The sequence below is a fragment of the Brevibacterium sp. CS2 genome (assembly GCF_005280295.1).
Taxonomy (GTDB): Bacteria; Actinomycetota; Actinomycetes; order Actinomycetales; family Brevibacteriaceae; genus Brevibacterium; species Brevibacterium pityocampae.
The window spans coordinates 2,001,612-2,116,954 of sequence record NZ_CP040020.1 but is presented as its reverse complement, the minus strand read 5'-3'; the positions used below and the strand labels follow the sequence as shown (position 1 = coordinate 2,116,954).

Below are 115,343 nucleotides of genomic sequence, written 5' to 3'. Positions count from 1 at the left end.
TCGGGCTTCTCCACCCGCTCGACCTGCGCACCGAGCGCCTGGAGCTTCTCCACGAAGTACTCGTAGCCACGATCGATGTGATCGACACCGGAGATCTGCGTCTGCCCGGTCGCGGCGAGCCCCGCGAGCACCAGACCCGCCCCGGCCCGGATATCCGAGGCCTCGACCTCCGCCCCGGAGAGCTGCGGCACCCCGGTGATGAGCGCGTGGTTGCCGTCGATCGACACCTCCGCGCCGAGCCGGGCGAGCTCGTTGACGAACCGCCAGCGCGCCTCGAAGAGGTTCTCGGTCAGCAGCCCCACACCGTCGGCCACCGCGTTGAGCGCGATGACGAAGGGCTGGAGATCCGTGGGGAAGCCGGGGAACGGCAGGGTCGAGACACGGATGCTGCGCGGCCGCTCGGTCCCACGCACCCGGAACGCGCCGCCGGGGTTGTCGGTGTCGCAGTCCGCGACCTCCGCCCCGGCGTCGCGGAGCTTGTCGACGACGATCGGCAGCAGGTCGAGGGACGCGCCCTCGACGGTGAGGTCGCCCCCGGTGATCGCGGCGGCGAACGCCCAGGTCCCGGCGACGATCCGATCCCCCACGCAGCGGTGCTCCACCGGCTGCAGGCGGGCGACGCCGTCGACGGTCAGGGTCGAGGTGCCGATCCCGGAGATCCGTGCGCCCATCGCCACGAGCATCCGACAGATGTCGACGATCTCCGGTTCGCGCGCCGCGTTCTCGATGACGGTCCGGCCCTCGGCGAGCGTCGCGGCCATGACGAGGTTCTCCGTCGCCCCGACCGAGGGGAACGCGAGGTGGATGTCCGCCCCGCGCAGGCCGTCGGGCGCCTCGGCGATGAAATATCCGTGGTCGAGGTGGACGGTCGCCCCGAGGAGCTCGAGGCCAACTTTGTGGAGGTCGAGCCCGCGCGAGCCGATCGCGTCGCCGCCGGGCAGCGCCACGTGGGCGGCGTGCATCCGACCGGTGAGCGGGCCGAGAACGGAGATCGAGGCGCGCATCGCGCGGACGAGCTCGTAGTCCGCCTGGATCCCGGCCTCCTCAGGCACGTCGATCGCGACCGTCCCGGCCTCCGGGTCGTAGTCGATCCCGCAGCCGAGGCGTCCGAGCAGCTCGCACATGATCGACACGTCGAGGATGCGCGGCACATTGGTGATCACGGAACGGCCCGGGGCGAGCAGGGTCGCCGCCATGAGCTTGAGCACGCTGTTCTTCGCCCCGCGGACCTCGACGGAGCCGGACAGCACAGCGGGGCCGTGGACGGTCAGGACCTGCATCAGGTGAATCGTCCCATCGTGAGATTGGAGCCGGGAGGAGCCGACTCGAGCCAGGAGGAGAAGGCCGAGAGCGCCTCGGAGTCGAGGGCGAGGAGCACGTCCCGGGGATCCCCGTCATGGGTGCCGTAGCGGCACGTGATGATCTGAGCATCGGGCAGCACCGCGTACTGCTCGTCCGGATCAGGCGCATTCCGCGCGGTGATCTCGAGATCCGAGCGCGGCAGCAGGAAGGCGGGGCGCCGGCCGAGGCTGAACACGGGGTACCACGCGAGAGCGGTGACGGTGAACACCCCGACCCCGAGACGCCAACGTGGGCGACGGGTACCGTCGCCCACGCGGGTGGAGCAGTCGAATGCGCCCGACAGACGGGTGATCGAGCGGCGTCGCATCGAGAACAGTGCGACGACGAGGATCGCCAGCCCTACCAATGAGAGCAGAACAATCAGTAGGGAGGAGGGGTTCACGTCTGCCAGTGTAGCGAAGCTCAGACGAGTTCGGCCTGGTCGGCGACCACGGTCACGCGATCGTTCTCCACGGACAGGAACCCGCCATCGGCCTGAGCCGTGAGGTGCTCGCCGTCCGCGGTCACGATGCGCACCTGCCCGCCGGCCACGATGCCGAGCACCGGCTCGTGGCCGGGCAGGATGCCGATCTCGCCCTCGGTGGTCTTGGCCACGACCCGGCGGGCCTCGCCGGACCACACAGCGTGCTCGGCGGCGACCACGGTGACCTGGAGACTCATCGGATCAGCCCTTCTTCTGGAGCTCGTCGTAGTTGCGCAGCACGTCGTCGATCGCGCCGACGTTGAAGAACGCCTGCTCCGGGATGTGATCGAAGTCGCCGTTGCAGATGCCGCGGAAGCCCTCGATGGTGTCCTTGATCGACACGGTCGAGCCCTCGACACCGGTGAACTGGAGCGCGGTGTAGGTGTTCTGGGAGAGGAACTGCTCGATCCGGCGCGCGCGGTGCACGGTGAGCTTGTCCTCCTCCGAGAGCTCGTCGACGCCGAGGATCGCGATGATGTCCTGCAGCTCCTTGTTCTTCTGCAGGATCTGCTTGACCTCGGTCGCCACGTCGTAGTGCTCCTGACCCACGTAGAGCGGGTCGAGGATGCGCGAGGACGAGGCGAGCGGGTCCACGGCCGGGTAGAGGCCGCGCGAGGCGATGTCACGGCTGAGCTCAGTCGTCGCATCGAGGTGCGCGAAGGTCGTCGCCGGGGCCGGGTCGGTGTAGTCGTCGGCCGGGACGTAGATCGCCTGCATCGAGGTGATCGAGTTGCCGCGGGTCGAGGTGATGCGCTCCTGCAGGACACCCATCTCGTCGGCCAGGGTCGGCTGGTAGCCCACGGCCGAGGGCATGCGGCCCAGCAGAGTGGAGACCTCGGAGCCGGCCTGGGTGAAGCGGAAGATGTTGTCGATGAAGAGGAGCACGTCCTGGTTCTGCACATCGCGGAAGTACTCCGCCATGGTCAGACCGGTGAGCGCGACGCGCAGGCGGGTGCCCGGCGGCTCGTCCATCTGGCCGAAGACGAGCGCGGTCTTGTCGAGCACGCCCGACTCGTCCATCTCGAAGATCAGGTCGTTGCCCTCACGGGTGCGCTCGCCGACTCCGGCGAACACCGACACACCGCCGTGGTCCTGGGCCACACGCGTGATCATCTCCTGGATGAGCACGGTCTTGCCCACGCCCGCGCCGCCGAACAGGCCGATCTTGCCGCCGAGCACGTAGGGGGTGAGGAGGTCGATGACCTTGATGCCGGTCTCGAACATCTGGGTCTTCGACTCGAGCTGGTCGAAGTTCGGCGCGCTGCGGTGGATCGGCCAGCGTTCGGTGATCTCGTAGGGCTCGTCGATCATCGAGCCGTTGAGGACGTCACCGGTGACGTTGAAGACCTTGCCCTTGGTCACGTCGCCCACGGGCACGGTGATCGGGGAACCGGAGTCGACGACCTCCTGGCCGCGGACGAGGCCGTCGGTCGGCTGCAGGGAGATCGCGCGGACGATGCCGTTGCCGAGCTGCAGCTCGACCTCGAGGGTGACCTTGCGGGTCCCCTCGGACAGCGTGACCTCGGTGGTCAGCGCGTTGTAGATGGCCGGCACGGAGTCGAGCGGGAACTCGACGTCCACGACGGGGCCGATGACGCGGGAGATCCGGCCAACGGTCCCCTGTGCCTGGGGGGTTTCCGTAACTGTGGCAGTCATGGTCTTCTTTCTTCTCTGCTCTCGTAGGTGACCGGTCACTCGCCGCCGGAGGCGGCGAGGGCGTCGGCACCGCCGACGATCTCAGTGAGTTCCTGAGTGATCTCGGCCTGGCGGGCCGTGTTGGCCAACCGGGTGTAGGTCTTGATGAGTTCGTCGGCGTTGTCCACCGCAGTGTTCATCGCCTGCTGGCGAGCCGCCTGCTCCGCCGCCGAGGCGTTGAGCAGGGCGGCGAGGATCCGCGAGTCGATGTAGCGCGGGAGCAGCGAATCGAGCACTTCCTCCGCACTCGGCTCGAACTCGTAGAGCGGGAACACCTGATCCTGCTCGAAGCTCGGCGCGGTCGGCTCGGTGCGCACCTCGGGCACGCTCGAGTCGTCCTCCGCCTCGACGACCTCGAGCGGGATGAGCCGACGGTACTCCGGCTCACGGGCGATGCTCGAGATGAAGCGGGTGTAGACGAGGTAGATCTCGTCGACCCCGCCGTCCTCGACGGGAGTGTGGAACGCCTCGACGAGCTGCTCGCCGATCTCACGGGCGTGAGCGGCCTCCGGCGCCTCGGAGAACCCGGTCCACGCCCGGGCGAGCTCGCGCTCCCGGAAGGTGTAGTAGGTCTCCGCCTTGCGGCCGACGGTGTACAGCGACACCTGCTTGCCGTCCTCGCCGAGCATGCGGACGAGCTCCTCGGCCTCACGGATGACGTTCGCCGAGTAGGCGCCGGCGAATCCGCGGTCGGGGCCGATCACGACCACCGCGGCCCGCTGCGCGTTCTCGGGCTCGGTGGTGAGGGTGTGATCGACGTTCGACTGCGTGGCGACGGCGGACACCGCACGGGTGAGCGCATTCGCGTACGGGCTCGCGGCCTGCACGCGTCCGATCGCCTTCTGGATCCGGGACGCAGCGATGAGCTCCATGGCCTTGAAGATCTTCCGCAAGGACTTCGTGGAGTTGATCTTCGCCTTGAAGACCCTCTGCTGGGCTCCCATCAGATGTTCCTTTCGCTAGCGAGCGTCATGGGGTCGGTCAGGCCTTCTTGGCCGAGGACCCGCGCGACTGCTTGACGATCTTCTCCTGCTGCACCTCGTCGGCCTGGGCGGAGTCGAACTCCTCCGAGCCGGCGTGGATGCCCGCATCCGAGGACGGCTGGAAGCCGGCCTTGAAGTCGGTGATCGCCTGATCGAGCTCGCTGATGATCTCATCGGAGAGCTTGGCGGTGAGATCACGGATCGTGTCGAGCAGATTCGTCTTCCGCTCGAGGTGCTCGTGAAACTCCGCTTCGAACCGCAGCACGTCCTCGACCGGGATGTCGTCGAGGTGACCCTCGGAGCCGGCCCAGATCGACACGGTCTGCTTCTCCGCCGACATTGGGGAGAACTGGTTCTGCTTGAGCAGCTCGGTGAGGCGGGCGCCGCGGGCCAGCTGCTGCTTGGTCGCAGGATCGAGGTCCGAGGCGAACATCGCGAAGGCCTCGAGCGAGCGGTACTGCGCGAGCGAGATCTTCAGCGTGCCCGACACACCGCGCAGCGGCTTCGTCTGGGCGGAGCCGCCGACGCGCGACACCGAGATGCCGACGTCGACCGCGGGGCGCTGGTTCGAGTTGAACAGATCCGACTGGAGGAAGATCTGGCCGTCGGTGATCGAGATGACGTTCGTCGGGATGAAGGCTCCGACGTCGTTCGCCTTGGTCTCGATGATCGGCAGGCCGGTCATCGAACCGCCGCCCATCGCGTCCGACAGCTTGGCGCAGCGCTCGAGCAGGCGGGAGTGGAGGTAGAACACGTCGCCCGGGTAGGCCTCACGACCCGGCGGACGGCGCAGCAGGAGGGAGATCGCACGGTAGGCCTCGGCCTGCTTCGACAGGTCGTCGAACACGATGAGGACGTGCTTGCCCTCGTACATCCAGTGCTGGCCGATGGCGGAGCCCGCGTAGGGGGCGAGGTACTTGAAGCCGGCGGGGTCGGAGGCCGGGGAGGCGACGATCGTGGTGTACTCGAGCGCACCCGACTCCTCGAGGCTGCGGCGCACCGAGGCGATGGTCGAGCCCTTCTGGCCGCAGGCGACGTAGATGCAGCGGACCTGCTTCTTCGGGTCGCCGGACTCCCAGTTGGCCTTCTGGTTGATGATCGTGTCGAGCGCGATCGCGGTCTTGCCGGTCTTGCGGTCGCCGATGATGAGCTGGCGCTGTCCGCGGCCGATCGGGATCATCGCGTCGATGGCCTTGAGGCCGGTCTGCAGCGGCTCCTTGACCTCCTTGCGGTCCATCACGCCGGCGGCCTGGAGCTCGAGCTCGCGGCGGCCGGTGGAGGCGATCTCGCCGAGTCCGTCGATCGGGTTGCCGAGCGGGTCGACGACGCGTCCGAGGTAGCCGTCGCCGACCGGGATCGACAGGACCTCGCCGGTGCGGTAGACGTTCTGCTCTTCGGCGATGCCTTCGAAGTCACCGAGGATGACGGCACCGATCTCGCGCTCATCGAGGTTCTGGGCGAGGCCGAGGGTGCCGTCCTCGAACCGGAGGAGCTCGTTCGCCATCACGCCGGGCAGGCCCGAGACGCTGGCAATGCCGTCACCGGCGGTGATGACCTTGCCGACCTCGGTCTTGTCTCCACCCTGCGGGTTGTACGATTCGACGAACTTCCCCAGGGCGTCCCGGATCTCCTCCGGACGAATTGTCAGTTCCGCCATCTGGTTTCCCTGCTTCCTTGTTTTCGAAGAGCGTCCCCGAGGTGGTCGGGTGGACCGCTCCATACCGTGTATGTGTGCCCGAGGTGCGCGGGCGGTGGTGTGTCAGCCGGCGAGCCGGCGACGGGCGTCTGCCAGACGATCCGAGATCGTCGAGTTCATCACCTCATCGCCGACCTGCACGCGCACTCCGCCGACGACTTCGGGATCGACGTGCACGTTGAGGACCAGCTCCCTGCCATAGGAGGCGGAGAGCGCTGCGGTCAGACGGTCCTGCTGTTCGGGGCTCAACGGCTGGGCGACCGTCACCTCGGCGACGGAGCGCTGCTGGCGCGCCGCGAGCACCTCGGAGTAGGTGTCCAGCGTCTCCGAGACCCGCAGGCCGCGCGGGTGCGCTGCTGCCTGGGAGGCGAGACGGACGGTGTCGGTCGAGGCTTTCGAGCCGAGCAGGTCCGCGACGAGCGCACGCTTGGACTCCGCGGGCGCGGCGGACTCGAAGGCCCAGCCGAGCTCGTGATCGGATTCCAGCAGGCGGCTGAAGCGGAACAGCTCCTCCTCGACCTGCCCGAGCCGGCCGGCGGTCTGGGCCTCGGCCGCGACCGCCGTGACGCCGGCGACCTCGAGCGCGGTGACGTAGTCCTGCGCCCGTGCCCAGTGACGGGCGGCCGCGGCGAGGGCGATGTCGAGCGCGCGCTCGTCCACCGAATCGGCGAACAGGCTCGTGAGCACACCGCGCTTGCGCTCGGCTTCGATCGCCGAGTCCGCCATCGCCCGGCGCAGCTGGGTGTTGTCCGCCAGCACCGAGACCATGCCGAGCAGGCCGTCGGCCAGCGCGGCACCGGAACCCTGCCCGAGGGCGGTGTCCAGGTCCTGCAGCGTGAGGGCGAGTGAGCTTCTGCTCGACTGGAGCATCAGTACTCCTTCACCGGCTGAGCCGCAGGGGTCTGCGCTTCGAGGTCGGCGATGAAGCGGTCGACGACGTTCGCGGCGCGCTGGTCGTCGCGCAGGCTCTCGCCCACGATCCGCGAGGCCAGATCGGTGGCGATGCCGCCGACCTCACCGCGCAGCGAGACCATCGCGGCCTGCCGCTCGGCCTCGATCTGCGCCTTGGCCTGCGCGATGATGCGCTCGGCCTCGTCGTTGGCGTTCTGCTTCATCTCTGCCAGGATCTGCGCGCCCTCTTCCTGGGCCTCGGCCCGGAGCCGTGCGGCCTCGGCGCGACCGTCGGCGAGCTGCTTCTGGTACTCGGCGAGGGCCTCGTCGGCCTCCGCCTGCACCCGCTCAGCCTTCTCGATGCCGCCTTCGATGGCCTGTGCGCGCTCGTCCAGGATGTCCCTGAACTTCGGCAGCACGAGCTTCCAGAAGGCGAAGAAGATGATGGCGAAGCAGACCGCTGACCAGATGATGTCATAGGTCGCCGGCAGCAGGGGGTTGGCAGTCTCTCCTGCTGCAAGCACTGAAATCGGGGTCATGTGATCGCTCTGCTTCCGTTATCAGACGGCGAAGATGAAGTGTGCGGCGACGCCGAGGAACGCCAGGAGCTCGACGAACGCGATGCCGAGGAACATGGTGGTGCGCAGCTGACCGGAGACCTCCGGCTGGCGGGCCATGCCCTCGACGGTCTTGCCGACGAGAATGCCGATGCCGATACCCGGGCCGATGGCCGACAGGCCGTATCCGACGGTCGAGATGCTGCCGGAGACTTCGGCGAGAATGGTGGTGTCCACGTGGGTTCTTCCTTCCGATTACTGAAATCCGACTGGTGGGTCGGACTCGTTCCTAGCCGTTGGTTGACAGGTTCAATGGGCCGGCTCAGTGGTCCTGGGACACGCTGAGCTGGATGTAGGCGGCGGTGAGCAGCGCGAAGATGTAGGCCTGCAGGATCGCGACCAGGATCTCGAACAGCGTGAACGCGAAGCCGCCGATGAAGGTGAGTGCGCCGAAGGCCGCCCAGGCCCCGCCGAGCTCGACGATGAAGTACTGGGTGGCCGCGAAGCACAGCACCAGGAGGAGGTGTCCGACGAGCATGTTGAACGTGAGTCGGAGGGTGAGGCTGAGCGGGCGGGCGACGAAGGTCGAGACCGCCTCGATCGGGGTGACGAGGATGTACATCGCCTTGGGCACGCCGGCCGGGAAGAGCTGGCTCTTGATGTACTGGCCGCCGCCCTGGGCCTTGATGCCGGCGCCGATCATGACGACGTAGGCGACGAGCGCCATGACGAGCGGCATGCCGATGTTCGCGTTCGACGAGATGTTGAGGAACGGGATGATGCCGGTGATGTTGAGGGCGAAGACCGACAGGAAGATCACCGCGATGAGCGGGAAGAAGCGGTCGCCGTCCTTCTTGCCGAGCATGTCGTAGGCGATGCCCTTGCGGATGAAGTCGAGGACCATCTCCGCGATCGACTGGCCGCGGCCCGGGACGAGCTTGGGGTTGCGCAGTAGCCACACGAAGAGCAGCACGAGCAGCAGGCTCACGATGATCCGGATGATCATGATCCGGTTGAGCTCGAACGGAGTGCCCGCGAACAGAACTGCCGGTGGATAGAACTCCTCGAGTCCGGGGGCGTGGAAACCGCCTCCCTCGCTCGCTGCGAGAAGCATTGTCGGTGACAAGGCAGCTGGAGTGAACAGGGCTGACTCCTGACGACTCGGCGGGGCGAACCGGGCTCCCGATTGACCACCATGGACGAACACTGACCGGCGCGCGCACCTCGATCCCGGAAGGGGTGAGAGGTGAGGCTGACGCCTGCGAAATCTGCACGGTGTGCGTTCAGGCACTCCACGGCGATTCCACAGTCACTCTACCAACCGTAGAGGGCCAGACCAAACCGGATCGCCGCTCCGGGCGGGGTGCCCCCGGCCCTCCGGGCGCCTACTTCGGGTCGATGATCGGGAGCCGGGCGCGCTGCACCGTGACGACGTCGACGATGAGGGAGGCGAAGGCACCGACGGCGAGTGTGACGAAGAGCACCCAGGGATCGTAGAAGTCGAGGTTGCGCAGGCTCGCGGTGAGCGCGATGAGGCCGGCGACCTTGAGGAGGAACCCGCCGAGCACGGCCCCGGCCATGACCACCGGGGAGGAGTCCGCGGTGAGGAGCATGAGGAGGGCGGTGATGGCGAAGAACACGAAGGCGGTGGCCGCACCGATGAGCGCCCCCCACACCCCCGGCATCCCGGCGACGAGGTACCCGACGCCGGTGGCGATGACGGCGATGACGGCGGTGATGAGCAGACCGCGCACGATGATGCCGCGCATGATCGTCCGGACGGTGTCGTGGGCAGTCATATTTCCTCCTTGGCCCGCAGACGGGCGCGCAGCGGGTAGAACGTCAGGATGAGGGTCACGGCGATCGCGACGAGGAGCACGGAGATCACGGTGCCGGGCGGGAGCATGAGGAAGGACACCGTGCCGAAGGCGAAGATCGCCGTCCACAGGTAGAGCAGGAGCACCGCGCGGGCGTGGGAGTGCCCGAGCCGGAGCATGCGGTGGTGGAGGTGCTTGGCGTCGGCGGAGAACGGCGACTGGCCGGCGAGCATGCGGCGCACCACGGCGAGCATGAGGTCGAGCAGCGGCAGGAACATCACCGCGACCGGGAGGATGATCGGGAGGAAGGTCGGGAGCACGCGCTCGCGGCCGAGCAGCGCCGGGTCGACCTGGCCGGTGACGCGGATCGTCGAGGCGGCGAGCAGCAGGCCGATGAGCATCGAGCCGGAGTCGCCCATGAAGATCCGGGCCGGGTTGAAGTTGTGGGGCAGGAAGCCCAGGCAGGCGCCGACGAGCACGGAGATGATGAGCGAGGCGAGGTTGGCGTAGCTGTCCGGGCTGGTGTCCACGGCGAGCCCGTAGGAGTAGACGAAGAACGCCACTCCCCCGATCGTCACGACGCCGGCGGCGAGCCCGTCGAGGCCGTCGACGAAGTTCACCGCGTTGATCGTCACGAGCACGACGAGCACGGTGACGATGATCGACATCCGCGGCGAGCCGATGATGACCTCGTTGAACGGGATCGAGAGCATCGCGACCCCGTTGAGTGCCATGAAGCCCGCGGCGAGCGTCTGCCCGGCGAGCTTGGTGATCCAGTGGAGGTCCCAGATGTCGTCGATGACGCCGAGCAGGCACAGCATCGCCGCGGCCCCGGCGATCCCGATGATCGGCGCGGGCTGTTCGAAGAGCTCCTCGAGGAACGGGGTGCGCGAGGCGAAGAGCAGCCCGACCATGACCCCGGCGAAGATCGCGACCCCGCCGAGGCGCGGCGTCGGCACCGAGTGGACGTCGCGTTCGCGCAGGGGCGAGAAGATCAGCCCCCGCTCCGCGATGCGCCGGACCATCGGGGTCACGAGGTAGGTGGTGATCGCGGCGATCACCAGGATGAACAGGTAGGCGCGCACTCAGCCGTCCACATCCACGAGGTCCGGCACGACCTCGAGAAGCTGCCCGTGGGTGATCGGTCCGGAGCGGACGAGGCGCGGGGGTCGCGCGGTCATGTCGACGATCGTCGAGGACCTCCCGCCGAGCACCGGGCCGCCGTCGAGGTAGACGTCGACGGCATCGCCGAGCATCGATTCGGCCTGGTCCGCGGTCGAGGCGGCCGGGGATCCCGTGGTGTTCGCGCTCGACACCGCGAGCGGCCCGGTGAGGACGAGGAGCTCGCGCGTCCGGTCCTCGTCGGGCATCCGGATCGCGACCGTGCCGTGGGTGTCGCCGAGGTCCCAGTCGAGGAACGGCTGGGCGGTGCAGATGATCGTGAGCGGACCCGGCCAGAAGCGCTTCGTCAACGTGAGGATGCGTTCGTCGGCGACCTCGGCGAGCCCCATGAGCGCCTCGCGCCGGCCAACGAGGACCGGCGGCGGCATGTCCCGGCCGCGGCCCTTGGCGGCGAGGAGCTTCGCCACCCCCTCCGGGGAGAAGGCGTCGGCGGCGATGCCGTACACCGTGTCGGTGGGGAGCACGATGAGCCCCTGGGCGCGCACGACGCGGGCGCACTCCTCGAACACGAGATCACGGACATCGTCGTTGCGGACGTCGAAGGTGCGTGACATCAGCTCTCTTCCGGTAGTGCGGCGGTCGTGAAGCGGTCCCTGTCAGTGTAATCGCGGTGGGTGCGCGCACCGGTGAAGCCGCTCGCCGTGAGCAGGGTGCGCAGCGCCGCACCCTGGGTGTCGTCGTGCTCGACGACGATCGTGCCGCCGGGTCGGAGCACCCGGACGCCGGCGCGCACCACTGCTGCCGGCAGCTCCATGCCGTCGGCGCCCCCGCCGAACAGCGCGCTCGCCGGGTCGTGCTCCCCGACCTCGGGGGCGTCCGGCGTGCGTCCGGCGGGGATGTAGGGCGGGTTGGAGACGAGGACGTCGAAGGCGCCGATCTCCGGGAGTTCGCGGATGTCGGCGGCGAGCAGCGTGACCGTGCTGCCGGCGGCTGCCACGGCGTGCCGGTGGGTGTCGACATCGACATTGCGATGCGCGGCGGCGAGCGCGGCTTCTTCCTTCTCCACCGCGACGACGGTGCTGCCGGGCACCTCGGTCGCGACGGCGAGGGCGATCGCGCCGGAGCCGGTGCACAGATCGAGGATGCGCGGCCGCTCGATGCCGCGGGCGGCGGCGATCACCTGATCGACGAGGAGCTCGGTCTCGGGGCGCGGGATGAAGACCCCCGGGCCGACAGCGAGCTCGAGGTAGCGGAAGGCGGCGGAGCCGGTGATGTGCTGGAGCGGCTCGCGGGCGCAGCGGCGCTCGAGCAGGTCGGCGAGGCGGGCGCGCACGGGCTCCGGGACGGCGGTGCCGCGCAGGGAGCGCAGCCCGAGCTCACCCGGGGTGCAGTCCCAGGCGTGGGCGAGGAGCAGCCGCGCGTCGGCCGCCGCATGAGGGCACTGCGGCCTCACGCAGCCGGTCGGCCGTGACGGCGAGCACGGCGTCGGGGGTGGGAGCGGGCATCGGGGCTCAGCCGATCGCGTCGAGTCGGCGGGCGCGCTCGGCGGCCCGGGAGGACTCGATGACCGGGTCGAGCTGGCCGGACAGCACCTGGTCGAGGTTGTGGGCCTTGTACCCCGTGCGGTGGTCGGCGATCCGGTTCTCCGGGAAGTTGTACGTGCGGATCCGCTCGGAGCGGTCGACCGTGCGCACCTGGGTGCGGCGCAGGTCGTTGGCGGCGGCGGCCGCTTCCTCCGCCTGGCGGGCGAGGATCCGGGCGCGCAGGATGCGCATCGCGGCCTCGCGGTTCTGGAGCTGCGACTTCTCGTTCTGGCAGCTCGCCACGATGCCGGTGGGCAGGTGGGTGATCCGGACGGCCGAGTCGGTGGTGTTGACGGACTGTCCGCCCGGCCCGGAGGAGCGGTAGACGTCGATCCGGAGGTCGGAGTCCGCGATCTGGACCTCCTCGGGCTCGTCGACCTCGGGGAACACGAGCACGCCGGCGGCCGAGGTGTGGATCCGGCCCTGCGATTCGGTCACCGGTACGCGCTGCACGCGGTGCACGCCGCCCTCGAACCGCAGCCAGCCGTACACTCCCCCGTCCTTCGACTTCACAGCGAGGGTGACGTCCTTGCTGCCACCGAGGTCGGAGGCGGTCCGGTCGAGGATCTCCGTCGTCCAGCCGCGGGAGTCCGCCCACCGCTGGTACATGCGCAGGAGGTCGGAGGCGAACAGCGCGGATTCCTCGCCGCCCTCCCCCGCCCGGATCTCGATGAGGGCGTCGCGGGCGTCGTCGGGGTCGCGCGGCACGAGCAGCTCGCGCAGGCGGGCGAGCAGCGCGCTGCGACGCTCGGTGAGCTCCTCGACCTCAGCGGCGAAGGACGCGTCCTCCGCGGAGAGCTCGGCCGCGGCGCCGAGATCGGCGTCGACGGCGGTGAGCTCGCGCCAGCACTCGGCCACCTGGTCGAGCTCGGCGTAGCGCCGGGTCAGGCGCCTCGCCGACCCGGGGTGCTGGTGCACCTCCGGGTCGGCGAGGTCCTGCTCGACGCGCGCGTGCTCGTCGAGGAGCGAGCGCACCGTCTGGGTGAGCGATTCGATGTCCGCGCCGGCATGCCCTGCGCTCATCGATCAGTGCTCGTCGGCGGCGGACTTCGGCAGCGGAGTCGTCTTCTGCACCTGCATGAGGAACTCCGCGTTCGAGCCGGTCTCCTTGAGCTTCGACAGGAGCAGCTCGAGCGACTGCTGCTGCTCGAGACCGGACAGCACGCGACGCAGCTTCCACATAATCTTCCGCTCCTCTGGGCTCATGAGGTTCTCCTCACGACGGGTGCCCGAGGAGTTGACGTCCACGGCCGGGTAGATGCGCTTGTCCGCGAGGTGGCGGCTGAGGCGCAGCTCCATGTTGCCGGTGCCCTTGAACTCCTCGAAGATCACCTCGTCCATCTTCGACCCGGTCTCGACGAGCGCGGTGGCGAGGATGGTGAGCGAGCCGCCGCCCTCGATGTTGCGCGCGGCACCGAAGAACTTCTTCGGCGGGTAGAGCGCATTGGCGTCCACACCGCCGGACAGGATGCGTCCGGACGCCGGCTGGGCGAGGTTGTAGGCGCGCCCCAGGCGGGTGATGTTGTCGAGGAGCACGACGACGTCCTGGCCCATCTCGACGAGGCGCTTGGCGCGCTCGATGGCGAGCTCGGCGATCGTCGTGTGGTCGTCCGCCGGGCGGTCGAAGGTCGAGGCGATGACCTCGCCCTTGACCGCGCGCTCCATGTCGGTGACCTCTTCGGGGCGCTCGTCGACGAGCACGACCATGAGGTGCACCGCGGGGTTGTTCGCGGCGATCGCGTTCGCGATCTGCTGCATGATCATCGTCTTGCCGGCCTTGGGCGGCGCGACGATGAGGCCGCGCTGACCCTTGCCGATCGGGGCGACGAGGTCGATGATGCGTCCGGAGATCTGCTTCGAGGTGGTCTCCATCCGCAGGCGCTCCTGCGGGTAGAGCGGGGTGAGCTTGGAGAACTCGACGCGCCGCTTGGCGTCCTCGACGCTCAGGCCGTTGACGGAGTCGAGGCGCACGAGCGCATCGAACTTCTCGCGCTTGCCGGAGCGCTGCTCGCCCTCGCGGGACTGGCGGATCGCGCCGACGACGACGTCGCCCTTGCGCAGGCCGTTGCGCTTGACCATGTTCGCCGAGACGTAGACGTCGTTCGGCCCCGGGAGGTAGTTCGTCGTGCGCAGGAAGGCGTAGTTGTCGTGGACATCGAGGATGCCGCCGACGGGGATGAGCACGTCGTCGGGCCGGAGCTCCGGCTCGTCGAAGTCGTTGCGCCCACCGCGCCGCTTGCGGTCGCGCCCCCGGTTCCGGCCGCGCCGGTCGGAGTCGCGGTCGTGGCGGTCGTTCCCGCGGTCCCGGTTCTGGCCGCCGCGGTCGTTGCGGTCGTTCCGGTCATTGTTCCGGTCATTGCGGTCGTTGTTCCGGTCATTACGATCACGGTTGTCGCCGCGCTCGTTCCGGTCGTTGTTCCGGTCATTGCCGCGATCGTTGCGATCGTTGCCGCGCTCGTTGTTGCGATCGTTGTTGCGGTCATTGCGGTCGCGGTTGCCGTTCCGGTCGCCGCCCCGCTCGTTGCGATCGCTGTTCCGCTCGCCGCCGTGGTCGTTGTTCCGGTCGTTCCCACGATCACGGTTCCGGTCATCGCTGCGGTCGCTGCCGTGGTCGCGCTTGTCGCCGCCCTGGTCTCCCCCGCGCTCGGCGCGGGAGTCGCCCTGGTCGCGGTTCTCGTCGCGGTCGCCGCCGCGGCGTCGGCCGCGGCCGGGCTGCTCGCCGCGCTCCTCGGCGGGGGTGCCGGACTCGGCACCCTGCCCACGGGTCTCACCGGCCTGCGCGGCATCGCCGCCGCGACGGCGCGGCGAGCGGCGCGAGCGCTGCTCGCCCTCGGTCTGCTCGGCACCCTGCATGTTCCCGGTGGGGGCCTCGGGCGCGGAGGCGGGGGTCGTCGGGGCGGCGGGCGCCTCGGCAGCGGGAGCGGCGGGCGCCTCGGCGGCCTGCGAACGGCGGGCCGGGGCGGCGCTCTGCCGTCCGCCGGCGGAGTTGATGGCGTCGATGAGGTCGCTCTTGCGCAGACGCCGGTATCCCTTGATACCCAGACCTGCTGCCATCTCCTGGAGCTGCGGGAGCCGCAGTGCGGTCAGGCTTCCCGTGCGGGCGGCAGAGTCATTGTTCGTGGTCTCAGTCACGAAGGTTCCTTCTCCCTCGTTCGGCTGCGGGGAAGTCGTACATGGATTCCGCAGCGATGGACGGCGCGCATGACACTGCACGCTCTCAATGGAGTACCCTGAAGATTTCAGATGCGGTACGAAGAATGTTCCCGGCGAATCCGCTTCGATACGGTAACGATCCGAGCAGAGCCACGCTCGACGGAGTCGATCCGAACGGACCTGACAGCTCACGACTTCTCGTGAGGGAACGGCTCCAGCCTACACTTCGACACCGGTCAGCGCGAATCGGACCCGCCGTGCACCGCTCGGCTCCCCCACCCTGCTCCCCGCCGGCTGGGCGGCTGGCCTGGGAGCCCTCCGTGGAGCCCCGGGCGGTGTGCTCAAGACTCGTCGACGACCGTGGTGAGGACCCCCACCGGCGCGATCGCGGTCGCGAGGATCCGGGCGGGATCGCCGCGCAGCACGGCGGCCACGCGCTCGGCGAGGTCGTCACCGGTGCCGAGCACCGCGACGGTCGGGCCGGCGCCCGACACGACGGCCGCCAGACCGGCGGCACGCAGCGCGTCGACGCGCTCGAGAGACTCGAGCATCGCCGGCCGGCGGTAGTTCTGGTGGAGGCGGTCGACGGTCGCCTCGAGGAGCATCCCCGGGTCATGGGAGATCGCATAGGCGAACAGCCCGGCGATCGCGGAGTTCGCCGCCGCATCGGTGTGCGGGACCGTCTCCGGCAGCAGGGACCGGGCGATCGCGGTGTCGAGCCGGGTTTCGGGCACGATGAGCACCGCGCGCACGCCGTCGGCCACGGGGACCGACACCGACTGCGCGGCACCGCCGATGTCGGTGAAGCTGATCGTCACTCCCCCGAACAGCGCCGGCGCGGCATTGTCGGGATGACCCTCGAAGTGCGTCGCCCAGGCCAGCCGGCCGGCGGCGGTCTCCGGCTCGCATCCGGCGGCCTGCCCGATCGCGTCGGCGATCGCGATGCCGGCGACGACGGCGGAGGCCGAGGACCCCATGCCGCGCGACTGCGGGATGACGTTGCGGGCCTCGAGCTCGAGGCGGTCGCCGAGCTCGAGCCCGCGCGCGGCGAGCACCTCGCGGGCGACCCGGTGGATGAGGTGCGCGGTGCTCCGGGGCAGCACGTCCGCGCCCTCGCCGGAGACGGTGACACAGGCCTCGGGGTCGATGGGTGCGGGCGTGATCCGGGCGCGCACCGCATCGCGGATGTCGAGCGCCATGCCGAAGCTGTCGTAGCCGGCGCCGAGGTTCGCCGAGGTGGCGGGCACCTCGACGAGCACCTCGAGGCCGGCCGGGATCCGGTCACCGCGCACGGAGGAGTCGGCAGGCGTGCCCACCGGCATCAGCCCTCCTCGAGTCCGAGCGCACGGGCTGCCGACACGGCGTCGACCGATACCCGGGTGGGCTCGAGATCCGCGCCGTCGGCAGTGCGGATCGCCCACTGCGGGTCCTTGAGCCCGTGCCCGGTGACCGTGCACACGATCGTCGCTCCGGACGGCACCTCTCCGGCGTCGGAGCGCTTGAGCAGACCGGCGATCGAGGCCGCCGAGCCCGGCTCGACGAAGATCCCCTCGGTCGAGGACAGGAGGCGGTGCGCGGCGAGGATCTCGTCGTCGGTGACGGAGTCGATGAGGCCCTCGGACTCGTCGCGGGCGGCGATCGCCTGCTCCCACGAGGCCGGGTTGCCGATCCGGATCGCGGTCGCGACGGTCTCCGGCTCGTCGACCGGGTGACCGAGCACGAGCGGGGCGGCACCCGCGGCTTGGAAGCCCCACATCCGCGGGCGGGAGTCCGCCAGGCCGAGCTCCGCGTACTCGCGGTAGCCCTTCCAGTAGGCGGTGATGTTGCCGGCGTTGCCGACGGGCAGGACGTGGATGTCCGGGGCCTGCCCGAGCCGGTCGACGACCTCGAACGACGCGGTCTTCTGGCCCTCGATGCGGTCGGGGTTGACCGAGTTGACGAGGTGCACCGGGTAGGCCTCGGAGAGCTTGCGGCACAGGGTGAGGCAGTCGTCGAAGTTGCCGTCGATCTCGAGGAGCTCCGCGCCGTGCGCGACGGCCTGGCTCATCTTGCCCACCGAGATCTTGCCGGCCGGCACGAGCACCGCGCACGTGAGCCCGGCCTTCGTCGCGTAGGCCGCCGCCGAGGCCGAGGTGTTCCCGGTCGAGGCGCAGATCACGGCCTTGGCGCCGTACTCCACGGCCTTCGAGATCGCCATCGTCATGCCGCGGTCCTTGAAGGAGGCGGTCGGGTTCATGCCCTCGTACTTGACCCACACCTCGGCACCGGTGCGCTCGGAAAGGCCGGCGGCGTGGATGAGCGGCGTGCCGCCCTCCCCCAGGGTGACGGCGGCGGTGGTGTCAGCGATGTCGAGGAGGCCGCGGTACTCCTCGATGACTCCCTGCCACTGGTGGCGGTGCTGTGCGTTCATGGGGTTCCTTCCGGACATGTCGGGCGGGCGGGGCGCGGGCGGCTCAGTGGCCCTCGATGCGCAGCACCGAGGTCAGGGCGTTGACGACGTCGAGCGCGGCGAGCCGGTCGACGGTGCGGCGCAGCGCGGCATCGGTGCCCGAGTGCGTGGCGATGACGAGCTTGGCGCGCTGCTCGGTGCCCTCGGGCTCGTCGACGACCTGGGTCTGCTGGACGAGCTCGATCGACACCTGCTCCGAGGCGAACACCTCGGTCACCCGGGAGAGCACGCCGGGCCGGTCGAACACGTCGAGGGTGATCTGGTAGCGGGTGGTGATCGCGGAGATCGGCAGCACCGGGCGGCGCACCGCGACCGCGCGCTCGTACTGGCCGCGGCCGCCGAGCACCTTGCGGCGGCCGACCGACACGACGTCGCCGAGCACGGCCGAGGCGGTCGGCGCCCCACCGGCGCCCTGGCCGTAGAACATGAGCTCGCCGGCGGCCTCGGCCTCGACGAACACCGCGTTGAACGCGCCGCCGACGCCGGACAGCACGTGGTCGCGCGGGAGCAGCGCGGGGTACACGCGGGCGGAGACTCCCGGGCCCTCGGGCGAGTCCGCGAGCTCCTCGCAGATCGCGAGCAGCTTGATGGTGAAGCCCTGCGCACGGGCGGTCTCGATCATGTCGGCGGTGACGCCGGTGATGCCCTCGACATCGACGTCGTCGATGGTGACGGGGGTGTGGAAGGCGATCGCGGCGAGGATCGCGGCCTTCGCGGCGGCGTCGTGGCCGCCGATGTCCGCCGTCGGGTCCGCCTCGGCGAAGCCGAGCTCCTGCGCTGTGCGCAGCGCGGGGTCGAAGTCCCACCCCTCGGAGTCCATCTGGTCGAGGATGTAGTTCGTCGTGCCGTTGACGATGCCCATGACGCGGGTGATCCGGTCACCGGCGAGCGAGTCGCCGACGGGGCGGATGATCGGGATCGCCCCGGCGACCGCGGCCTCGTGCTCGAGGCGCACCTCGGCGGAGTCGGCGGCCTGCATGAGCTCGCCGTAGGACTCCGCGAGCAGCGCCTTGTTCGCCGTCACCACCGAGGCCCCCGAACGCAGCGCCGCGAGGATGAGCTCGCGGGCGGGTTCGATGCCGCCCATGAGCTCGATGACGATGTCGGCACCGGCGATCGCGGCCTGGGCGTCGGTGGTGAGGAGCTCCGCGGGGATGCCGGGGCGCTCCTTGTCCGCGTCGCGCACGGCGACGGCGGTGAGCTCGAGGCGCGCTCCGGTGCGCTGGGCGAGATCGTCCCCGTTCTCGAGGATCCGGCGGGCGACCTCGGTGCCGACGACACCGCAGCCGAGCATGGCGACGTGCAGAGATTTCATAGGGTTCTCACTCTTCGGGATCGGTCCCGGGCGCGAACCCGGGGTCGGTGGCGAACATGTCCTGATAGCTCTCGGGGCGGATCGCCCAGCGGACCTCGGCACCCTCGACGGCGAGCACCCCGGGGCGGGGCACGTGGTTGTAGTTCGAGGCGAGCGGTCGGCAGTAGGCGCCGGTGCCGGGCACCGCGATGAGGTCGCCGGCGGTGATGTCGGCCGGCAGGTACTCGTCGCGGACGACGATGTCCCCGCTCTCGCAGTGCTTGCCGACGACGCGCACGACGACGGGCGATTCTGCCGAGGCGCGGTTGGCGAGCGTGCACGAGTAGTCGGCGTCGTAGAGGGCGGTGCGGATGTTGTCGCTCATCCCGCCGTCGACGCTGACGTAGCAGCGCACTCCGCTGCCGGTGTCGACGGGTTTGACCGTGCCGGCCCGGTAGAGGGTGAACATCGCCGGGCCGGCGATCGCGCGACCGGGCTCGAAGGACACGAGCGGCATCGCGCTGCCGTGCTCGGCACACGCCTTGGCGACGACGTCGGCGAGCTGCTCGGCGATCTCGGCGAACGGGGTCGGGGTGTCCTGCGAGGTGTACTGGATGCCGAACCCGCCGCCGAGGTCGACCTCGGGCAGGGATACCCCGTGGGCCCGCTCGAGCTGGGCCCGCAGGCCGATGATCCTGCCGGCGGCGACCTCGAACCCGGCCTTGTCGAAGATCTGCGATCCGATGTGGCTGTGGAGCCCGAGGAGTTCGAGCTCGGGGGCGTCGATGATCTGCGCCGCAGCCGCGGCGGCGTCCCCGCCCTGTAGGCTGAGCCCGAACTTCTGGTCCTCGTGGGCGGTCGCGATGAAGTCGTGGGTGTGCGCCTCGACGCCGACGGTGATGCGGAGCATCACGCGTGCGGTGATGCCGCGGGCGGCAGCGGCGGCGGCGACCCGCGGGATCTCGTCGAAGGAGTCGATGACGATGCGGCCGATCCCCCAGTCGAGGGCGTAGGCGATCTCCTCGTCCGACTTGTTGTTGCCGTGGAGGCCGACGAGCGCGGGGTCGAAGCCGGCCCGCTGCGCGACCATGAGCTCGCCCAGCGTGCAGCAGTCGAGGCCGAGCCCGGCCTCGGCGATCCAGCCGGCGGCCGCGGTGCAGAGGAACGCCTTGCCGGCGTAGTAGCCGCGGGCACCCGGGCCGACGCACTCGAAGGCGCGGGAGAAGACGGTGGCGAACTCGGCGGCGCGGGCTCGGAAGTCGGCGACGTCGAGGACGTACATCGGGGTGCCGTGCGCGGCGGCGAGGTCGACGACCGAGTGCCCGGCGATGCGCAGCACCCCGTCGTCGCCCTTGGTGACGTTCGCCGACCACAGGCTCGGCATGAGCGCGTTGACGTCGTCGGGGAACGGCAGCCAGACCGGGGACGGGACGGCGTGGAGACTGCCGGCGATGTGTGCGGGCACCCCTACATCCTCTCAGGCGCGCCGACGCCCAGGAGCTCGAGTCCATTGGCCAAGACGGTCGCGGTGGCCCGGTCGAGCATGAGGCGCGAGGAGTGCACAGAGGTGATCTCCTCATCGGTGCGCGGGGTCACGCGGCAGGCGTCGTACCACTTGTGGAACAGCCCGGCGACGCTCTCGAGGTAGCGAGCGATCCGGTGCGGCTCGCGCAGCTGCGCGGCCTGCGCGACGACGCGCGGGAAGTCGGCGAGCGCGGCGAGCAGCACCGTCTCCGTCGGGTCGGTGAGTGCGGCGGGGTCGAACGCCTCGGTGGTGATCCCGGCGGTCACGGCGTTGCGCTCGATGCTGCATGCGCGGGCGTGCGCGTACTGGACGTAGTAGACGGGATTGTCGTTGCTCGCCGAGCGGAGCACCTCGGGGTCGAGGGTGAGCGGCGAGTCCGCCGGGGTGCGGGCGAGCGAGTAGCGCACTGCGTCGGCGCCGAGCCAGTCGATGAGGTCGCGCAGCTCGATGATGTTGCCGGCGCGCTTGGAGAGCTTCGCCCCGTTGATCGAGATGAGCTGGCCGATGAGGACCTCGATGTTCGTCTCCGGATCGTCGCCGGCGGCCGCCGCGATCGCCTTGAGCCGGCCGATGTAGCCGTGGTGGTCGGCACCGAGGAGGTAGATCTTCTCGGTGAAGCCGCGGTCCTTCTTGTCGAGGTAGTAGGCGGCGTCGGCGGCGAAGTACGTGGGCTGGCCGTCGGCGCGGATGAGCACCCGGTCCTTGTCGTCGCCGAAGGTCGTGGTGCGCAGCCACACCGCTCCCCCGTCCTCGTAGACGTGCCCCTGCTCGCGGAGCCGGGCGACGGCCTTCTCGATCGCTCCGGAGGCGTGCAGGGACGCCTCGGAGAACCACACGTCGAAGTGCACGCCGAAATCCTGCAGCGTGCTGCGGATGTCGGCCATCTGCAGGGCGTAGGCGCGGTCGCGGACCTCGGCGCGGACCTCGTCCTCGGGGGCCTCGACGAGCGCGGGCCGCTCGGCGCGGATCGCCTCGGCGATGTCGGCGACGTACTGCCCCGGATAGCCGCCCTCGGGGACCGCGCGACCGTGCATGCGGGCGAGGACGGAGTTCGCGAAGGTGTCCATCTGCGATCCGGCGTCGTTGATGTAGTACTCACTGGCGACCTCGGCCCCGGCGGCGCGGAGCACACGGGCGATCGCGTCGCCGAGCGCGGCCCAGCGGGTGTGGCCGAGGTGGAGCGGACCGGTGGGGTTGGCGGAGACGAACTCCATGTTGACGACGTGTCCTGAGAGTGCGTCACCGGTGCCGTAGGACTCTCCGGCGGCGACGATGTCCGCCGCGAGGCGCCCGGCGGCATCGGCGGCGAGGGTGATGTTGAGGAAGCCGGGTCCGGCGACGTCGACGGCGTCGATGCCGGAGCGGGCGCGCAGCCGCTCGGCGATCTGCTCGGCGAGGTCGCGCGGCTTGAGGCCGGCCCGCTTGGCCGTCTGCAGGGCGATGTTCGACGCCCAGTCGCCGTGGTCGCGGATCTTCGGGCGCTCGACGACGATCGTGTCCGGCTCGGTGATCGCGAGGCCGGCGGCGTTGAGTTCGGCGATGACGGCGCTGATGGCCGACTTGAGTTCTTCAGGAGTCACCGTCTCAGGGTATTACCCGCAGGGCCGCGGGTGCGAGCCGGGTGGGGAGGGTGCGCCGGCGGGCGGGTACGGATCCGGTCGGCGGCACCGACCCGGCTCAGCGGTGCAGTGCCGTCAGCCGGGTCCCCGGTCGATGTCCCGAGGGCTGCGGCGCTCAGCCGATCGCGATCTCGATCGGTTCGTCGAACAGGCCGCCGCGGAACACGAGGGTGTCGGGCTCCACGCCCTCGGGCACATCGAACAGCACGATCCCGTCGACCGTGTTGCCGGGATTGATCTCCTCGAGGAAGGAGTTGCTGTCCTCGAGGTACATCGCGGAGCCCTCGTCGGCGGCGTACGTGCGACCCTCGGCATCGGTGAGCTCCACATCGCTGGAGAAGAACATCACCGGCGAGTCGCCGACGTTCGTCACCTCCATGCTCACGACGACGAACTGTCCCTGTGCCTCTGCCCCGAACATGTCGTCACCGACCGAGGAGACCCCGGACTCGACATCGGAGACGGTCACCTCGAAGTCCCCGCTCGCGACCGGCTCGCCGATGCCCGCGGACTTCTCCTCCGGCGCCTCGGCCGCGGCCGCGTCCTCCGCGGCATCCTCGCCGCCACCCTCTTCTTCCGCCGGGGCGCGCTGCTCCACATCCTGCTCTCCGGCGGCGTCCTGACCGGCGTCGGAGGCCTGCTGCTCGCCGCCTCCTCCCGCGCAGCTGCCGACGATGACGAGGAGCACGACGACGCCCACCCAGAACCACCAGCGCTTGAAGATCGACTTCCGCTTCGGCGGCGCCGGGTGGGGCGCGCCCGGGGGCATGCCGTAACCGTTCGGGCCGGGCTGCGGGCCTGCGCCCCACGGCTGCTGGCCGGACGGCACGGGATGCCCGTACGGGGGCGGGGCGGACCCTGCGGATCGTGGGGGCCTCCGGCGTGCGGGTGGTGCCAGCCCGGGTGTCCGGGCTGCGGGGGCTGGTTCTGTGACATGGGATCTCCTCGAGGTTCGGGTGCGGGCCGGCGAGCCGACCGTGCGATGGTGCGGACGAGACCCATCGTCGGTCGCCCGCTGCTTGCCCCACATCAGCCGATCGGCTCGACCGCACCGACCGATCGGCTGATGGCCGTGTCCGGACCCCGCACTACGGTGGGGATCGTGAATAGCCTTGCCGCGCGGATCGTGCGCCTCTCCCTGCGCACCCTGTGGGACATCGTGCTGTACCTGCTGGGTGTCCTCCTCACGTTCCTCAGCATCGAGGGCGTGCCGGGCGCCACCTCCGGACCGGGGCTCCCGACCGACCTCGGGATCGTCGTCCTGCTCCTCGCCTGCCTGCTCTGGCTCACCGTGTTCCTGCGTCGACGCTTCCCCGTCGTGCCGCTCGTCGCAGGTGCCCTCCTCACGCTCGTCGGCATGGACTACTGGCTCGTTCTCATCGGCGCCTTCCACGCTCTCGCACGGCTGCGCGGATGGCCGGCGATTGCCGCGGCGGCCGGCGCGGGGGTGCTCGTCGTGTTCGCGACGGTGCGCGACCTCGTCCGCGATCCCCAGTCGACGATGATCGGCTCGCTCTTCGGGGTCGCGGGCACACCGGACACGCCCGGCAGCGGGGCGGTCGCCGCGATCGTCGTCCTCATCGTCGCGGCGATGTCGGTCGGCACCACCGGCGGGCTGGCGCTCCTCGTCCGCAGTCGGCGCGAGACCGCCACCGCACGCACCCGCGTCGAGGCCGTCGACGCTCGCAACGCCGATCTCAGCTCGGAGCTGGCCCGCACGTCCGAACGGGACCGGCTCGCCACGGAGATCCATGATGCGCTCGCCCATCGGCTGTCGGTGATCTCCCTGCAGTCGGGGGCGCTGGAGACGGCGACGCACACTTCCGACCCTGCGCTCGCTCACGCCGCGCGCGTGCTGCGGGGCCAGGCGCACGCCTCGCTCGAGGATCTGCGCGGTCTGCTCGGGGATCTGCGGACCGGCGGCCCGGCCTCCTCCACCGGTCCGACCGAGGCACCGGCCACCGCCTCCATGCGCGCACTCCCCCGCCTCGTCCGCTCGCTGCGCGAGGCCGGGACGGCGGTGGACGCCGTCGTGCTGCTCGACGGCACGGAATCGGCCCCCGCCGCGCTCGATCGCAGCATCTACCGGATCGCGCAGGAATCCCTGACCAACGCGCTCAAGCACGCGCCGGGCGCACCGATCTCGCTGTACGTCGAGGGTGCGCCGGGATCGGATATCAGGATCCGGGTGTCGAATCCGATCGGCGGACCAGTGGACCCGGTGCTGCAGGGCTCGGGTGCGGGCTCCGGGATCGCAGGCATCCGCGAGCGGGTGCGCCTGCTGTCGGGCGCGTCGTGGATCGGCGTCCATGAGGACTGCTTCGTCGTCGACGCGACGCTCCCGTGGCCCATCGAGGCCGCGCAGGCCTGGCGCGGGGTGTGACCTATATTCGAGAGGTGACCGCCGCCCCTGAACCGCCCCCGCGGCCCGCCGCTATCCGGGTCCTCGTCGTCGACGACGACCCGTATTCGCGAGCGGGCATCCGGGCGATCCTGCAGCAGGCGCCGGATCTCGAGGTCGTCGGCGAGGCGGCGGACGGTGCCGAGGCGATCGACCGTGCCTCCGCGCACTTCCCCGACGTCGTCATCATGGACATCCGGATGCCGGGGATGGACGGCATCACCGCGACCGCCGCGCTCGTCAACGCCGTGCGCCCTCCGCTCGTCGTGGCGCTCACGAGCTTCGACAGCGAGGACGCGGTGTTCCGGGCGCTCGAGGCCGGAGCGGTCGGCTTCCTCCTCAAGGACACCCCTCCGGCGGACCTCGTGGGTGCGATCCGCACCGTGATGGCCGGTGACGCGTTCCTCTCCCCGCGCGCCACTCTCCACCTCATCCGAAGGTTCGGGGTCGGTGGGCGATTCACGGTGCAGCACGATGCCCAGCGCCTGCTCGGCACCCTCACCGAGCGCGAGCGGGAGGTCGCCGAGCTCGTGGCCGAGGGCCTGACGAACCGGCTCATCGCCGACCGGCTGTTCCTGTCCGAGGCGACGGTCAAGGTGCACCTGGGACGCGTCATGCTCAAGCTCGCCGCCGATACCCGGGTGGGTGTCGCGATCGCGGTCGAACGGGCCCGCCCCGGCGGCCGGCGCCGCTGAGAACCGAGCTGCCGCGCGGGAGGCATCGATGGCCGGCGGAGGCGCCGACTCGTGGCCGAGGCGGCGGGCGGACGGCACGTCCGGACCATCGCGCGGCCCAGGCTCTGCGCCGTTCATCGCGTGCCCGTTCGCCGCTCGTTCAAGGTTCATTCATCGGGCCAGCACATCCAGAGCATGTAATGGCGGTGGATCACTCGCTCACCGTAAGGGGAATCATGAAGAAGTCTCTGGTCCTGGCACCTGCGATCGCACTCGCTCTCACCGGTCTCGGCGCGCCGGCGATCGCGGCCGCCTCCATTCCGGCGTCCGCTGCCGCAGCGGCGGCCGAACCCGTCTTCCCGAAGATCACCACCTCGGACATCACCTACACCGAAGGCGACGACGACGCCACCATCAGCATCACCGGCACCGCCACACCCAACACCCCCGTCGACATCCGCCAACTGGCGATCATGACCACCTCCGGCAACACCTACTACGTCAAATCCGCCGTCCCCGAGGTCACCACCGACGACACCGGCGCATGGACCCTCGAACTGCCGCTGTCGACCACCTTCGGCGCCCAATACCGCAACGACATCCACCGACAGCTCTCCAACACCGACGACAGCCTCGACGAAGTCGTCACCGGCGACACCCTCTCGATCATGGTCAGCGCAGCAGGCAAGAGCAGCAACACATTCATCACCCTCACCGTCGACGACGCACCCGAAGAACCCGCCGAACCCGGTCACGGGGTCCGAGTCGATGCGCCGGCGGAAGTCACGCGGAAGGACCTGAAGAAGGGTTTCGTGATCTCGGGTACGAACTCCACCGGAGAGCACATCATGGTCTCCGTCCACCCCTCGAACGATGACCGCAAGCCCACGACATTCCGTTTTCCCGGATCCAAGACGGAATGGGCGAAGACGTTCAAGAACATCAAGCACACCGCGGGCGTGGAGCCCGGCGACACGCTGACCGTCGAAGTCCGCTATGCCAAGGGCGACAGGTCCGTCATCACCACGGAGACCATCGTCGTCACCGAGTGATCGCCGCGCTGCGCTTCCGATCGCCGACCGCTCTCGTCAAGCAGTGCCCCCGCCCCGTTCAGGGGAAGCATCTCCGGCAGTGAAAATGCGAAATCCCGCGGTTCCGTTCTCAGGAACCGCGGGATTTCGCGATGTGGTGCCCGCGACAGGATTCGAACCTACGACCTTCTGCTCCGGAGGCAGACGCTCTATCCACTGAGCTACGCGGGCGGGCAACTCGACAATACTAGCACTCACCGAAGGGGTGCGTGCGCCGAGTGTGCGAATGTGACCGACATGACGCCGGGCACGCGGTGCGAACCGGGCTCAGGCGCCGCGGATCGACTGCCGGGCCGGGACGTATTCCCAGTGCCAGGGCTCGTACTTGCTCGACTTCGCCCAGTCCGGGTTCTCCCAGCCGTACTTGCCGGCATTCTTGACGAGCCATTCGTACTGCTCGCCCGAGGCGGTGGCCGCACCGCCGCCGAAGTCGAGCGCGATCCCCCAGCCGTGGAGCGAGGTGCCGGGGCGGGCGGCGAGACCGGGCTTGCGACCGGCCACGGAGACCTGCGACTCGAGCGTCCGGTAGGAATCGGTGATCGCCATGTCCTTGCCGGTGTCGGCCTTGTACGCGGCGTTCATCTCCGCGAAGGAGACGGCGGCGTCGGCGCGGAGCTTGTGCCCGCCGATACCGATCTCGCACAGCCACTCGTCGGGGATCTGCCCGTTCGATGCGTCCCCTGCGGGAGCTTCGCCGGAGCAGCCCGGCAGCACGGTGCGGGTGACGGAGCGGGACGCGGCCTCGGCCTTGCGGTCCTGGGCGCTCGGCACGCCGCCGGCGTAGGCGTCGGCCTCGCCGGCCGCCTTGTCGCCCTCCTCGGCGTCGACCTGCGGGTCGACGGACTCGGCGCCGATCGCCTCGACGGCGTCGGTGCTGATCTCCTGGGCGGCGGCGACCTGCGTGCTCGGCATGTTCGAGCTCAGCAGCACGCCGGCGATCGCGGTGCCGGCGACGGACACGGAGGCCATCGCGGTGACGGTGGTGACGCGGCGGCGCTTGAGAGCGCGGACGGCGCTGCCGTCGGAGCCGCGGGTCGCGATGGACCGGGCACCGACGGTGCCGGAGGAGCGGCGCTCCACGAGGTCCTCGGTCCGCGGCGCCGGGCTCGCAACGGCCGAGCGCAGGAACGGGAGCTTCCGTTCCGCCCGGCGGGCCGCCTCTTCCTGCTTGCGCAGATCACGACGACGCACGAGTGCCGGCGCGGTGGTTTCCTGACCCACTCCACAACTCCAAACTGACGACTGCAGGTTCTGCGATGCCGGCGCACGAGCACACGACGACATCTGCGCACGGTGTGGCGGAGGGGAAGGATCCGACCGTGCACCAGGTATGTCACAACACTATAACGAGAAAGTGACGGAATGACACATTCCCGTGACCCGGTCCGGGGCCGAGGCGCTCGGACAGTGCCGCGACCGCCCCCGATACCCGCGGAATCACGGGGATGTCACCGATTTGTCACAATTATCGCATCACTGTGATCACCGGCGTGCCGGGGTGTGTCGAGAGGCCCTCAGCGGCGTGAGCGCGGCCCGCGCTGCATCGCGTCGTGGACCTCCCCGACGAGCTCCTCGAGCACGTCCTCGAGGAACAGCACGCCGACCGCGACACCGGCGGCGTCGAGCACCCGTCCCACATGGTTGCCGGCGTCCTGCATGACGCCGAGCGAGTCCTCGATCTCGTCCCCGGCGGTGAGCGTGACGAGCGAGCGGTAGCGCTTCGCCGGGATCTCCGCCTCGTAGTCGGCCGGGGTGTCGGCGTAGAGCACATCCTTGATGTGGATGTAGCTCTCCGGCGCGCCGTCGGCGTCGAGGAGGATGTAGCGGGAGAAGCCGGTGCGGGCGACGAGCCGCTCGATGTCGGACGGGGTCGCACCGGCCTGAAGCGTGATGACGCGGTCCATCGGCACCATGACGTCCCCGATCGACTTGTCGGAGAACTCGAGCGCGCCCTTGAGCAGCCCGGTGTCGTCGCTGAGGAGCCCTTCGCGCTGGGACTCGACGACGATCGACTGCACCTCTTCGACCGTGTAGGCGGCGTTGACCTCGTCGCGCGGCTCGACTCCCATCAGGCGCAGGATCCCGTTCGCGATCGCGTTGAGCGGGCGGATGACGAAGCCGAACACCTTGGACAGGAACACGAGCGGCGGCGCGAGCAGCATCGCGGCCTGCCGCGACACAGCGAGTGCGATGTTCTTGGGGATCATCTCGCCGATGACCACATGGAGGTACGTCACCGCCGACAGCGCGATGATGAAGGCGACGACGTCGGACATCGTCGGCGGGATGCCGAGGAACTCCATCGGGCCGGCGAGCAGGTGGTGGATCGCCGGCTCCGCGACATTGCCGATGAGGAGCGAGCACACGGTGATGCCGAGCTGGCAGATCGCGAGCATGATGGAGACGTGCTCCATCGCGTAGAGCGCTGTCCGAGCCGATTTCGACCCGGCCGCGGCCCGCGGTTCGATCTGCGAGCGCTTGGCCGACACGATGCCGAACTCCGCGGCGACGAAGAAGGCGTTGGCCAGCAGCAGGACCACGAGCCAGACGAGACCCATCCAGTCGCTCATGACGCACCCCCGAATCCGCTCGCGAGGTAGTCCGGGATGAGGCGCAGCCTCTCGATCCGACGGCCGTGCATCCGCTCGACGACGAGGCGCGCCTCGGGCAGGCGGACGCTGTCGCCCTCGACCGGGATCCGGCCGAGCGTGAGCATGACGTAGCCGGCCATGGTCTCGTAGTCGGGGTCCTGGGGCACCTCGAGGCCGATCACCGAGCTCACCTCGTCGGGACGCAGCCGGCCCGGGACCACCCAGCTGCCGTCGCGCACCGGACGCACGCTCACACGCAGCCGGTCGTGCTCGTCGACGACCTCGCCGACGAGCTCCTCGACGACGTCCTCGAGCGTGACGACCCCGGCGGTACCGCCGTACTCGTCGATGACGAGCGCCATCTGGCTGCCGCGCATCCGCAGCTCCATGAGGAGCGGATCGAGCGGCATCGTCTCCGGCACCTGCGCGACCTCGCTCATGAGACCGGCGGCGAAGGCGTCGGGCCGGTTGGCCAGCGGCACCGCGACGGCCTGCTTGACGTGGACCATGCCGACGATGTCGTCGCGCGAGTCCCCGACGACCGGGAACCGCGAGAAGCCCGTCTGCCGGGCGGTCTCGACGATCTCCGCGGCCGTGGTGTCGCGGTTGACGCTGATCATCGAGGTGCGCGGAGTCATGACGTCCTCAGCGGTGCGCTCGGAGAAGCTCAGCGTGCGGGTGAGGAGGTCCGCGGTCTGCTCGGCCATCGTGCCCTCCTGCGCGGAGTGGCGCACGAGCGCGGTGAGCTCCTCCGGGGAGCGTCCGGCGGTGCCCTCCTCCTGCGGCTCGATGCCCATCGCGAGCAGGGCCTTGTTCGCGGTGCCGTTGAGCACGGCGATGACGGGCCGGAACACCACGGAGAAGATGTACTGGAGCGGGACGAAGATCTTGCCGGTGATGAGCGGGGCGGAGATCGCGAGGTTCTTCGGCACGAGCTCACCGACGATCATCGAGAGGAAGGTCGAGATGAGGAGGGCGAGGGTGAGGCTCGCGGTCGACGCCGCGGACTCCCCGAGGCCGAAGCCCTCGAACATCGGCGACAGGAGGACGCCGAGCGAGGGCTCCATGAGGTAACCGGTGAGGAGGGTGGTGAGCGTGATGCCCACCTGCGCCGACGACAGCTGGGTCGAGAGCTGGGTCATCCCCTTCTTGAGGTACGAGGACCCGCGCTCACCCCGTTCGACGGACTGGTCGACGGTGTGCTTGTCGAGGGTGAGGAGGGAGAATTCGGCGGCGACGAACACGCCGGTGCCGAGGATCAGCAGGAGCGCGAGGGCGAGGAGGAACCACTCCATCTCAGTGACGGTCCCCCTGGCTCGACGGCCGGTGCGCGGTGCGCTGCGGATGCGTGTGATCGTGCGGGGGATGGACGGGGCTGCCGGCTCGAGGCCGGCCGGGACTGTCACTGGTCATGCGCAGTATCCTAACGAACCCCGTCCACCGGCCCCGCGCCGGGAAGACGGCCGGAACCGGTTCACGGCAGACTCACAGACTGCGGTAGCGGCCGCCGGATCGCGCCCTGCGGGCTCACCAGCTCCGGTCGAGCGGGCGGCCCTCCTCGTACCCTGCCGCCGATTGGATCCCGACGAGCGCCCGGTCGGCGAACTCGGCGAGCGTGCGCGCGCCGGCGTAGGTGCACGAGGAGCGCACTCCCGAGGTGATCTCGTCGAGCAGGTCCTCGACGCCGGGGCGCTCGGGGTCGATGAACATCCGGCCGCTCGAGATCCCCTCCTCGAACAGGCCCTTGCGCGCGCGATCGAAGGCGGACTCGGTGCGGGTGCGGGCGGCGACCGCCCGGGCCGAGGCCATGCCGAAGCTCTCCTTGTACTGGCGTCCGGAGGGGTCGACGAGCAGATCGCCGGGGCTCTCGAGGGTTCCGGCGAACCACGAGCCGACCATCACCTGCGAGGCGCCGGCGGCGAGCGCCAGGGCGACGTCTCGGGGGTGCCGCACTCCCCCGTCGGCCCAGATGTGGGCACCGAGGCCGCGGGCGGCGGCGGCGCATTCGGCGACGGCGGAGAACTGGGGGCGGCCGACCGCGGTCATCATCCGGGTGGTGCACATCGCCCCGGGCCCGACCCCGACCTTGACGATGTCGGCGCCGGCCTCGACGAGATCCTCCACCCCGGCGGCGGTGACGACGTTGCCGGCCACGACCGGCACCCCGAGCTCGAGGCCGTCGATGGTGCGCAGCGCCTCGAGCATCTTCTCCTGGTGCCCGTGGGCGGTGTCGACGACGAGGACGTCGGCCCCGGCCTCGACGAGCGCCTGCGCGCGGTGGCCGACGTCGGCGTTGACGCCGATCGCCGCGGCCACCCGGAGCCGGCCCTGTGCGTCGAGCGCCGGGGTGTAGATCGAGGCGCGCAGCACCGACTGCGCGGTGAGCGCCCCGACGAGCACGCCGGAATCGACGACGGGCACGAAGTCGCGCCGCGCCTCGGTCATCCGTTCGTACACCCCGGACAGGTCGGACCGCTCCACGGAATCGAACCGGGAGGCCTCGACCGGTTCGAGCGGCGGCTCCATCACTGCGCTCACCGAGGTGAAGCGGTCGACGCCCTCGAGCGAGTCGCGCGAGATCGTGCCGAGCACGCGCTGGTCCTCGTCGACGACGACCGCGTGGCCGTGCGCGCGCTTGGGCAGGAGGTGGAGGGCGGAGAGCACGGTGTCCTGCGGGGACACCCGGACCGGGGTCTCGTAGACGGGGTGCCGGGCTTTGATCCACGCGAGGGTGTCCGCCGCGACGGACAGCGGGGTGTCCTGCGGGAGCACCGCGAGCCCCCCGCGACGGGCCATGGTCTCGGCCATCCGGCGGCCGGACACCGCGGTCATGTTCGCCGCGACGACCGGGATGGTCGTGCCGGTGCCGTCGGCGGAGGAGAGATCGACGTCGAACCGGCTCGTCACGTCCGAGCGGCTCGGCACGAGGAACGCATCGGCGTAGGTGAGCTCATGGGAGGGTGTTCCGGTGATGAAGCGCATAGACCCATTCTCCATTCTCCTGGCGATTTTGCACGGTCGAAGCGCTAGGCTGGGGAGGACGTCAATCACTTCAGATGAGGAAGAGGGCGATTCTCGCCGTGTCCGTAAACACCCCCAACCGCAGCGTCGAGGACTTCGGGTCCAACGAGTGGCTGGTCGAGGAACTCTACGAGCAGTTCAAGTCCGACAAGGATTCCGTCGACAGTTCCTGGTGGCCGTTCTTCGAGCAGTACGAGGCCGAGGGCGGGCAGGGCTCCCCGGCGGCCGGGAACGGTGCTCCGACGAAGACGTCGGGGAAGTCGAACCAGAAGTCGTCCTCCGCGCAGAAGTCCTCCGCGAAGAAGTCCTCCTCGGACTCTGCGGAGCCCGGGGCCTCGAGCAGCGCCTCGAAGAGCAGCTCGTCCTCGGCCGCCGCCAAGACCGGGAACGCCGCCAAGGGTGAGAAGGGCGCGGATTCCGGGGATGCGAAGAAGCTCGACTCGCACAAGGGCGTGACGCCCTCGGTCAACGAGTCGGAGACCCCGAAGGCGGAGTCGAAGTCCGCGGCCTCGAAGAAGGAGTCGAGCGGCACGCGGGAGAAGTCCGCTCCGCAGGAGACCGTCGAGGACGTCGTGACGAAGCTCCGCGGTCCGGCCAAGCTCATCGCCGAGAACATGGACCAGTCGCTCACCGTCCCGACGGCCACCTCGGTCCGCTCGCTGCCGGCGAAGGCGCTCATCGACAACCGCATCGTCATCAACTCCCACCTCAAGCGCACCCGCGGCGGCAAGGTCTCCTTCACCCACCTCATCGGGTTCGCGGTGATCCGGGCGCTCAAGGCCTTCCCGAGCCAGAACGTGTACTACGAGGTGCAGGACGGCAAGCCCGTCATGGTCAGCCCGGGTCACGTCAACTTCGGTCTCGCGATCGACGTCCCCAAGAAGGACGGCACCCGCACCCTGCTCGTGCCCAACGTCAAGAAGGCCGAGACCCTGACCTTCAAGCAGTTCGTCGACGCCTACGACGACCTCGTCGAGCGGGCGCGGATCGGCAAGCTCGCCGCCGACGACTTCGCCGGCACCACGGTGTCCCTGACGAACCCCGGCGGCATCGGCACCGTCCACTCCGTGCCGCGCCTGACCAAGGGCCAGGGCTGCATCATCGGCGTCGGCGCACTCGAGTACCCCGCCGAGTTCCAGGGCGCCAGCCAGGAGACCATCAACCGCCTGGCGATCTCCAAGGTCGTGACCCTGACCTCGACGTACGACCACCGCGTCATCCAGGGTGCCGGCTCCGGCGAATTCCTCAAGCTCGTCCACGGCTACCTGCTCGGCGAGGACGGCTTCTACGACGACGTCTTCGAGTCGCTGCGCCTGCCCTACACGCCGGTGCGCTGGGTGCCGGACCTCGACGCCGGCGACCAGACCGACGTCAACAAGTCCGCCCGCGTCATCGAGCTCATCGACGCTTACCGCACGCGCGGTCACCTCATGGCGAACATCGACCCGCTCGTCTACCGCCAGCGCAGCCACCCGGACCTCGACATCAACTCCCACGGCCTCACCCTGTGGGACCTCGAGCGCGAGTTCCCCACCGGCGGGTTCGGCGACCGGCCGCTATTGCCGCTGCGCAAGATCCTCGGCGTCCTCCGCGACTCGTACTGCCGCACCACCGGCATCGAATACATGTACATCGCCGATCCCGAGCAGCGCCGCTGGTTCCAGCAGAAGCTCGAGGTCCCCCACGAGGAGCTCACCCGCGAGGAGCAGGGCCACGTGCTCGGCCGCCTCAACGCCGCCGAGGCGTTCGAGACCTTCCTGCAGACGAAGTACATCGGACAGAAGCGCTTCAGCCTCGAGGGCGGCGAGTCCGCGATCGTCATGCTCGACAAGATCCTCAGTCAGGCGGCCGACGCCGGCATGGACGAGGTGACGATCGGCATGGCCCACCGCGGCCGCCTCAACGTGCTCACCAACATCGCGGGCAAGAGCTACGCCCAGGTGTTCCGCGAGTTCGACGGCACCCAGGCCCCGGACAGCTTCCAGGGCTCCGGCGACGTCAAGTACCACCTCGGCCAGGAGGGCTCCTACACCTCGCCGGACGGCAACTCGACGAAGGTCTACGTCGCGGCCAACCCGAGCCACCTCGAGACCGTCGACCCTGTGCTCGAGGGCATCGCGCGCGCCAAGCAGGACGAGATCGACGCCGGCAACGCCGGATTCTCCGTGCTGCCGGTGCTCGTCCACGGCGACGCGGCCTTCGCCGGTCAGGGAGTCGTCGCGGAGACTTTGCACCTGTCCGAGCTGCGCGGCTACCGCACCGGCGGCACCGTGCACGTCATCATCAACAACCAGGTCGGCTTCACCACCCCGCCGGCCTCGGCCCGCTCCTCGTACTACTGCACCGACGTCGCGAAGACGATCAGCGCGCCGATCCTGCATGTCAACGGCGATGACCCGGAGGCCGTGTACCGGGCCGCCGAGCTCGCCTTCGAGTACCGCCAGGAGTTCAACCGCGACATCGTCATCGACCTCGTGTGCTACCGCCGCCGCGGCCACAACGAGGGCGACGATCCATCGATGACACAGCCGGTGATGTACTCGCTCATCGAGTCGAAGGGCTCGGTGCGCAAGGTCTACACCGAATCGCTCGTCGGCCGGAAGTGCATCTCCGAGGAGGAGGCGCAGGAGGCGCTCAAGGACTACCAGTCCAAGCTCGAGGCCGCCTTCGCCGAGACCAAGGAGGCGGAGAAGCAGGCCAAGGAGGCCGCGAAGCTGCCGCCGCGCCCCGAGCGCCCGGCCGACCTCGAAGCGGACAACCCCTTCGAGACCGCCGTGCCCTCGCAGGTCATCGAGCGGGTAGGCGATGCCCACCTCGAGGTCCCGGACGACTTCGCGGTCCACAAGAAGCTCAAGAGCCTGCTCCAGAAGCGGCAGGAGATGTCGCGCTCCGGCGGCATCGACTGGGGCTTCGCGGAGCTGCTCGCCTTCGGCTCGCTCCTCATGGAGGGCATCCCCGTCCGCCTCGCCGGCCAGGACTCCCGCCGCGGCACCTTCACGCAGCGCCACTCGGTCCTCATCGACCACGACAACGGCAACGAGTGGACGCCGCTGTCGAACCTCACCGAGGACCAGGCGAAATTCTACGTCTACGACTCGCTGCTCAGCGAGTACGCGGCGGTGGGCTTCGAGTACGGCTACGCGGTGGAGCGCCAGGATGCGCTCGTGCTGTGGGAGGCGCAGTTCGGCGACTTCGCGCAGGGCGCGCAGTCGATCATCGACGAGTTCATCTCCTCCTCCGAGCAGAAGTGGGCGCAGACCTCCGGTGTCGTCATGCTCCTGCCGCACGGCTACGAGGGCCAGGGCCCGGACCACTCCTCGGCCCGGATCGAACGGTTCCTCCAGCTGTGCGCGGAGAACAACATGACCGTCGCCTACCCGTCGAACGGCGCCTCGTACTTCCACCTGCTGCGCCGACACGCGCACACGGACCGCAAGCGGCCGCTCGTCGTGTTCACTCCGAAGTCGATGCTGCGGCTCAAGTCCGCGGCGACCACGGTCGAGGACTTCACCTCCGGCCGGTTCGAGCCGGTGCTCCCGGACACCACTGTGGATGCCTCGGGCGTCGATCGGGTGGTGTTCGTCTCCGGCAAGCTCTACTGGGACCTGCTGGCGCAGCGGGAGAAGCTCGAGGACACCCGCACGGCGCTCGTCCGCGTCGAGCAGCTCTACCCGCTCGACGAGGAGGGGATCGCAGCCGCGCTCGCGCCGTTCGGCGACGACGTGGAGCTCGTGTGGGCGCAGGAGGAGCCGGAGAACCAGGGCGCCTGGCCGTTCATGGCCCTCGATCTCGTACCGCTGCTCGGCGGCCGCGAGATGCGGATCGTGTCCCGCGTCGCCTCGGCGTCCCCGGCGACCGGTCTCAAGAAGGTCCACGACCTCGAGCAGGCCGACCTCGTCGAACACGTCTTCGCACGGTGACGCAGCAGCGGACGACCACGGTCGTCGTGATCGGTGACGAGCTCGTCGCCGGTCACGGCGACGCCCGCTGCCTGGGCTGGACGGGCCGTGTCGCCGCCCGCACCCTGCCGTCGCTGCCGGACTCCCGGTTCTACGCCCTCGGGGTGGCCGGTGAGGACTCGGTGGGCATGAGCCAGCGCGGGATGGCCGAGGCGCGCCTGCGGTTCGACCCGCACACGCAGAACCGCCTCGTGCTCGCACCGGGCCCGCACGACATCGATGCCGGCCTGTCGACGGCGCGCTCGCGCCTCAACCTCGCCAACGCGCTCGACTCCGCGCTCGGGTCCGAGGTCCTCACCTTCGTCGTCGGGCCTCCCCCGTCGCTCGACCGCGACCGCAACCGGCGCCTCGAGGAGCTCAACGCGGGCTTCGCCGATGTCGCGCTGCGCCGTGGGATCGCCTATGTCGACACCTTCACGCCGCTGCGGGAGCATGCCGCCTGGCAGCGCGAACTCACCGCGTCCGGCACCGGGCTGCCCGGGCAGGAGGGGTACGGGCTGCTCGCCTGGCTCGTGCTGCACCGCGGCTGGTTCGACTGGCTCGGGGTGCGCGACACCGCCGGCTGAGTCCGTGCTGTGGCGCCCCTGCGCCAGGTATGGAAGAATAATGAGGTCGAACAGAAGGAGTGACGATCATGAGCAAGCGAGGCCGCAAGCGCCGTGACCGCAAGAAGCGCGGAGCCAACCACGGCAAGCGTCCCAACGCCTGAGGCGCACGGACGGCTGCGCTGAGGCGCGGTGCACACAGCGGCGGGGCCGGGGAGCAATCTCCCGGCCCCGCCGCTGTGCTGTGCGCTGTTGCAGAATGCTGTTCGCACACCTGTAGCCGCTCTTCCGCAGCGCGCAGGCCGATGCGACGTCCCTCAGCCCATCCGACGGTGGACGGTGATCGTCGTCTGCTCCATCACGATGCGCGCACGGATCCGCTCCTTGAGCCCGTCCGGCGCGGCGTCGTTGCAGCACGAGCGGCGTACGAGCTCCTTGAGGAGCGCCTCGACGGCGTACTCCTCGCGGCAGTCGTGGCAGGTGTCGATGTGCTCGCGGATGGCGGAGATCTCCTCGCCGGAGAGCTCGCCGTCGAGGTAGTGGTAGATCCGGGTCAGGCTCTCCTGGCGTCCGGATCGGCAGCAGTCGTCGTCCCGACGGAGCTCACTCATCGTCGGCCTCCTTCCGGGTTCCGAATCCGCGTTCGGCGGCGTAGCCGGCGAGCATCTCGCGCAGCTGCCTGCGCCCGCGGTGCAGTCGTGACATCACCGTGCCGATGGGAGTGTCCATGACCTCGGCGATCTCCTTGTACGGCAGACCTTCGACGTCCGCGTAGTAGACGACCATCCGGAAGTCCTCGGGGAGCTGGCTCAGCGCATCGGTGACATCGCTGTCCGGGAGCCGGTCGAGCGCCTCGAGCTCCGCGGACCGGCCGCCGGAGGAGGTGTGCGAGGCGGCGCGGTGGATCTGCCAGTCCTCGATGTCCTCCCCGCTCGATTCGAGCGGCTGCCGCTGCTTCTTGCGGTAGTTGTTGATGAACGTGTTCGTGAGGATGCGGTAGAGCCACGCCTTGAGGTTCGTGCCGGGGGTGTACTGGTGGAAGGCGGCGTAGGCCTTCGTGTACGCCTCCTGGACGAGATCCTCCGCGTCCGCGGGGTTGCGCGTCATGCGCAGCGCCGCCGCGTACAGCTGGTTGACGTACTCCAGCGCGTCGCGTTCGAAGCGGGCGGAGCGTTCGGCGTCGGTCTCGGCTGCCACGTCGACGGTGTCGTCGACCACGGGCGATGTCGATTCAGTCATCATCGACCATGATACGCCCGTCGCCCCGGCGTCGGGGGTGCGCACCGGGGCTCCGGTGCGCACGCTGCGCTCTGCGAGCATCGTCGCCGTCATCCGCTCCACGTCCTCTCCGCCGTCGGCGCCTCCCGGGGCCCGGGAGGCAGCTGCGGCTCGTGTCGGGAGAACGCCGCCGGCGGCGATGATATTCCGCCGGCGGTTCCGTCCGGGCGCGGGCGAGCGACTATGCTCGGGAGGCAGGAGTACTGCCCACTACGGAAGGAAACACCGTGTCCCTGGTCCGGTTCATCGCCCGCCCCATGCTCGCCTCCGCGTACATCGGCAACGGCATCGCCCGGGTGCGCAATCCGCACGCCGCCGCGAAGTCCGTCGCCCCCCTCCTCTCCCTGGTGAAGAAGCAGGTCGACCTCCCGGTCGAGGCGGAGACCGTCGCCCGGATCACCGGCGCCGCCCAGGTCGCCGCGGGCTCGCTGCTCGCGATCGGCAGGTTCCCGCGCCTGTCGTCCACCGTGCTCGTCGGCACCTACCTCATCGACGTCGTGGGCCAGCAGCTCAGCAGCGAGAGCGCCTCGAAGGATTCCCTCCTCGCCAAGACCTCGCTGCTCGGCGGGGCGCTCCTCGCCAGCGTGGACACCGCGGGCAAGCCCGGCCTCGCATGGCGTGCCCAGCATGCCGCGGAGGATCTGTGGCGCAATGTCGAGCGCACCTCGGCGAAGGCGCTCGACACGGTGAGCCTGCCGAACAGGTGACGCACAGCCCTGAGCGGACGTGGCTCGCACCGTGCAGCGATGCACCGGTGCGGGCCACTGTCGCCGTCCCCGGATCCAAGTCCCTCACCAACCGCTTCCTCGTCCTCGCCGCGCTCGCCACCGAGCCCTCCCGGATCGCCGCCCCACTCATCAGCCGCGACACCGAGCTCATGATCGCCGCCCTCACCGCGCTCGGCGCCCGCATCGTCCCCGACGCCGACGGCGCGCTGCGCATCGAGCCGATCCCGGGTCCCGCGGCCGTGGCTGGCACGGACCCGGTCACCGTCGACTGCGGGCTCGCCGGCACCGTCATGCGCTTCGTGCCCCCGCTCGCCGCCGCGACCGGGCGCCGGGTCCGTTTCGACGGCGACCCGCAGGCCTATGTGCGCCCGATGTCGACGATGCTCGACGCGCTGCGCCGCCTAGGGGCCGAGGTCACCACCGACTCCGGGACGGATGCGCTGCCCTTCACTGTCGAGGCCGCCGGTGGAGTCCGCGGCGGGCACCTCGACCTCGACGCCTCCGCGACGAGCCAGTTCGTCTCCGGCCTGCTGCTCGCCGCCGGCGCCTTCGACCTCGGCCTCGAGCTCATCCACACCGGTGAGCGGCTCCCCTCCCGGCCGCACATCGACATGACGCTCGAGACCCTCGCCGACGCCGGCGTGCACGTGAGCGAGCCGGAACCGCACCGCTGGGTCGTCGAACCCGGCCGTCCGCACGGCCTGCAGGTCGCGGTCGAACCGGATCTGTCGAACGCCGCGACCTTCCTCGGCGCCGCCCTCGTCACCCGGGGCACCGTGACGATCCCCCACTGGCCGGCGCACACCACCCAGGCCGGGGAAGCGATGCGCGGCATCGCCGAGGAGTTCGGCGCCACCTCCACGCTGAGCCGCACCGGGCTCGAGGTCACCGGCCCGGCGCGGCTGCGCGGCGTCGACCTCGACCTCGGCGACGTCGGCGAGCTCACCCCCGTCGTCGCCGCGATCGCGGCCTGCGCCGAGGGCACCTCGACGCTGCGGAACATCGGCCACCTCCGCGGCCACGAGACCGATCGGCTCAGCGCTCTGGCGACCGAGCTGACGAAGACCGGGGCCCGCGTCACCGAGGGCCCCGACTCGCTCATCATCCACTCGCCGGCCACGCGGGGTGCCCGCTGGGCCACCTACCACGACCACCGGATGGTCATGGCCGCCGCGGTCCTCGGCCTGCGGGTCGAGGGGATCGAGATCGAGGACGTCGCGACGGTGGGCAAGACGATGCCGGAGTTCACCGCGCTGTGGACCGCCATGCTCGGGTGACCGATGCCGCGCCGCTACCGGGACTTCACCGAGGACGACTACCGACCGCGCCCCAACCGGCGCGGTTCGCGGCCGCGCACCAAGGAGCGGCCCGACCACAGCGACGCGCCGGTGGGCATGGTCGTCGCGGTCGACCGCGGGCGCTACCGCGCCGTCGCGGAGCACGATGAGGCCGGGGCCCCCGCCGAGGGGCCGATCATCACGTGCGTGCGCGCCTCGCGGCTGCGCCGGCAGGCGATCGTGCCCGGCGACCGGGTGCGGATGGCCGGGGACACCTCGGGCGAGGACGGCTCCCTCGCCCGCATCGTCGAGGTCCTGCCCCGGCGCACGGTGCTGCGCCGCAGCGCCGACGACACCGACCCGACCGAGCGCGTCATCGTCGCCAACGCCGACCAGCTCGTGGTCGTCACCGCCACGGCGGACCCGGAACCCTCGTGGGGGCTCATCGATCGGACGCTCACGGCGGCCTTCGACGCCGGGATCACCCCGCTGCTCGCCGTGACCAAGCTCGACCTCGCGCCCCTCGACGCGATCCGGGAGCGCTTCGAGGCCACCGGTGTGGAGATCGTCCCGTGCGGCTTCGACGACGGCGGCCGACCGCGCATCACCGCGCTCGCCGGCGTGCTCGCCGACCGGCTCAGCGTGCTCGTCGGGCACTCCGGGGTGGGCAAGTCGACGCTGATGAACGCGCTCGTGCCCGACGCCGGTCGGGCGACCGGTGCCGTCAACGAGGTCACGGGCCGCGGCCGGCACACCTCGTCCTCGGCCGTCTGCCTGCCCCTGCCCGGCGGCGGCTGGCTCATCGACACCCCGGGAGTGCGCAGCTTCGGCCTCGCCCACGTCGATGCGCACAACGTGCTCGCCGCGTTCGGCGAGCTCGTCCCCGCCACCGCCGACTGCCCCAAGGGGTGCGCGCACCTCGCCGATTCCGCCGGCTGTGCACTCGACGCCTGGGTCGCCGAGGGACGGGCCGGGGAATCCGGACCGGCACGGCTCGCCTCGCTGCGGCGGCTGCTCGGCAACCTTGCCGGCTGACCTTCCCACTCCTCGAACCCCGCACTCCCCCGGCGGGCGAGCTCGCTATTGTGGCCCCATGGACGATCTTCAGCTCGCACTCCTGCTCGCGGACCGGGCGGACGCGCTCACCCTCCCTCGCTTCCGCGCCCACGACCTCACGGTGACCACGAAGCCGGACCTCACCCCCGTGACCGACGTCGATCGCGCGGTCGAGGCGATGATCGCCGAGATCCTCGCCGAGCACCGGCCCGCCGACGCGATGCTCGGCGAGGAGTACGGCGGTCGCGGCGAGGCCGCCCGGCGCTGGATCGTCGACCCGATCGACGGGACGAAGAACTTCGTCCGCGGCGTGCCCGTCTACGCCACCCTCATCAGCCTCTACGACGGTGAGACGCCGCTCGTCGGCGTCGTCAGCGCCCCGGCGCTCGGCCGGCGCTGGTACGCCGCGGCCGGGGCCGGCGCGCACCTCGTCGTCGACGGCGGTGCCCCGGAGCGGATCTCCGTGTCCGCCGTGGATGCGCTCGCCGATGCCTCGCTGTCCTTCGCCTCGCTCACCGGCTGGCGGGAGCGCGGCACCCGGGAGCGGTTCCTGCAGCTGTGCGACACGGTGTGGCGGACCCGCGGCTACGGAGACTTCTGGTCCTACATGCTCGTCGCCGAGGGCGCGGTCGACATCGCCTGCGAGCCGGAGCTCGAGCTCTACGACATGGCCGCGCTCGTCCCCGTGGTGCTCGAGGCCGGCGGCAGGTTCACCGACCTCGGCGGGTCGGACGGTCCCTTCGGTGGGAACGCGGTCGTGACGAACGGCCGGCTCCACGACGCGGTGCTGGAGTACATGTGATGCCGGAGCTCATGCGCGCACCCCTGTGGCACCGGATGGTCGACGCCGCCGGCCTCGTCCGGCCCGACGGCACGGTGGGAGAGACGATCTTCGGGCAGATGACGCAGCTCGCCGCCGCCCACGGGGCAGTCAATCTGGGCCAGGGCGCGCCCGGCACCGACGCCCCGGAGCCGCTCGTCGCCGCTGCTGCTGACGCCATGCGCGCGGGGATGAATCAGTACGCGCCCGGCCAAGGATTCCCCGCGCTCATCGGCGCGGTCGCCGAGCAGCGTCGCCGCGAGTACGGCCAGCAGGTGAGCACCGACGAGGTGCTCGTCACCGTCGGCGCGACGGAGGCGCTCACCGCTGCGATCCTCGCGCTCGTGCCGCCCGGAGGCGAGGTCATCGTGTTCGAGCCGTTCTACGATGCGTACCCGGCGGCGATCACCGCTGCCGGGGCGACGATGGTCACGGTGCCGGTGCTGCCGGTCGACGGCGGCTTCGCCCCGGATTGGGAGGCTTTCGAGGCGGCGGTGTCGGAGTCGACGGCGGCGATCATCGTCAACACCCCGCACAACCCGACGGGTGCGCTGTTCGACCTCGAACAGCTCCGGCGGATCTTCGCCGGCGCCCAGCGTGCGGATGCCTGGGTCATCACCGACGAGGTGTACGAGTACCTCGTGTTCGACGGAGCCGAGCATCATGCGCTCGCCGCGCACGTCGACGAGCCCGAGCGGGTGGTATCGGTGTCCTCGGCGGGAAAGTCCTTCAACATCACCGGCTGGAAGGTCGGCTGGGTCGTGGCCGCTCCGGAGGTCCGCGCGGCCATCCAGGGCGTCAAGCAGTTCCTCACCTTCACCGCCGGCTCCCCCCTGCAGGTCGCCGTCGCCGAGGCGCTGCGCACCGGTTCGCCGTTCCCCTCCGAGAACCGCGACTCGCTCGCCGCGCGCCGCGGCGTGCTGCTCGCCGCACTGCGCCAGGTGCCGGGCATCGATGTCCGGACGCCGCGGGCGGGATACTTCGTGCTCGTCGACTTCGCCCCGCTCACCGACGAGGACGCCTTCGCACTCAACGAGCGGATCACCCGGGAGTACGGCTTCACCGGGATTCCGGTGGCCGCGCTGTGCCGGGCCGGATCACCGACGGCGGAGCACTACCGCGCGACGATCCGCTACTCGTTCTGCAAGAGTCCCGCCGAGGTCGAGGCCGCCACCGCGGGCATCGCCCGCCTCGCCCGGGCGATCGAGGACGGGACCTTCACCGCGCGCCCGGCGAAGTAGTCCCCGGGCTCCGCCGTCTACGGCCGGCGGCCCGACTCCGAGCACACAGCGAGGCGCCCGCACCGGTTTCCGGTGCGGGGGCCTCGTCGGTGCTCCCGGGTCCGGCGGGCGCGCGGTGCGCCCGCCGGAGCGGCGGATCAGGCCTGCTTGGCGGCCTCGATCTCGATGTTGATGACGATCTTGTCGCTGACGAGGAGCTCGCCGCCGCCCATCGCGGCGTGGAACTTCATGCCGTAGTCCTTGCGGTTGACGGTGGTGGTGGCGGAGAAGCCGGCCAGCGAGGCGTCGCCGTCGACGGCGACGCCGTTGAACTCGGCCTTGAAGGTCACGGGCAGGGTCACACCGCGCATGGTGAGGTCACCGACGAGGTCGAACTCAGCGCCGTCGAAGTTCTCGATCGCGGTCGACACGAAGGTCGCCTGCGGGTGCTCCTCGGCGAGGAAGAAGTCGCCGGACTGGAGGTGGCCGTCGCGCTGCTCGTTGCCGGTGGTGATCGAGGAGACGTTCGCCGAGGCCTCGACCCGGCTGTTCTCGAACTCGTCGGCGACGGTGATGGTGCCGGTGAAGTCGGTGAACTCGCCGCGCACCTTCGTCACGCCGGCGTGACGGGCGACGAATCCGAAGTCGGAGTGGAGGGCGTCGAAGTTCCAGGTGCCGGGGGTGAGGTTGGTGGGCAGCGCAGTCATGGTGATCTCCTTTTTGGTTAAGTTTTTAACTACAAGTGCAAATCTAGTTGACACTTCAACTAGATGCAAGCACGATCCCCGTGCAGGATGTATGAGCCTCGTCACGTCGAAGCACTGTGCGGTCATGGGGCGGCATGATCGTGCGCCTCAGGCTGTGCCGGATGCGTGAGCCCGGACCGGCGGGCGGGCGACTCCCGATGAGTCCCCGCACAGGCAGATCCGGACGAAGAGCAGCGCAAGATACGAGGGATGCCGCCGGCCCCGGCGCGGGGGCGGCGTGAATGCAGATTCCCCCGGTTCCGTCTCCGGAACCGGGGGAATCTCCCACTTGGTGGCGGGGGGAGGATTTGAACCTCCGACCTCCGGGTTATGAGCCCGGCGAGCTACCGAACTGCTCCACCCCGCGATGCGTTCTCAACTATACGTGAACGCCAGGTGACCACCAAATCGCCGGGCGGTGATCTGCCTCACCGCGTGGAGCGGTCCGGAATCGGCCCGAGTGATCAGCCCTCGCCCTCGGCGGGCGCCTCGGCGTCGGCCGGGCCCTGCTCGGCCTCGAGCGCGCGCTCGAGCGCCTGACGGAGACGCTCCTGCGCTTCGCCGTAGGCGGCGAAGTCGCCGTCCTGGAGAGCCCGGTCGGCATCCTCCATCGCCTGCTTCGCCTCGTCGAGGGCCTCCTGCACCGACTCGTCGGGGGCGGACGCTCCGGCCCCCTCCTCACCGGCACCGGTGCCCGCCTCGTCCTCGGTGGCCTGACCGGCCTTGTCGGCATCGCCGGCCTGCACACCGGAGTCGCCGCCGAACACCTGGTCGAGCGCCTCGTCGAGGGTCGGCGCGAAGCCGATCTCCTCGCCGAAGGCCACGAGCACACGCTGGAGCACCGGGTACGAGGTCTCACCCGCGGAGCGGACGTAGACCGGCTGCACATAGAGCAGACCGCCGGCCACCGGCAGCGTGAGCAGGTTGCCGTTCTGCACCTCGGACTCGCCCTGCCGCAGCAGGTTGAGGCTCGTCTGGATCTCCGGCTCGGTGTTGAAGTTGTTCTGCGCCTGGCCGGGGCCGGGGAACGTCGTGTTGCGCGGCAGCTGGAGGAGCCTGAGCTTGCCGTACTCCTCGCTCGGCGCGCCCTCCTCCGAGCCCGCATCCGCGGACGCGGCGAGGAAGCCGGTGAGGTTGTTGCGCGTCTGCCCGTTCGACTGCCGCGGGATGAACGACGAGGTCAGCGAGAACGACGGCGCCTCCTGGGTGGGCATCCGCAGCGTGAGGTAGTACGGCGGCTGCACGAGGTTGCGCTCGGCGTTGACCGTCGGGTCGAGCGGCTGGGTCCAGAAGTCCTGCCCGGTGTAGAACGAGTTCGAGTCCTCCACGTGGTACTGGGTGAGCAGGGAGCGCTGGACCTTGAAGAGATCTTCGGGGTAGCGCACGTGGCTCATGAGATCCGCGCTCATGTTCTCCACCGGCTGCACGAGGTCGGGGAAGATCTTCATCCACGTCTGCAGGACGGGGTCCTTCTCGTCCCAGGCGTAGAGGTCGACGGACCCGTCGAAGGCGTCGACGGTGACCTTGACGGAGTTGCGGATGTAGTTGACCTGCTGCGGTGGCAGCGCCTGGGTGGCGCCGGAGCGCTCGGTGTTCGAGTCCTGCGTCGCCTCCTGGAGGACCTGCGGCGTGGAGTACGGGTACTCCGGCGAGGTCGTGTAGGCGTCGACGATCCACTTGATCTTCCCGTCGATGACAGCCGGGTAGGGATCGCCGTCGACCTCGAGGAACGGCGCGACGCGCTGCACCCGCTCGCGCGGGTTCCGCTCGTAGAGGATCTGCGATTCGGGGTTGAGCGCATCGGACAGGACGATCTGCTCGTCCTGGAACTTGATCGCGTAGAGCAGGCGGTGGAAGAACGAGCCGACCGCCGGGCCGCCCTCGCCGGAGAAGGTGTTGTAGACCTGGGCGGAGCCGTCCTCGCCGTCGGCCGGGTAGTCGATCTCACGCGGGTCCGAGTCCTCCGGCGCACCGACGATCGAATAGCGCGAGGAGCGCTCGCCGAAGTAGATGCGCGGCTCGTACTCGCCGAGCTCACCGGTGGGCGGGATGTTCGCCTCGAGGAAGGCCGGCTGCCCGTCGTTGCCCTGCTGGTTGCCGTAGGCGGCGACGACGCCGAAGCCGTGGGTGTAGACGACGGCCTGGTTGAGCCACGAGGAATCCGCCTGGGAACCGGGATTGAGCTCGCGCAGCGCGATCACGGTGTCCTGCATCTGCCCGTCGATCTCGTAGCGATCGACGTCGAGCTGCTCGGGGAAGCCGTAGAAGGGACGCTGCTGCTGGAGCTGGCGGAAGGTGTCGGAAACGAGGTTCGGGTCGAGCAGGCGCACCGAGGCGGCGGTCTCCGCGTCGGCCCGCAGCGCACCGGATTCCCCTTCGACCGTGGGGCTGTAGGGGATGACCTCGACGTCGTCGATGCCGTAGGCGCTGCGAGTGGCATCGATGTTGCGCTGGATGTATTCGTTCTCGAGGCTCTGCTCCGAGGGCTGCACCTGGAACTGCTGGACACCGGCGGGCAGACCGATGATCGAGATCCCGCCGAGCACGACGAGCATGATCACCGCGACCACGGACAGCTTCCACACGTTCGCGAAGGCGTTCGCGGCGAACAGCACCGCGACCGCCACGGTCGCGAGCGACACGATGAGCATCGCCGGGAGCGTGATGTTGTCCCCGGTGTAGGTGGCACCGGTGACGATCCCCGAGGTGTTGGTGAGGTTCTCGTAGCGCAGCACGAAGAGCCGGCCGGCCTGCACGAGCAGCAGCAGCGCGGCGGTGATCGCGAGCTGCACGCGCGCGGTCCTGGTCAGGTGGAGACCGCGCTCCTCGCCGGGACGGATGCCGCCGAACAGGTAGTGGGAGACGACCGAGGCGATGAAGGCGAGCAGCGTCACCATGCCGAGGAAGTCGAGCGCCACCCGGATCACCGGGAGGACGAAGACGTAGAAGGACACGTCGTGGCCGAACTGCGGGTCCGGAGTGCCGAAGGGGGTGGCGTTGAGGACCATGAGGGCCTGGGTCCAGGCCGCCGAGAGCGCGACGCCGCCGAGCAGGCCGAGCACGGCCGGCAGCGCGATCGTCATCATCCGGCGCAGCGGCTCGACGGCCTCGCGGTACCGGTCGAGGTTCTCCTGGCGCGGGGTGACGGGCGCGTAGACCGGACGGTTCCGGTGGGCGATCCGCAGGCAGTACCACACCGGCACCGCCATGACGAGGAAGCCGATGACGAAGAGGACGACCTTGGTGATCCACTCGGTGGCGTAGACGGAGAGCACGCCGAGCTGGTCGAACCACAGCACCTCGGTGTAGACCTGCGCGAAGATCACGAAGAGCACGAGCAGCACCGCGACCGCGATGAGGGTGAGCATGAGCGGTGAGGGCTTCTTCGGCTTCATGCCGGTCGAACGGCCTCCTGGTGGGGCAGCGAAGGTCACGCGTGTCCTTTCCTAGCAGCGTCGGACATCAGTTGGCCGCGGCGTCCTGGCAGGACGGCAGGTTCCCGGTACGGTCCGCGGCGATGTACTGCACCGCGGAATGAGCTTCTGAGAGGGTGCCCACGGCGACGACGGTGAGTGCGTCGGCACCCCGGGCGCCGAGCACCTCGGCGCAGTTGTCGGTCGGGGACAGGAAGAACTCGGCGCCCGACTCCGCGGCGGCGGACACCTTCTGGCGGGCGCCTCCGATCGGGGCCACGGTGCCGTCGGGGCTGATCGCCCCGGTGCCGGCGATCGCCCGGTCCCCGGTGAGGTTGCCCGGGGTGAGCTCGTCGATGATCGCGAGGGCGAAGATCGTCCCCGCCGACGGTCCGCCGATCCCCTCGACGTTGAAGGTGACGTCGAACGGGAAGTCGAAGGCCTGCGTCATCGTCACGCCGATCATCTTCTGGCCGTGCGCCTCCACCGGGGCGACCTCGACGTCGAGCGGCTCCCCGGCGCGCTCCAGGCCGAGGACGACCGTGCCCTCGGAGGCCCGCACGGCGTCGGCCACGGTCTGCGCGGCGGCCTCGTCGCCGCCGATCTCCGCACCGTCGACGGCGGTGATGATGTCCCCCGGCTGCACCTGGCCGTCGGCCGCCGAACCGGGGACGACCTCGGCCACGGTGATGACGGAGCGGTAGTCGATGCCGAGCTCGCCGAGCGCGGCGGCCGTGGCGGTGTCCTGGGATGAAGCCATCTCGGCGGCGTTCTGCCCGGTGACGTCCTCCCGCGTGGTGGTCAGCGGATAGTACGCCTCGGTCGGCACCACGGTGTCCTCGGCGCTGACGACGGAGCGGAGCACCTGGGAGGCGTTGAGGCTGCGGCCGGGCCCGCCGGCGACGGCGACGGTGAGGAGGTCGAGCGTGCCCTCGGCCTCGTAGGTCTCGGTGCCGGTGATCGTGATGAGCTCGTCGCCCTCGACGGGTTCGAGGGTGTTGACGACAGGACCGGGCATCTGGATGAGATAGGGAACCGGGACGAGGGCCGCGACGAGCACGAGGAGATACGTGACGATCCCCGAGACGATGGTGCCGTCGGACCGCTTCCGGCGCGACCGCGCGGGCGCTTCGGGGCCGGTGACGGCAGGCTCGCTCACGCAGGGGTTCCTTTCGGTCTCGGCTCTAGGGCGTGTCTGACAATGATGTGGTTCGCTGGCTGAGAGCCTGGGAGCATGTCGAGATTCCAACTGCTCACGGATGCTCAATGGTCGCTGATTGCTGACTTGCTGCCTGCTCCGACCGGCCGCAGGGGCCGGCCCTTCGCTGATGCCCGCCAGATGGTCGAGGGCATCATCTACCGCTACCGATGCGGGATCGCCTGGCGGGACCTGCCCGAGACGTTCGGCAAGTGGCAGACGGTATGGACCTGGCATCGCCGGATGGCCGGCGACGGCACCTGGGACACCGCGCTGGCCCGCTTGACCGCTCACGCTGACGCTGCCGGCGAGCTCGACTGGTCGCTGTCGGTGGACTCCACGATCGCGCGTGCTCATCAACACTCAACGAACATCACGCGCCTAAAAAAGGGATTCGTCGAACTACACGAATCCGGACGTCGAGCCGCCTGACCACGCGCTGGGCCGGTCCCGGGGTGGGCTGTCGACAAAGACCCATCAGCTCGTCGACGGCCACGGACTGCCGTTGGTCACCGTGTGCACCGCCGGCCAGGACGGCGACTGCCCGATGCTCATCCCGCTCATGGATCAGCTGCGGGTCCAGCGCCCCGGACTCGGTAGCGCCCGCACCCGGCCGACAGCACTGCTGGGCGATAAGGCGTACTCCTCGCGGGCCAATCGTGCCTACCTGCGCAGCCGCCGGATTGAAGCAGTCATCCCCGAGCCGAAAGATCAACAGGGCCACCGCAAGCGCCGCGGCTCCAAGGGAGGCAGGCCGCCGAAGTTCGACGCCGAGAAGTACCGGGGCAGGAACGTCATCGAGCGCGGCTACAGCCGCCTGAAGCAGTGGCGGGCCCTGGCCACCCGCTACGACAAACTCGCCATCGTCTACCGCGCAGCAGTCGTACTCAACGCGGCTATTGCGTGGCTACACCATTTATCGGACACGCCCTAGTGAAGTGTAGGCCACGGCGATCGCGGTGACCCAATCGTGACCGGGCCTCGGCGCCCCACGCAGCCCGGGCGGCGATTCAGCCACGGGCGGACACCGGCGATTCGCGCCCCCGGTTCGGAAGGTTTGACCAGCTTCGCTCGTTAGGCTTCTCAGCAGGCCCGTGGATCGCACGGGATCGCGCACCGCGCACAGCACAGCACCAGCGCGCCGCCCGTGCACGGCACGCGGCACGCGCGCACCGCGAGCAGCACCGACCAGCACATCAGTGGAGCCGAGGCTCCGCGGACGACCGAGGGAATGGCATGACCGACAAGAACCGCGAAGGCGACCAGCCCGACGACAACAACGACCCGCTCGGCAACATCTTCGGGATGCTCTTCGGTCCCGGCGGCCAGATGGGCGGCGCCTTCGGGCAGTCAGGTTCGGGCGGGCAGTCAGGTTCGGCCGGACAGGCGGGCCCCGGCGGCCTCCCGTTCGATCCGGCGATGCTCGGCGGCATCATGCAGCAGCTCCAGGGCATGCTCTCCGGCGGTTCGCAGACCGGGGGCAGGCGCGCGGCCGAGCAGCACATCCCGCAGCCCGACCCGGAGGTCACCGACGAGGTCACCCGTGCCTCCCACGACGCGTTCCGCCTCGCGGAGCTCTGGCTCGAGGACGTCACGACCTCCGCCGTCGGCGTTCCGGAAGCGATCGCACTGACCCGCCGCGAGTGGGTCGAGCAGACCTTCGAGGGCTGGCAGCGGTTGGTGCGGCCGATCCAGTCGAACATGTCCTCCGCGCTCACCGCGAGCATCGCCGAGCAGGCGCCCGAGGAGCTCAAGCCGATGCTCGCCGGCGCCGGGCAGATGTTCACCTCGATGAGCGAGTCGATGTTCGGCATGCAGCTGGGCGAGGCGCTCGGCGCGCTGTCGGGCTCCGTGCTCAGCGGCACCGAGTACGGCCTGCCGCTCATCAAGGGCAGCCGGCCCGCTCTCGTCGAGGCGAACATCACCGGTGCGGCCTCCGAGATCGGCGTCGAGGCCACCGAGCTGCGCATCCACCTCGCCGTGCGCGAGCTCGCACTCCTCTGGCTGTTCAAGCGCTCCCCCTGGCTCGCCGGCCACGTGGAGACCGCGCTGAGCAAGTACGCCTCCGGGATCGAGCTCGACCTCGATCGGATCCAGGGCATGGCCGGCTCGATCGATCCCAGCCGCATGCAGGAGATGAGCGAGGAGATCCGCCGCGGCCTGTTCGACCCGAAACCCACCGAGGCTCAGCAGCAGGCGCTCACCAGCCTGCAGAACCTCCTGTCGGTGATCGCCGGCTGGGCCGATGTCGTGGCCTACCGGGCGTGCGCACAGCTCGGCTCGCGCGACACCATCCGCGAGGCGCTCCGCGAGCGCCAGGCCACCGAGGGTGCGGCGGACCGGACCTTCGCCCAGCTCGTCGGCATGGACCTGCGCCCGGCCCGGCTCCGCGATGCCGCGGCGCTGTTCTCCTACCTCGAGCAGACCGAGGGGCCCGAGGCGCGCGACGCGGTATTCAACCACCCGGACCTGCTGCCGACGACGCAGGACCTCGACGACCCGCTGGGCTACCGCGAGCGTCGCAGCCAGGAATGGTCGACGGACTCCTCGATGGACGAGGCGCTCGCCCGGCTGCTCGCCGACGAGGGCGCCGGCTCCGCTGGTGACGACGACACCGGTTCGCCGACCACCGGCCCCGCCGACGCAGCTGCCGCCCCGAGCACGGATGCATCCACCCCGGACGATGGCCATGCTTCCGCGGCCGGGGACGGCCCCGCCGACGGCGGCGACCCCGGCGACGGGGACGACGATCGTCCCAGCGGCTCCACCCCGCCGTCCCCGTGACGCCCACCGGCGGCAGCGCCCCGGGGGCCCGCACACAGCTCGCGGCGCGCGAGCTGCGCTCGTGGCCCGCGCCTGCCGACCGGATCGATGAACAGGCTGCGGCCCGGGCCTTCCTCGCCTCGGCCGGGGCCGCCGCCCTCGACCGCGACGGCGGGCCCGAGCACTTCACCGCGAGCTGCGTGGTGTTCGACCTCGATGCCCGGCGTGTGCTCCTCCACCACCACCGCAAGGCCGATGCCTGGGGGCAGTTCGGCGGACACATCGAGGCCGCGGACTCCTCGCTGCGGGCCGCGGCCCTGCGGGAGTGCCTCGAGGAGTCCGGCCTGACCCGCGTCGACTGGTTCTCCCCCGCCCCGATCGACCTCCATGTCCACGGCCTGCCCGCGGCCTTCGGCGCGTGCCGGGTGCACCGCGATGTCGTCTACGGCGCGTCGGTGGACGCAGCGGCGCCGGTGAGCGCCTCCGAGGAGTCGCTCGCCGTGGCATGGTTCGACCTCGAGGAGCTGCCGGAGAACATCCTGCCCGACCTGCCCGGCCGCCTGCCGGGACTGTTCGAGGCGGCACACTCCGCCCGCACCGTCGATGCGGGACGCTCCTGATCCGCTCCCTCGTGCCCTGGCCGATCCTGCTCACGGGTCCAGGTGCCGGTGCCGCGACTCGATCCCGGCGACCCACCTCGGTCCGGGCCCTGCGCCGTCGACCCGGCGGCGCTCCTCGGCCGCGGCGGCGCACCACGAACCCGGCAGCGCGACTCAGTCCCGGTGACGCGCAGAGGCCTCCGCCGCGGTCTCCCCGTAGGAGAAGCCGGTGAGGAAGACCTCGGCCCTGTCGGTGTCCGGGTGGCGGCGGGTGAGCGCGGTGAACGCCGCCGAGTGGTCCGGCACACGCAGGTGCGCGAGCTCGTGGACGAGCACCGATTCGAGGACCCAGCGCGGCACCTCGCGCAGCCGGTCGGAGACCCGGATCTCCCGGGTCGCCGAAGTCGCCGAGGCGAAGCGATGGCGCTGGTTCGTCACCCAGCGCACCGAGGCGGGCGCGATCCCGTCGTCGAAGCAGCGGTCGTTGAGCTCGGCTGCGAGGCGTTCGAGCTCGGCGTCGCCGCGGGGCGCGGTGCGGGCGCGCTTCTCCAGTCGCGCGATGAGCGAACCGATGTCACCGGCATGGCGGTCGACGTCGTACCGGGCGGGCACCGCGACGACGTACGAGCCGTGATCGCGGCTCACCGAGATCGTCTTGCGCCGGCGCGCCGACCGCCGGACCGTGATCGTGCCGTCCGCGAGTGCGGCGATGACCTCTCGTGCCTCCATACCACCACCCTAGAGTGCGCCGCTGACACGGGCCCGCCACGTGCACCGGGGCACCCCGGTCGGGTGCGGGGCCCCGGGCGCCGAACTTCCGGCGGAAATTCTCGCTCCCGCCCCTGTCCCCGCTCACCCAGCCCGCGACACGCCGCGCCCACCGGGGCGGATCGGGCACCCTCGGAATCTCGCGCGTTCCCGCATCCACACCGTCATCCACAGGCGCGGGCACACTCGTCAACAGCTGGCGCCGGCTTGTGCACAGGCGCCGGGACGCCCGGTGTTGACGGCACCGCGGGGGCCGCATAGTTTGAGGTGTCAGACCCCCGGAAAACCCGGGTTTCATGGGCAAGGGGAAGGCTCATGAGATCCCGAGCGCGGCTGGGGGTCGACCACCCGGGCAGGGCCGGTCAGCTCCTGCGGATCATCGGATGCGCAGTGGGCTCCGACCCTGCCCGGACCCGGTCCGGGACTCTCCCGCAGAGGTTATCCACAGGCGCGTCCGGGGACTGTTCGCGCGCACCGCCAGTCGGTAGCCTCCGGATCAGGAGGTGCATCAGCGGTGTATCAGCTCTTTCACTCGGTGCCGGTGGTCTGGCGCAGCGACCGGTGCGTACAGTTCGGGATCGACGAACCGATCCTCATCGACGGCCTCACCCCACAGGACACGGAGCTCATCTCCGTCCTCCGGATGGGGATCGGGATCGACGACTTCTTCGACCGGGCGGAGCATCTGGGCGTGTCCTCGGCCCGCGCCTCCTCCCTGCTCGCCCTCCTCGACGAGGCCGGGGTCCTCGTGCCGCTCGGCCCGGACGCGGCGCCTCGGCGCCCCACCGTCCACGTCGATCCCCTCGCCGCGAACCTCGGCGTCTCCCCCACGCAGATCGCCGCCACGCTCGCCGCCACCCCGGTGCTCGTGCTCGGCCCCTACGCCGAGGAGCTCCTCCCGGTGCTCGCGGCCGCCGGCTTCGACGCCCATCGGATCGGCCGGGCGGAGGAGTCCACCGGGTACCGCTCCCCGCTCGTCGTCCTCACCGGGGTCTGGGTCGAGGACGCGGTCTCGGCGGGATACCTCGTGGAGAACGGGATCGACCACCAGCAGGTCGTCGTCGGGCAGGCGCAGGCGACGATCTCCCACGTCATCGTGCCCGGCTCCACACCGTGCACCCGCTGCCGGGTCAATCTCCGCACCGAGGAGGACGCCGACTGGCTCCTCGCCTGGCGGACGCTGTGGAAGCAGTCTCCCCGGCCGGCGCGCACCGATCCGGTGCTCAGCACCCTGGCGGTCGCCCACACCGCGCTCGTGCTGCGCAACCATCTGCTCGGCTGCACCCCGGTCCCCGTCGACGCCGTCGTCACCCTGCCGAGCGGCGCGGTGACGGAGATCGGCGTCGACTTCCACGGCGAGTGCGACTGCCGGATCCCCGTCGCCGGACGGTTCCACGTCCCCGCCTGATCCCGCGCTCCCCCGGGCCTCACATCGAACCGGAGTGCGCCTCGACGAGCGCGATGATGTCCGCGCCGAACTGCTCGCACTTCACCGGGCCGATCCCCGGGATCCGGTCCATCTGCGCCGCCGTGCGCGGCCGCACCTCGGCGATCGCGTTGACGGTCGCGGTGGTGAGGATCATGTAGGCGGGCATCCGGAGCCGTTCCGACTGCTCCCGGCGCCAGTCGAGCAGCGCCACGAGCAGGTTCGCATCGACCTCGCCGGGGCAGTCGCCGCAGCGCTGCAGCTTCTGCTCCACCGCGGTCACGAGCGTCCTCCCGCAGCGCGTGCACCGCACCGGGGCCGTCCGCGCCCGCGGGTTCCGGGTTCCCGCACGCTGTCCGGCGGGCCGGGTGGAGGCCCCGTGCGCACTCTGCATCTCCCCGATGAAGCGCGAGGGCGAGCGCCGGGACCGGCGGCCCTCCTGACGTGCGAGCGACCAGCTCAGCGACAGCTCGGTGCGGGCCCGGGTGAGCGCGACGTAGAACAGCCGCCGCTCCTCGGCCACCGCCGCCGGCGTCGTCGCATAGCTGATCGGCACGAGCCCCTCGGACAGCCCGACGAGGTGCACGCTCTCCCACTCGAGGCCCTTGGCAGCGTGCACCGAGGCGAGCGTGACACCGTTGACGGGAGGGGCGAACTGGTGCTCCTGACGGTCGGCGAGGTCGCTGAGGAAATCCTGCAGCGGCACGGGCAGCTCCGACTTCTCCTGCATCGATGCGGCGAGCCCGACGAGGGCATCGAGCGACTCCCAGCGCTCCCGGCTCGCCCCGGTCCCGCTCGGGGGACGCGGTGCCCAGCCGATCGCGTCCAGCACCTCGCCGACGAGCTCGGGCAGCGGCCGCGGAGCCAGCCGGGCGGCCGAGGCGCGCAGCAGCGCGATCCCCTCCTTGACCTCGCGGCGGGCGAAGAACCGCTCTCCCCCGCGCAGCACGTATCCGACTCCCCGGGCTCCGAGCGCGTCCTCGAACGCGCGGCTCTGTCCGTTCGTGCGGAACAGCACCGCGATGTCCGAGGCTCGCCGACCCCGGGAGATCTCCTCGGCGATCCGGGCGGCGACCGCTTCGGCCTCCGCCTGGTCGTCGGCGTACTCGGTGAACACCGGAGCCGGGCCGCTGCGCCCGGTGCTGCGGAGCACGAGCGGGGTGCGCCCGGTGTGGGACAGGACCGCGTTGGCCGCCTGCACGATCTGCTCGGTCGACCGGTAGTTGCGCACGAGCGAGACGCTCTGCGCTCCGGGCAGGCGCGAGGGCAGCCGCAGCAGGAAGGAGTCGGTGGCGCCGGCGAAGGTGTAGATCGTCTGCGCGGGGTCGCCGACGACGCAGAGGGACTCGCGTCGCCCGAGCCAGCGCATGAGGAGGTCGTACTGGAGCGGGGAGACGTCCTGGAACTCGTCGACGACGAAGTGGCGGTACTGCTCGTGGACCTGCGCGGCGATGTCCTCCCTTGTGGCGAGGAGGCCGGTGAGCGTGAGCAGGATGTCCTCGAAGTCGAGGAGGCGCCGACGGGACTTGATCTCGCTGTAGGCGCGCATGATCTGCTCCATGCCGGCCGGGGTGATGCCCGGGGGCAGCTCGCGGTGCGCGGCCTGCGCCAGATAGTCGTCGACCGCGAGCATCGACACCGCGGCGTACTCGATCTCGGCGGCGACGTCGCGCACCACCTCCCGCTCGACCTCGAATCCGGCTTCGGCCATCGCACGGGCGAGGATCCCCGCCTTCTGGCCCAGGAGCTCGGGGAAGGGGCCCTCGGCGAACACGTCCCAGAAGTACCGCAGCTGGCGCAGCGCGGCGGAGTGGAAGGTGCGGGCCTGCACCCCGGGCACTCCGAGTGCACGCAGCCGCGCCCGCATCTCGCCGGCGGCCTTCGAGGTGAAGGTCAGCGCGAGGACGTGGCGGACGGAGAAGGCGCCGGTGGCCGCTCCGTACGCGATCCGATGCGTCATCGCGCGGGTCTTGCCCGTTCCGGCGCCGGCGAGGACGACGAGCGGGCCGCTCACGTGCTCGGCGACCCGCCGCTGCTCCGGGTCGAGATGCTCGAGCAGTGCGGCGGCGGCCGCCGGCTGCGCTGCGGTCATGCTCCCCCGGCGAGCCAGGCGGAGAGGATCTGCCCGGCGATCGAGACGTCGCCGGGCACCCACACGGTGCCGGCCGTGGTCTCCGCGGTGAGCTCCTCGCGGGTGAACCAGCGCACGCGGGTGATCTCGTCGCCGTCGGCACGGGTGTCGCGCGAGACGGCCTCGGCGGTGAAACCGAGCATGAGCGAGGAGGGGAACGGCCACGGCTGCGAGCCGACGTAGACCGGGCGCACGCAGTCCACCCCGGCCTCCTCCCAGACCTCGCGGATCACCGCTGCTTCGAGCGTCTCCCCGGGCTCGACGAACCCGGCGAGGAGCGAATAGCGGTCGGCCGGCCATTGGGCGTTGTTGCCCAGCAGAAGGCGCTCGGTGCCGTCCCCGTCGGTGTGCACGACGGCCATGATGACGGCGGGATCGGTGCGCGGGAAGTGCTCGCTGCCGGTCTCCGGGTCACGGCGCACCCAGCCTCCCACGGCCGGCCGGGTGGGGGACCCGTTGCGGGGCGAATGGGTGTGCGTGCGGTGCCAGTTGCCGACTGCGACGAGGCTGCAGGCGAGCCCGATGTCGAGGTCGTCGAGCTCGGTGGCGACATGGCGGAGGTCGAGCCAGGTGGGCTCCGTGACGTGGATGCCGGTGGTCGGTCCGTCGAGGAGGTCCTCGGCATCGCGGTCGCGCTCCGCGGCGAGCCGGGCGTCGACGGCCGAGCGGCCGGCGTCGTCGAGGTCGATGCCGATCCTGTCGGCGCCATCGGGGTCGATCCCGAGGTAGATCTGGGTGCCACCCTCCGGGACCTGGTCCGCGGTGACGGTGACGAGGTGCCCGGAGGCGATGAGCAGGTAGCCGCGATGGGCGAGGACGCCGCGCGTCCCGGGCCGGGCCCAGACCGCGGAGAGGTCGCCGTCCGTGCCGCGCGACAGGTGGTTGCGGCGCACGCTGCTGCGTGCCAGGCTGGCGGGCTCGAGGAGCGGCAGGGGTCTCATGGTGTCCACGATAGCGAACCGGACGGACACGGCCCGTCCTTCGGGTTTCCGGGTGCGGATCCGTGCGCCTCATCGCCAGGGCCGCCCTGCGGCGGTAGTTTGGAGGGGTGGAGACTCTCGACCTCAAGATCGCTGCCGCCACCGCCGGGATCCTCGACGGGTTCGAACCGCAGTCGTGGCTCGCGCTCGACGACCCGCGCGGTCACCGCGTGCTCGTGTCCGACGGCGAGCGCTCCGTCGTCGCCGTCCTCGTGCCGAGCGCAGGCGCGGAGGGAGCCGATGAGGAGGAGTACGCCGCCGCACTGCTCCGCGGGCTGCTGCCGGGCACCTCGGTGACCTTCCCGCAGATCCTGGGGCGGCTCGCGGTGCCCGCTGAGCAGTTCGACTCCCGCGGGGAGGAGATCCGGGTGTGCGCACCCCTGCCGGGCACGCCGGCCTCCACCGTCGCCTTCGCCGACTCCCCCGCCCTCGTGACGGCGCTCGCGGAGTTCCTCGCCGAGCTCCACAATGCCGACCCCGGGGACATCGCGGACTCCGGCCTCGCCGTGCTCGACAGCGCCGAGGAGCGGCAGCGCCTCCTCGATGCACTCGACGCCGGAGCCGCCACCGGCCAGGTGCCCTCCGTCCTGCTCTCGCGCTGGGAGACCGCCCTGGAGAATGTCGCGACCTGGCGCTTCTTCCCGTGTGCCGTCCACGGCGGCCTGTCGGAGGACGCACTGCGGACCGAGGGTGGCCGGATCGCCGCGGTCACCGACCTGGGGCGGCTGCACATCGGCGACCCGGCCACCGACCTCGCAGCCGTCACCGCACTCCTCCACCCGGACGCGGTCGAGGAGTTCTTCGCCGTCTACCGCGTGCACCGCGCAGGCCCTGACCCGGGCCTGCGCACACGGGTGGAGCTCCGCTCGGAGCTCACCGCCCTCGACTGGCTCCTCGAGGCCCGCCGGGGCGGCGACGACGGCGAGATCGCCGATGCCGTCGCGCTTCTCGCCTCGCTCGCCGAGCTCACCGATGCACCGGCCGAGGGGCATCCCGGCCCCTACGGCGGCACGGGCCCCGAGGATGCGCAGGGCGCTGCGCCCGCGGCACCCCCTGGCGAGCAGTCGGCAGAGGCGATCACGGAGCCGGGCGCCGCGGCCGAGCAGCCCGCAGACGCGACCGGGCCCGAACCGAAGCCCGTGCCCGGGCCCGAGCCTCTGTCCGGTACGGGCGCAGACACCGGAGCCGACCCCGCGGCCACCACTTCTCCCCCGGCCCCGCGTCGCACCGCGGTGCGCGCCGGCGACGTCTTCCGTCCCACCGCACCGGTGACGCACGACATCGACGTGGAGTCGGCCTCGGCAGTCCCGACGGAGCGGATCACCGGCCCCGAGGACCGCTGACCCCATCACCCTCCCGACCCTGCTGGCCTTCCTCGCTCTGCTGCGCGATGTGGTGCGCGCCGGATTCGAGGGCGGCGACGAGCTCCGCGGCCCCGAGCAGGCGTGGAGCGCGCACCACCCGGTCGCTGCCGAGGAAGTAGAAGGCCGCGTCGATCGGGAGTCCGGCGTACTCCGGCATCCGGGACAGCGCGAGGGCGTAGACGGACAGCTGGACCGCCATGGTCCCGAGCTGCTCCTCCCCGGGTGCACGCGCCGTCTTCCAATCGACCACCCGCAGGCCCTCCGCGGTGCGGAACACCGCGTCGATCTTGCCGGGCACGTGGACGGCGGTGCCGTCGGCCCGGTCGAGCACGAGCTCGAAGGGGAGCTCGATCTCCGCGGGCTCGAGGCGGGCGAACTCGGAGGCCGTGAACACCTCGATGAGCTCGCTCAGCCGCTGCCGGGCCGAGCCGGACAGCGCGGCGACCGTGGGGTCCACGTCGACATCGCCGAGCGCGGCCTGCCCGTAGTAGTTCTCCACCCAGGTGTGGAAGGCCGTGCCCAGGCCGGTGGCCTCGTTCGGGGCGTAGGGCATCGGGCGGCGCGTGCTCGCGGCGAACCCGGCGGGATCGTCGAGGAACGCGACGATCCCCGTCGTCGACAGGCGCGCGGGGACGGCGAAGTCTGCGCCGCCTGCGGTCCGGGCCTCGTCGAGCGCGATCACCCGAGCGGCGAGCGCCCTGACCTCCGGGTCCGCAGCGGATTCCGCGAGGGACTGCAGGTCGGGGTGCTCCGCCCGGCGCGCGTCCAGCAGGTCGAGGTGGGCGCGCTGCTTCTCGAGGCGCGCGGTGTCGACGACCGGCCACGGGATGCCGGTGGTCGCGGCGGTCGCGCGCTCGCCGGGATCCTCGGTCTCCGGTAGCTCGCTCTCGTCGTGGCCGAGCACCTCCATCGCCTCGCGGAGGAACGGGGAGAACTCATTGGGTTTCGTGCGGGTCGTGTGCAGAGCACCGCCGAGCCACAGGCGGGCCTTGGCCCGGGTCACTGCGACGTAGGCGAGCCTGCGCTCCTCGATGAGGTGGTGCTCCTCGAGCCGCGGTCGGACGTTCGTCGCGAGCCACTCCTTGAATTCCGCGGGTGAGGAGCCACCGTGGGCCAGCAGATCGAGTGGCGGCAGCTTCGCCTGGTCGCCGCGCAGGGGGTAGGGCAGCGCCCCGGGGGCGAGCCACCCCTTCGTCTCCCGCAGCCCGGTCGGCAGGTCCCCCACCACGCAGTCGGGGATCGCGACCGCGTCGAACTCGAGGCCCTTGGAGGAGTGGATCGTCATCACCGTGACCGCCGTCGGGTCCGGTTCACTCTCCGGGTTCGCGAGCGCGTCCTTCGACTCGAGCACCGTGACCCAGTCGAGGAAGGTGCGCACGGTGCCCTCCGGGTGCTGGGCGGTGTAGTCGAGGGCGAGGGAGACGAAGGCGTCGAGCGAGGCGCGGTGCGCCTGTGCCGCGGCGGCGGGCAGCGCGTCGACCTCGGTGTCGATGTCGAGCTCGCGGATGACCTCGCGGACGAGCCCGGGGATCGTCGTCGTCGACCGCCGCAGGGTGCGCAGTGCGGCGGCGAGCCGTGTGATCCTGCGCAGTGCCGCCGGGGACAGTCCGGTGGCCCGGGCATCGGCCTGCGCGCCGGTGGTGAGGAGGTCGTCGATGCCCTCGACGAGGGTGATGTCCTCGATCTCCGGCACCGGTTCCGTGTCGCCGGCGCCTCCCGGACCCGGAGCTCCGACGTCCTCGGGCCCTGCGGGCGCCAGCTTCTCCCGGAGGCGGCGGCTGCGCTGCCGGGTGAAGCGGTCGAGGGCGGCGATGTCGGACACGCCGAGCCCGCAGACGGTGCCGCTGAGGAGTCGCATGAGGTGGTCGCCGGCACCGGGGTCGACGAGAGCCTGGAGGGCGCTGTGGGCGTCGGCGACGAAGGGGTCGTCGAGCATGCCGGTGGATCCGGCGATGTGGACATCGAGCCCGGCGGCGGTGAGCGCGTGGGCGACGGGGGCGAACTGGCTGCGCTTGCGGCACAGCACCGCTCGCGTCCGGGTAGGCGCCTCCTCCCCGATCTCCACCAACCACTGCGCGAGCCCGGCCCACTGGTCGGAGCCGTACTCCGGATCGGGATCACCGGGGGTGGCGGAGATGTCGACGCGACCGGCCCCGGCGCCAGGTCGTGCGGTGAGCGCGTCGGCGGGATCCGCGTCCGGCAGCGCGGCGGCGAGCCGGTTCGCCACGGCGAGGACGTCGGCGTCGTTGCGCCAGCTCGTGCTCAGTGTGAGCGCGCGGGCGGGGGTGCCGTCCGGGGAGCGGAAGTGGAGCGGGAACTCCCCGATGTTGCGCGCGCTCGCCCCCCGCCAGCCGTAGATCGACTGCCGGGGGTCGCCCACCGCCATCACCGGCAGACCGGCGAACACGGTGCGGAGCAGCTCGAACTGGGAGTCCGAGGTGTCCTGGTACTCGTCGAGCATGACGACGCTCCAGCGCGCGCGCTCGATGCCGCGCACAGCCGGCACCTCGGTCATGATCCGGTGGGCGAAGGCCACCTGGTCGGAGAACTCCATGGCCGAGCCGGCGCGCTTGAGATGGAGATAGCGGCGGGCGAGGACCGCGATCCGGCGCTTGTGGGCGAGCGGGAGGACGGTGTCCGGGCCGAGGCCGCCCCCGGCGAGCAGATCGATGAGCTCGAGGCGCGCGGGATCCGCTGTGCGCGCCCGGCTGCGCGGACCGTCGGGGACCTCGCCGAGCCCGGCGCGGGCGGCGAGCGCAGTCGCCTCGTCGATGAGCTGTGCCTTGTCCTCCTTGGGGATCCTCTTCCGGCGGATGGCGTCGAGATGCGCGGTGAAGGCCTCCCCGGTGAGGAACGCATCGAGGCAGTCGTCGAGGTGGTCGATCACTGCTTCCGGGGTCTGCAGGTGCTCGTTGATCTGGGAGGAGAGGCCCAGGATCTGGTCGATGACCGTCGAGCGGGCGACGTTCGGGGGGATCTCCCGGTCCGTCGCGGCGTCGACGACGGTGCCGGCGAGCTCCATCGCGTCGGCGATGTCGAGCAGTCGGGACTCCGGTTCGACGCCGATCCGCACCCCGTGGTCGGACACGATCCCGGCGGCGAAGGAGTTGTACGTCGTCACGGTGGGGACGTCGAGCCCGGGCAGGTCCGTGGTGCCGCGCCGGTCGCCCTCCGCCGCCCGGAAGCGGTGGAGCAGCCGGCGGATCCTCTCGTTGAGCTCCCCCACGGCCTTCCGCGTGAAGGTGAGGCCGAGGATCGACTCCGCGTCGACGATCCCGTTGGCCACGAGGTAGACGACGCGCTGGGCGATGACGGTGGTCTTGCCCGAGCCCGCTCCGGCGATGACGACGGCGGTGTCGAGCGGGCCCTCGATGATCCGCTGCTGCTCCTCGGTGGGCGGTTCGACGCCGATGATCTCGGCGAGTCGGAGGGCGGTGTAGCGCGGTGCGGTGGGGCTCATGCGTCATCGGCTCCTGCAACTGGTGCGCCGGCGAAGGCCGGGCACGATGATCTCACCGGACAGCTGCGGCAGATGTCCGGACTCGGGGTGGCGACGAAGCGCGCCGAGCGCATGCCCTCGGCGATGCCTCCGACGAGGGTCTCCGCCCAGGCGGGGTCCGCGGCGTCGCCGAGCGCCGGCTGCTCCCGGGTGGTCGGCTTGGTGTTGCGCAGGTAGACGAGCTCCGCCCCGGCGGGCTCGCCGTCGACGCGGGTGCCGTCGGCGCGCTCGGCGCCCCCGGCCCGCAGTGCGAACTGGTAGACCCCGAGCTGCGGGTGCGTGGTGCCGTCGGCGCGGGACACGATGGTCTTCCCGGTCTTGAAGTCGACCGGGCGCACACCGTCCGGGGCACCCGCACGCCCGGGGATGATCTCGAGCCGGTCGATCCGGCCGGTGATCCGCCAGGGCGCACCCGGGGCGCCCTGTGGGGCCGCGGCGTCGACGCCCACCTCCACGGCGACCTCGAGACCCGGGCGCTGCTCGAACGACTCGCGCAGGTACCGGTCGAGGTTCTCCACCATGCGCCGCCCGGTCGCGTACTCGCGGTCGCGCTCCCATGCGGCGTCGAACGCGATCTCGGCGAACCCCTCGTCGAAGTCCGCGATCATGTCCGCGAAGCCGCCACGGGGGTGGGTTTCGGCGATCGCATGGATGAGGGTGCCGAGGCTCTGCGCCCGCGAGCTCGCGGTGCGTCCCCCGTGCCGGGTGAGGAACCAGCGCAGGGCGCAGGAGGTGAAGTCCTCCGCGGTGGAGGGGGAGATCCTGGCTTCGTCGTCCGGCCCGAGCAGCGGGGTCGACGTCGTCACCTCCTGCCAGGCCGTCCAGTTCTCCGGGGCGGCCTCCGCCACGCCGTGCGCGGCGAGCGCGTGGAGGAGGTCCGCCCACTCCTCGGTGTCCGCGCCGGAATCCGCCGCTGCCACGAAGCGGCTGCGGGCGCGGGCGGCGGCCTGGCGCGCGCTCACCGGGAGGAGGTCCGATACGGCACTGCCATCCCCGCCCACGTCCGCACCGGCATCCGGGCCGTCATCGAGAGGAGCGGCGGGAGCGGTGAGCTCCTCCACCGCGGGGTGGGCCGCCACGGTATCGAAGAACGCGCTCGGCGACGTGTCGCCGTCCTCGAGAGCCATGACGACGAGTTCGTCGGCGGCGCGGGTGATCGCGCTGAGGAACAGCCGGCCCTCGTCGACGATCGTCGCACGGCGCCGGCGGGCGTACTCCGCGCCCGGGTCCGGGTCGGGCTCTCCTCCGGTGAGGCCGAGCAGGAGGGCCTCGGTGGCGAACATCGAGCCGCGCACACGAGGGTCGGGCCACTGCCCCTCGTCGACGTCGACGACGACGACCCGGGAGAAGCTCCGGTGGGCCAGTGCCGCCGGTGAGTCGACTGCCACAGCAGCCTGCGTGCGGCGGGCGGCGAGCGAATCCTGCGCGAACTCCTGGTCGGCGACGAGGGCGGCGAAGGACCGCGCCCGCAGCGACTCCCGGTCCGCGAGGTCGTCCCCCAGCTTCTCCGCCAGGGAGATCAGGCGCAGGACCGCGTCGAGGCGGTCGTTGATCGGGTCACCGGGGCTGCTGAGCGCCCGCGCCCGCCACGCCCGGGCGACCCCGGTGGCCTGCCAGAGCCGCCACACCGCGGTGTGCGCGTCTGCGTCGGCGGAATCCGCGGCGGTGTCGAGGACCGTCGCGAGGGTCCGCAGCGTGTCGGGCAGCTGCGCCGGCGGCAGCTCCTGCAGGGCGCGCACGAGCACGGAGCGGTGCGGTGCGGAACGTTCCCCGCCATCGTCCGGAGCGCCACCCGCATGCCGTGACAGGAGGACGGCGGCCTCCCGCTCGAGTCCGCGCAGCGCGACCGGATCGACGCCGAGATACGGACCGGTGAGGAGTTCGCGCACGAGCCCGTCGAGGGCGTCCGGGTCCCCGAGATCGACGGTGAGGGCCCGGAGCAGCGGGGCGGTGGCCGGGTCGGTGCGCAGCGGGAGCTCGACGGCGCCGACCGGGATCCCGAGGTGCCCGAGCTCCTGCCGGAGTGCGGCCGCGGTGCCGGAGGTGCGTCCGATGACGGCGATGTCGGACCAATCCGTCCCGACGTCGTGGAACCACGTGCGCAGCAGTGCGGCCACGGTGCGTGACTGCTCCGCCGCGGAGCGGGAGAGCGCCACCCGCACGCGGGAGCCCCCGTCCGGTGCGTCAGCCGCCGCGCGCGGGACGTGGCCGCGCGCGAGGTCCGTGGAGATCCGCCGCGCGAAGTCCTGGGACACCGCGGCGATCGCCCCGGCGCCGCGCACGTGCCCGGCCGCGGCCTCGAGGACGATCGGCCGATGGCCCGCGGGTCCGGCGATCGCCGGGGCGCCGTGGGCGGTCACCGCGGCGACGACGGAGCCCGAACCGCCCCGGAAGCCCTGGGTGCCGGTGTCCGGGGAGGCGGCGACGGCGATCCGAGTGCCGAGGTCGCGCAGCCCGCTGAGGACCGCGACGGCGGCGTCGGGGAGGTCCTGCGCCGCGTCGACGAGCACATAGCGCGGGACGATCTCACCGGAGAAGCTCCACCGCCGACCGGCGACGGTGCCGGCGTCGCGCTCCTCCCGCAGCACCGCCGCGGCCTCGGCGAGGACGGCGGCGGTGTCGACACCGCCGAACACCGGCACCGCGAGCTGGTCCTCGTAGTCCTGCAGGACCTGGGCGACGGCGGTCCACTCGGGGCGACGGGCCGCCTGTGCCGCGGCGAGCACGTCCGCGGGCGCGAAGCCGCGCTCCATCACCCGGTTGAGCACTTCGCGGAGCTCGTCGCGGAAGCCCGCGGTGCGGCGCACCTCGGCGGTCATGTGGGCGGGCCACGCCGGGGGTGCCGCACGGCCCTCCTCGTATCCCTCGAGGAGCGCGGCGAGCAGCGCATCCTGGTCCGGCCCGGACACGAACTTCGTGCCGGCGCCGTCACGCACCGCGGCGTGGGCGGACACGATCCCGAAAGCGAGCGAGTGGATGCTCCGGGCGGCCGGGGCCGTGCGCACCCGCTCCGGGTCGAGTGCGATCCGGTCGCGCAGATCCGTGGCGTGGTCCCGGGTGGGGGTCAGCACGAGCGTGTCGTCCGGCCCCGTCCCCGGCAGCGCCGCGAGCCGGGCGTGGACGGCGAGGAGCAGCGCGGTCTTCCCGGTCCCGGGAGCGCCGACGACGCTCACCGCCTGCCCGGCGGCCAGCGCGGCGGCGAGCGCCGCGGGGTCCGCGCCGCTCCCGGCGGCCGCTCCCGGCGCGCTCGGCAATTTTTCCGGCCTTGCGTCGGCCGGTGCGCCGGCCTGCGCTTCCGAGGGTGTGCCCGACGGTGATGTTCCCCTGCTCGTTCCCATGCCGCCCATTCCATCACGCGGCACGGACACGGGTGTGATCTCCACGACTTGTACTCTCTGGTCTGGACATTTGCCTTTGGGTCAGCGATTCTGGCGATAAACTGAGAGGATGACGAAATCTCAGAGAATGCCCCAGGCCCAGCGTCGGGACCAGCTGGTCGCGGTGGCCACCGAGGTCTTCTCCCGCTCGGGATACCGCACGGCTTCGATGGATGCCGTCGCGATCGCCGCCGGGGTCTCGAAGCCGGTCCTCTACCAGCACTTCGACTCGAAGCAGTCCCTCTACCTCGCCGTGATCGATGCCGCCAACGCGGTCTTCGATTCCGTGCTCACCGGGGCGCTGCACTCGAGCGATGACAACGAGGAGCGAGTGGCCGCGGCGATCTCGGCCTACTTCTCTTTCGTCACCGATCATCGGTCGGAGTTCCTCATCATCGCCCGCGCCGATTCCTATGAGCCCGGCGCGGTCAAACGTGCGAGCAGCTCGACCGATCGGGCCGCGATGTGGATCGCCGAGCTCATCGAGCGCGAGTCCGCCGCCACGACCGCCGAGGCGAAGCTCCTCGCCGTCGCGATCACGAGCATGGCCGAGGCCGCCGCGCTCCAGCTCGCGGAGACCGCCGAGTTCGAGGCCGACGCCGCCGCCCATCTGATCTCCGGAGTGCTGTGGAACGGCGTGGGCTCGCTGTCCGACTCCGAGGAGGCCGAGGCCGGAGGGGGCTCCGCCGCTCCCGTTCCCGCGGACTAGAGTGGTCCCGGACCCACCCCCGAGCGTGGAGCCGACCGGCTGCGCCGAAATCGACGAAGGAGACCCATGGAGATCAGGATCGGCGTGCAGAACGCCCCCCGCGAACTCGTGCTCGAGAGCACCGCGACGGCCGACGAGGTCAACGAACAGGTGAAGGCGGCTCTGCAGGACGGTGGCATGCTCAGCCTCGCGGACGCCAAGGGTCGGCAGGTCTTCGTGCCCGCCGCCGCCCTCGCCTACGTGGAGACCGGCGAGGAGCAGCAGCGCCGCGTCGGGTTCGGGGTGGGCTGAGACGTCGCCCCGGGCGTGAGCTCCGGTCAGGCGACGAGGTCGAGCGCGGCCATCCTGCGCGAGTGATTCGTCATCACCCGCTGCGCGATCGCCGAGACGGCCTCGTCGTCGACCGCGAGGTCGAAGGCCGTGATGAGGTGCCGGCCGCGCACGAGCGCCTCCCCGACGAGCCGCCGCCCCCACAGCGCCAACCGGGAGGACAGCTCCGGCTGCTCGGCGATGGCGCGGGCCAGCCGGCTGCGGACGTGATCGGCCTGCCGTGTATCATCGAGTACGGCAGTGGCCACCCGTTCGCTCGTCTCATCGAGATTGACCAGGGCCGCGCGATAGAAATCTCTGTTGATCCCGTCGAAGACGTACCCCTTCATGAGGCTTTCGTACCAATCACGCGGCCGGGTGCGTTCCCGCAGCGCGGTGAACGACGGTTCGACGCCCTCCATGAGTTCCGCGATGTCCCCGCCGAGCGCCTCGACGCGAGCGGCGAGCGCCTCGTAGTGGCTCAGGGCGACGCCCGCGACGGCGATGAGATCGACCCGGTCCCGGATGCTCGGGGCCGCCTGCGCATCGGCGGCGGCGCGTTCGACGGACGTGAGCTCCCCGAAGGCGAGGATCGCCAGGGTGGTCGACCGGACGTCGGCGGGCAGGGCGGCAGCAGACATGCGGACAGCCTACCGCGACGCACCATGACAGAACGTGCTCCTGCGGGAGCACCGTGAGGAGCACAGCAATGACAGAGATCGCAGCCGAGACCATCGACGTCGAGGACGTCGAGACTCCCCCGGAGCAGACCTTCGCCGACCTCGGGGTCGCCGAGCCGATCGTGGCCGCACTGGCCGAGTCCGGCATCACCACCCCCTTCCCCATCCAGGCGCTCACCCTGCCCGTCGCGCTCACCGGCGCGGACATCATCGGGCAGGCGAAGACCGGCACCGGCAAGACCCTGGGCTTCGGCATCCCGCTGCTCCAACGCGCCGTCGGCCCCGACGAAGGCGCCACCCAGATCGAGGGCCGTGCCCCGCAGGCCCTCGTCGTCGTCCCCACCCGTGAGCTCGCGCAGCAGGTCGCCGAGGACCTGCGCACCGCCTCGACGAAGCGGAACCTGTCGATCATCACGATCTACGGCGGCAAGGACTTCGACCCCCAGCTCGCCGCGCTCCGCGCCGGCGTCGACGTCGTCGTCGGCACCCCGGGCCGCCTGCTCGACCTCTACGGCCGCCGCGCGCTGCGCCTCGACCGGGTCAACACCGCGGTGTTCGACGAGGCCGACGAGATGCTCGACCTGGGATTCCTGCCCGACGTCGAACGGATCGTCGACGCGCTGCCCGCGCACCGCCAGACGATGCTGTTCTCCGCCACCATGCCCGGTCCGGTGATCTCGCTCGCCCGCCGCTACATGAACCGGCCCACCCACATCCGGGCGCAGGATCCCGACGACCACACGAAGACGGCGAAGAACACCAAGCAGTACGTCTACCGGGCGCACGCGATGGACAAGAGCGAGATGGTCGCCCGCCTGCTCCAGGCCGAGGGCCGGGAGCGCACGATCATCTTCGCGCGCACCAAGCGCACGGCCGACCGGCTGGCCGAGGAGCTCGTGGACCGCGGCTTCAACGCCCGGCCGCTCCACGGCGACCTCAACCAGCAGATGCGCGAGCGCGCCCTCAAGGCGTTCCGCGAGCACAAGGTCGACGTGCTCGTCGCCACCGATGTCGCCGCCCGCGGCATCGACATCGACGACGTCACCCACGTCATCAACTACCAGTGCCCCGACGACGAGAAGACCTACGTCCACCGGATCGGCCGCACCGGTCGCGCCGGCAACACCGGCATCGCGGTGACCTTCGTCGACTGGGACGACATGCCGCGCTGGCGCCTCATCAGCAAGGCGCTCGACCTCGGACTCGACGAGCCGGTGGAGACCTACTCGACCTCCCCGCACTTCTACGAGGACCTCAGGATCCCGGCGGGCACCAAGGGCCGACTGCGTCGCCGCAAGCCCGCCGCCGGCCAGGAGGTCGACGGGGAGACCGGGGCCGAGGTGCCCCGCCGCAGCGGCTCCCGGCGCCGTTCCTCCGAGGGCCGCGGCGATCGCTCGCGCGACGGCGGTCGAGCCGGCGCCGAGCGCTCCGGCGACTCCGCCGGCAGCGGGGACCGTCCGCGCCGCAACCGCCGGCGCACCCGCCGCGGCAAGCCGCAGGGCCGTGCTTCGCGCGCCGAGGGCGGCCGCGAGGGCTGAGCGCCCGCGCCGCTCCCCTGCGGGCGCAGCATCGTCAGCACAGCACCGCGCACCGGGCCGGTGATCCCCACGGATCACCGGCCCTCCGGCATTCAGGCGTCGATGAGCGGCACGCCCGAGGTCACCGCGACGAGCCGCTCGAGCATCTCCGGGTCCGTCGTGTGCTCGGCGAGCCGGTTGGGTTTTCCGGTGCCGTGATAGTCGCTCGAGCCGGTGACGAGCAGGCCGTGCGCCTCGGCGGTCGCCCGCAGCGCCACGCGCGCGCTCGGCGGATTGTCGCGGTGGTCGACCTCGAGCCCGTCGAGACCCGCCTCGACCATCGCGCGCACCCCGGCGTCGGGCACCGTGCGGCCGCGCAGCGACGCCCGCGGGTGGGCGAACACGGCCGCGCCCCCGGCCTCGTGGACCATCCGGATCGCCTCGATCGGGGAGATCGTCGGCAGCGACACGTAGTACTTCGAATGGGAGGACAGCAGCCCGGCGAAGGCCGCCGAGCGGTCCCCGACGATGCCGGCGGTGACGAGCGCATCGGCGATGTGGGGGCGGCCGATCGTCGCCTCGGCACCGGCCTGCTCGAGCACGGATTCCCAGGACAGCGGGAAGTCCTCGGCGAGCCGCTCGACCATCGTGCGGGTCCGGTCGAGGCGCGCCCGGCGGGCGTCGGCGACGGCCGCGGTGAGCTCGGCGGCGGCCGGGTCGTGGAGGTAGCTCAGCAGGTGGACGCTGATCCCGTCGTACCGGCAGGAGACCTCCATCCCGCGCACGAGTGCGATCCCGGCGGCCTGCGCGGCGCGCACCGCCTCGTCCCAGCCGGCGGTGGTGTCGTGGTCGGTGAGGCCGAGCACGGCGACCCCGAGCTCCGCGGCCTCCTCGACGAGCGCGGTCGGGCTCTGAGTGCCGTCGGAGAAGCGCGAATGGGTGTGGAGGTCGATCGCCATGACTCCGATTGTAGGGCTGTCCGCACGGCCCGTCGCTCCGCCCTCCCGCCTCTGACCGGCGATCTCGCCCCTGGACCCGAACGTCTCCCCCACCCCTAGACTGGAGACATGACGACCGAGGAATCCGCACCCGCCCCGTCCGACCCGCCGCTCGAGGAGCGCGTCAACACCCGCTCCCGCCGCCCGCAGTCGGCGGCCTTCCGCGACTTCATCGCCTCCGGCTGGGACCGCACGAGCGCCGGCGACCCGACGCCCCTGCCCGCATCCGCCTGGACGCCGGCGCGGCGTGCGGCGGTCTCGGCCCGTTTCCCGGGCGAGCGCCTGGTGATCCCGGCCGGCAATCTCAAGGTGCGCTCGAACGACACCGACTACGTCTTCCGCGCCCATTCCGCCTTCATCCACCTCACCGGCCTCGAGACCGACTCCGAGCCCGATTCGGTGCTCGTGTTCGAACCCACCGACGACGGCCACGAGCAGACCTTCTACTTCCGGCCCCGGGCCGGCGCGGACACCGAGGAGTTCTTCTCCGACGCCCGCTACGGCGAGTACTGGGTGGGTCCGCGCGAGGACCTGCCGACGATGGAGGCGAAGCTCGGCATCGTCTGCCGTGACATCCGCGAGGCGCCCGAGGCGATCGCCAAGGACCTCGGCTCCGTGTCGGTGCGCCTGCTGCGCGGGGCGGACACCGTGGTCGAGGCGCAGATCGAGACCGCCCGCACCCAGGTCGCCGCGGACCTCGAGGTCTCCCGCGCCGGCGACGACGAGCTCGCCCAGCACCTCTCCGAGATGCGTCTCATCAAGGACGAGTACGAGATCGGCGAGCTCCGCCGTGCCGTCGACATCACCCGCGCCGGCTTCGACTCCGTGGTCGCGAGCCTGCCGCGCGCGCTCGCCCACACCCGCGGCGAGCGGGTGATCGAGACGGCCTTCGCGCTCGCCGCGCGCGCCGACGGCAACGGGGTCGGGTACGACACCATCGCTGCGGCAGGCGATCACGCCTGCACCCTCCACTGGATCAAGAACACCGGCACGGTGGCCCCCGGAGACCTCGTGCTCGTCGATGCCGGGGCGGAGGCCGATTCGCTCTACACCGCCGACGTCACCCGCACCCTGCCGGTGTCGGGCACCTTCACCCCGGTGCAGGCCCGGATCTACGACGCGGTCCTCGAGGCCGCCGACGCCGCGTTCGCCGTCGCCGCCGAACACGTCCACCGGACGGTGCGCTTCGGCGAGGTCCACGACGCCGCGATGCGGGTCATCGCCCACCGGCTCGCGGACTTCGGCCTGCTGCCGGTGAGCCCGGAGGAGGCGCTCGCCCCGACAGGGCAGCAGCACCGCCGGTGGATGGTCCACGGCACCAGCCACCACCTCGGTCTCGACGTCCACGACTGCGCGCAGGCGCGCGCGGAGATGTACCTCGGGGCCGAGCTGCGCGAGGGCATGGTGTTCACCATCGAACCGGGTCTGTACTTCAAGGCCGCGGACATGCTCGTGCCCGAGGAGTTCCGCGGGATCGGCGTGCGGATCGAGGACGACGTCCTCGTCACCGCGGACGGGGTGGAGAACCTGTCCGCAGGGTTCCCCCGCACCCGCGCCGAGGTCGAGGCCTGGGTGCAGGGCGCGCAATGAGCTCCCCCGATCTCCCCCTGGGCACGCTGCGCCGCGGGCGCGGCGTCCTCGAGGTCGCCGGGGTCGCGCTCGGCCACACCGCGCGCACCGGGAAGGGCCGGCTCACCGGGACCACCGTGATCGTGCCCCCGCCCGGCACCCTCGCCGGGGTCGACGTGCGCGGCGGCGGACCGGCGAGCCACGAGACCGACATCCTCTCCCCCGGCACGCTCGGCTACGGCGCCGACGCCGTCGTCCTCACCGGCGGCAGCGCGTTCGGGCTCGTCGCCGCCCACGGGGTGCAGCGCGGGCTTCGTGCCGACGGCCGCGGCTTCCCCGCCCCCGGGCTGCCCGGCGTCACCGTGCCGATCGTGCCGGCCGCCGGGATCTTCGACCTCGGGCGCGGCGGCGAGCCGGCCGCTCCGCCGGTCGAGGAGGACGGCCTGGCCGCCTACGGCGACGCCCGTGCCGAGCAGCCGCACCTGCGCGGCTCCGTGGGCGCCGGCGTCGGCGCCTGGACCGGGCGCGGACTGCTGCGCGGCGGCCTCGGGCAGGCGTCGATCACGACCCCCGCCGGGCACACTGTCGCCGCGCTCGTCGTCGCGAACCCGATGGGAGGCGTCCTCGACCCCGCAGGTCGGCTCCACTGCGCCTCGGTGCTCGCCCGCTACGGCATCGGCGTGCCGCAGGCGCACGGCCTGCGCGCACGGTTCACGGAGTTCCACGGCGGGACCGGGGATCCCGGTGGCGGCGATGGGGGCGGGGATCCCGGTGGCAGCACCGGGAACGGCGGCGGGGAGAACGCCGGCGCCCGCAATACGACGATCGCGTGCATCGTCACCGATGCCCGCCTCGACGCCGCGCAGACGACACGCCTGGCGCAGTCGGCCCACGCCGGCCTGGCGCGGGCGATCCACCCCTCGCACACCTTGTTCGACGGCGACGCGGTGTTCGCGCTCGCCACGGGTGAGCGCGCGCTCGACGATCCGGAGGCCGCCGCGCTCGTCGAGCTCAACATCGCCGCCGCTGACGTCCTGTCGGCCGCGATCGTCGACGCGGTGCTCAGCGCCGAACCGGACACCGTGCCCGGCCGTGTCACCGCCGCCGGCGTGCCCGCTCCCCCGGCGCTCGTCGAGGTCGACCCGACGACCGCGGAGGCCTGGCGCGCACTCCCCTGAGGTCGCCCCCGCGTCGGACTGTGTCCCCTCGTCGAACTGCGCCCACTCATCGAACTGCGCGGTATCCGAAGGCAGGCGCGCAATTGCGCGCTCGGAATCGGATACCGCGCAGTTCGCGCACCGGTTCAGCGGCGGGAGAGGATCTCGCGGGCCTCGTTCACCCGGGCCGGCGGGCACACGATCTCGTAGGTGCCGGCGATGACCTGCGGCCGGAGCATGACGGAGGCCTTCTTGCGCCCGAGCGCCTTGACGAGGATGCCCCAGAGCATGCCGAAGCCCACGCCGATGACGATGCCGGGCAGCAGGGCCCCGGAGGTCAGCGATTCGTTCCCGCCGAACAGTGCGAGGAGGAGGCCGACGAACAGCCCCATCCAGGCGCCGGTCAGCGCTCCCCGACCGGCGGCCGCGGCCCACGTGAGCATGCCCGTCACCTGTTCCACGATCCGGACGTCGGTGCCGACGATCGACAGGGAGGCCACCGGGAAGCCGTGCTGGGCGAGGAACTGGACCGTTCCGTTCGCCTCGTCATGGGTGCGGTAGGAGCCGAGGACCTCTCCCACGGGGAGCTGCATCGATGGTTTCGCCATGGGGTCCAGTATGGCCGAAGCGACTGGCGTAGTCTTGTGGGGTGAGTGGTTCAGCTGATCGCGTCTTCGTCGCCCGCCTGGCCTCCACCGCGGTCTTCGACCCTCTCGGCGATCAGGTGGGGCGCGTGCGCGATGTCGTCATCGTCTACCGCGCCACCATGCGCCAGCAGCCCAAGGCGATCGGCCTCGTCGTCGAGGTGCCCGGTCGCCGCCGCGTGTTCGTGCCGATGGGCCGGGTCACCGGGATCGCCGCCGGCGCCGTCATCACCACCGGCCTGGTGAACATGCGCCGCTTCGAGCAGCGCCGCTCGGAGACCCTCGTGCTCGGCGAGCTCCTCGACCGGCGCCTGCGGCTGCGCTCCGACGGGACGGCCGTGCAGGTCGAGGACGTCGCGATCGAGCAGCAGCGCAACCGCGAGTGGGAGGTCACCCGCCTGTTCGTGCGCCGCGTCACCGACCGCCAGGGCACCTTCGGCTTCCGCCGCCGCGGCGAGACCCTCCAGGTCGACTGGTCCGAGGTCGACCACCCGATCGACTCCGCCGTCGACCAGGAGGCCACCCAGCTCATCGCCGCGTACCAGGGCACCAAGCCCGCCGACCTCGCCGACGTGCTCCTCGAGCTCACCCCCAAGCGTCGGCTCGAGGTGGCCCGCGAGCTCGACGACGAGCGCCTCGCCGACGTCCTCGAGGAGCTGCCGGAGGAGACGAGCGTCGATATCGTGTCGATGCTCGGGATGGACCGTGCCGCCGACGTCCTCGAGGCGATGGACCCCGACGACGCCGCCGACCTCCTCGGCGAGCTCACCGACGAGCAGGCCGAGGTGCTGCTCGCCGCGATGGAGCCCGAGGAGGCCAAGGACGTCCGCCACCTGCTGTCCTACGACGAGGACACCGCCGGCGGCCTGATGACCACCGAGCCGGTGATCCTCGCCCCGGAGACCACCGTCGCCGAGGCGCTCGCCCATGTCCGCCGAGAGGACCTCGATCCGGCGCTCGCCGCCGCCGTGTTCGTGTGCCGGCAGCCGCTCGAGCCGCCCACCGGCAAGTACCTGGGCCTCGTCCACATCCAGGCGCTGCTGCGCGAACCGCCGCACGTGGCCGTCGGCACGATCCTCGACGACGAGGTCGAACCGCTCGGGGCCGACGCCCCGCTCGGCGACATCACCCGGATCCTCGCCGCCTACAATCTCGTGTCGATCCCGATCGCGGACGAGAACGACCACCTCGTGGGCGTCGTCACCGTCGACGACGTGCTCGACCAGCTCCTCCCCGAGGACTGGCGGCAGGCGCCCGACGAGGTCCGCGCCGAGGAGATCACCGGAGACCTGGCGAAGGAGGGCAAGCAGTGAGCAAGGGCGACTACGACGCACTCGACGTCCCGCGCATCAAGAAGCGGCGGCTGCCGTCGATCGGGATGTCCCCGGAGTCGTTCGGCAAGGCATCGGAGGCATTCGCCCGGTTCATGGGCACACCCCAGTTCCTCATCGGGATGACGGTGTTCTGCTTCGTCTGGCTGGCGTGGAACACGCTCATGCCCGAACCCCTCCAGTTCGACCCGCGGGCGCTGAACTTCACCCTGCTCACCCTCATCCTGTCGCTCCAGGCCTCCTACGCCGCGCCGCTCATCCTGCTCGCGGAGAACCGCAGCGCCGACCGCGACCGGGTGGAGTTCGAGAACGACCGGCAGCGCGCCGAGCGCAACCTCGCCGACACCGAGTACCTCACCCGCGAGGTGGCGAGCCTGCGCATCGCGATGCGCGAGATGGCGACCCGCGACTTCATCCGCTCCGAGCTGCGCAACCTGCTCGAGGAGATGGAGGAGGCGCGGGAGGCCGACCGCCGGGCCGAGCACCGCGAGGACCTCGAGACCGTGAAGAAGGTTGCCGTGAAGAAGGCCGTGAAGAAGGCGCAGGCGACTGCCGAGGCCACCGCGTTCAAGGCGGCCCGCGACGCCGTGCAGACACCCCCCGAGAACAGAGAGGACGCGTAGCACACCGATGCCCGCACCCACCCTGGACCAGCTCCGCAGTGCACTCGAGACCGTGCTCGACCCGGAGATCAAGCGCAACATCGTCGAGCTCGACATGGTCGACGACGTCGTCGTCGACGACTCCGGCCACGTCACCGTCACCGTGCTCCTCACCGTGGCCGGCTGTCCGCTCAAGGACACCATCACCCGCGACACCGAGGCCGCGGTCGGGAAGGTCCCCGGCGTCACCGGGACGACGGTCAAGCTCGGCGTGATGACCCCGGAGCAGCGGCAGGCGATGCGTGAGAAGCTCCAGGGCGCCGGCGCGTCCCGTGAGATCCCGTTCAACGCGCCCGGCTCGCTCACCCGGATCTACGCGATCGCGTCCGGCAAGGGCGGGGTCGGCAAGTCCTCGGTGACGGCGAACCTCGCCGCCGCGATGGCCGCCGACGGTCTGCGCGTCGGAGTCGTCGACGCCGACATCTACGGCTTCTCGATCCCCGGCATGCTCGGGGTCACCGGCAGCCCCACGCGCGTCGACGACATGATCATCCCGCAGGTCGCGCACGACGTGAAGATCATGAGCATCGGCATGTTCGTCCCTCCCAGCCAGCCCGTCGTGTGGCGCGGCCCGATGCTCCACCGCGCGCTCCAGCAGTTCCTCACCGACGTGTTCTGGGGCGATCTCGACGTGCTGCTCCTCGATCTGCCCCCGGGTACCGGCGACATCGCGATCTCGGCGGCCCAGCTGCTGCCCGGCTCCGAGCTGCTCGTCGTCACCACCCCGCAGCAGGCGGCCGCGCAGGTCGCCGAGCGCGCCGGTTCGGTCGCCGTGCAGACCCGCCAGCGGGTGGCCGGCGTGATCGAGAACATGTCGTGGCTCGAGCTCCCCGACGGCACCCGGATGGACGTGTTCGGGTCCGGCGGCGGGGACCAGGTCGCGGAGAACCTCACCCGCACGGTCGGGGCGAAGGTGCCGCTGCTCGGTCGGATCCCGCTCGACACCGAGGTGCGCTCGGGCGCGGACGCCGGGCGCCCCGCCGTGCTCGCCGCCCCCGATGCCCCGGCCTCGGTGGCCCTGCGCTCGATCGCCTCGCAGCTGACCTCGCGCACGCGGGGGCTCGCAGGCCGCTCCCTGGGGCTGTCCCCCGTCTGATCGAGAAGCCGTGGGCCCGAGCCCGCCCCCGGGCCTCTCCGGCTCGGGGCGGTTCAGGCGCTCCGGATGGACCGGGCGAACCGGGTGGATCGAGCGCGCTGCGTCAGGCGCTCCGGATCAGGTGGCCTCGGGGTCGAAGGGCGCGGCGACGGCGACGTCGCGCAGCGCGGCCTGGGCCTGGAACCGCTCGAGCGGGCCCGCCTGGGTGCTCACCGGGGAGCCCGCACCGGCGACCTGGGCCCCGGCCACGGCCGCCGCGCCTGCCGAGACCTGACGGGCGCGGGAGTCGGCCTCCTCCTCCATGAGCGCTTCGCGCACGATCCGGCGCGGGTCGTACTGGCGCGGATCGAGCTTGCGCCAGTCGACGTCGGAGAAGTCGTCGCCGAGGTCGCGCTGGACGTCGGCCTTGGCCTCGTCGGCCTTCCGCTTGAGCGAGCGCACGAGGTCGCGCAGCTGCTGGGCGTACTCGGGCAGGCGCTTGGGCCCCACGACGAGGAGCACCACGACGACGAGAATGATCATCTCAGTGCCGTTGATGCCGAACATGGGCGCCAGTCTATCAGCGGGCCCGTGGCACAATCCCCCTATGGACGAACGCCGGACGGAGCTGGTGCTGCGCGCCGTCGAGTGCGTGCCCGCCGGCCGGATCGCCCCCTATGGGATGCTCGGTCGGGTGACCGGCACCTCGGCGCGCTTCGTCGGCCGGGTGCTCGCCACCCACGGATCCTTCGTGCCGTGGTGGAGGGTGACGAACGTGCGCGGCGTCCTGCCCGCGCCGATCCGCACCGAGGCCGCACGCCGCTGGGACACCGAGGGCATCCCCCACGCCGACGGCCGCGCCCGGATCGAGGACTGCGCCGCCGACGAGGCGCTGCTGCGGGAGTCCTGGGAGGCCGCGAGTCGCGACCTCCGCACCTCGGAGGAACCGGGATAGACTGGCGAGCGCCGTCCGAGGAGAGGAGGAGACCATGTCACGCGACCGGGCGATCGACGCTCACTACGCTGATCGGTTCAACCCCTCCGATCCGGTGATGGATGCCGCCCGCACGATCTCCGCGGAGTACTCGACCGTCCCGGTGTCGACGACCACCGCCGGGACCCTCACCCTGCTCGCCCGGATGGCACGGCCGGCGACCGCGATCGAGGTCGGCACCGGCACCGGCGTCTCCACCCTCGCCCTGCTCCGCGGCATGCCGAGTTCCGGCATCCTCACGAGCATCGACATCGACGCCGACAAGCAGGCCGTGGCGCGCGACCTCATCGGCGTCGCCCGGATCCGGGCCCACCGGGTGCGGATGATCCACGGGCGCGGCGAGGATGCGCTCGCCCGGCTCGCCGCCGGCGGCTACGACCTCGTGTTCGTCGACTCCGAGCCCCTGACCTACGACCGGCTCGTGCCGCTCGCGATCGAGCGGCTGGCCCCCGGCGGCCTGCTCGTCGTCAACCACGCGCTGCTCGGCGGGGCGGTGGCGAAACCGGCCAACCGCGCCCCGCGCACCCAGGTGGTGCGCACGATGCTCGACCGGATCGTCGAGCGCACCGACGTCGCCCGCCTCATCCTGCCCGTCGACGACGGGCTCCTCGTCCTCACCCGCGTCTGAGCAGGGCCCGGGAACGCCGGAGGAGGGGGTCCGTTCGGGACTCCCCTCCTCCGTGCACCGGTCTCAGCTCACTGTGCGAGCGCCTCGCCGAGGGTGTTCTGAAGGTTCGTGGCCTCGTCCTTGCTCACTTCGATGACCAGACGTCCGCCGCCTTCGACAGGGAGACGGACGACGTATCCGCGACCCTCCTTGGTCACTTCGAGGGGTCCGTCACCGGTGCGCGGTTTCTGAGCTGCCATGAAGAGTTCTTCCTTCCATTCCCGACTGTGTCACTGTCGATTATCCACCATTTCGCCCCGGCTGAGGAGGATCGGGCGCGAATCGGCGCCTGCCGGGTCACGGCGGCAGGTCGGCCGGCGGGGTGAAGTGCCAGAGGAAGCCGACCCACACGACCTGGAACAGCACGAGGCAGCCGAGCAGCACCGCCCGGTACATCCCTGCCCGGCACCAGGCGAGCGTGAGCGCGATCGGGAACAGCGGGAGGAGGAGGCGCAGGGTCGAGGTCTGCGGATTGAAGAACAGCAGGATGTAGATGCAGTAGGCGAGGCAGAAGTGCTGCAGCGTCCGGCCCATCTGCCGGCCGGCCGGGGAGTAGATGAGGACGAGCATGAGCGCGATCGCGGCGAACAGGAGGAGCGGCCCGAAGGGCCCCACGAGATCGTTCCCCCGGGCGAACCACTGGACGATGATGCGCGTGTGCCCGCCGCTCCAGGCGGCCTCGGTGTCGGTGTAGGCGGTGAGCTCCCCGGTGCGGAGCCAGGCGTGCACCGGGTGGACGAGCGCGGCGGCGCAGGACAGCACGCCGAGCGTCCAGGAGCGCACGACCTCACCGGCCGGGTAGGGGATCGTCCGGCGGCGCAGGAACCGGTCGATGAGGTGGATGAGCATGAAGAACGAGAACGCCACGCCGATCGGCCGCGACAGGTCCATGAGGACGACGACGGGGACCGCCATGAGATAGCGCCGGTCGATGACGAGCAGGAGGGCGAGAGCCTGGAGCAGGAGCGTGAGCGACTCCGCGTAGCCGGTGCTGAAGATCGCCGAGGCGGGGAAGACGAAGAGGACCGCGAGGCCGAACAGCGCCCGGCCGGGCGTGGTGTGCCGGCGGAACAGGTGGAGCACGACGATCGCCGCGACGGCACCGAACACCGTGGACAGGAGCGGGGAGACGACCTGGTAGTCGAGGCCGGTGAGCTGCGCGAAGTCGCGCACCATCCAGGGATGGAGGGGATAGAACGCCCACGCGTTCTCCATCACCGTGCCGTCGGCGCCGCGCGGCAGGACATCGGGGTAGCCCTCGTCGGCGATGCGCTGGTACCAGCCGCCGTCCCAGAAGTTGAGGAAGTCCCCGAGCGAGGTGTCCAACCCGGTGGTCCACGGGGTGCGGTCCTGGGTCCGGACGACCGCGGCGAAGATCCCGACGCTGATGATCCGGGAGGCGAGATAGACCGCGAGCGCCTGCAGCCACACCGGCAGGGCGAGGATCTCCCGCGCCCAGCGCCCGGCACGGGAGGCGTCGAAGACGGTCGGGGCGAAGCGGGGGGCGCGGTCGTACTCGGGCAGCGCGGAGACGTCCGGTGCGGGCCGGGTCATGCCTCGGGCGCCGGGAGGCGGCTCTCGAGGACCGCGATCCGGTCCTCCTGCAGGCGGATCCGGTGCGCCATCTCGCTGTACACCGCGTCGACCTCGTCCATCCGGTAGCCGCGGATCGCCGGTGAGAAGGCGACGGCCTCGAGATCCCCGGCGGTGAAATCGGAGGCGAGGAGACGACGCGGGCGCTCGTCACCGGCCGCGGGCATGCCCCCGTTGAAGAGGTTGAAGGCGCCTGCGACGGCGACGGCCATGAAGAAGACCGCGGCGCAGACTCCGAGAACGATCCACACTGGCATGCGCCCATGGTCTCATATCGGACTCGCGGGCACCTCGGACCCGGCGGGCGTGCGGCCGTCGCGGCTGCCCGCAGTGCTCACCAGGCGTCGTGGGCGGAGAAGTCCGGACGGTCGGCGCCGCCGGGAGCCGGGCGCCGGCCGGTCCGGTGCTCGGCGGTCAGGCCCGACACCACCTCGGCCGGCTCCTCGGGCCCGGGCTCGGCAGAGACCGGATCGCTCGTGTCGGCACCGGTGATGAACGCGACCGCCTCGGTCGGGGAGTCGGTGAGCGTGAGGAGGTCGATGTCCTCGCGGCTGATCGTACCGACGCCCACGAGCGTGTCGCGGATCCAGTCGACGAGGCCGCCCCAGAACTCGGTGCCCATGAGCACGATCGGGAATCGGGAGAGCTTGCCGGTCTGCACCATGGTCAGCGCCTCGAACAGCTCGTCGAGCGTGCCGAATCCGCCGGGCAGCACGATGAAGCCCTGCGAGTACTTGAGGAACATCGTCTTGCGGACGAAGAAGTACCGGAAGTTGATGCCGAGGTCGACGTAGGGGTTGAGCCCGGACTCGAAGGGCAGCTCGATGCCGAGACCCACCGAGGAGCCGGCGGCGTCGACGGCACCCCGGTTGCCCGCCTCCATGATCCCGGGCCCGCCGCCGGTGATGATGGCGTAGCCGGCGCGGGCGAGCTCGGCGGACACCTCGCGGGCGAGCCCGTACTCCGGGGTGCCCTCATGGAGGCGGGCGGAGCCGAACACGGACACCGCCGGGCCGATCTCCGCGAGCGAGCCGAAGCCCTCGACGAACTCCGCCTGGATGCGCAGCACCCGCCACGGGTCCTGGTGCACCCAGTCGGCGGTGCCGCCGCCCTCGAGCAGGCGCTGATCGGTGGTGGTGGCCGGCACGTGGGCGCGGCGCAGGCGCAGCGGTCCCTTGCTGTAGATCGGGGGAGTCGGGGGTCATCGGGCGGGGGCCTCCGGTGCGCTGCGGGCGGGTTCGAGGAAGCGCAGCAGGTCAGCGCTCGCCGATTCCACCTCTGCGCACGGGACGTGCTCGTCGGCCTTGTGGGCGAACAGCGGGCTGCCGGGGCCGAAATTCACCGCGGGGATGCCGAGCGCGGAGAAGCGTGCGACGTCGGTCCAGCCGAGCTTGGCCTGGGGCTCTCCCCCGATCGCGTCGATGAAGGCCCGGGCGGCGGGCTGGTCGAGACCGGGACGGGCGCCCTCGGCGGAGTCGGTGACGCGGATCGGGTGCGGGGCGAAGAACGCGGCGAGGTGCGCCTCGGCGTCCGCGGCGGACTTGTCCGGGGCGAACCGGTAGTTGACGACGACGGTGCAGGCGTCGGGGATGACATTGCCGGCCACTCCCCCGTGGATCCCGACAGCCGACAGCGATTCGCGGTATTCGAGCCCGTCGACGGTCACGGTGTCCGGGGTGTGCTCGGCGAGACGGGTGAGGATGTCGGCGGCCCGGTGGATCGCATTGACCCCGGTGAAGGCGCGTGCCGAATGGGCCCGCACGCCCTCGGTGGTGACCTCGATGCGGATCGTGCCGTTGCAGCCGCCCTCGATGCCGGCGTTGCTCGGCTCCCCGAGGATCGCGAAGTCGCCGGCGAGCCATTCGGGATGGCTGCGGGCCACCCGGCCGAGCCCGTTGAGCTCGGCCTCGACCTCCTCGTGGTCGTAGAAGATCCACGTGACGTCGCGCTCGGGGCTGCGCAGGGCGGCGGCCGTGCACAGCTGCATCGCGACTCCGGCCTTCATATCGCAGGCGCCGCGCCCCCAGATCACCTCGGCCCCGTCGAGCGTGCGACGCTCCGCGGGCACGTTGTCCTCGATCGGGACGGTGTCGAGGTGGCCGGCGATGACGATCCGTTCGCCGCGGCCGAGCCGGGTCGCGGCGACGACCGTGTCGCCGTCGCGGTGGATGTCGAGGTCCGGGCCGGGGCCGGCGGAGATGTGCACGAGGACGCCGGCGACGGCATCGGCCAGGCGCGCCTCGTCCCCGGACACCGAGGGGATGTCGCAGAGCCGGGCGGTGAGCTCGACCGGGTCGGCCAGCGCCTCGATGAGACGGGCGGCATCGGCGTCGGGGGTGGGATGTGCGCCGGGCGCGGTCTCGGCGGCGGGCGCGGGGTCGTGGGGATCACTGCTCATGGAGCCCAGCCTAGTACCGGCTGCGCGAGGGCGAGCAGTAGGCTGGGACACATGACTCAACGATTCGTATCCTCCGCCGGAGTGTCCACCGCGCACGGCGACACCGTGCTCAGCGTCTGGTACCCCACCCCTGCCCTGTTCGACGACTCCGCGCAGGCCGAGCAGCACGCCGCGTCCGGTGTCGCGACCGCCGGGCTCGACGCCCTCGTCGGCGCCGACGAGCTGCGCGGCACTCGCACCGAGGTCGTGCAGCGCACCATCGATCTCGACGCCGCGCCGGCGGACGCCGCCGACGGCTACCTGCGCCTCCACGCACTGTCCCACCGGCTCGTCGCGCCCAACGAGGTCAACCTCGACGGGCTGTTCGGGAAGCTCGCGAACGTCGTGTGGACCTCGCACGGCCCCTGTGCGGTCGAGGACTTCGAGCTCACCCGCGCCAAGCTCACGGCGCGCGGGTACGTCACCGTCCACGGGGTCGACAAGTTCCCGCGGATGACCGATTTCGTCGTGCCCGCCGGAGTGCGGATCGCCGATGCGGACCGCGTCCGACTCGGCGCGCACCTGGCGCCGGGCACCGTCGTCATGCACGAGGGCTTCGTCAACTTCAACGCCGGCACCCTCGGACAGGCGATGATCGAGGGCCGGATCTCGCAGGGCGTCGTCATCGGCGACGGCTCGGACATCGGCGGCGGCGCCTCGACCATGGGCACCCTGTCCGGCGGCAACGAGCACCGGATCTCCGTCGGCTCGGGAACGCTGCTCGGCGCGAACTCCGGGATCGGGATCTCGATCGGCGACGACTGCATCGTCGAGGCCGGTCTCTACCTCACCGCCGGCTCGCGGGTGTCGCTCGTCGACGAGGGCGGCCGCGTCGTCAAGGCGCGCGAGCTCGACGGGGCGGACAACGTACTGTTTCGCCGCAATTCGACGACCGGGTCGATCGAGGCGCTCGGACGGACCGCGAAGGGCATCGCGCTCAACCCCGACCTCCACTGACCCAGCACCCGCTGCACACCGCCCCTGACATCGCAGAATCCGAAGGTTCCCTTCTCAGGAACCTTCGGATTCTGCGATGTGGAGCGGGGATCAGCGCTCGGCGATCGGCACGTACTTCCGCTCGGGCTCGCCGGTGTAGATCTGGCGCGGGCGGCCGATCTTCGTCTCCGGGTCCTTGATCATCTCGCGCCACTGGGCGATCCAGCCCGGCAGGCGACCGACGGCGAACAGCACGGTGAACATGTTCGTCGGGAAGCCCATCGCCTTGTAGATCAGGCCGGTGTAGAAGTCGACGTTCGGATACAGGCTGCGCTCGACGAAGTAGTCGTCGGCGAGCGCGATCTCCTCGAGGCTCATCGCGAGGTCGAGCATCTCGTCCGCACCGCTCATCTGGTCGATGATCTCGTGGGCGGTCTTCTTGATGATCGCCGCGCGGGGGTCGTAGTTCTTGTAGACCCGGTGGCCGAAGCCCATGAGCCGGACGCCCTGCTCCTTGTTCTTCACCCGCTCCATGAACTTCTGCGGGCCGTCGTGGGACTCCGAGATCTCCTCGAGCATCTCGAGCACCGCGGAGTTCGCGCCGCCGTGCAGCGGCCCGGCCAGGGCGTTGACACCGGCGGAGATCGACTGGAAGAGGTTCGCCTGCGAGGACCCGACCATCCGCACCGTCGAGGTCGAGCAGTTCTGCTCGTGATCGGCGTGGAGGATGAAGAGCTGGTCCATGGCCTTCGCCATGAGCGGGTCGACCTCGTAGGGCTCGGACGGGAAGCCGAAGTTCACGCGGAGGAAGTTCTCCACGATGTTGAGCGAGTTGTCCGGGTGGACCACCGGCAGGCCGGCGACCTTGCGGTGCGCGAGCGCGGCGATGGTCGGCATCTTGGCGAGCAGGCGGATCGTCGAGAGATCGATCTGCTCGTCGTCGAACACCGAGAGGTTGTCCTGGTAGAACGTCGACATCGCCATGATCGAGGCCGACACCATGGGCATCGGGTGGGCGTCGTAGGGGAACGCCTGGAAGAAGCGGCGGAGGTCCTCGTGGACGATCGTGTGCCGGCGCAGGCGCGCGTCGAAGGAATCGAGCTGCTCCTGCGTGGGGAGCTCGCCGTAGATGAGGAGGTAGGCGACCTCGACGAAGGTCGAGTTCTCCGCGAGGTCCTCGATCGAGTAGCCGCGGTGGCGCAGGATGCCCTCGTCGCCGTCGATGTAGGTCACGGCCGAGGAGGTCGAGGCGGTGTTCGCGAACCCGGGGTCGTAGGTGACCCGGCCGGTGTCCTTGAGCAGCGATCCGATCCGCAGCCCTGCTGTGCCTTCGGTCCCCGTCACCGTGGGGAGGGAGAGATCCGTGCCGTCGACGCGCAGAACTGCATCCTCTGCCATATTCGCTCCTCTGGGGTCACCTCAAGAAGTTCCTGAGTATTCATTCACAGTCACGGTAGAGGTTACCGACTCCCCGGCCTGAGCGAAAATCGCGCCCGCCCTGCGAGCGCTCCCGCGTCCGAGGCGCGGACCGGCGCACGCGGTCCGCTCGGTGGGCACCCGGCCGGTTCCCGCACCCGAGGCGCGCTCAGCCGCACCCGGGGCGCTCAGCCCCCCGCGCGCAGGCGATCGGCGGCCTGTGCGATCCGCTCGTCGCTCGCGGTGAGCGCGATCCGCACGAAGCGGCCCGCGGCGTCCCCGTAGAACGCTCCGGGGCCGGCGAGGATACCGCGCTCGGCGAGCGCGGCCAGGGTGTCCCAGCAGTCCTCGTCGCGGGTGCACCAGAGGTAGAGTCCGGCCTCGGAGTGCTCGACCCGCAGGCCGAACTCCGTGACCGCCGGGAGCAACGTGTCGCGGCGCGCCCGGTAGGTCTCCTTCTGGGCGCGGACGTGGGCGGTGTCGCCGAGCCCGGCGATCATCGCCGTCTGCACGGGGCCCGGCACGATCATCCCGGCGTGCTTGCGCGAGTTCGTCAGGTCGCCGACGAGCGCGGGGTCGCCGGCGGTGAAGGCCGCGCGGTAGCCGGCGAGGTTCGACTGCTTGGACATCGAGTACACCGCGAGCAGACCGGTGGGATCGCCGCCGGTGACGGCCGGGTGGAGGATCGACGGCGTCGCGTCCTCACCCTGCCAGTTGAGGAGCGCGTAGCACTCGTCGGAGGCGACGACGACCCCGGCGGCCCGCGCGCGCTCGGCGACCGCGGCGAGCACCTCGACGTCGAGCACCGTGCCGGTGGGATTGCCCGGGGTGTTGAGCCAGAGCAGCCCGATGCCCTCGAGCCCGGCGGCACCGGAGGCGATGTCCGCGGCGTCGAGGCGCACGCAGTCGACGCCGGCGAGAGTCGCCCCCATCTCGTAGGTCGGGTAGGCCGCGGACGGGCAGGCGACCGCGAGCCCGCGCTGCCGCAGGCCGAGGAGGGTCGGCAGCCAGGCGACCAGCTCCTTCGAGCCGACCGTCGGCATGACCTGGGTCCGCGGGTCGAGCGCGATCCCGTGCCACTGCTCGTACCAGCCGGCGATCGCGGCGCGCAGCTCGGGCGTGCCGGCGGTCGTCGGGTAGCCGTGGGAGTCCGATCCCGCGGCGAGAGCCTCGCGGATCACCGCGGGCGTCGGGTCGACCGGCGTGCCGATCGACAGATCGCAGATGCCGCCCGGGTGCTCGGCGGCGCGCGCCCGGTAGGGGGCGAGGGTGTCCCAGGGGTAATCGGGCAGGTCGAGTCCGTAGTTCACGCTGGCGCTCCTGGGTTCAGGCTCCGGCTCCGCTCGGTGGTGTGGCCGGCGCGGGTCACTGCTGCGGGGGCAGGGCGGAGATGATCGGGTGGTCCTTGCCGGTGTTGCCGAGCTTCGCGGCACCGCCCGGGGAGCCGATGTCGTCGAAGAACTCGACGTTGGCCTTGTAGTACTCCGCCCACTGCTCCGGCACGTCGTCCTCGTAGTAGATCGCCTCGACCGGGCAGACCGGTTCGCAGGCACCGCAGTCCACGCACTCGTCGGGGTGGATGTAGAGCGAGCGCTCGCCCTCGTAGATGCAGTCGACGGGGCACTCATCGATGCAGGCCTTGTCCTTGAGATCCACGCAGGGCTGGGCGATGACGTACGTCACGGGATTGTCTCCTCATCGAACGGGCATGGTGTGCGCCCTCCCAGGGTACTCCCTTATAGGCTGGACACCGGCCCGGTCCCCCAGTCGAAGAGGTCACACATGCTCACTCCCCGCGCCGGTATGCGCGTGGTCCTGCGGTACGCCGCCGACGGGCAGCCGACCGATGCGCTCGGCACCGTGACGGCCGCGGACGAGGCGAGCGTGACCGTGGACACCCGGCGCGGCGAGGTGACCGTGGCACGCGCCGACATCCTCCTCGTGCACGAGGTGCCGCCGGCCCCGCAGCGCCCGGGCCGGCTCCATGAGATCGTGTCCCCGCTCGACCTGCGCCGGATCTCCGCGCAGGTGTGGCTGCCCGCCGATATCGCGTGGCTCCACACGGACAATCTGCACCACGAGGCCGAGGGCGCCGGCGCCGAGGTGCCGCTCACCCAGACCGGGGTGCTGCTGCGGGCCGCCGGCGGGGTCTCCACGCGCGGCAACTCCGCGCTCCCGCTCGGCCGGACGGGGATCCCCGCGGCTGAGGCCCTCGAGCTCATCATCCGCTGGTACGAGCAGCGCGGACTGCCCCCGCAGCTCCAGATCTACTCCGCCCACGGCACCTCCGAGCTCGCCGAGCCGTGCGCGGAGCTCGGCCCGCTGCTCCGGGCCGCCGGTTTCGCGCCCTCGGGGGCGACGCTGGCGCTCACCGCCGCGACCCGGGAGGTCGCAGGCCCGGTCGGGCGCGCCGCCGATGCGGCGCTGCCCGGCCTCGAGATCGTGGAGAGCGAGGAGGCGCACGCGGTGCACTGGACCGCATGGGGCCACCCGGTCGACTCCCCGACCCATGAGGATTTCGCCCGGCTCGTCACCTCCCCGGAGCAGCACCGGTTCTACTCCGCGCTCGCGCTCCACCCCGACGGCTCCCGCACGCTCGTCGGCACGGTGCGCCTGGCGATCACCCAGAAGTGGGCGGTGGTGTCGAACCTCGTCGTCGACCCCGGTGTCCGCCGGCGCGGCGCCGGCCGGGCGCTCGTCGTCGCGGCGGCGGCCGCCGCCGCCGAGCGGGGCGTGCGCTCGCTGCTCGCGGAGGTCGAGGCGGACAACGCCGCCTCGCTCGGGCTGTTCGGTGCGCTCGGCGCCGTCGAGCATCATCGCTACTGGTACGCGCTGCGCTCGTGAGCGATCCGGCTACTCGCAGACGACCCGGTTGACCGGCCGGTAGACGGTGGTGAACTCGTCGCGCTTGACGACCGAGCCGCTGTCGTGGTCCTTGATCGTGCGCGAGATCGTGATCGACCAGCCCTCGCGCGCCGACTGCGGACGGCAGCTCGGACCGGACTCGGTGATCGTCGACGGCGAGATGAAGGCGAAGCGACCCGATGAGGAGGACTCGACGTCGACGGTCTTGACGCCGAACACGCGGGCGTGGACCTCTCCCCCGGCGAGGTACATGTCGAGCACCACCGGGGTCTCCGAATCGTTGGTGAACTTGAGGTCGATCGACTGCCAGTCGAGGGTGGTCTCCCGGCCCTCCGGGTAGCGGGAGATGTAGCGGGAGTGCGCCTGGTGCTCGTCGAGCTGGAACCCGGCGAAGTACGCGGCGTTGAACAGCGTGGTCGACACCTGGGACACGCCGCCGCCGTAGTCCTCCTTCATCTGCCCGCCGGAGATCACACCGGCCGGGCGGTAGCCGTTGGCCGCCGTGCGCTGGCCGATCGCCTCGTTGAGGCTGAACTGCTCGCCGGGCTGCACGACGGTGCCGGACACCTTCTCCGAGGCGACCCGGAGGTTGGTGTCGCGGTTCGGCTCGGAGCTGTAGGAGGTGGAGAACGCGGAGATCTCCTCGCTGACCTCGGCCTTCTCGGCCTCCTCCGTGGTGAACTCCGGCTCGGACTCCTTGAGCGCCACCTCGCCGCTGCGCTCCTCGGACGTCAGTGCGGGCAGCACCGCGTCGGCGAGCTCCTGCTCCTCCACCGAGATGCCGCTCTCGCCGGGGACGACCTCGGGCTTCCCGTCGACGATCCGGAAGCTCGCATCCTTCGCCTCGGCACCGACGTCGGGGTTGTCCTCGAGCACCGCGGTCTGGAGCTTCTCCACGTCGAGGACCGGGCGCAGCGCGCCCTCGTGGGCCTCGAACGACAGGGTGCTCGCAATGACCTCCGGGGACACGACGAGCTCGGAGGGCTCGCCCACGGGCTGCCCCTCCTCGTCTTCCTCGGCGGCGCGCAGGGTGACGTCGCCGCTGATCGCGGGCTCGGCCACCTCGGTGCGCGCGGTCTGCGCCTCCTCGGTGGTGATGTCCGGCGCGGTCTCCTCGGCGGGCACGGCGAGCGCGTCCTCGCTGCGGAGCCACTGCTCGGCGACGGCGGTGCGGATCATGTCCTCCGTCACCACCGTGCCGGCCTCGCCCTCGCTCAGCGCGATCTCCCCGTCGTCGAACGCGAGCTCCGCGTCCACGGGGTCGACGGTGAAGTCCTCGGCGACGGTGCGCGCGACAGGGGTGAAGGCGTCCTCGTCCACGACGAGCGCGGGATCGTAGACGCGGTCGCCGAACAGCTTCTCCACGACCACCCGCGGGTCGAGGGTGAAGTCGGTGATACCGGAGATCGTGGCGGCGGCGTCGAAGCCCAGACCCGCGTCGGCCGGGACGACGGTCGCCTCCATGTCCCCGGCCTGCAGCCGGAACTCCTCCGCGGCCCGCGGACCGAGTTCGCGCTCGAGGGTGGCGACGGCCTCCTCCTCGCTCTGTCCGCTGATGTCGACCCCGCCCACGGAGGCCTCGGAGGGCATCTGCCGGGAGGCGAAGAAGGCCGCGACGACGTACACGACGGCGAGCAGCACGACGATGCCCAGGAGGACGAGAGCGGTGGTGCGGGCGCGGTTCGGCGCTGCGGTGCGGGCGGCCATGGAGGTCTCACTGTCGAGGTGTGCGGGCGGACGGTTCAGCACAATCTACTACAGCAGGGTCACCTGTCCGATCTCTGTTCAGTTTCGGTCAGCTGACGACTGCGGCTCGGGAGCGGACCGCCGGCGGCGCAGCGCGGGCAGGGTGAAGGCGAGGATCGCGGCGATGATCATCGGCGCGAAGATCCAGGTGATGCTCCGCAGCGAACCGGTGACGAGGAGATCGCTGCCGGGCAGCAGTGCGGGCTGCCCGAACAGGAACCCGATGCCGGAGATCACCGCGGCGGTGAGCACGACGAGCCCGGTGGACCGGTAGAGCGTGGCGATGTGCCACAGCCCGGCGGTGACGAGGACGAGGGCGAGCACGAGCCCCCAGGGGACGACGACGTCCTGCCCGGCGAGGTCGACCGCGGTCGCGTTGAGGTGCTGGGCGGTCCCGAGCGCGCCGATGAGCACGCCGACGATGATCGCATGGATCGCAGCCCCGATACCGACCTTCCGGCGGGTTCCCGCGGCATCGGCCGAGGTGTCCGTCGTCCCGGTGGCCGCACCGGCACCCGCAGCGCCTGCCGCGGCACCGGAACCTGGGGCGCCCGGCCCGCGCTCGTCGCGCTCGACCGCCGTTGCCTCCGTCGCCGCCGGGGTAGGCGGGGCGAGCGGGACGCGCACGGTGTCGAGCACGGATCCGTAGGGGCCGTCCGGATCCGGAACGGGTCCAGGGAACGCGGCGGACGTGTAGTACTCGACGTCGCCGATGTGCTGCCCGATCCCGTTCGACAGGGCGAAGAACTCCCCGGCGACGGTGACCTGGGTGGCGTGGGCGGCCATCGCCATGGCCTTGGCCCCGGCGAAGGCGGACACGTCCTCGATGACGCTGATGGGCGCCTCGGCGGCGATCGTCGGGATCGATTCGGCCGGCGCGAAGCCCGTGAGGTCGAAGCCGGGGCGCTGCGGGTCGAAGGCCTGGGCGGCGACCTCGGCGGGGGTGTCGGCGAAGAGGAGCACCGGCGGGGTGTGGGCGGCGGGGACCGCGGCCGCCGCGGCACCCGGCTCCCCCGGTGCGGGCACGATCCCGCGCAGCGCCTCGACGGTGGCGCGGTGGACGTGTCGGTGATCGGGGTGGCCGTAGCCGCCGCCGTCGGAGTACGTGATGACGAGGTGGGGGTCGACGTCGCGGACGACCTCGCGGATGTAGGCGGCGACCTCGCCCACCGGGGTGCGGCAGAGCGCCGCGGCCGGCATCTCGGCGGGCTCCCGGGCGTGGCCGTCAGGACCCCACTCCATGCCGGAGTCCTCGAAGCGGCGGGCGGGCAGACCGCCGCGCGCGCCCCCGGCCTCACCGTCGCCGAGGAACCGGTGGTCGCTCACGCCGAGCGCGGCGACGGCGGCGGCGAGCTCGGTCTCGCGGTGGGCGGCGAGCCCCGGGCGGTCCCCGAACAGCGCGGCGTGCTCCTCCCCGATGACCTCGCCCCCCTCGCCGCGGGTGGCGGTGAGGAGGGTGACGGCCGCGCCGGCGGCGGCCAGCTGCGCCATCGTCCCGCCGGTCAGGATCGACTCGTCGTCCGGGTGGGCGTGGACGAACAGGACGCGCGCCTCGGCCGCGGACAGCGAGCGGGTGGCGGCAGCGGCGGGGCGAACGGTCATGCGTTCTGGCGACGGCGGGCGTTGAAGAGCTTCTGCCGCTCCTTCTGGTCGAGCACGACCTTGCGGATCCGCACGGTGCCCGGGGTGACCTCGACGCACTCGTCGTTGCCGGCGAACTCGAGGCTCTCCTCGAGCGTGAGCTTGCGCGGCGGGGTGAGGTTCTCGAACGAGTCGGCGGTCGCCGAGCGCATGTTCGTGAGCTTCTTCTCCTTGGTGATGTTGACGTCCATGTCATCGCTGCGCGAGTTCTCGCCGACGACCTGGCCCTCGTACACCTCGGAGGTGGGCTCGACGAAGAACGTGCCGCGCTCCTGGAGGTTGATCATCGCGAACGGGGTGACCGCACCGGGGCGGTCGGCGACGAGCGAGCCGTTGGTCCGCAGCTCGATCGCCCCGGCCCACGGGGTGAGGCCGGCGGAGATCGAGTTCGAGATGCCGGTGCCGCGGGTCTCGGTGAGGAAGCGGGTGCGGAAGCCGATGAGACCGCGGGCCGGCACCTTGAACTCCATCCGGACCCAGCCGCTGCCGTGGTTCGACATCGTCTCCATCGTGCCCTTGCGGGCGGCCATGAGCTGGGTGATGGCGCCGAGGTGCTCCTCCGGGACGTCGATCGTCACGTGCTCGAGCGGCTCGTGGACGACCCCGTCGATCTCCTGGGTGACGACCTGCGGCTTGCCGACGGTGAGCTCGAAGCCCTCGCGGCGCATCTGCTCGACGAGGATCGCGAGTGCGAGCTCGCCGCGGCCCTGGACCTCCCAGGCGTCGGGGCGCTCGGTGGGCAGGACGCGCAGGGACACGTTGCCGACGAGCTCGGCGTCGAGGCGGTCCTTGACCATCCGGGCGGTGACCTTCGTGCCCTTCTCGCGGCCGGCGAGCGGCGAGGTGTTGATGCCGATCGTCATCGAGATCGCGGGATCGTCGATGGTGATCGCGGGCATCGGGCGCGGGTCCTCGGGGTCGGTGATCGTGTCGCCGATCATGATCTCCGGGATGCCGGCGATCGCGACGATGTCTCCGGCGGAGGCGGATTCGGCCGGCACCCGGTCGAGGCCCTGGGTCTCGAGGAGCTCGGTGATCTTCGCGGTCTTCTCCGTCCCGTCGCCCTGGATCCACGCGACCTGCTGACCCTTGCGCAGGGTGCCGCCGTAGATCCGCAGGAGCGCCAGGCGGCCGAGGAACGGCGAGGCGTCGAGGTTGGTGACGTGGGCCTGGAGGACCCCGTCGTCGTTGTAGGCCGGTGCCGGGATGTGCTCGAGGATGGTCGCGAACAGCGGCTCGAGGTCCGGGGTGTCGGGCAGCTCGCCGTCGGCGGGCTGGTGCGTCGAGGCGCGCCCGGCCTTGCCGGAGGTGTAGACGACGGGCACCTCGAGGACGGCGTCGAGGTCGATGTCGGGGACCTCGTCGACGAGGTCGCCGGCGAGGCCGAGGAGCAGGTCCTGCGCCTCCTCGAGCACCTCGTCGATGCGGGCGTCGGGCCGGTCGGTCTTGTTGATCGCGAGGATCACCGGCTTCTTCGCGGCGAGCGTCTTGCGCAGCACGAACCGGGTCTGCGGCAGCGGGCCCTCCGAGGCGTCGACGAGGAGCACCACGCCGTCGACCATCGACAGGCCGCGCTCGACCTCGCCGCCGAAGTCGGCGTGGCCGGGGGTGTCGATGACGTTGATGATGATGGTCTCGCCGTCGGCCGAGGGGCCGCTGTAGCTGATCGAGGTGTTCTTCGCGAGGATCGTGATGCCCTTCTCGCGCTCGAGGTCGCCGGAGTCCATGACCCGCTCCAGCACCTCGCCGTGGTCGCCGAAGGCGCCGGCCTGGCGGAGCATGCCGTCGACCAGGGTGGTCTTGCCGTGGTCGACGTGCGCGACGATCGCGACGTTGCGGCGGTCGGCGCGGCGTGAGGTGAGTTCAGTCATCGATTCCCTTTGGAGATGCAGTCAGGTGTCCAACAGTCCAGTATAGGGTCGCCGGGCCCGGCCGGACGACGCGTGCGGTGCGGGACCCGCCGCGGCGCTCCGGCCGGGACGGCCTCACTCCGCGGTCGCCTCGAGCATCGCGTCGCGGGTCTCGCGGCGGCGGCGCTGCTCCTCGGGATCGGGCACCGGCACCGCGGCGAGCAGCCGGCGCGTGTAGGGGTGGAGCGGGGCGGAGATCACCGCCGACGACGGCCCGACCTCGACGATGTGGCCGTGGCGCATGACCGCGATCCGCGCCGCCACGCTCTCCACCACCGCGAGGTCGTGGGAGATGAACAGGCAGGCGAAGCCGTACTCGGCCTGGAGGTCGGAGAACAGCCGCAGCACCTTCGCCTGCACCGACACGTCGAGCGCGGAGGTCGGCTCGTCGGCGATGAGGAGCTTGGGCTTGAGCGCGAGCGCGCGGGCGATGCCGATCCGCTGCCGCTGACCGCCGGACAGCTCGTGCGGGTAGCGGTTGCGCATGGAGCGCGGCAGCTCGACGGAGTCGAGGAGCGCCTCCACCCGGTCGCTCAGCGGCTTGCCCTTGAGGTTCTCGTGGAGGAGCAGCGGTTCCCCGATGCTCTCCCCCACCGGCAGGCGCGGGTTGAGGGAGGAGCCGGGGTCCTGGAACACGATCCCGACGTCGCGGCGGTGCTTGCGCAGCTGGGAGTTCTTCAGCCCCGTGATGTCGGTGCCGACGACCTCGATCGAGCCCTCGACGACCGGCAGCAGGCCGAGCGCGGCGCGCCCGATCGTCGTCTTGCCGGAACCGGACTCCCCCACGAGGCCGATGACCTCGCCGGGTCCGATCCCGAGGTCGATCCGGTGGGCGGCGCGGAACGCCTTCTGCCGACCGCTCGCCGGGTACTCGATGGACGCCCCGCGCAGGCGCAGCGCCGGCACCCCCGTGTCGGAGCTCTCCCCACCCGGGTGGACGAGCATGTCGGTGGAGTCGAGGGACACCTCGAGCGGGGCGGTCTCGGCTTCCCGGTCCGCCGCGACCACCGTGTGGTCGGGGTCCTCCGACATCGCCGCGAGGTCGACCCCGCCGAGCGCCCCGCCGCGCACGTTCGCGCCGAGGTGGGGCACGGAGTCGAGGAGCTGGCGAGTGTAGGGGTGCTGGGGATCGCTGAAGATCTCCGCCGAGGTGCCGGCCTCGACGACGCGCCCGTTGCGCATGACGATGATCCGGTCGGCCATGTCGGCGACGACACCCATGTCGTGGGTGATGAGGATGATCCCGGAGTCGATCCGCTCACGGAGGTCGCGCATGAGCTTGAGGATTTCCGCCTGCACCGTGACGTCGAGCGCGGTCGTCGGCTCGTCGGCGATGAGCAGCGTGGGATCGCAGGCGAGCGCCTGGGCGATCATGATGCGCTGCCGCTGGCCGCCGGAGAGCTGGTGCGGGAAGGAGGAGAAGCGCTTCTCCGGGTCCGGGATCTCGACGAGCCGCATGAGCTCGAGCGCCCGCTCCTTGGCCGCGCTCGGCCCCATGTCGAAGTGCGTGCGCAGCGTCTCGACGATCTGGTAGCCCACGGTGTAGACCGGGTTGAGGGCGGTCATCGGCTCCTGGAAGATGATCGAGATGTCGTCGCCGCGGACCTCGCGCATCTGCGACTGCGGCATCCCGATGAGCTCGCGGCCGCGGAGCTTCGCGGACCCGGAGGCCCGCCCGTTGGCCGGGAGCAGCCCGATGAGCGACATCGACGACTGCGACTTGCCCGAACCGGACTCGCCGACGATCGCGAGGACCTCGCCGGGGTGGACGTCGTAGCTGATGTTCTCCGCGGCGGTGAACCATTCGCCGCCCACCCAGAAGCGGACCCCGAGGTCGCGCACCGAGAGCACGGGCGCGCCGGCCGCTACTGCGTCTGTGGTGTCCAACATGTCATTCCTCCGTCGGGCGCGGGCCCGGTTCGGCAGTGTTCGGATGGGTCGCGGCGTCGCCGCGGATGCCGCCGGCGGCGGGCGCCTCGGCCTCCCGCTTCGCCGCCCGGTCCATCTGGCGCTGACTGGGAATCTTCTTCTGACGGGGGTCGTTCGCATCGCGCAGGCCGTCGCCGATGAAGTTGATGCACAGCGCGATGACGATGATGAACAGGCCCGGCCACCAGAACAGCCAGGGGCGGGTGGAGAACGCGGTCTGGTACTCGTTGATGAGCGCGCCGAGCGACACCTCGGGCGAGCGGATGCCGAACCCGAGGAAGCTCAGCGCCGTCTCGAGCACGATCGCCTGGCTCATGAGCAGCGTGGTGTTGACGATGACGACGCCGAGCGCGTTGGGGAGCATGTGTTTGAACATGATCCGGAAGTCCGAGGCGCCGGCGACGCGCGCGGAGTCGACGAACTCGCGCTCGCGCAGGGCGAGGAACTCGCCGCGCACCAGGCGGGCGAGGCCGGTCCACAGGATCGCGCCGAGCGCCACGCCGAGCATGACGGCGTTCGAGTTCGACACGAGCTTGCCGAGGATCGCGCCGACGACGATCGTCGGCAGGATGATGAAGCCGTCGGTGATCCGCATGAGGGCGGCGTCGAGCCAGCCGCGGTAGAACCCGGCGAGCGCGCCGACGACGGTGCCGATGACCATGGAGATCGCGCCGATGATGAGCATGACCATGATCGAGATCTGGGTGCCCTTCATCACGCGCGCGAAGTTGTCGCGGCCGATGTCGTCCTGCCCGAACGGGTGGGGGCCGGGCTCGAACGGGTTCGCGAGCGTCCACGTGGGCGCGCCGGAGGGGTTGATCACCGGGTTGGACGCCTGGTGGCCGTGAATCCACCAGCCGGGGATCGGGCCGACGCCCTGCGAGGTGAAGGCGAGGAGCGCGACGAGCCCGAGCACGGTGAACCCGACGATCGCACCGGTGTGGCGGATGAACTTGCGCCACACGATGGCCGACTGGGACAGGCCCTCGGTCTCCTTGAGCTCGATCGAGCTGTTCTCCCCGTCGCCGTGGGCCTCGGGGGTGTCGTGGGTATTCAGTGGTGTGCTCATGCTTGCACCCGGATTCGCGGATCGAGGACGGCGTACAGGAAGTCGGCGACGAGGTTGGCGACCATCGCGAGGATGCCGGTGATGAGGATGTAGGCCATGACGGGTTCGAGCTCGTTGCGGTTCATCGCATCGATGAACATCTTGCCCATCCCGTTCCAGCCGAAGATCGTCTCGGTGATGACGGCGCCGCCGATGAGGGTGATGATGTCGACCGGGATGATCGAGGCGAGCGGCAGCAGCGCGTTGCGCAGCGCGTGCCGCATGATCACCGTGCGCTCACCGAGCCCCTTGGCCCGGGCGGTGCGGATGTAGTCCTGGTTCATCACCTCGAGCATCGACCCGCGGGTGTAGCGGGTGTAGGTGGCGAAGGAGATGAGGATGAGTGCGATCGACGGCAGCAGCAGGTGGGTGAAGGTGTCGAGGTTGAGGAACCAGAAGCTCCCCTCGATGTTCGGCGTCGAGGCGCCGATCGTGGCGACCGGCCGGCCGTTGATCGCCGGGTGCCGGTTGTAGGCGCCCCACTCCTGGAAGACCCGGTCGAAGAACACGACGACGGAGATGATCACGGCGATGATCGCGCCGGTGCGCGCCGAGGCCCACTTGTCCGGGCCGCCGAACGCCAGCCCCACCCCGAGGCCGACGAGCACGGTGACGACGGCGAGGCCGAGGACGAGGAACCAGTTCATCGGCACGTAGTAGAAGAGCCACTGGAGCGGGATGTAGAGCGCGATGCCGAGCACCGCGACGGTGAGCCCGGAGAAGAGCGAGCGGCGGTTCTTCAGGCCGGTCGACAGGAACACGACGACGATCGCCGCGGCGAGGCCGGTGACGGCGACGCCGACGATGCCGACGCTCGGGCTCTGGAACCAGCCGGTGGCGAGGATGTAGTAGATCGTCGCGAAGGTCGCGGCGGCGGCGACGAGGAAAGTGATGAGCCGCCGCTTCGCGGTTCCGCCGAGCGCGGCCATCCAGAACAGGCCGGCGAACACGGTGAGGACGATGATCGGCGTCCAGCCGACCGCCGGGTCGCCGAGGAAGTTGTTGAAGCGGATGGCCCCGTACTGCTTGAGCAGCACCGCGACCCAGAACACCGGCAGCGAGTAGAGGAGGAAGGAGACGAAGGTGATGAAGTAGTCGAAGCCGGTGTACTGGCGGATCGCGGAGATCATGCCGACGCCGATGCCGAGCACGATCGAGACGATCGTGGCAGCGGTGACGAGCTTGATCGTGTTGCCGATCGCGCCCGGGAGCATCGAGGTGACCTCCTGGCCGCTCTGCCACGCGGTTCCGAGGTCGCAGGAGCCGATGAGGCACCCGCCGACGCCGCCGAGCCACAGGAAGTAGCGGACGATGACGGGGGTGTCGAGGTTGAGGAGGCGGGTGCGGCTCTCGTAGAGCGCGGCGATGTTCGGCGAGGTCGAGGTCCGCAGGTCGTAGTAGTAGTCCATCGCCGCGTCGAGCAGCAGATAGATGACGAAGGAGACGACGAGCAGGACGAGGGCCGAGGACAGGAATCGGCGGAGCAGGAATGTGAGCATAGGGGCTTCCGGCGGGCTCTGGGCCGGTGAACCTCACCGGTGGCGCCACCCGTGGAACGGGGTGACGCCACCGGGTCCGATCACGCGGCGGACGGAGGGTACCGCGGGGCCTCACGGCCCGCGGACCGGGCGTGATCAGGAGACCTGCCACTCCCAGTAGTTCCAGAACATCGTCGGGGACACCGTGGTGGAGCTGGCGCCCTGGACGCGGTCGCGGTAGATGAGGAGCTCGGGGTGCTGGAAGATCGGCACACCGAAGCCGTCCTCGAGCAGGGCCCGCTAGACCTCGGCGATGCCCTCCTCCTGCGCGGCCTCGTCGGTCTCGCTGAGGAGATCGTCGAGCATCCCGTCGACCTCCTCGCTGCTGAAGCCGCCGTAGTTGTTCTGCGCTCCGGACCGCCAGTTGGCGTCGACGTCCGACACACCGGTGGTGGTCGACTGCCAGCCGAAGAGCGAGGCGTCGTAGGTGCCGTCGCCGAGGCGGGTGCCCCAGTTGTCGTCACCGTCCTCGATCACGGTGAAGCCGGCCTCCTCAGCGGATTCCTTGATGAGCTGGAACTGCTGGGCGCGGCGCTGGTTGGACGCACCGTAGAGGAAGCGCACCTCGGGCGCCTCGACGCCGGCCTCCTCGAGGAGCGCCTTGGCGCCCTCGATGTCGGCGGCCGCCGGGTACATGTCGCTGCCGTTGTTCTCCACCACGCCGTCGTACATCGGTGCGCCGGGCACCTGATAGAGCGAGTCGCGGACGACCGCGGCGTCGTTGAGCGGCTTGATGATCGTCTCGACGATCTGCTCGCGCGGGATCGTCATGAGGAACGCCTGGCGCACCTTCTTGGCCTTCTCCTCGTCGCCGTCGTAGGTCGCCGGGTCGAAGGGGCCGTTGTTATTGAATGTGAGATCGACGTGCTCGTAGGTCGCGCCGTCGCCGGTGTCGACGGTGACGCCCTCGATCCCCTCGGCCGCCTGGAGGACGTCCGCGGTGGCCTGCGGCTGGGTGATGTCGACCTCGCCGTTCTCGATCGCCTGAACCATCGCCATCGGGTCCTCGTTGTACCGGAAGGTGACGGTCTGCACCTGGGTCTCGGTCGGGCCCCAGTAGTTCTCGTCGGCCTCGAGGGTGAGGTACTGGCCCTCCTCGAAGGCGGTCATCTTGTAGGGACCGTTGTGGACGAGGAGATCGGGGTCGTCGGGCAGCGAGGTGAAGTCGAACGCGGTGTTCCACGTGTTCGAGATCTTAGACAGCGCCTCGGCGTCCTCGTTCTCGAGCGCGTCGAGGATCCCCTGCTTCGCCGCCGCGGCGTCCTCGGTGCCGAGGGCCTTCTTGCCGACGATGTGGGCGGGCACGCCGATGCCGTCGCCGCCGAGACCGAGCGAGGTCTCCCAGTCGGCGAAGGGCTTGGAGTACTCGAAGGTGATCTCCTTGCCGTCCTCGGAGATCTCCGGGAAGTCCTCGATGAGGCCGGGGCCGATGTTCGAGGAGTCGAAGTAGACGGTGCCCTCGGGGTTCTCCTGGACGTTGCCCTCGTCGTCGTTGTTCGACTCGACGGTGTTGAAGTTCGCCGACTGCGCGGCCCAGGTGAGCACGAGGTCGGCGGCGTCGATCGGGGTGCCGTCGGACCACGCGGCGTCGGCGTTGAGGGTGTACTTGACCTGCAGCGGATCCTCGGAGACCTGCTCGACGGTGCCGAGCGTGCCGTCCTGCAGCTCGAGGTTGTCGTCGTAGTACTTGAAGTTGTCGTTCATCATGTACGTGACGATCGAGTTGGCCACCGCGTTGCCGTTGGCGGTCATGGTGTTCGTCGAGCGGAAGGGCTCGTTCCAGCCGACGTTGATGACGGAGTCGCCGCCGCCCTCACCGCCGCCCTCTCCTCCGCCGTCGCCGCCGCTGCCGCCGCCGGGCGGGGTGCATGCGCTGAGCACCAGTGCGGCGGCCGCCAGGCCTGCTCCGCTTGCGAGAAGTCGTCTCTTCACCGTGTTCGCTCCCTCGAGGGTTCGTGGACCTGCAGGTCCGACCAGGTGTCGTGCTCCACCGTGCGCTCATCGAGCGGTCAACTACAGTGGTCGGAACACAACACGAATTGATGAGGACACTAATGCGCCGCGTGTGATTCGCGTCTCATATGCCGGAATAATCGGGCGATCGTTATCAATTCGAGACACCGTCCGAGCCGAGCCGGAGCCATGACCGCGCACACCCCTCCCCCGCCCTCGCCGCAGCCCTCGGTGCTGCGCACCGGCGGCTCCCGCCTCATCGTCTCCGCAGTGGGTCTGACCTGCGCGATCGCCCTCGTCACGGTGATGCTCCAGGCGCCTCCGGGGCGCGCCGCCGGGCTCGCGGGGATCGCCGTCGGCCCGGCCGTCCTCGCCTGGGTCCTCTACGGCCACCCGCACCTGCGGATCGCCCCGCACGGGCTGTGGATCGCCAACCCGCTGCGCAGCCACGAAGTCCCGTGGCCGGCGATCACCGGGATCGACGAGCGCCTCGGGCTCAGCGTCGAGCGCGCCGACGGCCGACCGATCGCCGCCTGGGCCCTCCCGGCGGCCGGCCGCCGGGTCGTCCGGCGGGCCGGCGCCCGGCCGACGGTCACCGCCCGCACCTCGCCGCAGATCGCCGCCGTGCACGAGGCGCGCGCCGCCTCGGCCACCGCCCCCGCCGCGGTCCCCGGGACCGGGGTCGAGTCCCGCTGGAACGTCCCCAACCTCGTCCTCCTCGCACTCGCCTCCGGCTGGTTCGCGATCGGCCTCGCGACGCTCTGAACGCCCGGAGGAATCACAAGGAAGCTTGATGCTCGAACCCTCGACACGTCGGGCGGGCACGCGGTAGGTTCGGTGCACCCGGTGGTGCTCGCCGCACCGCCGCCCAACCGAGGGGATCCCATGCGAGTCGCAGTCGTCGGCGCCACCGGAAACGTCGGAACCGCAGTGCTCACAGCACTGCACGAGCGCCCGGAGGTGACAGATGTCCTCGGCATCGCGCGCCGCCTGCCGGACGAGTCCCGTCCTCCCTACAGCGGGTGCGCGTGGACCTCGATCGACATCGGGGCCGCGACCGACCCCGACACCGCCGTCGCACAGCTGACCCGCGCGTTCGCCGGGGTCGACGCGGTCGTCCATCTCGCCTGGCTCATCCAGCCGAACTCGGACCGCGCCCTGCTGTGCCGGGTCAACGTCGCGGGCACCGCCCACGTCGCCCGCGCCGTCGCCGCCGCAGGCGTGCCCCACCTCGTCGTGGCCTCGTCGGTGGGCGCGTACTCGCCGGCCCAGGACGACCGAGCGCACGACGAGACCTGGCCGCACGGCGGCATTCCGAGCTCGCACTACAGCGTCGACAAGGCGGCCCAGGAACGGCTGCTCGACGAGTTCGCCGCCGACCACCCCGAGATCCTCCTCACCCGTCTGCGGCCCGCCCTGACCTTCCAGGCCGCGGCCGCCTCGGAGATCCAGCGGTACTTCCTCGGGGACCTGGCACCGGTGCAGGCCCTGCGCGCCGGGCGCCTGCCGGCCCTGCCGGTGCCGAAGGGGCTGCGCGTCCAGGCGGTGCACTCCGCCGACGTCGGCCGTGCCTATGCGGCGGCCGTGGCCACGCGCGCTCCCGGTGCGTTCAACATCTGCACCGATGACGTGCTCGGCGCTCAGGAGCTCGCCGACCTCGTCGATCACGGACGCTTCGTCGAGCTGCCGGTGGGGGCGGTGCGCGCCGCCCTTGCCGCCGCCCATCGGACCGGAGCCGTGCCGGCGGATCCGGGGTGGCTCGACATGGGGATGCAGGTCCCGGTGATGGACGGCTCCCGCGCCCGCAGAGAGCTCGCCTGGGAGCCGCAGCACACCGCTGCGGAGACGCTCCGCGAGCTGCTGGCCGCCCTGTCCGAGGGACAGGGCGGCGACTCCGTGCCGCTCCGGCCGCGCGACGAGCGCCGACTGCGGACTGCCGTGGGCGGCCCGGATCGGGATCGTGACGAGGGAACGCCGGCGATCGCCGCGGTCGTCGACCGGGACCTCCTGGGCCTGTACCTCTCCGATCACCTCACCGGCGCGACCGCGGGCGTGGAGCGGATCGAGCGGATGGCCGAGGCCTACGCGGACTCGCCGGTGTTCGCCCGCCTGTCCTCCCTCGCCGAGGAGATCCGCGGCGAGCGCGAGCTCCTCCGCCGGATCATCCGGCGACTCGGGCTCAAACAGCTTCCGCACCGTCAGGCGCTGTCGTGGGCCGGGGAGAGAGCCGCGCGCCTCAAGACCAACGGCACCCTGCTCTCCCGATCCCCCATGACCCTCGTGCTCGAGGCCGAGCTCATGCGCAGCGCGGTGGTCGGCAAGCGCGGCGGCTGGCAGACGCTGGAGACCAACGCCGACCTGCTCGGTCTCGATCCGCACGTCTTCGCCGAGCTCTCGGAGAAGGTCGACGGGCAGCTCACCGTGCTCGATGCCGTCCACGCCTACGCCCGCGAGCGGGCCTTCCGGACCGGTCGCGACAGCTTCACCGCGGCCGCGACCGGTCACGGGACCGATCCCGCCGACAGCACCGACCCGGACGGGCTCGCGTGACGGCACCGGAGGAGCTCGAGAGTACCGCGGCCGCCATCGCCGTGGAGGTCGCCGAGCTCGCGCGCACCCACGATTTCACCGTCGCCGCCGCCGAATCGCTCACGGGCGGGAAGATCGCCGTGCAGTTCTCTGCCGCGCCGGATTCCTCCGCGTGGTTCGCCGGTGCGGTGGTGAGCTATCAGTCCGCCGTCAAGCACCGCGCGCTCGGGGTCCCGGAGGGGCCGGTGATCAGTGAGGATGCAGCGATCGCAATGGCGTCGGGTGCCGCTCGGCTGCTCGGGGCCGATGCCGTCGTCGCGGTGACCGGGTCCGGCGGGCCCGGGGAGCAGGAGGGCAACCCGCCCGGCACCGCCTGGCTGGCGGCTGCTGTCCGCGGGCAGGTGCGCACTGCGCTCCATCATTTCGAGGGCGACCCGGTCGAGGTCCTCGCCCGGACCCAGGTCGCCGCCCTCCGGCTGCTCCACCGCACCATGCACGACACGCTCCACGACATCGATGCGAGAGGAGACCAGCGATGAGAGCAGTGACCTGGCAGGGCAAGCGGACGATGAGCGTCGAGACCGTCCCGGACCCCGTCCTGCACAGCCCCGACGACGCGATCATCGAGGTGACATCGACCGCGATCTGCGGTTCGGACCTCCATCTCTACGAGGTGCTCGGCCCGTTCATGGATCCCGGTGACATCGTCGGACACGAACCCATGGGGATCGTGGTCGAGGCCGGGAGGGACACCCGACTGGCGGTCGGCGATCGCGTGGTCGTGCCCTTCACGATCTCCTGCGGCCGGTGCTGGATGTGCGAGCGCGGGCTGTTCTCCCAGTGCGAGACCACCCAGGTGAGGAGCCACGGATCGGGCGCGGCGCTGTTCGGTTACTCGCGCCTCTACGGCTCCGTGCCGGGCGGCCAGGCCGAGTTCCTGCGCGTCCCGCACGCGGACTTCGGACCGATTCGGGTCGGCACGGAGCTGCCCGACCATCGCTACCTCTTCCTCAGCGACATCCTCCCCACGGCGTGGCAGGGGGTGAGGTACGCCGGTGTCGGGGCCGGGGACACCCTCGCCGTGCTCGGCCTCGGTCCGGTCGGCCAGTTCGCGGCGCGGATCGGCGTGCACCGGGGGGCCCGCGTGTTCGGCATCGACCCGGTGCCCGAACGGCGGGAGATGGCCGCGCGCCACGGGGTCGAGGTGTTCGACCCCGGGTCCGACACGATCGCGGCGATCCGGGAGGTGTGCGGCGGCCGCGGCCCCGACGCCGTCGTCGATGCCGTCGGCATGGAGGCGCATGGGTCCCCTCTCGGCGGCGCTGCACACGCAGCCGTCGGCCTGCTGCCCGATGCCCTGGGCCGGCGTCTCATGGAGACCGGCGGCGTCGACCGGCTGGCCGCCCTCCACGCCGCGATCGACCTCGTACGCCGCGGCGGCACCGTCTCGCTCAGCGGCGTCTACGGCGGTCAGGCGAGCCCGATGCCGATGCTCACGCTGTTCGACAAGCAGATCCAGCTGCGGATGGGCCAGTGCAACGTCAAGCGCTGGATCGACGATCTGCTGCCGCTCGTCGAGGACCCTGCCGATCCGCTCGGGATCGATGACCTCGTCACCCACCGGGTGCCGCTCGGGGCCGCACCCCAGGCGTACGCGATGTTCCAGCAGAAGTCCGACGGGTGCATCAAAGTCGTCCTCGATCCCCGGAAGGAACACCATGTCCAGCCCTGACACCGAGCGTGCGCACCGCTGACGGGGCCATCTCAGAAATCACAAGGGAACTTGTCCCATGAACCATTGTTGGCCGCGGTCTGCGCGAGTAGGATGGGAGCCGTGATCCCACCCGGTCGTCCGGACCGGGTCCACGTGCGGCCGTCCCGCTCGTCGGCCGCGGAGAGGACGAGTGCGATATGAGCACGAACGACCCCCGCAGCACCCCCGATCCGATGAACACCGAGCACACGGAGCAGAACCCGAACCTCGACCCCGACCCACGCGGGGATGCCGACCTCGAACCCGGGGGCGGCGTCCGGCCCGGCGACACTCCGCCGGAGTCGCAGTCGGCGACCTCGACCCCGCCTCACCAGCCCGAGGCCTCGTCGTCGGGCTCGAAGGGTCCCGTGATCGCGATCGTCCTCGTGGTCGCCGCACTGGTGTTCCTGTTCATCGCCTATGCCGTCGGCATCTTCGGTTCCTGAGGAGGCTCCCATGACCGACACCCAGCACACCGACCAGCTCACCTTCCAGAACCCCGTCACCCGCTTCCCGGAGATCTCACCGCCGCAGCAGGATCAGCCCGAGCCGGGCCTCGACCAGCAGCTCGCTCCGCAGACCGACCGCGGACAGCACTCGTACCGCGGGACCGGCCGCCTCGAGGGCAGGCGGGCCCTCATCACCGGCGCCGACTCCGGCATCGGCGCCGCCGTCGCGATCGCCTTCGCCCGCGAAGGCGCCGACGTCGCACTGTCGTACCTCCCGGCGGAGGAGGCCGACGCCCAGGAGATCAAGGGGTTCATCGAGGACTCCGGGCGCCGCGCGTTCCTCTTCCCCGGGGACATCTCCGACCCCGCCTTCTGCACCACGCTCGTCGAGCAGGCGGTCGAGGCGCTCGGCGGCCTCGATGCGCTCGTCAACAACGCGGGTCGGCAGATCGCCGTCGAGGAGTTCGCCGAACTCCCCGACGAGCAGTGGACGCAGACCTTCGCGACGAACATCCACGCGATCTTCCGGATCTCCCAGGCGGCGGTGGAGCACATGCCGCCGGGGTCGACGATCGTGAATTCGACCTCGGTCCAGGCCTACGAGCCCTCGGCCCATCTGCTCGACTACGCCTCGACCAAGGCGGCGATCAACAACTTCACCAAGGGTCTGGCCCAGTCGCTCGCCCCGCAGGGCATCCGCGTCAACGCGGTGGCCCCCGGGCCGATCTGGACCCCGCTCCAGGTGTCGGACGGGCAGCCGAAGGAGGCGCTGCCGGAGTTCGGGAAGAGCACACCGCTCGGCCGTGCCGGCCAGCCCACCGAGCTCGCACCCGCCTATGTGTTCCTCAGCTCACCGGAGTCGAGCTATGTGCTCGGTGAGACGCTCAACGTCAACGGGGGCATGCCGACTCCCTGAGGTCCCCGGCACACCGCGTCCCGGCGCACCCCTGGTCGACCCGCTGCGGCCGCGGTCGGCACGGATGAGACGAGAATGAGACACCCCGCATTTCGTCTCATTCTCGTCTCATCGCAAATGCATAGCCTTACGGTTATGAATGGACAGCGACGTCGATCCTCGCTGGCAGGTTCCGGGACCAGGCATACGACCCGGCGCCCTGCCTCCGGCCCGGTCGGCCCACGCGGGGCGCGTCGGCTCGGCCGGTGGGCGCCGTGGTGGTGGACGGCGCTCGCCCTCGCCCTCGTCTGCGTCGCCCTGCGGCAGCGCCGCGCCTGGACGCACCTCGTGCTCGCCGCGACCTCGTCTGGATCATCATCGACGACTCCTTCGAGCTCCACGAGAACTGGGGCGGAGCGCTGTCCGACCGGTTCGCCATCCCCCACATGCTCGGCGTCCGCGGTCACGACATCGGCGAGCTCATGGCCTGGGGTCTCATGGGGCTGCCCGTGCTCATCGCGCTGGTCTTCGCGTGGTGGTTCTCCTCCGTGCACGCCCGCCGTCAGGCCTGGGTGGTCATCGCCGGGATCGCACTCATCGCAGTGTTCGCCGCCGGAGTCGACATGCTCACCCAGGCGTCCTACTGGTGGGGGTGGACCGTCCGACAGCGGTACCTCCTCGACCTCGCCGAATCCGCGGGGGAGCTCGCTTCGATCAGTGTGATCATGCTCTCCTGCCTGTGGTTCGTGTTCATTCAGGGCCGCCCCCGCTACGGCCGGCACTCGGTCCACCACCGCCCGCCGGGAGATCCGGCCCCCGATCCATCGACACGCCCCCCCACCGGCCCGCACCTCGGGCCCGGACGACCGATAGGCTGGTCCGTCATGCAGATCTCAAATGTTCGAACAACTGTCCGCGACCTGCTCGGTCGGCGGGCGGTCTGGTGGTGGGCAGCGATCATCGCTTCGGTGATCGTCCTCGCTGTGCTCATCGGGTTCGGCATGCTCCACCGGCTCAACACGACGCGCGGGGCGTTCCCCGCCTTCGCGAATCCGCTGTTCAACGCCGACCGGGACCGCGGCTTCGGCGAGACGCTCGGCTACCTCCAGCTCCTCGTCGCCGCCGCAGCCCTGATCTACACCGCACTCCACCTGCCGCGGGCCTGGGTCCACTATGCGATCGCAGCGTCCTTCCTCGTCGTCATCGCCGACGACAGCCTCGAGCTCCACGAGAACTGGGGCGGCGCGCTCGCCGATCGCCTCGGCTTCGAGTCCGGGTTCGGCCTGCGCGGACAGGATTTCGGCGAGCTGCTCGCCTGGGGGCTCATGGGGATCCCGGTGCTCCTGGCGCTCGCGATCACCTGGTTCTTCACCGGGAAGCGCGCGCGCCGACAGGCGTGGGTCATCGTCGGCGGGCTCGCCGCCCTCGTGTTCTTCGCCGCGATCCTCGACATGCTCCACCCGGCGTCGGGTCTGTGGGGCTGGCCGGAGCGGGTGCGCTACGGAGTCACCCTGCTCGAGGTCATCGGGGAGATCGGTGCGATGATCTTCATCATGGCCGCCTCGCTGGTCTTCGCCCTGCGGCAGAGCGTGGAGAAGCACACCGCGCGCGCCGGCCGGGCCGACGCGCGCGGGGACTGATCACCAGCCCCGGTCGCGCCATTCCGGGAGCTGCGGGCGCTCCGCTCCGAGCGTCGTCGTGTCCCCGTGCCCGGGCAGCACCCGGACCTCGTCGTCGAAGCGGTCGAAGATCCGCTCCTCGAGGTCGGTGATGAGCGACTCGAAGTCCTCAGCGCTCCACGTCTTCCCCGGCCCGCCCGGGAACAGGCTGTCGCCGGAGAAGATCACGGTCGTGCCGCCGGAGTCCCGGAGCACGTACGCGATGGAGCCCGGCGTGTGGCCGCGCAGCTCGACGGCCTCGAGCCGGAACCCGGCGAACTCGAGCGTGTCCCCGTGGGCGATCCGCTCGTCGATCCGGGCGCCGGACTCCTCCTCGATCGCGTCCGCGTCGTTCTCCCCGGCCAGCGTCCGCGCGTCGTGCTCCGCGGCGGTCTCGCGCAGCGCCCGCACGTGGTCCCAGTGGCGGTGGGTGGTGAGCACCGTGGTGACGCGGGTGCTGTGCGCGGAGTCCTCGGCCCCTGCGGCGAACAGCTCCCGGATCGCGGGGACGTCGTCGGCGGCATCGATGATCACCTGCTCACCGCTCGTGCGCGCGGTGAGCAGGTAGACGTTGTTCTCCATGTCGGAGACGGACGTCGCGCGGATGACGACGTCGCTGAGTGCGAGCGGTTCCATGGTTCTCCTCCTGTGGTCGTATCGGGTTCTGCGGGTGGCCCCGGTGCTGCCGGGCACCGTGTGATCGTGCCCCGGGTTCGGTCCGGGCTCCTCACCACTTCCCGCGGGTGTACTGCGGCGGGTACGGGGCCTCGCGCCAGCCGACCCCGAGCGCATGGGCGGCGCGCTGCGGCCAGCTCGGCTCCCGCAGCGCGGCCCGGGCGAGCAGCACGACGTCGGCGTCGCCGGTGACGAGCACCCCCTCGGCCTGGGCGGGCTCGGTGATGAGTCCGACGGCGCCGGTGGTGACCCCGGCCGCGGCGATCTCCCCGGCGAGCGGGACCTGGTAGGACGGGCCGAGCGGGATGTCGGCGAGCACGTTGCCGCCGCTCGACACATCGACGAGGTCGACCCCGGCGGTCTGGAGCCGCACGGCGATCTCGGTCGCCTCCGCGACGTCGAAGCCGCCCTCGGTCCACTCCGAGGCGGAGATCCGCACGAGCACCGGCATGGTGTCCGGGACCTCCGTGCGCACCGCCTCGACGACCTCGAACAGGAACCGGGCGCGGTTCTCGAGGGAGCCGCCGTACTCGTCGCTGCGCGTGTTCGACAGGGGCGAGAGGAACTCGTGGATGAGGTAGCCGTGGGCGGCGTGGATCTCGACGGCGTCGAAGCCGGCGCGCTCGGCGCGAGCCGCCGCCGCGCCGAAGGCGGCGACCGCCTCCTCGATCTGCGCGACCGTCAGGGCGCGCGGCGCGGCGAGCCCTTCGAACGGGGCCTCCGTCGGTCCGACCGCCTGCCAGCCGCCCTCGGGCTCGGGAACCGAGCCGGTGGGCTCGCCGACGAACGGCCGGTACGTGCTCGCCTTGCGTCCGGCGTGGGCGAGCTGCACGGCGATCGCCGCCCCCTGCGAGTGGACGAACTCGACGACCCGCGACCAGGCCTGCGCCTGCTCGTCGTTCCACAGCCCGGCGTCCTGCGGCGAGATCCTGCCCTCGGGGACGACGGCCGCGGCCTCGGTGATGATGAGCCCGAACCCGCCCTGCGCCCGGGCGCCGAGATGGACGAGGTGCCAGTCGGTCGGCACGCCGTCGCGGGCCTCGCACGAGTACTGGCACATGGGCGCGAGCCAGATCCGGTTGCGCACGGTGAGGCCGCGCAGGGTGATGGGGTCGAAGAGTCGGGGCACTGGGTCTCCTGGTCGTGTTTCGGTGCGGACGGTGGGTCGGTGCAGAGGTGCTCGGCGCGGTGCGCCGGAGCGGTCAGTAGGCGATGCCGAACACCCAGGTGGCCAGGGTCATCGTCACCAGGGTGATGAGGACGACACCGACGAGGTTGAGCAGCACGCCGCCCTTGACCATCTGCGCGATCGTGACGTAGCCCGATCCGTAGGCCACCGCATTGGGCGGGGTGGCCACCGGGAGCATGAAGGCGCAGGTCGCCGCGAGGGCGACCGGGATGGTCAGCAGCAGCGGATCGATCTCCAGGCCGACGGCGACCCCGCCCACCACGGGCAGGAACGTCGCGGCCGTCGCCGTGTTCGAGGTGATCTCGGTGAGCAGCAGGATGCCTGCGGCGAGGATGAGGACGAGGACGAGGACCGGCACGCCCGCCAGGCCCTGCGCCGATTCGCCGATCCAGTCGGTGAGCCCGGAGGACGAGAACTGGGCGGACAGCGCGAGGCCGCCGCCGAACAGGAGCAGCACGCCCCACGGGAGCTCGACGGCCGATTCCCAGTCGAGCAGCCGGACCCCGCGCTCGGCGCCGGCGGGGACGATGAAGAGGAGGATGCCGACGACGATCGCGATCCCGGCGTCGGAGATCGGCGGCTCCTCGAACACGAGCGGGATGGTGATCCACGAGGCGGCGGCGAGGACGAAGATCGCGAGCACGAGCTTCTCACCGAGCGACATCGCGCCGAGCTTCTCCTTCTCCGCCGCGATGAGGTCCCTGCCTCCGGGGATCCGATCGGTCTCCGGCTTGAACAGCACCTTGACGAGGAGGAACCACGTGATCGCCATCATCACCAGCGAGAGCGGCACGCCGACGAGCATCCACTGGCCGAAGCCGATGGTGATGTCGTGGTTCTCCTGGAGGTACCCGACGAGCAGGAGGTTGGGCGGGGTGCCGATGATCGTGCCGAGCGAGCCGACGGAGGCCGCATAGGCGATGCCGAGCATGAGGGCGGTGCCGAAGTTCGAGCGCAGCACGCTCGATCTCACCGATTCCCCGCCGGGGCTGTCGACGGCGGCCTCGGAGTCCCCGTCCGCCTCATCGGCCTCGCTGACCTCGGCGAGGGATTCGGAGTCGGAGTCCTTCTCCATCGCCTCGTTGACGAGGACGAGGACGGACAGGCCGATCGGCAGCATGAGCACCGCGGTGGCGGTGTTCGACACCCACATCGAGAGGAAGCCGGTGGCGATCATGAAGCCGGCGATCATCGCCCCGGTGCTCTCCCCCATGAGGGAGAGGACGAACAGCGCGATCCGCCGGTGGAGGTTCCAGCGCTGCATCGCGAGCGCGATGAGGAACCCGCCCATGAAGAGGAAGATCGTGTCCGAGCCGTAGCTCGCCCCGACCGAGGACACCGTCGCCGGCTCCTCCTCCGTGCCGCCGAGCAGCGGGAACACGACGAGCGGCACGAGCGCGGTCGCCGGGATCGGGATCGCCTCGGTCATCCACCACACCGCCATGAGCCCGGCTGCGGCGGCGGTGACGCGCGCGGCCTGCGGCAGGTCGTCCGGCATGATCACCCAGAGCAGGACGGCGGCGAGCAGTCCGCCGACGAATCCGATCCAGCGGATCCGGGTGGTGCCGAGGGAGAAGCCCTCGGCCCGCTCACCGGGTGACTTGAACTCTCTCTCCGTATCGCCCTGCGGCAGCGGTGCGTAGCGCGCCGCGTGCTCTCCGGCGGGTCGGGTCGATGACATGGTGTCCTCTTTCGCTCTCATCGGTCGGGCAGCGGTGATCGGGCGGTCCGGGCTGTGCGCTCGGGCCGGCGGCGACGTGCTCAGTCGAGCCGGGCGCCGAAGAATCCCGAGAGGTGCTCGGCGACGAGCTCGGGGTGCTCGGCGACGGGCAGGTGCGCGGAGTCCGGGACGACGGCGAAGAACGAGCCGTCGATCTGCTCGGCCAGGGCGCGCATCGCCTCGGGCGGGTTGCTCGGGTCCTGGGCACCGGCGAGCAGCAGGAGCGGCACGGTGATCGCTCCCACGGAGCCGCTGAGGTCGAAGCCGGCGAGCGCCTCGCAGCAGTCGATGTAGCCCGCGTCGTCCGTCGCGGCGAGCATCTCGAGGACGATCGGCCCGGCCGCGATGTCCTCGTCGAGGAATCCGGCGGCGAACCAGCGGTCGGCGGTGTCCGGCACGAGGGAGCGGGTGCCGTCGGACCGGACGTCGGCGATGCGCTGCTCCCAGGTCGCGGCATCGCCGAACCGCGGCGCGCAGCACAGGGCGGCGGCGGCGCGCACCCGATCCGGAGCGCGCAGGGAGAGGGCGAGGGCGATCCCGCCGGAGATCGAGATCCCGGCGTAGAAGAAGGAGTCGGCCCCGAGCTCGTCGGCGATCTCGAGGACGAGGTCGCAGATCTGCTCGATCGTCACCCCGGGGACCCGAGGGCTGCGGCCGTGGCCGGGCAGGTCGAAGGTGACGACGCGGAAGTCGTCGGCCAGACGGTAGGCGGGACCGGCCCACAGCGACCCGGTGGTGCCGAGCGAGGGACCGAGGATGAGGACGGGGGCGGCGGGGTCGGCATCGTTGATGATCGAGTAGGCGAGCTGTGACATCGGCGCTTCACTCCCAGCGGGTCGACACTGATTCCGGCGGTTCACCCCTACTGTATCGGCAGGTCCGGACGCGGGCGGCGGTATCCGGCCCGCGCCTCGGCCCCGGCATCCCCGGTCCGCCGGCCGTCGGTGTCCCGGCCCGCCGGCACATCCGCGCCCCGGGTCAGTCCGCGTCGCGCGGGAGACCGGCGGACTCCGCGGCGTAGCAGTGCGCGCACAGCGACTCGTAGGTCACCTCCGCGCCGTCGATCGCCACCTGGTCGCCGTCGAACACGAACCGGCCCTCGACCTTGCGGCCGTTGAACAGCGCCTTGCGCCCGCAGCGGCAGATCGTCTTGAGCTCTTCGAGGGTGTGCGCGATCTCGAGGAGGCGGGCGGAGCCGGGGAACGCCCGGGTGCGGAAATCCGTGCGGATGCCGTAGGTCATCACCGGCACCTCGTGGCGGACCGCGATCCGCAGCAGGTCGTCGACCTGGCGCGGCTCGAGGAACTGCGCCTCGTCGACGAACAGGCAGGCGACCGGGGCGAGCGGCATGTCGAGGTGCGTGAGGAGGGCCGACGGGTCCTCGAGCCCGGCGGTGTCGAGGAAGCGCCGCTCGACGTCCTCCCCGGCGCGGATGAGGAAGTCGACGCGCCTGCGCACCCCGAGCCGGGACACGACCTCGTCGTCGCCCTTGGTGTCGAGGGCGGGCTTGGCGATGAGCACCCGCTGATCGCGCTCCTCGTAGTTGAACGCGGCCTGGAGCAGCGCGGTCGATTTGCCGGAATTCATCGCGCCGTAGCGGAAATAGAGCTTGGCCATGACCGTGCGCACTCCCCTCTGCCCTGTCGCGGCATCCCGAACCGACGCCCTCCAGAATGGTACCGATCCGCCCTCACAGTAGAATCGGTGCGTAAACCCCCTACACGATCTGAGGTTGTCCACCACATGGCAAAGATCATCTACACCCGCACCGACGAGGCGCCGCTGCTCGCGACCTATTCGCTCAAGCCGATCGTCGAGGCCTTCGCGACCACCGCCGGCGTCGAGGTCGAGACCCGCGACATCTCGCTGGCCGGCCGGATCATCGCCCTGTTCGGCGACCGACTCAGCGCCGACCAGGCGATGGACGATGCGCTCGCCGAGCTCGGCGAGCTCACCCAGTCGCCCGAGGCCAACATCATCAAGCTCCCCAACATCTCCGCCTCGGTGCCGCAGCTCAAGGCCGCGATCGCCGAGCTCCAGTCGCAGGGCTACGACATCCCGGACTACCCGGAGGAGCCGTCGACGGACGAGGAGAAGGACGCCCGTGCCCGCTACGACACCGTCAAGGGCTCGGCCGTCAACCCGGTGCTGCGCGAGGGCAACTCGGATCGCCGTGCGCCGAAGGCCGTGAAGAACTTCGCGAAGTCCCACCCCCACTCGATGGCCGAGTGGTCGAAGGATTCGAAGACGAACGTCGCGACGATGGCGGCCGACGACTTCCGCGCGAACGAGAAGTCGCACGTGTTCGACTCCGCCGACACCGTCACCATCCGCCTGCGCACCGCCGCCGGCACCACCGACCTCAAGACCTTCGACGTGCTCGCCGGGGAGATCGTCGACGGCACCTTCATGAAGGCCTCCGCCCTCGACGCGTTCCTCCGCGAGCAGGTCCGGGCGGCGAAGGAGCAGGACGTCCTGTTCTCCGTCCACCTCAAGGCGACGATGATGAAGGTCTCCGACCCGATCATCTTCGGCCACGTCATCGAGGCGTTCTTCCCCGAGGTCTTCGAGCAGTACGGCGAGCAGCTCGCCGCCGCCGGCCTCACCTCCGACAACGGGCTCGGCGCGATCCTCAACGGACTCGACGCGCTGCCCCAGGACGTCGCCGAGGGCGTGCGCACCGGCATCGAGCAGGGCATGAGCAGCGGCCCCGCGCTCGCCCAGGTCAACTCCGACAAGGGCATCACCAACCTCCATGTGCCCAGCGACGTCATCGTCGACGCCTCGATGCCGGCGATGATCCGGATCGGCGGCAAGATGTGGGGCCCCGACGGCGGCGAGGCGGACACCCTCGCCGTCATCCCGGACTCCTCCTACGCCGGGATCTACCAGACCGTCATCGACGACTGCCGCGCCCACGGCGCCTACGACCCGACGACCATGGGCTCCGTGCCCAACGTCGGCCTCATGGCGCAGAAGGCCGAGGAGTACGGCAGCCACGACAAGACCTTCGAGATCACCGAGGCCGGCACCGTCGAGGTCGTCGACTCCGCGGGCACGGTGCTCTTCAGCCACGAGGTCGAGCCCGGTGACATCTGGCGCGCCTGCCAGACCAAGGACGTCCCCGTCCGCGACTGGGTCAAGCTCGCCGTCACCCGCGCCCGCCTGTCCGACACCCCGGCCGTGTTCTGGCTCGACGAGACCCGGGCCCACGACCGCAACATCAAGGCCAAGGTCGAGGAGTACCTCGGGGAGCACGACACCGATGGCCTCGACATCCGGATCATGAGCCCGGTGGAGGCGACCCAGTTCTCCCTCGACCGGATCCGGAAGGGCGAGGACACGATCTCGGTCACCGGCAACGTGCTGCGCGACTACAACACCGACCTGTTCCCGATCCTCGAGCTCGGCACCTCGGCGAAGATGCTCTCCGTCGTCCCGCTCATCAACGGCGGCGGCCTGTTCGAGACCGGAGCGGGCGGCTCTGCGCCCAAGCACGTCCAGCAGCTCACGGAGGAGAACCACCTCCGCTGGGATTCGCTCGGCGAGTTCTTCGCGATCGCGGAGAGCTTCCGCCACCTGTTCACCTCGGAGGACAACGCGCGCGCCGGCGTGCTCGCCGACACCCTCGACGACGCGACGGAGACGTTCCTCAACGAGAACCGCTCGCCCTCGCGCAAGGCCGGGGAGATCGACAACCGCGGCAGCCACTTCTACCTCGCTCTCTACTGGGCCGAGGAGCTCGCGCAGCAGACGGAGGACCGGGAGCTCGCCGAGGCGTTCACCCAGATCGCCGAGCAGCTGCGGAGCAATGAGCAGACGATCGCCGAGGAGCTCCTCGCGGTGCAGGGCTCGCCGGTGGATCTGGGCGGCTACTACAACCCGGATGCGGAGAAGGTCGCCGCTGTGATGCGGCCCTCGCAGACCTTCAACGACATCATGCGCGGGCTGGAGAAGAAGGACATCTGACCGCCCGTCCCACCCTCCCGCGAGAGTGCAATATCCTGCGGTTCCTGAGAACGGAACCGCAGGATATTGCACTTTCAGGGCCGCGGTGACGTGCGACAATAGGGCAACGACACCGGTCGGCGCGCTCCTCCCGGGCTCACCGGCCGGTCGCCCCCCATCGACGAAGGACATGAGTGCAGTGACCGATCCGTACCGCTCCCCCGACCCGGCCGGCGACCGGCCCCTCGACGCGTACGACCCCGCGCCCGAGGCGCCCGCCGGCACTCACCCGCCCGCGCGCCGGGACGTCCCGCCGGAGCACGACGAGCGCCGCGACGACTCCCGGCACCGCCGCCCGGCCACCGAGCCGCGCCGCTCGGCCGGTGTGTCCGCCGGGGTGTGGATCGCGCTCATCCTCGGCGCGGTGATCCTCGTCCTGCTGCTGATCTTCATCATCCAGAACAACGTCACCGCGCAGTTCCAGTACTTCGGCTGGGAGTTCAGTCTGCCGCTCGGCGTCGCGATGCTCCTCGCCGCGATCGCCGGGATCCTCGTCGCCGGGCTCGCCGGCTCCGTGCGGATCGCGATCCTGTCCCGCCGGCTCAAGAAGGCCGACCGCTCGCTGGCCGAGGTCGAGCGCATCCTGGACCGCTGATGGGTGCCGCACCGCTGCCGCCGGAGTCCGCGCTGCCGGGCATGCTCGTCGACGTCGACTGGCTCGCCGACCACCTCGACGACCCGCAGGTGCTCGTCGTCGACGTCACGGCCTTCCTCACCCGCACCGACACCGGGGTGCGCGCAGAATCCGGGGCGGACGCCTTCCGGGCCGGACACATCCCCGGCGCGGTGTTCGCCGACCTCGTGGACACCTTCACGACCTCCGAGCCGGTCCGCTTCACCGCGCTGTCGAGCCCCGCGTTCGCCCGCGCCGCCGGCGGCCTGGGGATCGACGCGGACGTCGACGTGGTCGTCTACGACCACGGGGAGAGCGAATGGGCGACCCGCCTGTGGTGGAACCTCCGGCTCGAGGGCCACGATCAAGTCGCGCTGCTCGACGGCGGCCTGCCCGCCTGGCGGGCGGCCGGCCATCCGCTGGGCACCGGAGATGCGCAGCCGGTGCCACGCACCTTCACCGCGCGGCGCCGCCCGGAACTGCTCGCCGACGCCGCCGCCGTCGAGGCCGCGACAGCCGCGGGAGTCCCGGTGGTCAATGCGCTCGACCCCGACGCCTACTCCGGGCGCACCCGCCCCTACGGCCGCCCCGGCCACATCCCGGGCAGCACGAACGCGTTCTTCCGCGAGCTCTACGACGAGGACCGCGACCATCGCCTCGTCCCGGCCGAGCAGGCGCGCGCAGTGCTCGCCCCGACCGGGATCCTCGACTCCGCGGCCGCCCCGATCGCCTACTGCGGCGGCGGCATCGCCGCGACCCTCGTCGCCTTCAGCGCCGCCCGCCTGGGCCGCCCCGACGTCGCCGTCTACGACGGGTCGATGACGGAGTGGGTGGCCCAGGGCCGTCCCCTGGAGACGACTCCCGACCGACCCGCGCCACCCCGCACCCTCGTCCGTCCCGACACCCGGTACGATCCGCACCAGCACCGCGATCGACCGGACACCACAGGAGGAATCATGTACTTCATCGTCGTCAAGTTCCGTGTGAAGCCCGAGGCCGCCGAGGCGTGGCCGGAGATCGTGCGCGACTTCACCGAGGCCACCCGCGCCGAGCCCGGGAATCTGTGGTTCGACTGGTCACGCAGCCTCGAGGACCCGCACGAGTACGTGCTCGTCGAGGCCTTCGCCGACGACGACGCGGCCGCCGCTCACGTGGGCAGTGCGCACTTCGCGACGATGCGCGAGGAGTTCCCCCAGCGCCTGCAGTCGACTCCGCGGATCATCTCCCGCAAGATCGAGGGCGAGGGCTGGGACGCGATGGGCGAGCTCCAGGTCGACTGACCGCTCGGCCCGGGCGATGGCCTCGGCCCGGCGAGTGACCGCTCGCCCGGTCGACG

At 71.0% G+C, this 115,343-nt stretch carries 97 protein-coding genes, 2 tRNA genes and 1 pseudogene (1 of these 100 only partly in view); 38 read left to right on the top strand and 62 right to left on the bottom strand.

Translation table 11 applies throughout. The annotated features are described in order from the left end of the window. From murA to FDF13_RS14825, 22 genes are all read right to left on the bottom strand, one after another. On the bottom strand, window positions 1-1,280 hold the 5' portion of the coding sequence (murA, locus tag FDF13_RS09445) for a UDP-N-acetylglucosamine 1-carboxyvinyltransferase (RefSeq protein WP_137319424.1). The gene continues 25 nt to the left of window position 1, outside the view; the window shows 1,280 of its 1,305 coding nt (coding positions 1-1,280); its start codon is at window positions 1,278-1,280; the stop codon falls past the left edge of the window. Next, entirely contained in the window at window positions 1,280-1,744 is a 465-nt protein-coding gene (locus FDF13_RS09440; RefSeq protein ID WP_137319423.1) for a DUF2550 domain-containing protein, read from the bottom strand. The genes murA and FDF13_RS09440 overlap by 1 nt, the downstream gene beginning before the upstream one ends. A 20-nt stretch (window positions 1,745-1,764) precedes the next feature. Beyond that, window positions 1,765-2,022: a F0F1 ATP synthase subunit epsilon gene (locus tag FDF13_RS09435; protein ID WP_137319422.1), complete on the bottom strand. Its 258-nt coding sequence runs from the start codon at window positions 2,020-2,022 to the stop codon at window positions 1,765-1,767. A gap of 4 nt (window positions 2,023-2,026) precedes the next feature. After that, window positions 2,027-3,481 carry a F0F1 ATP synthase subunit beta gene (atpD, locus tag FDF13_RS09430; RefSeq protein WP_137319421.1) on the bottom strand — a complete coding sequence of 485 codons (1,455 nt, stop codon included), beginning with the start codon at window positions 3,479-3,481 and terminating at the stop codon, window positions 2,027-2,029. Between the two features lie 35 nt (window positions 3,482-3,516). After that, window positions 3,517-4,464, bottom strand: coding sequence for a F0F1 ATP synthase subunit gamma (locus tag FDF13_RS09425; RefSeq protein ID WP_137319420.1), 948 nt, complete (start codon window positions 4,462-4,464; stop codon window positions 3,517-3,519). A gap of 37 nt (window positions 4,465-4,501) precedes the next feature. Then, window positions 4,502-6,160 carry a F0F1 ATP synthase subunit alpha gene (gene atpA / locus FDF13_RS09420; protein WP_137319419.1) on the bottom strand — a complete coding sequence of 553 codons (1,659 nt, stop codon included), beginning with the start codon at window positions 6,158-6,160 and terminating at the stop codon, window positions 4,502-4,504. A 102-nt stretch (window positions 6,161-6,262) separates the two neighbouring features. Then, complete coding sequence (locus FDF13_RS09415; RefSeq protein ID WP_137319418.1) at window positions 6,263-7,069, bottom strand: F0F1 ATP synthase subunit delta; 807 nt, start codon at window positions 7,067-7,069, stop codon at window positions 6,263-6,265. Then, window positions 7,069-7,629, bottom strand: coding sequence for a F0F1 ATP synthase subunit B (locus FDF13_RS09410; protein ID WP_137319417.1), 561 nt, complete (start codon window positions 7,627-7,629; stop codon window positions 7,069-7,071). The genes FDF13_RS09415 and FDF13_RS09410 overlap by 1 nt, the downstream gene beginning before the upstream one ends. A 21-nt stretch (window positions 7,630-7,650) precedes the next feature. Further along, complete coding sequence (atpE, locus tag FDF13_RS09405) at window positions 7,651-7,884, bottom strand: ATP synthase F0 subunit C (protein ID WP_137319416.1); 234 nt, start codon at window positions 7,882-7,884, stop codon at window positions 7,651-7,653. Between the two features lie 85 nt (window positions 7,885-7,969). Continuing rightward, window positions 7,970-8,761, bottom strand: coding sequence for a F0F1 ATP synthase subunit A (gene atpB, locus FDF13_RS09400; RefSeq protein WP_137319415.1), 792 nt, complete (start codon window positions 8,759-8,761; stop codon window positions 7,970-7,972). A 271-nt stretch (window positions 8,762-9,032) separates the two neighbouring features. Further along, window positions 9,033-9,446 (bottom strand): hypothetical protein, encoded by a 414-nt coding sequence (locus FDF13_RS09395; protein WP_137319414.1) that lies wholly within the window; start codon window positions 9,444-9,446, stop codon window positions 9,033-9,035. Then, the gene (locus FDF13_RS09390) at window positions 9,443-10,549 is read right to left on the bottom strand and encodes an MraY family glycosyltransferase (protein WP_137319413.1); all 1,107 of its coding nucleotides are present in this window, start codon (window positions 10,547-10,549) and stop codon (window positions 9,443-9,445) included. The genes FDF13_RS09395 and FDF13_RS09390 overlap by 4 nt, the downstream gene beginning before the upstream one ends. After that, window positions 10,550-11,200: an L-threonylcarbamoyladenylate synthase gene (locus FDF13_RS09385; protein ID WP_137319412.1), complete on the bottom strand. Its 651-nt coding sequence runs from the start codon at window positions 11,198-11,200 to the stop codon at window positions 10,550-10,552. Beyond that, window positions 11,200-12,039, bottom strand: a complete 840-nt coding sequence (prmC, locus tag FDF13_RS09380; RefSeq protein WP_137319411.1) for a peptide chain release factor N(5)-glutamine methyltransferase — start codon at window positions 12,037-12,039, stop codon at window positions 11,200-11,202. Before prmC ends, FDF13_RS09385 begins: the two co-directional genes overlap by 1 nt. A 58-nt stretch (window positions 12,040-12,097) precedes the next feature. Further along, window positions 12,098-13,192, bottom strand: a complete 1,095-nt coding sequence (gene prfA, locus FDF13_RS09375; protein ID WP_137319410.1) for a peptide chain release factor 1 — start codon at window positions 13,190-13,192, stop codon at window positions 12,098-12,100. Between the two features lie 3 nt (window positions 13,193-13,195). Beyond that, on the bottom strand, window positions 13,196-15,301 hold the full coding sequence (rho, locus tag FDF13_RS09370) for a transcription termination factor Rho (RefSeq protein WP_137319409.1): 2,106 nt from the start codon (window positions 15,299-15,301) through the stop codon (window positions 13,196-13,198). Window positions 15,302-15,663: 362 nt separating this feature from the next. After that, window positions 15,664-16,644, bottom strand: a complete 981-nt coding sequence (gene thrB, locus FDF13_RS09365; protein WP_137319408.1) for a homoserine kinase — start codon at window positions 16,642-16,644, stop codon at window positions 15,664-15,666. Continuing rightward, window positions 16,644-17,732, bottom strand: coding sequence for a threonine synthase (gene thrC / locus FDF13_RS09360; protein ID WP_137319407.1), 1,089 nt, complete (start codon window positions 17,730-17,732; stop codon window positions 16,644-16,646). The genes thrB and thrC overlap by 1 nt, the downstream gene beginning before the upstream one ends. A 43-nt stretch (window positions 17,733-17,775) precedes the next feature. After that, entirely contained in the window at window positions 17,776-19,086 is a 1,311-nt protein-coding gene (locus tag FDF13_RS09355) for a homoserine dehydrogenase (RefSeq protein WP_137319406.1), read from the bottom strand. A gap of 7 nt (window positions 19,087-19,093) precedes the next feature. Beyond that, a complete protein-coding gene (gene lysA, locus FDF13_RS09350) occupies window positions 19,094-20,530 on the bottom strand; it encodes a diaminopimelate decarboxylase (protein ID WP_137319405.1) in 1,437 nt (478 codons plus the stop codon). Window positions 20,531-20,532: 2 nt separating this feature from the next. Then, window positions 20,533-22,170, bottom strand: a complete 1,638-nt coding sequence (gene argS / locus FDF13_RS09345) for an arginine--tRNA ligase (RefSeq protein ID WP_137319404.1) — start codon at window positions 22,168-22,170, stop codon at window positions 20,533-20,535. Window positions 22,171-22,324: 154 nt separating this feature from the next. Next, complete coding sequence (locus FDF13_RS14825) at window positions 22,325-22,978, bottom strand: DUF4352 domain-containing protein (protein ID WP_175406936.1); 654 nt, start codon at window positions 22,976-22,978, stop codon at window positions 22,325-22,327. 333 nt (window positions 22,979-23,311) lie between these two features. Between FDF13_RS14825 and FDF13_RS14820 the strand changes: the two genes are divergently transcribed. The 3 genes from FDF13_RS14820 (at window position 23,312) to FDF13_RS09330 (ending at window position 26,336) form a co-directional block, all read left to right on the top strand. Beyond that, window positions 23,312-24,592, top strand: coding sequence for a sensor histidine kinase (locus FDF13_RS14820; protein ID WP_175406935.1), 1,281 nt, complete (start codon window positions 23,312-23,314; stop codon window positions 24,590-24,592). Between the two features lie 14 nt (window positions 24,593-24,606). Next, entirely contained in the window at window positions 24,607-25,305 is a 699-nt protein-coding gene (locus FDF13_RS09335) for a response regulator transcription factor (RefSeq protein ID WP_217494842.1), read from the top strand. Window positions 25,306-25,520: 215 nt separating this feature from the next. Beyond that, window positions 25,521-26,336 carry a hypothetical protein gene (locus FDF13_RS09330; RefSeq protein ID WP_137319402.1) on the top strand — a complete coding sequence of 272 codons (816 nt, stop codon included), beginning with the start codon at window positions 25,521-25,523 and terminating at the stop codon, window positions 26,334-26,336. 134 nt (window positions 26,337-26,470) lie between these two features. Here FDF13_RS09330 and FDF13_RS09325 read toward each other — a convergent pair. The 5 genes from FDF13_RS09325 to FDF13_RS09305 all read right to left on the bottom strand — a co-directional run bounded on the left by FDF13_RS09325 (window position 26,471) and on the right by FDF13_RS09305 (window position 31,948). Continuing rightward, window positions 26,471-26,546 (bottom strand) — tRNA-Arg (locus FDF13_RS09325). 96 nt (window positions 26,547-26,642) lie between these two features. Continuing rightward, the gene (locus FDF13_RS09320; RefSeq protein ID WP_247425342.1) at window positions 26,643-27,596 is read right to left on the bottom strand and encodes a D-alanyl-D-alanine carboxypeptidase family protein; all 954 of its coding nucleotides are present in this window, start codon (window positions 27,594-27,596) and stop codon (window positions 26,643-26,645) included. Between the two features lie 293 nt (window positions 27,597-27,889). Continuing rightward, complete coding sequence (locus FDF13_RS09315; protein WP_137319400.1) at window positions 27,890-28,945, bottom strand: hemolysin family protein; 1,056 nt, start codon at window positions 28,943-28,945, stop codon at window positions 27,890-27,892. Next, window positions 28,942-30,261, bottom strand: a complete 1,320-nt coding sequence (locus FDF13_RS09310) for a hemolysin family protein (RefSeq protein ID WP_137319399.1) — start codon at window positions 30,259-30,261, stop codon at window positions 28,942-28,944. Before FDF13_RS09310 ends, FDF13_RS09315 begins: the two co-directional genes overlap by 4 nt. A gap of 232 nt (window positions 30,262-30,493) precedes the next feature. After that, window positions 30,494-31,948 carry a GuaB1 family IMP dehydrogenase-related protein gene (locus FDF13_RS09305; protein ID WP_137319398.1) on the bottom strand — a complete coding sequence of 485 codons (1,455 nt, stop codon included), beginning with the start codon at window positions 31,946-31,948 and terminating at the stop codon, window positions 30,494-30,496. Between the two features lie 98 nt (window positions 31,949-32,046). On the opposite strand from FDF13_RS09305, the gene FDF13_RS09300 reads away from it, so the two are divergent. After that, window positions 32,047-35,907 (top strand): multifunctional oxoglutarate decarboxylase/oxoglutarate dehydrogenase thiamine pyrophosphate-binding subunit/dihydrolipoyllysine-residue succinyltransferase subunit, encoded by a 3,861-nt coding sequence (locus tag FDF13_RS09300; RefSeq protein WP_247425338.1) that lies wholly within the window; start codon window positions 32,047-32,049, stop codon window positions 35,905-35,907. Beyond that, on the top strand, window positions 35,904-36,512 hold the full coding sequence (locus FDF13_RS09295; RefSeq protein WP_137319396.1) for a GDSL-type esterase/lipase family protein: 609 nt from the start codon (window positions 35,904-35,906) through the stop codon (window positions 36,510-36,512). Before FDF13_RS09300 ends, FDF13_RS09295 begins: the two co-directional genes overlap by 4 nt. Before the next feature lie 296 nt (window positions 36,513-36,808). Here the strand turns inward: FDF13_RS09295 and rsrA are convergent, their stop codons facing one another. Both rsrA and FDF13_RS09285 read right to left on the bottom strand, forming a co-directional pair. Next, on the bottom strand, window positions 36,809-37,102 hold the full coding sequence (gene rsrA / locus FDF13_RS09290; RefSeq protein ID WP_137319395.1) for a mycothiol system anti-sigma-R factor: 294 nt from the start codon (window positions 37,100-37,102) through the stop codon (window positions 36,809-36,811). Beyond that, a complete protein-coding gene (locus FDF13_RS09285; RefSeq protein WP_175407042.1) occupies window positions 37,095-37,733 on the bottom strand; it encodes a sigma-70 family RNA polymerase sigma factor in 639 nt (212 codons plus the stop codon). The genes rsrA and FDF13_RS09285 overlap by 8 nt, the downstream gene beginning before the upstream one ends. Before the next feature lie 263 nt (window positions 37,734-37,996). Between FDF13_RS09285 and FDF13_RS09280 the strand changes: the two genes are divergently transcribed. Genes FDF13_RS09280 through FDF13_RS09260 form a run of 5 tightly spaced genes read left to right on the top strand, consistent with a single transcriptional unit; the run spans window position 37,997 to window position 42,891 of the window. Beyond that, window positions 37,997-38,476 carry a DoxX family protein gene (locus tag FDF13_RS09280; protein WP_137319394.1) on the top strand — a complete coding sequence of 160 codons (480 nt, stop codon included), beginning with the start codon at window positions 37,997-37,999 and terminating at the stop codon, window positions 38,474-38,476. Continuing rightward, the gene (gene aroA, locus FDF13_RS09275) at window positions 38,473-39,774 is read left to right on the top strand and encodes a 3-phosphoshikimate 1-carboxyvinyltransferase (protein ID WP_254668760.1); all 1,302 of its coding nucleotides are present in this window, start codon (window positions 38,473-38,475) and stop codon (window positions 39,772-39,774) included. The genes FDF13_RS09280 and aroA overlap by 4 nt, the downstream gene beginning before the upstream one ends. A 3-nt stretch (window positions 39,775-39,777) precedes the next feature. Next, entirely contained in the window at window positions 39,778-40,809 is a 1,032-nt protein-coding gene (gene rsgA / locus FDF13_RS09270; RefSeq protein ID WP_137319392.1) for a ribosome small subunit-dependent GTPase A, read from the top strand. Between the two features lie 58 nt (window positions 40,810-40,867). Beyond that, the gene (gene hisN / locus FDF13_RS09265) at window positions 40,868-41,632 is read left to right on the top strand and encodes a histidinol-phosphatase (protein WP_137319391.1); all 765 of its coding nucleotides are present in this window, start codon (window positions 40,868-40,870) and stop codon (window positions 41,630-41,632) included. After that, the gene (locus FDF13_RS09260) at window positions 41,632-42,891 is read left to right on the top strand and encodes an aminotransferase class I/II-fold pyridoxal phosphate-dependent enzyme (protein ID WP_137319390.1); all 1,260 of its coding nucleotides are present in this window, start codon (window positions 41,632-41,634) and stop codon (window positions 42,889-42,891) included. The genes hisN and FDF13_RS09260 overlap by 1 nt, the downstream gene beginning before the upstream one ends. 137 nt (window positions 42,892-43,028) lie before the next feature. Here FDF13_RS09260 and FDF13_RS09255 read toward each other — a convergent pair whose 3' ends face one another. From FDF13_RS09255 to FDF13_RS09240, 4 genes are all read right to left on the bottom strand, one after another. Then, a complete protein-coding gene (locus FDF13_RS09255) occupies window positions 43,029-43,577 on the bottom strand; it encodes a YceI family protein (RefSeq protein WP_137319389.1) in 549 nt (182 codons plus the stop codon). A 329-nt stretch (window positions 43,578-43,906) separates the two neighbouring features. Next, window positions 43,907-43,983 (bottom strand) — tRNA-Met (locus FDF13_RS09250). A gap of 97 nt (window positions 43,984-44,080) precedes the next feature. After that, entirely contained in the window at window positions 44,081-47,011 is a 2,931-nt protein-coding gene (locus FDF13_RS09245; RefSeq protein WP_137319388.1) for a UPF0182 family protein, read from the bottom strand. 67 nt (window positions 47,012-47,078) lie between these two features. Further along, window positions 47,079-48,188, bottom strand: coding sequence for a PDZ domain-containing protein (locus FDF13_RS09240; RefSeq protein ID WP_254668759.1), 1,110 nt, complete (start codon window positions 48,186-48,188; stop codon window positions 47,079-47,081). Between the two features lie 75 nt (window positions 48,189-48,263). On the opposite strand from FDF13_RS09240, the gene FDF13_RS09235 reads away from it, so the two are divergent. From FDF13_RS09235 to FDF13_RS09225, 3 genes are all read left to right on the top strand, one after another. Continuing rightward, window positions 48,264-49,161 (top strand): IS5 family transposase gene (locus FDF13_RS09235; RefSeq protein WP_175406849.1). Its coding sequence is split into 2 segments (ribosomal slippage): window positions 48,264-48,620 and window positions 48,622-49,161, totalling 897 coding nucleotides; the frame shifts between segments, so codons are not numbered across the junction. Between the two features lie 302 nt (window positions 49,162-49,463). Continuing rightward, entirely contained in the window at window positions 49,464-51,011 is a 1,548-nt protein-coding gene (locus tag FDF13_RS09230) for a zinc-dependent metalloprotease (protein WP_137319387.1), read from the top strand. Then, on the top strand, window positions 51,008-51,610 hold the full coding sequence (locus FDF13_RS09225; protein ID WP_254668758.1) for an NUDIX hydrolase: 603 nt from the start codon (window positions 51,008-51,010) through the stop codon (window positions 51,608-51,610). Before FDF13_RS09230 ends, FDF13_RS09225 begins: the two co-directional genes overlap by 4 nt. 153 nt (window positions 51,611-51,763) lie before the next feature. Here the strand turns inward: FDF13_RS09225 and FDF13_RS09220 are convergent, their stop codons facing one another. After that, entirely contained in the window at window positions 51,764-52,318 is a 555-nt protein-coding gene (locus tag FDF13_RS09220; protein WP_137319386.1) for a M48 family metallopeptidase, read from the bottom strand. A gap of 553 nt (window positions 52,319-52,871) precedes the next feature. Here FDF13_RS09220 and FDF13_RS09215 point away from each other — a divergent pair. Further along, on the top strand, window positions 52,872-53,765 hold the full coding sequence (locus tag FDF13_RS09215; RefSeq protein WP_137319385.1) for a hypothetical protein: 894 nt from the start codon (window positions 52,872-52,874) through the stop codon (window positions 53,763-53,765). Window positions 53,766-53,784: 19 nt separating this feature from the next. Here the strand turns inward: FDF13_RS09215 and FDF13_RS09210 are convergent, their stop codons facing one another. Together FDF13_RS09210 and nudC are read right to left on the bottom strand one after the other, a co-directional pair. Further along, window positions 53,785-55,875, bottom strand: coding sequence for an ATP-dependent DNA helicase UvrD2 (locus tag FDF13_RS09210; protein ID WP_137319384.1), 2,091 nt, complete (start codon window positions 55,873-55,875; stop codon window positions 53,785-53,787). Then, complete coding sequence (nudC, locus tag FDF13_RS09205; RefSeq protein WP_137319383.1) at window positions 55,872-56,855, bottom strand: NAD(+) diphosphatase; 984 nt, start codon at window positions 56,853-56,855, stop codon at window positions 55,872-55,874. The genes FDF13_RS09210 and nudC overlap by 4 nt, the downstream gene beginning before the upstream one ends. A 107-nt stretch (window positions 56,856-56,962) precedes the next feature. Here nudC and FDF13_RS09200 point away from each other — a divergent pair, with 107 nt between their 5' ends. Further along, a complete protein-coding gene (locus FDF13_RS09200; RefSeq protein ID WP_137319382.1) occupies window positions 56,963-58,237 on the top strand; it encodes a phosphotransferase in 1,275 nt (424 codons plus the stop codon). On the opposite strand, the gene FDF13_RS09195 is transcribed toward FDF13_RS09200, so the two are convergent. Both FDF13_RS09195 and FDF13_RS09190 read right to left on the bottom strand, forming a co-directional pair. Next, window positions 58,215-61,718, bottom strand: coding sequence for an ATP-dependent DNA helicase (locus FDF13_RS09195; RefSeq protein WP_137319381.1), 3,504 nt, complete (start codon window positions 61,716-61,718; stop codon window positions 58,215-58,217). The genes FDF13_RS09200 and FDF13_RS09195 overlap by 23 nt on opposite strands. Next, window positions 61,715-65,011: a UrvD/REP family ATP-dependent DNA helicase gene (locus FDF13_RS09190; RefSeq protein WP_175406934.1), complete on the bottom strand. Its 3,297-nt coding sequence runs from the start codon at window positions 65,009-65,011 to the stop codon at window positions 61,715-61,717. Before FDF13_RS09190 ends, FDF13_RS09195 begins: the two co-directional genes overlap by 4 nt. A 193-nt stretch (window positions 65,012-65,204) precedes the next feature. Between FDF13_RS09190 and FDF13_RS09185 the strand changes: the two genes are divergently transcribed. Together FDF13_RS09185 and FDF13_RS09180 are read left to right on the top strand one after the other, a co-directional pair. Next, complete coding sequence (locus FDF13_RS09185; RefSeq protein ID WP_137319379.1) at window positions 65,205-65,843, top strand: TetR/AcrR family transcriptional regulator; 639 nt, start codon at window positions 65,205-65,207, stop codon at window positions 65,841-65,843. Window positions 65,844-65,909: 66 nt separating this feature from the next. Further along, on the top strand, window positions 65,910-66,134 hold the full coding sequence (locus tag FDF13_RS09180; protein ID WP_137319378.1) for a DUF3107 domain-containing protein: 225 nt from the start codon (window positions 65,910-65,912) through the stop codon (window positions 66,132-66,134). A gap of 26 nt (window positions 66,135-66,160) precedes the next feature. Here the strand turns inward: FDF13_RS09180 and FDF13_RS09175 are convergent, their stop codons facing one another. After that, entirely contained in the window at window positions 66,161-66,793 is a 633-nt protein-coding gene (locus tag FDF13_RS09175; protein WP_137319377.1) for a ferritin-like fold-containing protein, read from the bottom strand. 68 nt (window positions 66,794-66,861) lie between these two features. On the opposite strand from FDF13_RS09175, the gene FDF13_RS09170 reads away from it, so the two are divergent. Next, window positions 66,862-68,370 carry a DEAD/DEAH box helicase gene (locus tag FDF13_RS09170; protein ID WP_137319376.1) on the top strand — a complete coding sequence of 503 codons (1,509 nt, stop codon included), beginning with the start codon at window positions 66,862-66,864 and terminating at the stop codon, window positions 68,368-68,370. Window positions 68,371-68,462: 92 nt separating this feature from the next. On the opposite strand, the gene FDF13_RS09165 is transcribed toward FDF13_RS09170, so the two are convergent. Then, a complete protein-coding gene (locus tag FDF13_RS09165) occupies window positions 68,463-69,308 on the bottom strand; it encodes a PHP domain-containing protein (RefSeq protein ID WP_137319375.1) in 846 nt (281 codons plus the stop codon). Between the two features lie 108 nt (window positions 69,309-69,416). Here FDF13_RS09165 and FDF13_RS09160 point away from each other — a divergent pair, with 108 nt between their 5' ends. Further along, entirely contained in the window at window positions 69,417-70,937 is a 1,521-nt protein-coding gene (locus FDF13_RS09160) for an aminopeptidase P family protein (RefSeq protein ID WP_137319374.1), read from the top strand. Continuing rightward, window positions 70,934-72,094, top strand: a complete 1,161-nt coding sequence (locus FDF13_RS09155) for a P1 family peptidase (RefSeq protein WP_137319373.1) — start codon at window positions 70,934-70,936, stop codon at window positions 72,092-72,094. The genes FDF13_RS09160 and FDF13_RS09155 overlap by 4 nt, the downstream gene beginning before the upstream one ends. 125 nt (window positions 72,095-72,219) lie before the next feature. Here FDF13_RS09155 and FDF13_RS09150 read toward each other — a convergent pair whose 3' ends face one another. Further along, complete coding sequence (locus FDF13_RS09150; protein ID WP_137319372.1) at window positions 72,220-72,681, bottom strand: general stress protein; 462 nt, start codon at window positions 72,679-72,681, stop codon at window positions 72,220-72,222. A 41-nt stretch (window positions 72,682-72,722) separates the two neighbouring features. On the opposite strand from FDF13_RS09150, the gene FDF13_RS09145 reads away from it, so the two are divergent. The 3 genes from FDF13_RS09145 to FDF13_RS09135 are packed head-to-tail and all read left to right on the top strand — an operon-like array spanning window position 72,723 to window position 75,806. Then, complete coding sequence (locus FDF13_RS09145; protein WP_137319371.1) at window positions 72,723-74,030, top strand: CBS domain-containing protein; 1,308 nt, start codon at window positions 72,723-72,725, stop codon at window positions 74,028-74,030. A 35-nt stretch (window positions 74,031-74,065) separates the two neighbouring features. Continuing rightward, window positions 74,066-74,671: a DUF1003 domain-containing protein gene (locus FDF13_RS09140; protein ID WP_254668971.1), complete on the top strand. Its 606-nt coding sequence runs from the start codon at window positions 74,066-74,068 to the stop codon at window positions 74,669-74,671. Window positions 74,672-74,678: 7 nt separating this feature from the next. Then, window positions 74,679-75,806, top strand: a complete 1,128-nt coding sequence (locus tag FDF13_RS09135) for an Mrp/NBP35 family ATP-binding protein (protein ID WP_137319369.1) — start codon at window positions 74,679-74,681, stop codon at window positions 75,804-75,806. A gap of 117 nt (window positions 75,807-75,923) precedes the next feature. On the opposite strand, the gene FDF13_RS09130 is transcribed toward FDF13_RS09135, so the two are convergent. Next, on the bottom strand, window positions 75,924-76,352 hold the full coding sequence (locus FDF13_RS09130) for a twin-arginine translocase TatA/TatE family subunit (protein WP_137319368.1): 429 nt from the start codon (window positions 76,350-76,352) through the stop codon (window positions 75,924-75,926). Window positions 76,353-76,392: 40 nt separating this feature from the next. Here FDF13_RS09130 and FDF13_RS09125 point away from each other — a divergent pair, with 40 nt between their 5' ends. Continuing rightward, a complete protein-coding gene (locus FDF13_RS09125) occupies window positions 76,393-76,740 on the top strand; it encodes an MGMT family protein (RefSeq protein WP_137319367.1) in 348 nt (115 codons plus the stop codon). Between the two features lie 34 nt (window positions 76,741-76,774). Continuing rightward, the gene (locus tag FDF13_RS09120; protein WP_137319366.1) at window positions 76,775-77,407 is read left to right on the top strand and encodes an O-methyltransferase; all 633 of its coding nucleotides are present in this window, start codon (window positions 76,775-76,777) and stop codon (window positions 77,405-77,407) included. A 68-nt stretch (window positions 77,408-77,475) separates the two neighbouring features. Here FDF13_RS09120 and FDF13_RS09115 read toward each other — a convergent pair whose 3' ends face one another. The 5 genes from FDF13_RS09115 to dapE form a co-directional block, all read right to left on the bottom strand. Then, window positions 77,476-77,646 (bottom strand): DUF3117 domain-containing protein, encoded by a 171-nt coding sequence (locus FDF13_RS09115; protein ID WP_137319365.1) that lies wholly within the window; start codon window positions 77,644-77,646, stop codon window positions 77,476-77,478. Window positions 77,647-77,743: 97 nt separating this feature from the next. Next, window positions 77,744-79,000 (bottom strand): hypothetical protein, encoded by a 1,257-nt coding sequence (locus FDF13_RS09110; protein WP_247425283.1) that lies wholly within the window; start codon window positions 78,998-79,000, stop codon window positions 77,744-77,746. Then, window positions 78,997-79,296, bottom strand: coding sequence for a DivIVA domain-containing protein (locus tag FDF13_RS09105; RefSeq protein WP_137319364.1), 300 nt, complete (start codon window positions 79,294-79,296; stop codon window positions 78,997-78,999). Before FDF13_RS09105 ends, FDF13_RS09110 begins: the two co-directional genes overlap by 4 nt. A 77-nt stretch (window positions 79,297-79,373) precedes the next feature. Further along, window positions 79,374-80,225 carry a TIGR00730 family Rossman fold protein gene (locus FDF13_RS09100; RefSeq protein ID WP_137319363.1) on the bottom strand — a complete coding sequence of 284 codons (852 nt, stop codon included), beginning with the start codon at window positions 80,223-80,225 and terminating at the stop codon, window positions 79,374-79,376. Window positions 80,226-80,240: 15 nt separating this feature from the next. Further along, window positions 80,241-81,437 (bottom strand): succinyl-diaminopimelate desuccinylase, encoded by a 1,197-nt coding sequence (dapE, locus tag FDF13_RS09095; protein ID WP_137319362.1) that lies wholly within the window; start codon window positions 81,435-81,437, stop codon window positions 80,241-80,243. Window positions 81,438-81,488: 51 nt separating this feature from the next. On the opposite strand from dapE, the gene dapD reads away from it, so the two are divergent. Beyond that, complete coding sequence (dapD, locus tag FDF13_RS09090; protein WP_137319361.1) at window positions 81,489-82,433, top strand: 2,3,4,5-tetrahydropyridine-2,6-dicarboxylate N-succinyltransferase; 945 nt, start codon at window positions 81,489-81,491, stop codon at window positions 82,431-82,433. A 90-nt stretch (window positions 82,434-82,523) separates the two neighbouring features. On the opposite strand, the gene FDF13_RS09085 is transcribed toward dapD, so the two are convergent. The 3 genes from FDF13_RS09085 to fdxA all read right to left on the bottom strand — a co-directional run bounded on the left by FDF13_RS09085 (window position 82,524) and on the right by fdxA (window position 85,511). Next, complete coding sequence (locus tag FDF13_RS09085; protein ID WP_137319360.1) at window positions 82,524-83,810, bottom strand: citrate synthase; 1,287 nt, start codon at window positions 83,808-83,810, stop codon at window positions 82,524-82,526. 206 nt (window positions 83,811-84,016) lie between these two features. Continuing rightward, window positions 84,017-85,138, bottom strand: a complete 1,122-nt coding sequence (dapC, locus tag FDF13_RS09080) for a succinyldiaminopimelate transaminase (RefSeq protein ID WP_175406933.1) — start codon at window positions 85,136-85,138, stop codon at window positions 84,017-84,019. 55 nt (window positions 85,139-85,193) lie between these two features. Then, window positions 85,194-85,511, bottom strand: coding sequence for a ferredoxin (gene fdxA / locus FDF13_RS14815; protein ID WP_175406932.1), 318 nt, complete (start codon window positions 85,509-85,511; stop codon window positions 85,194-85,196). Between the two features lie 99 nt (window positions 85,512-85,610). On the opposite strand from fdxA, the gene FDF13_RS09075 reads away from it, so the two are divergent. After that, complete coding sequence (locus FDF13_RS09075) at window positions 85,611-86,672, top strand: GNAT family N-acetyltransferase (RefSeq protein ID WP_137319358.1); 1,062 nt, start codon at window positions 85,611-85,613, stop codon at window positions 86,670-86,672. Window positions 86,673-86,681: 9 nt separating this feature from the next. Here FDF13_RS09075 and FDF13_RS09070 read toward each other — a convergent pair whose 3' ends face one another. From FDF13_RS09070 to FDF13_RS09040, 7 genes are all read right to left on the bottom strand, one after another. Further along, on the bottom strand, window positions 86,682-88,400 hold the full coding sequence (locus FDF13_RS09070; protein WP_137319357.1) for a VanW family protein: 1,719 nt from the start codon (window positions 88,398-88,400) through the stop codon (window positions 86,682-86,684). Window positions 88,401-88,478: 78 nt separating this feature from the next. Continuing rightward, window positions 88,479-90,041 carry a PIG-L family deacetylase gene (locus tag FDF13_RS09065; RefSeq protein WP_137319356.1) on the bottom strand — a complete coding sequence of 521 codons (1,563 nt, stop codon included), beginning with the start codon at window positions 90,039-90,041 and terminating at the stop codon, window positions 88,479-88,481. After that, the gene (gene typA, locus FDF13_RS09060) at window positions 90,038-91,951 is read right to left on the bottom strand and encodes a translational GTPase TypA (RefSeq protein ID WP_137319355.1); all 1,914 of its coding nucleotides are present in this window, start codon (window positions 91,949-91,951) and stop codon (window positions 90,038-90,040) included. Before typA ends, FDF13_RS09065 begins: the two co-directional genes overlap by 4 nt. A 114-nt stretch (window positions 91,952-92,065) precedes the next feature. Then, on the bottom strand, window positions 92,066-93,880 hold the full coding sequence (locus tag FDF13_RS09055; RefSeq protein ID WP_137319354.1) for an ABC transporter ATP-binding protein: 1,815 nt from the start codon (window positions 93,878-93,880) through the stop codon (window positions 92,066-92,068). A 1-nt stretch (window position 93,881) separates the two neighbouring features. Next, entirely contained in the window at window positions 93,882-94,988 is a 1,107-nt protein-coding gene (locus tag FDF13_RS09050) for an ABC transporter permease (protein WP_137319353.1), read from the bottom strand. Next, window positions 94,985-96,526, bottom strand: coding sequence for an ABC transporter permease (locus tag FDF13_RS09045; RefSeq protein ID WP_137319352.1), 1,542 nt, complete (start codon window positions 96,524-96,526; stop codon window positions 94,985-94,987). Before FDF13_RS09045 ends, FDF13_RS09050 begins: the two co-directional genes overlap by 4 nt. A gap of 279 nt (window positions 96,527-96,805) precedes the next feature. Next, entirely contained in the window at window positions 96,806-98,497 is a 1,692-nt protein-coding gene (locus tag FDF13_RS09040; RefSeq protein WP_254668757.1) for an ABC transporter family substrate-binding protein, read from the bottom strand. Between the two features lie 210 nt (window positions 98,498-98,707). On the opposite strand from FDF13_RS09040, the gene FDF13_RS09035 reads away from it, so the two are divergent. The 7 genes from FDF13_RS09035 to FDF13_RS09005 all read left to right on the top strand — a co-directional run bounded on the left by FDF13_RS09035 (window position 98,708) and on the right by FDF13_RS09005 (window position 105,784). After that, window positions 98,708-99,283 carry a PH domain-containing protein gene (locus FDF13_RS09035; RefSeq protein ID WP_137319351.1) on the top strand — a complete coding sequence of 192 codons (576 nt, stop codon included), beginning with the start codon at window positions 98,708-98,710 and terminating at the stop codon, window positions 99,281-99,283. A 120-nt stretch (window positions 99,284-99,403) separates the two neighbouring features. After that, window positions 99,404-101,068 (top strand): NAD-dependent epimerase/dehydratase family protein, encoded by a 1,665-nt coding sequence (locus tag FDF13_RS09030; protein ID WP_137319350.1) that lies wholly within the window; start codon window positions 99,404-99,406, stop codon window positions 101,066-101,068. Next, window positions 101,065-101,586 carry a CinA family protein gene (locus FDF13_RS09025; protein ID WP_137319349.1) on the top strand — a complete coding sequence of 174 codons (522 nt, stop codon included), beginning with the start codon at window positions 101,065-101,067 and terminating at the stop codon, window positions 101,584-101,586. Before FDF13_RS09030 ends, FDF13_RS09025 begins: the two co-directional genes overlap by 4 nt. After that, window positions 101,583-102,779, top strand: coding sequence for a zinc-dependent alcohol dehydrogenase (locus tag FDF13_RS09020; RefSeq protein ID WP_137319348.1), 1,197 nt, complete (start codon window positions 101,583-101,585; stop codon window positions 102,777-102,779). The genes FDF13_RS09025 and FDF13_RS09020 overlap by 4 nt, the downstream gene beginning before the upstream one ends. Window positions 102,780-102,958: 179 nt before the next feature. Then, on the top strand, window positions 102,959-103,246 hold the full coding sequence (locus FDF13_RS09015; protein WP_217494841.1) for a DUF6480 family protein: 288 nt from the start codon (window positions 102,959-102,961) through the stop codon (window positions 103,244-103,246). A gap of 10 nt (window positions 103,247-103,256) precedes the next feature. Then, window positions 103,257-104,165 (top strand): SDR family oxidoreductase, encoded by a 909-nt coding sequence (locus FDF13_RS09010; RefSeq protein ID WP_137319347.1) that lies wholly within the window; start codon window positions 103,257-103,259, stop codon window positions 104,163-104,165. A 245-nt stretch (window positions 104,166-104,410) separates the two neighbouring features. Then, window positions 104,411-105,784 (top strand): hypothetical protein, encoded by a 1,374-nt coding sequence (locus FDF13_RS09005; protein ID WP_137319346.1) that lies wholly within the window; start codon window positions 104,411-104,413, stop codon window positions 105,782-105,784. Here FDF13_RS09005 and FDF13_RS09000 read toward each other — a convergent pair whose 3' ends face one another. From FDF13_RS09000 to FDF13_RS08980, 5 genes are all read right to left on the bottom strand, one after another. After that, window positions 105,785-106,438: an MBL fold metallo-hydrolase gene (locus FDF13_RS09000; protein WP_137319345.1), complete on the bottom strand. Its 654-nt coding sequence runs from the start codon at window positions 106,436-106,438 to the stop codon at window positions 105,785-105,787. It lies immediately after the preceding gene. A 91-nt stretch (window positions 106,439-106,529) separates the two neighbouring features. Continuing rightward, entirely contained in the window at window positions 106,530-107,606 is a 1,077-nt protein-coding gene (locus FDF13_RS08995) for an NADH:flavin oxidoreductase/NADH oxidase (protein WP_137319344.1), read from the bottom strand. A 73-nt stretch (window positions 107,607-107,679) separates the two neighbouring features. After that, complete coding sequence (locus tag FDF13_RS08990; protein WP_137319343.1) at window positions 107,680-109,347, bottom strand: DASS family sodium-coupled anion symporter; 1,668 nt, start codon at window positions 109,345-109,347, stop codon at window positions 107,680-107,682. Window positions 109,348-109,427: 80 nt separating this feature from the next. After that, window positions 109,428-110,201, bottom strand: coding sequence for an alpha/beta fold hydrolase (locus FDF13_RS08985; protein ID WP_137319342.1), 774 nt, complete (start codon window positions 110,199-110,201; stop codon window positions 109,428-109,430). Window positions 110,202-110,364: 163 nt separating this feature from the next. Continuing rightward, entirely contained in the window at window positions 110,365-111,003 is a 639-nt protein-coding gene (locus FDF13_RS08980) for a thymidine kinase (RefSeq protein ID WP_137319341.1), read from the bottom strand. Window positions 111,004-111,129: 126 nt separating this feature from the next. Between FDF13_RS08980 and FDF13_RS08975 the strand changes: the two genes are divergently transcribed. The 4 genes and pseudogenes from FDF13_RS08975 (at window position 111,130) to FDF13_RS15300 (ending at window position 115,287) form a co-directional block, all read left to right on the top strand. After that, a complete protein-coding gene (locus FDF13_RS08975) occupies window positions 111,130-113,355 on the top strand; it encodes an NADP-dependent isocitrate dehydrogenase (protein ID WP_137319340.1) in 2,226 nt (741 codons plus the stop codon). 169 nt (window positions 113,356-113,524) lie between these two features. After that, the gene (locus tag FDF13_RS08970) at window positions 113,525-113,989 is read left to right on the top strand and encodes a lipopolysaccharide assembly LapA domain-containing protein (RefSeq protein ID WP_137319339.1); all 465 of its coding nucleotides are present in this window, start codon (window positions 113,525-113,527) and stop codon (window positions 113,987-113,989) included. Further along, a pseudogene (locus FDF13_RS15305) lies at window positions 113,989-114,783 on the top strand (sulfurtransferase); the annotation flags it as partial. The gene FDF13_RS08970 and the pseudogene FDF13_RS15305, both read left to right, overlap by 1 nt. A 180-nt stretch (window positions 114,784-114,963) precedes the next feature. Then, window positions 114,964-115,287 carry a putative quinol monooxygenase gene (locus tag FDF13_RS15300; protein ID WP_175407039.1) on the top strand — a complete coding sequence of 108 codons (324 nt, stop codon included), beginning with the start codon at window positions 114,964-114,966 and terminating at the stop codon, window positions 115,285-115,287. The last annotated feature ends 56 nt before the right edge of the window (window positions 115,288-115,343 follow it).

Bases quoted from the DNA above. Each gene is read 5' to 3' on its own strand.
- FDF13_RS09435 (WP_137319422.1), bottom strand. From the start codon at position 2,022: ATGAGTCTCCAGGTCACCGTGGTCGCCGCCGAGCACGCTGTGTGGTCC.
- atpD (WP_137319421.1), bottom strand. From the start codon at position 3,481: ATGACTGCCACAGTTACGGAAACCCCCCAGGCACAGGGGACCGTTGGC.
- FDF13_RS09425 (WP_137319420.1), bottom strand. From the start codon at position 4,464: ATGGGAGCCCAGCAGAGGGTCTTCAAGGCGAAGATCAACTCCACGAAG.
- atpA (WP_137319419.1), bottom strand. From the start codon at position 6,160: ATGGCGGAACTGACAATTCGTCCGGAGGAGATCCGGGACGCCCTGGGG.
- FDF13_RS09415 (WP_137319418.1), bottom strand. From the start codon at position 7,069: ATGCTCCAGTCGAGCAGAAGCTCACTCGCCCTCACGCTGCAGGACCTG.
- FDF13_RS09410 (WP_137319417.1), bottom strand. From the start codon at position 7,629: ATGACCCCGATTTCAGTGCTTGCAGCAGGAGAGACTGCCAACCCCCTG.
- atpB (WP_137319415.1), bottom strand. From the start codon at position 8,761: ATGCTTCTCGCAGCGAGCGAGGGAGGCGGTTTCCACGCCCCCGGACTC.
- FDF13_RS09395 (WP_137319414.1), bottom strand. From the start codon at position 9,446: ATGACTGCCCACGACACCGTCCGGACGATCATGCGCGGCATCATCGTG.
- FDF13_RS09385 (WP_137319412.1), bottom strand. From the start codon at position 11,200: ATGTCACGCACCTTCGACGTCCGCAACGACGATGTCCGTGATCTCGTG.
- prfA (WP_137319410.1), bottom strand. From the start codon at position 13,192: ATGAGCGCAGGGCATGCCGGCGCGGACATCGAATCGCTCACCCAGACG.
- thrB (WP_137319408.1), bottom strand. From the start codon at position 16,644: ATGCCGGTGGGCACGCCTGCCGACTCCTCCGTGCGCGGTGACCGGATC.
- thrC (WP_137319407.1), bottom strand. From the start codon at position 17,732: ATGAACGCACAGCACCGCCACCAGTGGCAGGGAGTCATCGAGGAGTAC.
- FDF13_RS09355 (WP_137319406.1), bottom strand. From the start codon at position 19,086: ATGAAATCTCTGCACGTCGCCATGCTCGGCTGCGGTGTCGTCGGCACC.
- FDF13_RS14825 (WP_175406936.1), bottom strand. From the start codon at position 22,978: ATGCCCCCGGGCGCGCCCCACCCGGCGCCGCCGAAGCGGAAGTCGATC.
- FDF13_RS09330 (WP_137319402.1), top strand. From the start codon at position 25,521: ATGAAGAAGTCTCTGGTCCTGGCACCTGCGATCGCACTCGCTCTCACC.
- FDF13_RS09315 (WP_137319400.1), bottom strand. From the start codon at position 28,945: ATGAGCGACTGGATGGGTCTCGTCTGGCTCGTGGTCCTGCTGCTGGCC.
- FDF13_RS09310 (WP_137319399.1), bottom strand. From the start codon at position 30,261: ATGGAGTGGTTCCTCCTCGCCCTCGCGCTCCTGCTGATCCTCGGCACC.
- FDF13_RS09305 (WP_137319398.1), bottom strand. From the start codon at position 31,948: ATGCGCTTCATCACCGGAACACCCTCCCATGAGCTCACCTACGCCGAT.
- rsrA (WP_137319395.1), bottom strand. From the start codon at position 37,102: ATGAGTGAGCTCCGTCGGGACGACGACTGCTGCCGATCCGGACGCCAG.
- FDF13_RS09285 (WP_175407042.1), bottom strand. From the start codon at position 37,733: ATGATGACTGAATCGACATCGCCCGTGGTCGACGACACCGTCGACGTG.
- rsgA (WP_137319392.1), top strand. From the start codon at position 39,778: ATGCCGCGCCGCTACCGGGACTTCACCGAGGACGACTACCGACCGCGC.
- hisN (WP_137319391.1), top strand. From the start codon at position 40,868: ATGGACGATCTTCAGCTCGCACTCCTGCTCGCGGACCGGGCGGACGCG.
- FDF13_RS09260 (WP_137319390.1), top strand. From the start codon at position 41,632: ATGCCGGAGCTCATGCGCGCACCCCTGTGGCACCGGATGGTCGACGCC.
- FDF13_RS09255 (WP_137319389.1), bottom strand. From the start codon at position 43,577: ATGACTGCGCTGCCCACCAACCTCACCCCCGGCACCTGGAACTTCGAC.
- FDF13_RS09245 (WP_137319388.1), bottom strand. From the start codon at position 47,011: ATGAAGCCGAAGAAGCCCTCACCGCTCATGCTCACCCTCATCGCGGTC.
- FDF13_RS09230 (WP_137319387.1), top strand. From the start codon at position 49,464: ATGACCGACAAGAACCGCGAAGGCGACCAGCCCGACGACAACAACGAC.
- FDF13_RS09220 (WP_137319386.1), bottom strand. From the start codon at position 52,318: ATGGAGGCACGAGAGGTCATCGCCGCACTCGCGGACGGCACGATCACG.
- FDF13_RS09210 (WP_137319384.1), bottom strand. From the start codon at position 55,875: ATGACCGCAGCGCAGCCGGCGGCCGCCGCCGCACTGCTCGAGCATCTC.
- nudC (WP_137319383.1), bottom strand. From the start codon at position 56,855: ATGAGACCCCTGCCGCTCCTCGAGCCCGCCAGCCTGGCACGCAGCAGC.
- FDF13_RS09195 (WP_137319381.1), bottom strand. From the start codon at position 61,718: ATGAGCCCCACCGCACCGCGCTACACCGCCCTCCGACTCGCCGAGATC.
- FDF13_RS09185 (WP_137319379.1), top strand. From the start codon at position 65,205: ATGACGAAATCTCAGAGAATGCCCCAGGCCCAGCGTCGGGACCAGCTG.
- FDF13_RS09180 (WP_137319378.1), top strand. From the start codon at position 65,910: ATGGAGATCAGGATCGGCGTGCAGAACGCCCCCCGCGAACTCGTGCTC.
- FDF13_RS09175 (WP_137319377.1), bottom strand. From the start codon at position 66,793: ATGTCTGCTGCCGCCCTGCCCGCCGACGTCCGGTCGACCACCCTGGCG.
- FDF13_RS09170 (WP_137319376.1), top strand. From the start codon at position 66,862: ATGACAGAGATCGCAGCCGAGACCATCGACGTCGAGGACGTCGAGACT.
- FDF13_RS09165 (WP_137319375.1), bottom strand. From the start codon at position 69,308: ATGGCGATCGACCTCCACACCCATTCGCGCTTCTCCGACGGCACTCAG.
- FDF13_RS09160 (WP_137319374.1), top strand. From the start codon at position 69,417: ATGACGACCGAGGAATCCGCACCCGCCCCGTCCGACCCGCCGCTCGAG.
- FDF13_RS09155 (WP_137319373.1), top strand. From the start codon at position 70,934: ATGAGCTCCCCCGATCTCCCCCTGGGCACGCTGCGCCGCGGGCGCGGC.
- FDF13_RS09150 (WP_137319372.1), bottom strand. From the start codon at position 72,681: ATGGCGAAACCATCGATGCAGCTCCCCGTGGGAGAGGTCCTCGGCTCC.
- FDF13_RS09135 (WP_137319369.1), top strand. From the start codon at position 74,679: ATGCCCGCACCCACCCTGGACCAGCTCCGCAGTGCACTCGAGACCGTG.
- FDF13_RS09130 (WP_137319368.1), bottom strand. From the start codon at position 76,352: ATGTTCGGCATCAACGGCACTGAGATGATCATTCTCGTCGTCGTGGTG.
- FDF13_RS09125 (WP_137319367.1), top strand. From the start codon at position 76,393: ATGGACGAACGCCGGACGGAGCTGGTGCTGCGCGCCGTCGAGTGCGTG.
- FDF13_RS09120 (WP_137319366.1), top strand. From the start codon at position 76,775: ATGTCACGCGACCGGGCGATCGACGCTCACTACGCTGATCGGTTCAAC.
- FDF13_RS09115 (WP_137319365.1), bottom strand. From the start codon at position 77,646: ATGGCAGCTCAGAAACCGCGCACCGGTGACGGACCCCTCGAAGTGACC.
- FDF13_RS09110 (WP_247425283.1), bottom strand. From the start codon at position 79,000: ATGACCCGGCCCGCACCGGACGTCTCCGCGCTGCCCGAGTACGACCGC.
- FDF13_RS09105 (WP_137319364.1), bottom strand. From the start codon at position 79,296: ATGCCAGTGTGGATCGTTCTCGGAGTCTGCGCCGCGGTCTTCTTCATG.
- dapE (WP_137319362.1), bottom strand. From the start codon at position 81,437: ATGAGCAGTGATCCCCACGACCCCGCGCCCGCCGCCGAGACCGCGCCC.
- dapD (WP_137319361.1), top strand. From the start codon at position 81,489: ATGACTCAACGATTCGTATCCTCCGCCGGAGTGTCCACCGCGCACGGC.
- FDF13_RS09085 (WP_137319360.1), bottom strand. From the start codon at position 83,810: ATGGCAGAGGATGCAGTTCTGCGCGTCGACGGCACGGATCTCTCCCTC.
- FDF13_RS09075 (WP_137319358.1), top strand. From the start codon at position 85,611: ATGCTCACTCCCCGCGCCGGTATGCGCGTGGTCCTGCGGTACGCCGCC.
- FDF13_RS09070 (WP_137319357.1), bottom strand. From the start codon at position 88,400: ATGGCCGCCCGCACCGCAGCGCCGAACCGCGCCCGCACCACCGCTCTC.
- FDF13_RS09065 (WP_137319356.1), bottom strand. From the start codon at position 90,041: ATGACCGTTCGCCCCGCCGCTGCCGCCACCCGCTCGCTGTCCGCGGCC.
- typA (WP_137319355.1), bottom strand. From the start codon at position 91,951: ATGACTGAACTCACCTCACGCCGCGCCGACCGCCGCAACGTCGCGATC.
- FDF13_RS09055 (WP_137319354.1), bottom strand. From the start codon at position 93,880: ATGTTGGACACCACAGACGCAGTAGCGGCCGGCGCGCCCGTGCTCTCG.
- FDF13_RS09050 (WP_137319353.1), bottom strand. From the start codon at position 94,988: ATGAGCACACCACTGAATACCCACGACACCCCCGAGGCCCACGGCGAC.
- FDF13_RS09045 (WP_137319352.1), bottom strand. From the start codon at position 96,526: ATGCTCACATTCCTGCTCCGCCGATTCCTGTCCTCGGCCCTCGTCCTG.
- FDF13_RS09035 (WP_137319351.1), top strand. From the start codon at position 98,708: ATGACCGCGCACACCCCTCCCCCGCCCTCGCCGCAGCCCTCGGTGCTG.
- FDF13_RS09030 (WP_137319350.1), top strand. From the start codon at position 99,404: ATGCGAGTCGCAGTCGTCGGCGCCACCGGAAACGTCGGAACCGCAGTG.
- FDF13_RS09020 (WP_137319348.1), top strand. From the start codon at position 101,583: ATGAGAGCAGTGACCTGGCAGGGCAAGCGGACGATGAGCGTCGAGACC.
- FDF13_RS09015 (WP_217494841.1), top strand. From the start codon at position 102,959: ATGAGCACGAACGACCCCCGCAGCACCCCCGATCCGATGAACACCGAG.
- FDF13_RS09010 (WP_137319347.1), top strand. From the start codon at position 103,257: ATGACCGACACCCAGCACACCGACCAGCTCACCTTCCAGAACCCCGTC.
- FDF13_RS09000 (WP_137319345.1), bottom strand. From the start codon at position 106,438: ATGGAACCGCTCGCACTCAGCGACGTCGTCATCCGCGCGACGTCCGTC.
- FDF13_RS08990 (WP_137319343.1), bottom strand. From the start codon at position 109,347: ATGTCATCGACCCGACCCGCCGGAGAGCACGCGGCGCGCTACGCACCG.
- FDF13_RS08985 (WP_137319342.1), bottom strand. From the start codon at position 110,201: ATGTCACAGCTCGCCTACTCGATCATCAACGATGCCGACCCCGCCGCC.
- FDF13_RS08980 (WP_137319341.1), bottom strand. From the start codon at position 111,003: ATGGCCAAGCTCTATTTCCGCTACGGCGCGATGAATTCCGGCAAATCG.
- FDF13_RS08975 (WP_137319340.1), top strand. From the start codon at position 111,130: ATGGCAAAGATCATCTACACCCGCACCGACGAGGCGCCGCTGCTCGCG.
- FDF13_RS08970 (WP_137319339.1), top strand. From the start codon at position 113,525: ATGAGTGCAGTGACCGATCCGTACCGCTCCCCCGACCCGGCCGGCGAC.
- FDF13_RS15300 (WP_175407039.1), top strand. From the start codon at position 114,964: ATGTACTTCATCGTCGTCAAGTTCCGTGTGAAGCCCGAGGCCGCCGAG.